We start from the raw sequence: 115343 nt of genomic DNA, 5'->3' as shown, positions 1-115343 counted from the left end.
TGCACCCATATCGCCCGGCAGGAACATTAGCGGCAGGAATGCCGAGATAGTAGCCAGTGTCGCTGTAATAATGGAAATAGCGACTTCCTTGGTTCCTTTGATGGAAGCATCTGTCGGATTCTCGCCAAGCTTGGACAGACGACGTTCGATATTATCATTCACCACGACCGCATCATCGACCAGAATTCCCAGTACAATGATCAGACCGACAATGGTAATCTGATTGAGCGTAATGTCCAGACTAGGAAGAAAAATGAGTCCGAGTGCAATCGATACCGGAATCGCCAGTGCGACAAATCCGGCTGTCAACAGATTCATGCCGAGCATACAAATGATAATAACGGCAATAATCGCAATGATCATTTCCTTAATCAGGGAATCAAAATTCTTTGTTACCTCATCATTCTGGGCAAACAATGGAGCCAGTTTGACATTGGCAGGAAGTGTTTTTTCCAGGGAATTGATCTTCTTACTCAGACCTGCATCCATATTCGGTACATCCGATCCGGTCTGGCTGCTGATATCAAGCGAGATGGCCGGAGTGCCGTTGTAATAGCTGAGCTGGGACTCTTTGGCCTGGGTGAGTTCCACTTTGGCAACGTCCTTGAGATAGACCGGAATTCCCGCTTCGGTCTGCTGTACGACGATATCATTCAGCGTGCCGTAATCGACAGACTTATCTACGGTAAGCTGATAATTACGACCTTCATACGTCAGATCACCTGTTGGTACACGGTTATTCTCAGACTGGATCGCCTGCCGTACGGTCTCCCAGGAGATGTTGTACTGCTGTAATTTGGATGGATCAACATTGATGCGAACTTCCTGATCCGGTATTCCTTTGATATTGACTTCGGTAATACCCGGCACCGAGCGAAGCTGATCCTGCCACGTATTCATCAGTTCGCTCAATTGATAGATATCCTGCTTGGTCTTGCCGTAGATAATGTAGGACTTGATAAATGACTGGGTCAGGTTGTCATTCACTACCGGCGTATCTGCATCATCCGGCAGTTGGGACTGTGCATCCTCTACCTTGCGGCGCAGCTCGTTCCATGTATCGGTAGTATCTGCGTCTTCATTCGCCTGTACCGTAATGGTCGAGACACCGTTACTGGAAGTAGACGTTATCTTCTTGAGATTGGATACTTCCTTGATCTTCTGTTCCAGTACTTCGGTAACCGTCTGCTCCATCAGTTCGGGCGTTGCCCCGGCATAGGTCGTCGTGACCATGGCCGTTTTGACCACTACGTCCGGCTGCAGCTGCCGCGGCAGCTGGGTCAGCTGGGCGATGCCTACGACAATCAGCATCACAAAGAACAATAAGGTAATTTTACGTTTCTGGACAAAATACTTAATCATTGGCGCTTGTCTCACCCTTCATACCGGATGCTGAAGCAGCGCCGCCCGCTGGCTGGGCAGCTGTGCCCTGTGCCTGGCTGACAGTTAGTTCGTCTCCATTGAACAGACGATCCGCTCCGCGTGTTACCACTTTGTCGCCAACCTTGATGCCGCCGATAATCTGGTAACTGTTGTTGTACATTTTGCCCAGTTCAACCGGTGTTTTGACAGCTTTGCCGTTGACCGCTTTGAATACATAAGGTTCACTGCCGGAGCTGATGACCGCTTCGGTAGGCAGCAGGATGCCGGTCTCGGCAGAGACCTGACGGGAAGCATTGACGACCTGGCCCGGTTTCCAGTCCCGTTGTGGATTGTTAATCACCACTTCCACATTGATGGAACCTGTGCTTTCGTTGGTCTGCGGGTTCAGTTTGGTCACTTTGCCGGTGCGTATTTCGTCATAGAGGCTGATGCTAACCTGCTGACCGACTTTCCATTGATCGATATCGCTGTCGGCAATCGGCAGCTGCACTTTGAGACGGCTAATCTCACCGATGGTGAACAGCGGACTGCTGCCGCCCTGTGCCGATGTTCCTCCACCTGCACTGACCGTCTGTCCCACTGTAATGCTTTTGGTCAAAATGACACCGGATGCCGGCGCTTTGAGACTGGCACGGGAAAGATTGAGCTGTGCCGTTTTCTTGGCAACCAGCTTCTGCTCATAACCGGCCTGGGATTGCTGCACACTGGCCTGCGCCTGTTCCACAGCGGCATTGGCCTGAGCAACGCTCGCCTGAGCATTCTCTATGCCAACCTGTGCTTCTTTGACAGCAGCGGCAGCCTGCGCACGTTCCGACTGGCTCGCACCTTCCTCCTGCAGGGACAGCTTGGACTGTGCATCCTTGAGCGCCGTCTCGGCATCTGCCAGGGCGGTCTGTGCCTTTTCATATTCCTGCTGGGTCAGTAGACCATTATCCAGCAGTGTTTGTGAACGGGTCGCTTCGGTTTTGGCCTGGTTGTAGGCAGTTTGTGCTGTGTTTACCGCATTCTGCGCCTGGGCTTTCTCCTGGGAACGTGCGCCTGCCAGTACATCCTGCTCGCTGATCCGCGCGCTTTCCACTTTGGCCTGAGCGGATGACACGCCTGCTGCAGCCGCTTTCTGGCCTGCTCTTGCATCGCTCAGGGAAGCCCTCGAACTCGCCAATGCCGCCTGGGCAGCAGCCACATCTTCATTGGCTGTATCCAGCGTCAGCTGCAGATCTGCCGTATCCAGTCTTGCCATAATGGAGCCTTTGGTTACGGAATCTCCGATATCTCCATTTACGGACACTACCGTTCCTCCGGTCTGAAATGCTACCGGTGTCTCATTATAAGCGGTCAGCGTACCGGATAGATCGTATACCGCATTCAGCGGTTGCTGCTTGGCGTCTGTGACTTCGACCGAGTTGCTGGCTGATTGGACGGCAGGTTCACCTGCAGAACAGGCAGTCAGACTCACCGCCAATAAAAGTGTTGTAACAGCCATAGGCCAATTTTTCCTCATAATTACAATATCCTCCCCTAAACCTGTGATTATATGTTTTCTCTATGCTTCTGAAGCCAGCATAGCAGAATCGACAAATTCCGGAATCGTCCATAGGTACATTTGCCCTTTTGCCCTTTTGGGCAGAACCGGGCATGTACCTTTTTATCTGTAGGTTAGTAAGCTGCTTTATGAAGTTCGTTTTGAATATGACAAAAAAGCGCCAATCTCCGAAGAGACGAGCGCTTTAGAATGGGCTTGCTTATATTCACCTATAATCTGTTGTTCTCTCCAGTTGAAGTCTCTGTAGGTGGCATCTGTGTAGCAAACGTTCTCGAGTATCGCTAGATATGCACAAGGCCCCGCTCCATCGCAATCGCCACCGCCTGCGCCCGTGAATCTACACCCAGTTTATTATAAATATTAGTCAAGTGGGCTTTGACCGTACGTTCGGATATGCCCATATCAAAGGCAATATCCTTGCTCCGGTGACCATAGGCAATCGCCTGCAGTACAATCTTCTCCTTGTCGGACAATACAGGAATATAACCGGGCATGGCCAAAGAGGGAGACGGTGCTGCCGGAGCAGCCAATTTTCGTTTGGTCTGGAATACGATCTCCATAATCTCCGGCTGCAGCAGCGTCTCGCCGCGAATGGCCGAGTCCAGGGTGCGAAACAGATTTTCCCGCTTGGCATCCTTGAGCAAATAACCTTTGGCGCCCATCGCCAGTCCTTTGACCATCAGATCATCTTCATTATAGGTAGTCAGAATTACAACCGGAACCGCCAAGTGCCGTGCCTGCAGCTGCTCAATCGCCTCAAGACCGCTCATGACCGGCATGTTCAGATCCATCAGGATCACGTCCGGCTGCAGTTCTTCGGCCAGTTTGACAGCGAGCTGTCCATTCTCCGCTTCACCTGCGACATAATAATGCTCACTCGTCTCCAGGATAAGCTTCAGCCCTTCCCTGACAACGAAGTGATCATCCACAATCAATACTTTATATTTCATTAGAACCTCCTGTATGGAAGGGAATTTCGATTTGAATATGAGTACCCTGCGGTACATGATTGCTGATCGACAGTCTGCCGCCCATAATGCGTACACGTTCCTGCATACCGAGCAGTCCATAGTGACCGGGCTGTCTGCCGATCTGCTCGGGATCAAATCCTTTGCCGTCGTCGGTAATCTCAATGACGAGACTGCCATTTACCGCCAGTACATTCACTTCTACATGCTGCGCCTGGGCGTGGCGGGTAATATTCGTCAGACTCTCCCGGATCATATACAGGCTGTGCTCGGTGAGCAGCTGCGGCAGATTGCGAAATTCCTCGATCTGACCGGTAACAGGAATGCCTGTCGCCCCTTTGAATCGATCCAGCTCTTCCCGAACCGCATCGGTAAAAGTGATATTATCCGCCGACTGCAGCCTCAGATTATCGATAACTTCCCTCGCTTCGGTCAGCGTATGACGCGCCCCTTCCATGGAAGAGAGCACAATCTGCTGGGCACGTTCGTGATTACGATTGGATAAATGTACATTAATCGCTTCCAGCTGCATGATAATGCCCACCAGTCCCTGGGCCAGCGTATCATGCAGGTCACGGGCCATCCGCTGCCGCTCATTGGCAACAGTCAGCTCCTCCACCTGGCGGTGGGCAATCTCCAGCTCATCCAGAAAGTTCTGCGTACGCATACGTGCATAGTATTGCTGCAGCATTAGATTAACGATGCCGATGACGATAATATTCATGAGCGTGAACAGAGCCAGCAAAATAATGACTCCCGGCATAGCGTCTTCAGAGATAGCGAACAGAGTAATAATCGCATACAGAACAGCCATAAACATACCAATCTTGATCTTATCATAATATACATAGACGAACTGCCCAACCAGCAGTGGAAACAGCCCTATCGTAATAAGACCGTATACATAAGCAGCTATAAAGGAAGCCAGGCACAAAATAAACAGCTGGATAGCAAAATAAATCCAGGCCATATGACGATTCCGGGTCAGTCGTATAAAATACCAATTCAGAACCATAAATGCGAGTAACAACAAACCTACTGCCGTTATATGAGTAGCTTTTTCACCAGAAAATGTCTGTATTAATATCATCGCTACATGCACGATTATGGTCCATAAAATCATCAATTTGCGGGAATGCTGGGCGATGCCAGATCGATGGTGACTGTTTTGCATGGTCTCACCCTTTCCAATAGTTCCTCCATTATATCAAGAATTGCGGCGGACATACTGTACTTTTGGGCATGCCCTTTTTGGCAAAGGTTCAGACCACCTTATTCATGGTTTGCACAAAAAAAGACCCTGCCATAATGAGGGGTCTTTTTCTGGCTATTGATGCCTGGCTATTGAAGATTACTGCAGCCTGTTCAACGCGCAGGTAAAGCTTGATACTTAACGTTCATTTTTCACCAGTACAGACAGATCACCCACAAATACTTTTTCTTCCCTATTGATAAAAGTAGACAACGTAACCGTCACGATCTCTGTCTGATCCTAATGTGACTTGGTTCTGAAGGTCTGACCGATATAAAATTCGTGAAATTGCATTCTTGCACCTCTTAATTTTTAATTGTTTACTCGTTCGTTCACTTTAAAAAGGTTATATAAAAAAACTTGTAAAGTGCAAATAATTATATTATAAAATACATAGAGGTGATATTAATGCACAATAAACGCGAGCTATTTCAGATTATGACCCGGCGTTTTGGACTATTGAACAAAAATTGCTGCAGTATAGATGGTCATGATCTCTCGGCAGCACAGAGCCATATCCTGTATGAAATCGATCGTCGTGATCAACCTTCAATGCAGCAAATTGCCGAGGCGCTGGGAACCGACATTACTACATTTAGCCGCCAAATTCAGGCACTGATCAGAATGAATCTGATTCAGAAAAGCCCGGCCCCCTCGGATCGCCGCGTCTCCGTTCTTTCGCTGACAGCAACAGGTAAACACATTGCCACTACGATTGATCAGCAAATGAACAGCTACCTGGATGAGGTGTTCTCCTATCTCACCCCATTTGAACAGGAGACCGTGCTTCGTTCCATTGATTTGTTTAATGAAGCAATGGCCAAATCCAGTCGCTGCTGCTCCCCTGCAGGCGAGAAAGAAAGCAAATAATTTGATATTTGCAACTATATTTAATGCTGTGAATGTCCCTGTTTAAATTACAATCCATTAAAGGAGTGAATGGTAATGACGCGTATTCAGCAAGATGAGATTCGACAAACGGTTCGTAAACGCTATGAGGAAATTGCTCTTCCAACAATGTCATCCGATTCCTGCTGCGAAACAAGGGATTCTTATGATCCTGTCAAAGATGTAGATGCCGTATCGGCCAAGCTGGGATACTCCTCTGATGAGCTGCAATCTGTTCCCGAAGGAGCCAATCTGGGGCTCGGCTGTGGCAACCCTCAAGCCATTGCCAGTCTGAAACCGGGTGAAACGGTGCTGGACTTGGGCTCTGGCGCTGGATTTGACTGTTTTCTTGCTGCTCGTCAGGTTGGGATGGAAGGAAAAGTAATTGGAGTGGATATGACTCCCGCCATGGTTACCAAAGCCCGCCATAACGCACATAAAGCGCAGAATCCCATCGTGGATTTCCGTCTCGGTGAGATTGAGTATCTGCCCGTAGCGGATAAGACTGTAGATGTTATTATTTCCAACTATCTTTCTCCTGCCAAAGAGCAGGTCTTTCATGAAGCCTATCGTGTACTTCGTTCCGGCGGCCGCCTGGCCATTTCGGATATTGTAACCACAGCCGAACTGCCGGCAGCTATCCAAAGTGATTTGAAAGATTTGTATAGCGGATGCATTTCCGGTGCATCTTCCATTGCAGAGGTGATAAAAATGCTGGAACTGAGCGGATTTACACAGATCCGAATTGAACCGAAAGAAGAATCCAAAAGCTTTTTAAAAGACTGGCTTCCTGGAGCAAAGCTTGAGGATTATATCGTATCTGCCATTATACAGGCAGTGAAACCTTAACGAGAGGCGGGATTTCTATTGTAATCAGCCGGCTGGCACATACTATAGCGCGCTGACCGGCCAATCTTCCCTTTATAGAAGACAAACCGGCTGCTGCCATTAAATCCAAACCTCAGGTCTGTTGAAAAATACTGGATGCGAGCTGCCGCAGCCGGTACATGGCTTCCTGATAAGGACGCGGTCCATAACTGATCCGGGATACTCCAAGCGCTGCCAGTTCCTGTACAGAAGATTCATGATCCGTCACCATAATATTGACAGGCAGTTCCGAGCGAGCGCACACCGTCTCGATCAGAGAAAGATCGCTTAGACCGGGAACGAACAGACCGCTCGCACCAGCTTTGGCGTATGCCTCTGCTCTTTGTAACACTTCCTCGATCGCTTCCCTTCTTCCTGATTCCGGCAGGGAAGAATCCATCTGCAGGAAAATATCGGTGCGGGCATTTATAAATAAGGATACACCGGCTTCATCTGCAGCCTGGCGGGCAGCTGCGATACGTTCGCACTGCTGCTGGATCGAATACAGTCGATTCTCCCCCATCTTCTGATCTTCCATATTGATCCCGACCGCTCCGGCAGCAATCACTCTGCGAATAGTCGCTGCTACTTCCTGGGGACTTGCTCCATAACCGCCTTCCACATCGATAGACAGCGGAAGATTAGTCTGACGCTTGATTCGCTCGATATTGGCAATGACAAGGTCAAGCGGAAGTTCCTCATTGTCTCCATAACCATGAGCAGCTGCAACCGACCAGCTTCCGGTTGCGATGGCTCTGGCACCTGCGCTCTCTACTATAGCTGTATTGCCTGCATCCCATACATTAACCAGTAACAGCGGTGTACCTTTGATATGCAACTCATGAAAAAGCTTGGCCTGTCGCTGTTGTGAAGTCTGGGGCTGTTCCTGTTGGGTAGTCATATGATCATCCTCTTTTCTTCGATTGGAATGGTCCAGCAGGCATGTCAGCCTGATTCTCCGGACATTTCCCATTATAGAGAACATGATTTGCAGCCATCGCCGATATTCAGGCATTGATTCCTGTATTCCTATTGAATAATAAAAAGGTCATCCGCCGTAACCAGGTTATGCAGCGGATGACCTTATCAAATTTTAGTTAAAATTGAATCTATATTACAAAAGAATAGAAATCAGGATTGGCAGCGAGATCAGCGACAATATTGCACTAATCACAAAGGATGAAGCCGTCTCGACTTCCAGTGTCTCAAACCGCGTTGCGATCATCGCAGCTACAGCCGATCCAGGGAAGGATACGAGCAGTACCGCCATCGTAATATCATTGGACGGCAGACCGAACATCAGCGCAATCAGATAAGTCAGTATCGGCAAACCGATCACTTTCAGCAGTGAAATGCTGATGGCATTGGAGCTGAACTTGATCTGGTTGAGACCGATCGTTACACCAATGGCGAACAGCGCCGCACCGGACGTAATATCACCGATCTGATCGAGTGAATCCTGCAGCAGCTGCGGAGAATGAAAGCCAAACAGCGTCAGCACGACACCGAGCAGCGGTACACAGGCCAGTGGTTCACGCAGACCATGCAGGATGGAATGAATCGTCAATTTGAACAGATTCTCCTGATGTCCGCTGTCATGACCCGCTTGAGTCTTCTTGCCGACCGAGCTGACGATAGTCGCAATCGGATCAAGCAGCGCATTGACGACAATACCGGTAATCGCGATTGGAATAGCCACTTCTGCCGCTCCGAACAGACTGCCCAGTACAGGAATCCCCATAAAGGCAAATGACGGCTGCGTCGAATTAAGCGAGAAGATGGATGAAGTATTCAGATCTTTTTTGAAAAGAAGACGCATAACGAGCAGCAAAATCACATAGAATCCGATAATGCCGAGGAACATGGTCAAAAAGAACGGCCATTTATCGATCAGCGTCTGCTTGCTGGTAGTCGTAATACCGATGAAGAGATGCGCCGGCAGCGCAAACTTGGTCACCAGTGTGTTCAGGCCTTTGGATGAAGCGGGATTGAATACTTTGAAATGCCCACCCAGATAACCCAGTATGATAACAAAGAAAATAGGAATTAATATCACAAAAATATGACCGACTGACATGATACAGGACCTCCATCTTATTGTTAAAGCCTACCCCCATAAGGGCAGACTGCCTATCCACAGCGGATAGGCAACCTGATTTGTACATGGGCTCTGCCGAATCCTGTTCGCATACCCGAAGGTGCTGCTGCAAGGCTATTCGGAGAACCCGACCTATTGAGACGATTGGGGATTAGACGGCCTGGGTAATCGCAACAGATTTGAGGGTTCTGTATACAGGGTGCCACATTGCGTCTTTGACAGCTTGTTCCACGTCTTCCGGTGTATTGCGGGCTACGCCATCCTGAATCGCTGCTTTGGCAACAGCCACAGCTACTGCAAAGGATACGTTTTGCAGTTCATTCACGCGAGGCAGCAGCGGTGCACCCGGCTCGGAAGAATCGACAGCGTTAGCTACCGCATCTGCCGCCGCTGTAAACATGCCTTTGGTAAATACGGTTGCTTTGGCAACAATAGCACCAAGTCCCAGTCCAGGGAATACAAATGCGTTGTTGGATTGTCCGATTTCATAAGTTACACCTTTGTAAGCGACCGGTGCAAACGGGCTGCCGGTTGCGATCAGCGCTTTGCCATCGGTCCATTCCAGCAGATCAGACGGAACAGCCTCTGCCAGTGAAGTCGGATTGGACATTGGCATAATGATTGGACGCTCCACATGCTTGGCCATTTCCTTGATAATCTCTTCGCTAAAGGCTCCGGTTACACCGGAAGTACCCAGCAGAATGGTTGGTTTTACCTGCTTTACCACTTCCAGCAGACTGATCTTGCCGTCTGCTTCTACCGCCCAGTCTTCGACTTCGGATGTCTGACGCACATAAGGTTTCTGGAATTCCAGTACGCCTTCGGTAGCTTCAGTCAGCAATCCACGGTAGTCATACGCCCAGAAGCGTCCTTCCGCTTCTTCCTGGGACAATCCTTCTTTCATCATCGCATCACGGATCTGATCGGCATTACCGATACCGGCAGCACCCGGACCGAATACGAGTACACGATGTTCGCGCAGCGGCGTGCCGCTCACCTGTACACCGGACATGATTGCAGCCAGTGTTACCGCTCCGGTACCCTGGATATCATCGTTAAAGGTAAGAAGTTTGTCGCCGTATTTGTTAATGATATTGCGTGCATTGACATTTCCGAGGTCTTCCCAGTGCAGCAGTACATCAGGGAACAGCTTCAGTGCAGTCTGTACATAACGATCCACGAATTCATCATAACGGTCACCGCGAATCCGTTCATGGCGGTTACCGATATACAGTGGGTCATTCAGCAGTTTCTCGTTGTTGGTACCGGCATCCAGTACGACCGGCAGTACGCGGCTCGGATCAATACCTACCGCTGCCGTGTACACAGCCAGCTTACCGATCGCGATATTGATACCACCTACACCCCAGTCACCAATACCGAGGATACTCTCGGAGTCGGTAGCGACGATCAGGTCAATATCGCCCGGCTGTACACCGCTGTTACGGAAAGCTTCTTCAATACCGTCCATATTGTCGATGGACAGGTAGACACCGCCCGGTCTGTGGTACTGCTGGCTGTATTCCTGAATGGATTGACCAACCGTTGGCGTATAGACGATCGGCAGCATCTCGCTCAGATGCTCGCTCAGCAGACGGTAGTACAACACCACATTACGGTTGTACAGGTCATTCAGCATAATATTTTTGCGAAGATTATTGGGCTCGCTGTTCAACTGCTCATATACGCGGCTCACCTGCTCTTCGATGGTCAGAATCATTGGAGGCAGAATTCCGTTCAAATCCAGTTCTTTTCTCTCTTCGGCGGTAAAAGCGACGCCTTTGTTAAGAATTGGATTAGAGAGGATATCTTTTCCTTTCAAAAGAGTTCGGATCGATCCATCACGGTCAAGGTAAAAAGCGTTCATGGTTAAATGCCTTCTTTCTTACTTTTCTTTTTATTATTACTTTTCGTAAGCTTCATTGATCATATGTTTAATAATAGTATCATTTTGACATATTGTAAAGGTTTTTTGCGAATATTTTCTATCATAAATAATCTTATCATAGTTAAAAACTATCAATAATATATATGTACGCAAATTTTATCTTATTTTCTGAAATGTGATTATACCATTCATAACGCTTACATTAGCTATACAGCAGGCAAAAATGATATATTGGTTGTATTGATGTAATTAATGCTTTATTTTACTATCATAGTCACAGGCAATGATAATTAAATTCGGATGTTTACCATTTATAAATTGTAAGGAGCGTTAGCTATGGAGATTAGACAACTGGAATACTTTGTAGCCGTCTGCGAAGAGCTGCATTTTACCAAGGCTGCCGAGCGACTGGGCATTACCCAGCCTACGCTCAGTATTCAGATTCGTACCATGGAAGAAGAGCTCGGTACACTGCTGTTTGATCGTATCGGCAAAAAAATTACGATTACCGAAGCCGGGTTTATCCTGCTGCGGCAGGCACGCAGTATTCTGCTGAAGCTGCAGGATGCTTATGATGAGATTAATGGGCTGCGCGAGTATAACGGCGGCAATCTGGTCGTCGGCGTCATGGCTGCCGAGCTGGATTACCGGATTACGCCGATTCTGATTGATTTCCATCATCAGTTCCCCAATATTCATCTCAAGATCTCTTCGGCGATTGAAGTAGCCGATATGGTTATCAATAATGTGGTGGATATCGGGATTACACTGATTGAATTTACTGATCCCAGACTTATTATTACCCCGCTGTACAAGGAAGAATTTGTACTGGTTGTCTCGGAGGAGCATGAACTGGCCGGTCAGGAGTCTGTGTCATTGGAGACTCTATCCGGACTGCCGCTGGTCGCCTATCCCAAAGGCTTCAAAGCCAGAGAGCTGATCGAGACCCACTGCCGGGAGAAAGGCATGAATCTGAATATTATCGTAGAGACATCCACTGCATCTTCCCTGTATGGATTCGTCAAATCGAATGTCGGCGCGTGTCTGCAGCCTTATTCATTGTCCAATTCACTCAATGATCCGACGCTGAGGCTGATCAAAATCAGCGATTATCCACCAACCCGGCAGATCGGGATCATTTACCGGACTGATAAGTTTCTCGGGGTAGCAGCCAAGGAATTCATCCGGATGGTGCAGGATAATCTGAAGGTGGATTGAAATTAATGAAAGTGGCTTGTGTGTATTATCGTCAGTGGCAAAAGAATAAGAAACAAATGTTAAAAACCGCCTTGGCATTAAAGGCAGTTTCTTGGCTATTGTAATATTTCGCCTGCAAATACGATATGCGTTGGAAACGCCGTTTGATCTTCTCTTGTTCCATTCGTTTGGTAAGCAGCAAGCTGGATTGTGTTTTAGCATTTGATGTTCACCTGCAGCTGAATGGCCAATTCCATTAAATAACAGATGTAAATACACACATCCGCCATATATTCCAAATTACACCTATTTAATTTTGAATAAGTGATTGTAATCACAAGGCAGCCTCCGATGAGCGATTATGCTGGATATATAAGCTTGAATTGCAGCGAGACAATTCATCTCAGGAGGTAATACTCAATGACAATCAACCCTACAGCTACCATCGAATCCCAGCCATCCATGTTCTGCTTTCAATGTCAGGAAGCTTCCAAAGGTACCGGATGTACCATTAAAGGCGTCTGTGGCAAGCTGCATGATGTGGCGAACTTGCAGGATCTGCTCATTTATACGATCAAAGGCATCTCTTATCTCAGCCGGGATATTCAGCTGACCGATGAACTGAACCGCCGCATTTCCCTGATGATCACAGACGGTCTGTTCACAACCATTACCAACGCCAATTTTGACCGCGACTTTTTTATTGCCAAAATTCATGAAGCACTGGCTCTGCGCAATGAAGTTTATTTATTCTGGCAGACCTGTATTGGTGCATCCATGAGCGAATCTGTTCAGCTGCCGGATGCGGCGGTATGGAGCGGGTATACCGAAGAAGAACTGGATCAGAAAGCCCGCCATATCGGTGTGCTGCGTACAGCAGATGAGGATGTGCGTTCTTTGCGTGAGCTGCTGACCTACGGACTGAAAGGCATGGCGGCCTATACGTATCACGCGGACCATCTCGGTTATGTCGATAACGGAATCGATCAATTTATGCGTCAGGCGCTGGCCGCCACCCTGGACGACAGCCTCGGTGTTCCCGAGCTGCTGGCGCTTGCAATGGAAGCCGGCAAATATGGCGTCGACGCGATGGCCCTGCTTGATCAGGCCAATACAAGCACATATGGTCACCCACAGGTCACCAAGGTAAATATCGGTGTCGGCCAGCGTCCGGGCATTCTGATCAGCGGTCATGATCTGCATGATATGGAACAGCTGCTCCAGCAGACAGCTGGAACGGGTATTGACGTGTACACTCACAGTGAGATGCTGCCTGCACATTATTATCCCGCTTTTCAAAAGTACGATCATTTCGTCGGCAACTACGGCAACGCCTGGTGGAAGCAGACAAGCGAATTTGAATCCTTTAACGGACCGATCCTGATGACAACCAACTGCATTGTACCGCCAAAAGCCAGCTATATGGATCGTATCTACACAACAGGCAATACCGGCTATCCGGGTGTGCAGCATATTCCGGATGGTACGGATGGACAACCCAAGGACTTTTCTGCATTGATCGAACAGGCACGTCACTGTCAGCCGCCGGTAGAGCTGGAGACTGGTGAGATTGTCGGCGGATTCGCCCATGAAGCGGTCATGAATGTAGCCGATCAGATTGTGGATGCGGTACAGACCGGTGCAATCAAGCGTTTCTTCGTTATGGCAGGCTGTGACGGACGGATGAAGTCCCGCAGCTATTACACCCGGTTCGCTGAGGAGCTGCCACGGGATGCAGTCATTCTGACCGCCGGCTGTGCCAAATACAAATACAACAAGCTCAATCTGGGCGAGATTGGCGGCATCCCGCGTGTACTCGATGCGGGTCAATGCAACGACTCCTACTCGCTCGTCGTGATCGCGCTCAAGCTCAAGGAAGCATTTGGCCTGGAAGATATCAATGATCTGCCGATCTCCTACAATATCGCATGGTATGAGCAAAAAGCCGTTATCGTCCTGCTGTCTCTGCTCTATCTCGGTGTCAAAAATATTCACCTTGGCCCTACCCTGCCGGCCTTCCTCTCACCCAATGTGGTAAACGTGCTGGTCGAGAAGTTCGGCATCGGCGGCATTACGACTGTGGAAGATGACATGCGGATGTTTATGGAGGTTTGATTTTCACTGCAGATCAGCGGGTAATGGTAAATAGACCTGTTTACATTACGGAGGAGGTATACCCATGGCCAATGATCCGGAAAAAGTGGAAGTGACCAGCCGGGAAGAACGCGAAGCGATCGGACGCAATGCCAATGCAGGATTCGCCCGGGTAGAACGTGCAGAGCTTGCCGATGGAGTCACCGAGATCCCCACCCAGCCTGTCGCCAGACAATTGACGGAAGATGAAATCCGCGAGCGTGTGGGTTCCGGCAATTATGAAGCTGCCAAAAACGATGGTCAGACTGGCTCGATCAACAGCTGATCTGTTATCAGGAGAGGCCTTTATATTACGAAGGCAGTCAGCCGGGCAGCCAATTAAGCAATGAACCGATGTCTGCCCCATTTGAATGGTTATGAAAAAGCACTCTATTCGCTGATACACCGGTGATATCCGGTAGTATCGTTGATAGAGTGCTTTTTAAATGGAGTTTTACCGCGTTTGTCTAAGGTTGCCATTTGCATGTATAACAAAACAGCAGAATTTCATTTCATTCTTCGTACAGCCAATAATCAGATCTATCCAAAGTTATGTCTTGAAGCTATGGTTGTTCAATAAGCTCACCTTTGCGCATATCCAGTTTGTAGTGTTTCTTTTTGGATTGCTGTTCGGAGGAGCCACCGGATATACCCGGTTGTACTATCAATTGTTCATTTTCGATGACAGGCATCGTTCGGCTGCTGTAAGTCATGACTTCCGGCTCTCCATTTTGATTTATAAACTGCAGTGGAATCGCTCTATTAGACTGTAGATCGATCGCGATTGCATAGCATACAAGCTCATGGTCACCATCATATTGCGGAGTTAGCAAATACATATCCGCATTTGCAAAAGAAACTCTATGAAAAGGTATGATAGCAGCCGATGGCTGGATAAAGATTAATGACGGCAGTTTTTGGACGGTATACTCCTCATTATGTACTTTGTATATGATGGAATAATCGCTGGTAAAAGTAAGATCTCCTGCCGGTATGCCAAAGCAAACCATACCTAGTTTTCTAATGACCATCCTCTCCTTTCTTTCAATTCTATATAGCTTCTTTCTCTTCTCTCTAAATCTATATGTTCAATCTGTATATTCCCGCTTCACCAAGAAAATCATCTCTTGTCAGACTCTGTTCACCGAAAAAAGCACGATAGCTCTGGATAGTTTCATCATGTGTAATGATGATAACTCGCTCTGCGGTCTGCCAAGTTCGGTCAAATGCGGGGGATAATATTCATTAATACATCTCAGCTAGATGGTAAAGCTTTTTATGTATCCAATTGAGGCCATTTGAACTCGGCGAACTGGGCTGTCAGCTTTTCTTTATCATCAGCATAGAATTCCGAACTGATTCTTAACGGAAGCTGCAGTAACTCTTCAAGCTGATCCAGCGCCCCTTCCTGTTCAGATAATTCCGCTATATGCTGTAGACCTGCTCCGTATTCATATCCAAAAATTTGCGTGAGTATGCTGATATCGAGATCTCTTTCTACAATTTCGTATTCATCTTTGTTCTGATCGCACCAGGTATACCCGGTTAGTTCTTCTCCATTGGTAAACAGACTGATCTGCAATCATGTCCTCCAAAGCGGTAAGCAGCTGCTGCAAATCATGAATCTGGACATGTACATTTCCGAAGTTGTTGCTCATAGGTTCAGTCTCCTCTTTATAGGTATATGAGTTCCAGCATTTTGCTTCATTTCCTTATATCATCTTGTCTTACTATATTATAAACAGATACTATGACCTGCTTCTTCATCATACCAAATGTTATCCCCTATCTACAGCACAACAATAATAAGAGCCGTATCAGTTTCTGTATCCCGTTTCACATCCATCCTATACTTGTAACTCACTGATGATACAATCCATAAATCCATACACAAAAAGACTGCAGCTCTGATGAACTGCAGTCCTGGCATATCCATTATCCATATTTTAGCCTTGCCATCCCCGATCAGTTCGCTGCCAATCGGCTAACAATCTGCTCGGCTGCTTCCCGTCCATGCTGTACGCAGTCCGGGATACCGATGCCCCCATAGCCGGCACCGCATAATACGATACCCGGCAAATGTGCGGCAAGGGACGCTCTGACTCTGTCCATCAGTTCCCCATGCCCTACCGGATACTGTGGCATCGAACGGTAGCAGCGGCTGATCTCCACCAGATCCGGCTCGGCATCGAATCCGATCAGATCGCGCAGATCATGGCGCACTGCCTGCACCAGTTGGTCATCGGACATATCGATCCACTCTTCGGCTCCGGCGCGTCCGATATAGGTACGCAGCAGAGTCTGGTCTGACGGTGCGATATGATGCCATTTGGTAGACGACCATGTGCAGGCGGTGATCATCCGTTTCTCCTTGCGAGGAACGAGGAATCCGGTTCCCTCGAACTCATGCTGCAGCTGATGGTGCTTGTAGCCGAGTGCGATATTCGCTACCGATACATAATGAATCCGATTCAGTTCACAGATCCCCGGCACGTCCTGGAACAGCTCGGCTGCTGCATAGGCAGGTATCGTACAGATGATGCTGTCTGCAGACAGCTGTTCGCCATTGCTCAGGGTAAGATTATAGCGATGACTGCCTGCTCCCATCTGATCCATGGTCGCTTGTGGCTCTGCTATCGCATGGGCGTACTCATTTATAGTAATCTGCACCACTTTTTGCTCCATCCGCAGATTCACCTGATCACGAATCAGCTGCTCCTGCAGCCTGTCGATGATAGCGGATAATCCATGACGGTAGGACAGGAACATGCTTGTTGCTTTTGGCTTGGCATGGGGCGGACCGGATGATGATGGATTTGCCGAGGCTTGACGATGCTCGGAAGCTGCGGCCTTGTTTGGCTGGGCAGATGCATGTCTAGCAGGCCGGCGCAGCATATTTCGCGCCATGCCGATGATCAGGCTATGATGCTTCTTTTCCATCTGTCTGAACTGGGGAAACGTGGACAGCAGACTGAGCGACCGTGTATCTCCGGCGTAGATGCCAGCCAGCAGCGGTTCGGTCATCTGTTCGAGCACTTCACGACCGAGTCTGCGTTCGATAAAGTCACCGAGCGCTTCGTCTTCATCCGCCTTCCGTGAAGGCAGCACCATATCGAGCACCGCTCTGGCTTTGCCCAGCGGAGAGATCAGACCGGTGCGGATAAAGGGGCTGATTCGCGTCGGAATGCCCAGGACGAGTCCCATTGGCATCTGGTGCAGCTTTTTCTTGTGCAAAATATAGGCGGAGCCTGCTTTGGGATTGGTCGGTACGAGCTGCTCCTCCATGCCCAGATCGCTCGTCAGATCCAGGATCGGCTGCTTGCGGGCGAGGAAGGAATCCGGGCCTTTTTCGATCAGGAATCCGCCGGACTGCACCGAATGTATCTTGCCGCCGAGCCGGCTGCTGCTCTCGACCAGCGTGATCTCTACCGGTATATGCTGCTGTACCGCGGCTTGGTGGGCATAATAGGCAGCACTCAGGCCCGTGATCCCCCCGCCCAGCACGACAATTTTCTTCGTGGATGACTGCTTCATTGTACTTCTCCTCCTGTCCAGGCTGCCGGCTGGTAATTGCAGTATGGGTCGCTTTCCAGATAATCGCCGGTAAGCGCATAGGCTCTTGCCCGCGATCCGCCGCATAATTGTCTGAATTCACAGACGCCGCATTTGCCTTTGAGCAGGGACTTGTCTCTCAGCTGCTGCATTACCGGAGCATAGCGGTAAATATCGGACAGATGCTGCTCCCGCACATTGCCGCAGCTCAGCGGCAGGAATCCGCTCGGATACACTTCTCCCGTATGACTGATAAATACAAACCCGTCTCCATCATTCACTCCCTGCGGTGCTCGGCCGAGCATATCACGGTGCTTGCTGCGGCTGCCGGGCTGTCCGGACCGTTCACCCGGCGAAGATGGCGGCATATTCCACTTCTGATTCTGCCGAAAAATCTCATCTGTCGATGATGACGATAGGTGCTGCTGACTCTGCTGCTGGAAAACCACACGCCGATAATGCGGCGCTTCCGTCGCTTTCACGCCAAATGGCATCCGCTGCTGCAGTTCATACATCCACAGCATCACTTCTTCGTGCTGCTGTGGGGTAATCATATCCTTTTCCATACCACGGCCGGTCGGGATCAGGAAAAAGACACTCCACAGTACGGCTTCCATCTGTTCCACCAGCTCTGCAATCTGCGGCAGATCGTCCAGATTATAGCGCGATACCGTCGTATTGATCTGAATCGGGATATGCAGCTCCTGCAAATAGTGGATACCCTGCATCGTACGTTCATAGGAACCGGGTGTACCACGGAAATGATCGTGAATTTTGGCACATGAACCGTCAAGACTAAATGCCCAGCGGGACAGCCCGGCTTCACCGGCTTGTTCCACCGCACTGCGTGTCACTCGTGGAGTGGCACTTGGTGTCATTGACAGCGATAGACCTTTTTCCTGAATCGTGTAGCGGGCCAGTTCATACAGGTCCGGACGCATCAGCGGATCTCCGCCGGTAAATACAAACAGCGGCTGATCCAATTCGCTGATCTGATCAATCAGCTGCTTGCCCTCCTCCAGACTGAGCTGGTCGGGATGCGGGTGATACTGGGCTTCGGCACGGCAGTGCAGACATTTCAGCGCACAGGCCCGGGTCACTTCCCAGATAACGATAAATGGATTCTCATGATAATTGCGTGCTTGAACGGGCATCATGCTGTTCCTGTCCTTTCTCTGTATACGTATTATTTCACATCATTTCACAGACTCTCGTTATCCGGGTGCTCCGGGGATCGGAGATCAGCGTATCCTGTCAATTCTGCAAAGTCTGTAAAATCGATAAGCTATAGCGCACCATTCCTGTATATCCGTTCACCCAGATGACCGACAGATAGACCATTACTGCCAATGCGATCTCGATTATGCCAACCTGCTTGGCGCGCAGCTGTAGCCGCGGCAGATAGCCAGCACGGATGAACAAGACGGCAAAAGGAATAGAGAGCCATAGATTCCAGTATCCGGCGAGTATAATCAGCAGCAGATGATATAGGCATGATGCATAATAATAGCGCGGATTCTTTTTCTCCCGAATCATTGTCTTTACATACAACGCCGTACCTGTAAAATACAGCACCAACAGCAGAAACAGTCTGCTTGCCGCTGCCCAGTCCGGTGTACCGCTAATATAGATCACCGGATAGATAAAGGAACTGAACAGCACGATCGCCACAATATCATTGAATAATGCACGTTCATTACGACTCCGCGCATAGTGGACAGGCACGGCAAAGAAAATAAGCAGCAGTGCGCCATACATCAGCATCTTTGGCTGATGCCATATGACTATTGCTACCAGTGGGATCAGCAATGCTACATATAGCGCTGCCGGACGGAGATATTTTTCCTTGCGTCCCGTCTTGATCCACTGCAGTACCGGATAGCTGAACAGATACATGACCAGCCAGCAGAGGAACAGCGGCAGATGGAGCCAGTGACTGTCGGAGATACTGAGTCCCAGCAGAAAAGGCAGAATGAGCATCGCCCATGCCCCATGCTGATTGGGAATATACCGGTTCATTGTGGTTACCTCCTGTTGATTCGTTAACCTCCAATGTAAGACATGCCGATTCGACGGCAGGAAGAGGATGTATGAGCCGTTCGCAGATCGGAATACCGATCGGTCCGGTGTTCCCAGATATCGGCGATGATATCCTGCAGCTCTTCATCATCCGCCCCGCCGCGCAGCAGCTGACGCAGATCATAGCCGCTGGTCGTGAACAGACAGGTATACAGTTTGCCGTCAGATGACAGACGTGCCCTCGTACATGAGGAGCAGAACGAGTTGGATACCGAGGTGATAAAGCCGACTTCCGTATCGGTACCACGGTAGCGGTAATAGTTCGCTACTTCACCATAGATAGTATGTTTGGAGGGCACCAGTTCATAACGGCTCTGCAGCTGCTGCAAAGTCTCTGCCTGGGTGACCACTTTCTCATAACTCCAGCCATTGCCGCTGCCAGCATCCATAAATTCGATAAACCGCAGGGTAATGCCACGTTCACGGAAATATTCCGCCATTGGCAGGATCTCATTCTCATTGACTCCCTTTTGGACAACCATATTAATCTTGATCCGGTAGCCGAGAGAACGGGCATAATCGATCTGACGCAAAATATGCTGCGGCTGTACACCGCGTCCATTCAGCTGACCAAATATGGATGGGGTGAGCGCATCCAGGCTGATATTCAATCTGCGCAGCCCCGCATGATATAGCGCTTCGGCATGCTGACCGAGCAGCAGTCCATTGGTAGTCAGTCCGATATCCTGCACACCGGGGATGGTATGGATTTCCTTTACCAGCTCATCCAGATTTTTGCGCAGTAACGGCTCACCGCCCGTCAGGCGCACTTTTTGTACACCAAGCCCTGTGAACAGGCTCACCAGTCGGCTCATCTCTTCAAACGTCAGCAGTTCGGCGCGCGGCATAAACGCATAATCGTCTCCGAACAATTCTTTGGGCATGCAATAAGCACACCGGAAATTACAGCGATCGGTAACCGATAGACGCAGATCGCGGACCGGACGGCTTAGCGCGTCAGTCAACTGGCGAATACTCACAGGGCTCTCCCTCTTTTCATAGTAAATGATGAATAGGTCTGTTAACTCTCTAATGTTGTTGATACTTTGAATGTGAATAATGGAACAAGAATGGGCATGCAGCAAGGCAGAAAACGGACCCTTTTGACAGACAGAGCAGTGATATGCTGATCGATCTAGATTTCACTCACTCCTTTCAAATGGAATGAGCATACACGCCCTGATAAAGAGGTCCATCCTTTGCAATCCGTCATCCCATTATGCCTTGAGCTGCTGCTCGTTCAGTTCGCTGAATGTACCGACATAGCGGACATCTTCGCCCGTCTCATCCTTGACGACGCTGATGTTGAGCCATTGCACATACTCTTCGCCATTTTTTCGTTTATTCCAGATGGCGCCCTGCCAGATTCCGTGCTGTTTGATCTCGGACCACATTTTGCTGTAGAAGTCCTGGGATTGACGGCCCGATTTGAGGATGCTTGGCCGCTGTCCGAGCACTTCGTCAGCTTCATAACCGGTCAGCCGGATAAATGCCGGATTAACCGTCTTGATACGGCCATCCGGATCGGTAACCAGAATGCCCTGAGCCGTGGAATCGAATACTTCAGATACGAGCGTAAGCTTGTCCTGATAATACATCCAGACCACGATAATGAGACTCGCCAGTGCCACCTGGGACAGCAGCATGAATCCGATCGAATACTGCCCGGTAATGCCATGGATAGCCGACAGCATTAGCGGCGGGAAGAATCCACCCAGACCGCCCATCATAGACACGATCCCGTTGGCAATACCGGCCTGCTTGTTGAAATAGAACGGTACCAGTTTGAAAATAACGCCGTTGCCGATACCGGCACTAACGGCAATGGCCAGACTGCCGATCGTGTACAGACCAATCGATGGCGAGAATGCCAGTACAATCGCGGCAATCGTATACATCGCAAACGTACCGATCAGCAGAAACAGCGGCTGAAAACGGTCAGCGAGCCATCCGCCCACCGGGCGAAGAAATGTCGCCAATGCGATAAAGCCTGCGGTACGTACGCCTGCATCGACTTTGGACAGATCAAAATTGGCAACGAGAAAGTTCGGCAGATAAACCGTAAAGGCTACGAACGAACCGAACGTAATAAAGTAGAACAGCGAGAAAAACCAGAGCTTTTCATTTTTGTATACACCCTTGATCTGCTCGATAATCGGCGTCTTCACCTTAATCTCACGGCGGTCACCGAGGAAGAAGTTCAGCACGATAAAAACAGCCAGCAAAATCATGTACAGTTGTACGGTGGACTGCCAGCCAATCTGGGTCGCGACAACCGGCGCGGAAAACGTCGTAATCGCCGTACCCATATTGCCCATCCCGTAGATCCCGTTCACCAGTCCATGCTTTTCTTTTGGATAGTATTTTGGCAGCGAGGTAACCCCTACCGAAAATACAGCCCCGCCGATCCCAAGGAACAATCCACCGATGATCAGATCGGCCATAGAATCTGCCCGGCTGATATAAAATACCGGGAACAGCAGCAGAATAAAGCTGATCATAAAGATGATCCGTGCCCCTACGATATTGGCATAGTATCCAAGCGGAATCCGCAAAATCGAACCGAGTACAACCGGTATTGCGGTGACCATCGCCAGACTTCCGGCCGGAATGTTGATATCTTCCCGGATAAAAGGCATCAGTGACGAAATAATCACCCACACCATAAATCCGAGCACCAGATTCATTGTTTGTAAGGATAGCTGTAGTTTTTTGATCATCCAACTCACCTTTCACTTATGTTTCGTTACATTAATAGAAGCTATGTTGCTGTCCTGTATGCTTCTTCATTGTATGACCTGCGGTTATCAAGAGGATATAGGGGAGTCCCCTGTACATGATGCGGGAATCCCTGAGTGGGGCATTAGGTGATGAGCATCAAGCGCTCCGAGAATAATCCAATTCTCAAGCGCATGAGCTAAACCTATTCCATTCGCTGTACTGCAGGACAGCACAAACAGCACAACGCAAAAAAGCCGCCTCGCAAGGAGGCAGCTTCATGTGCAGCAGCTGTAGTCACTTTTAGAAGTCAAGAATCTTCTTCTTCAATGCATACTCCACCAGCTCCGGGCGGCTCTTGAAGTTAAGCTTCTCCATAATCTTGGCTTTGTGTGCTTCCACCGTTTTGACGGAAATGAATAACTTCTCGGCGATTTCCTTGTTGCCGTAGCCTTTGGCGATCAGTGGCAGAATCTCCAGTTCGCGGCGGGATAGCAGTTCGTAGACGTCTTCGCTGCCCGCACTGGTATCATTTTTGACAAATTCGCGTACGAGGGAGGTGGCGAGTTTGGGGTGGATATAGGTGCCTCCCTCGTGGATCGTACGGATCGCGAGCAGCAGTTCTTCATCCGGTGCATTTTTGAGTACATAGCCGGAGGCGCCGTTGCGCAGGACGTGGAACAGGTACTCTTCGTCATCGTGCATGGTCAGGATCAGAATCCGGGTGTCCGGGTAATCGTCCTTGATCTTGCCGGTGGCGATCAGCCCGCTTTCTCCCGGCGGCATGCTGAGATCCATCAGCAGAAGATCCGGCTGATGCTTGGCGACCATCATGTAGGCTTCGATCCCGTCTGCCGCCGTCCCCACCACTTCCATATCCGGCTGAAAATTAAGTATCATTGCAAACCCGCTCCGGACAATCGCATGATCGTCCGCGATTACAATCTTCATCGTATGTTCACCTCACTGCTCCTGCGGCTGGGCGTGTACAGGAATCTCCACGACAATCCGGGTTCCCCTGCCTGCCGCAGAAAATATATTAACATGCCCGCCGACCAGTTCGGCGCGTTCCTGCATTCCATAGAGACCAAGACCCGTGCCTGTCGGTGCATCCCCGGGATTGAATCCTGCTCCATCATCCTCCACGATCAGCTGCAGCAGATTTTCCTTGTCCTGCAGCGTGACACGGATCATGTCAACCTGTGCATATTTGAGCGCATTCAGGATCGCTTCCTGACCGATCCGGTAGATTACCGTCTCCAGTTCATTGCTGTAACGGCGCTGCTCCAGATCGGAATCGAACAGAATGGTGAATCCGTAGCTTTCGTTGATTTTTTTGAAATGGGAACGAAATGCCGCCTCCAGTCCAAAATCATCAAGCGCTGCCGGACGCAGCTCGACCGCCAGATTGCGTATGTCATCCAGCAGACGGGTCATCGACGCTTCGGTCTGCTTCATTTTCTTAAGCAGTTCTTCATCTGTAGTCATGTACTTCAGTACACGCAGGTCGATCACTGCACTCATCAGCTCCTGAGCCACACTGTCATGCAGCTCTCTCGATATGCGCTTGCGTTCATTCTCCTGCGCTTCGATCACATGCTTCATCATTTTGTTCTGGTAGAACTTCTCCTGGGTCTTGAACTGGCGGGTCAGATCGCGCAGCATGAATACGTAGATTCCGCTCTCCCGATCAATCGTATGGTAGGTCGCGGCATACGGGACCATGCCCTTATCCCGCGTATCCAGATAGACCTGGAACGAAGAGAATTCCTCCGATCCCGGACTTGTAAAATAACACGCCAGACAGGTACGCAGCTCCGTGTCGCTCATATAACCACGGCAGACGCCGCAGATCGCCTGGGCTTTGCCCTGATACAGCTGCTCCAGCACATCGTCACTTACAATCTGTTCGGCGGCCGGATTCATCGCCAGTACCTTTCCCTGACGGTTAAAGAAAAACATCGCTTCCGTACTGTTGGTATACAGCTTTTGCATCAATGTATCCAGCTGCTCTGTATTTCGTGATAGGCTCAATTCAGCAGAAACTCCTTTCCGTTCAGCTCGCCAATACCGCGCGCAGTCAGTTCCAGCAATGTCTGTATGCCCTGCCGGGTTACGCGCTGCTCATCCCGGAATCCGCCGAGCAGCACACCGGCTACCCGTGCATCATTCCAGACAGGCACCGCACCGATGCTCGTCAGCTGTTCGGTCCGTATAATGGGATAGTTAAACAGAGCATCCTGCGGCACATCCTCATGGACCGACGATAACATAAACGGCTTGCCTGTCTTGAACACCATCCCGGCAATGCCGCGTCCGCTCTGCAGGACAATTCCCCTGAACCGCTCATTCAGATTGCCGGAGGCATATTTCCACTTGATTACATAGTGGTATTCGGCTGGTTCCACGAGCGCGAGCGCCATCAAATCATACCCACAGATCGCACGGATCTGATCCAGTTCCAGCTGATAATCCACCTCGTTATTCATCGCATGGTCTCCTCATGGAACAGGGAAAGAAGGCAATGCCCTCTCTCCTCAGCTCGATTTATGTCTTCTATAAAGAATATAACTTCTGCCTACATAATTCAATGGAACACTCCACACATGCACCAGACGAGTGAACGGCCAGAATGCAAAAATCGCAAACCCGGTCAATGCATGGATTTTAAAGGAAAGCGGTACATCTCGCATGAGCGCCGGGTCCGGACTCAGCATGAACAGTCCGCGAAACCAGACCGAGATCGTCTCCCGGTAGTCGAATTCCGGACGGGCAAAGTTCGTGAATAAAGTCGCATACAGCCCCATAAAGACGATAAACAGCAGCAGTACATTGACGATCAGATCGGACAGCGTACTCAGACGGCGTACACTGCGGATCGTAAACCGGCGTGCCGTCAGCAGGAACATGCCTGCCAGGGTCACGACTCCGAAAAATCCGCCGCCATATACTGCCCCCATATGATACAGATGCTCACTTACACCGAGCGAATGCATCCAGGTCTTGGGTATACCGAGACCGGCCACATGACCGAGGATTACCGGGATCACACCGAGATGGAACAGCAGGCTGCCGAGCATGAGCTGCTTTTTCTCAATAAACTCACTCGATTTGGCCGTCCAGCTAAATTGGTCGGTTCGATAGCGAAAAATATGACCGACGATAAAAATCACCATACACATATACGGGAAAATGACCCACAAAAACTGCTCAGTCATGCTCATGGGCTGGTGCCTCCTGTCTCACACAAGCTTTCAGTGTCTCACGCAGCCCTTTGACCAGATGATAATAAGGGCTGTTCAGCTTCTCCAGCGCATTGACAAGATGATAGGTACCATCTTCCAGAATCGCCAGCAGCATTTTAAAATTCTCGCCTGCGCGTGGATCATGCTTCCATTCCGCCGCATAGAGGAATTCACACATCAGCGGCAGGAAATCCGGCAGCTCGCCCTCCGGCATTTCCAGACCGAACATCTCGTACAGAATTTTGAGCTTGGCCAGCATCTGTCCGCGTTCCTTGGCTTCTTCGAATTTGAAGTAAGTCATGTAGAGCGCACAATCTTTTTGGAAATCAAATGTCTCCGTATACATCTCCTGAATCTGCTCCATGCTCAGATTCAGCATCTGCTCCCAGTACCGATGCGCATATTCGCGCCCCGGGTGAGAGGATTCGAACGATTCCTGCAGCAGATCCGGATGAAAGTCCAGCTTCTCCGGATACATCAGCTGGCGGGCAAAAAAGTGAAACGACGGCTTATACATATACAGCTGCATCAGATCAATCACGCCAGATCCCCCCGTAGAAATTCTCGTCATGAACCGGACGCCCTTCCTTGTCGACCCGGTTGGAGCTCATCGAATCAATCGCGCTGCAGCCATCACAGCCGCCGCCTCCCATGGCATTGCCCATCATATCGCTATAACCGGCCAGACCCTGTGCACGATAAGGATTCATATGGCCTTCCTTGTGCGAGGTCGGAATAACGAATCGTTCCTCATATTTGGCAATCGCCAGCAGACGATACATCTGCTCGGTCTGGCGCATCGTCAGTCCGACACGTTCCAACCGGCTCTCATCAAATTCCTGACCGGTTGACTTGGCACGCATATACGCACGCATCATCGCCATGCGCTGCAGCGATTCCCTGACCGTTACGGTGTCGCCTGCGGTCAGCATATTGGCCAGATACTGAATCGGCGTACGCATCTCTTCGATCGCCGGGAAAATCATATCCGGATTCTCGATCGAATCCTTGCCTTCAAAGTAGTTCATAATCGGACTCAGCGGCGGTACATACCAGACCATTGGCAGTGTGCGATACTCCGGATGCAGCGGGAAGGCCAGCTTGTATTCGATAGCCAGTTTGTACACCGGAGAGTTTTTCGCAGCGTCGATCCAGTCTTCGGTAATGCCGTCTTTTCTCGCTTGGGCGATTATGGCCGGGTCATTCGGGTCCAGGAACAGATCACATTGTGCCTTGTACAGATCCTGCTCATTCTCCATGGATGCCGCTTCGCTGACACGATCCGCATCATACAGCAGCACACCGAGATAGCGGATACGACCGGTACAGGTCTCCGAACAGACGGTTGGCAGTCCGGCTTCCACACGCGGGAAGCAGAACGTGCATTTCTCGGCTTTGTTGGTCTGCCAGTTGAAGTAGACCTTTTTGTAAGGGCAGCCTGTCATGCAGTACCGCCAGCCGCGGCAGGCTTCCTGGTCGACCAGTACGATGCCGTCTTCATCCCGTTTGTACATTGCTCCTGACGGGCAGGAAGCGACGCAGCTCGGATTAAGACAGTGCTCGCACAGGCGCGGCAGATAGACCATGAACGACTTTTCAAAATTAAACTTGATCTCTTCTTCAATCTTCTCGATATTGGGATCAAGCGGACCGGTAATATGTGCACCGGCCAGATCATCTTCCCAGTTGGGACCCCAGTCCAGATCCATTTTCTCGCCGGTAACCGCAGAGTGCGGGCGGGCGACCGGGGAATGCTTTTGATCTTTGGCATTGGTCAGATTCTCATAGTTATAGGTCCAGGGCTCGTAATAATCGCGCATCTCCGGCATATCCGGGTTATAAAAGATTTTACCGAGTGCTACCTTGGACAGCTTGCTGCCGGATTTGAGTTCCAGCTTGCCTTTGCGCAGCTGCCATCCGCCGCGGTAGATCTCCTGATCTTCCCAGCGCTTCGGATAACCGATGCCCGGCTTGGTCTCCACATTATTGAACCACATGTATTCCGCACCTTTGCGGTTGGTCCATGTTGTCTTGCAGGTTACGCTGCACGTATGACAGCCGATACATTTATCCAGGTTCATCACCATTGCGACTTGTGCTTTAATCTTCAAGCCAGTTAACCTCCTTCATTTTGCGGACAGCCACGTATACGTCCCGCTGGTTACCGATCGGGCCATAATAGTTGAATCCGTAGCTGAGCTGCGCATAACCACCAACCATCTGTGTCGGCTTCATATGAATGCGTGTCGGCGCGTTATGACTGCCGCCCCGTGTATCCGTAATCTCCGATCCCGGTACATTGATATGCTTGTCCTGCGCATGATACATGAACATCGTGCCGCGCGGCATCCGGTGGCTGACGACGGCGCGTGCGGTGACGACCCCATTACGGTTGTAGACTTCCAGCCAGTCGTTATCGTTCAGATCATGTGCGGCTGCATCTTCGTTGTTGATCCATACCGTCGGACCGCCGCGGAACAGGGTCAGCATATGCTGGTTATCCTGGTAGGTGGAGTGAATATTCCATTTGCCATGCGGCGTTAGATAGCGCAGTACGAGTGCATCCTGTCCGCCGCGGATCTCCTTGTCACGTGGACCGAATACCATTGGCGGAAGGGTCGGCTTGTAGACCGGCATCGCTTCGCCAAACTGCTGGAAAATCTCATGATCAATATAGAAATGCTGACGCCCGGTCAATGTCCGGAAAGGCACCAGTCGTTCAATATTCGTCGTAAATGGTGAGTATCGGCGTCCCTGCTTGTTCGAACCGCTGAATACCGGTGTCGGAATGACTTCACGCGGCTGGGCGGTAATGCTCTGGAATGTGATCTTCTCGGCTGCCCGGTCGGCGGAGATATCGCGCAGTTCCACACCGGAATCCAGCTCTGCCTGTGCATAGGCTTTCTGGGAGACACGTCCATTGGTCGCAGAGGACAGATGCAGGATCGTATCGGCGACCTGGCGGGCGGTCTGCAGCTTGGGCAGTCCATCCTTGACCGTCTCGTCGTAATACACGCCATTCAGACGTTTCAGTTCCTCGTACTCTTCGGCTACGGAGAAGCTTACTCCGTGTGCGCCGGTCTTGCCGATCGCCAGATTCGGTCCGAGCGATACGTATTTATCATGAATTTTGGTATAGTCACGTTCGACGATGCTGAAGCTTGGCATCGTCTTGCCCGGGATTGCGTCGACTTCGCCTTTGGCCCAGTCTTTGACCATTCCCATTGGCTGTGAAATCTCTCCCATGGAGTCATGACCGAGCGGCGCCGTTACGAGATCCTTGTATACACCCGGCAGATATGTTTTGGCCATATCCGAGAATGTCTCCGCCAGACCACGGTAGATATCCCAATCGGACCGGGATTCCCACAGCGGATTGACCGCCGGATTGAATGGATGGACAAATGGATGCATATCGGTGGAAGACAGATCGGTCTTCTCATACCATGTTGCTGCCGGCAGGACGATATCCGCATACAGCGGCGTCGTCGTCATGCGGAAGTCCAGCGCCACCATCAGATCGAGCTTGCCCTGTGTATCTTCACGCCAGACAATCTCTTCCGGCTTGTCCTCTTCATTTGGAGTCGCCAGCAGATCATCGGAAGCGCCGAGCAGATGCTTCATAAAGTATTCCTGCCCTTTGGCGGAACTGGAGATCAGGTTAGAGCGCCAGATGAACAGCGAACGCGGAAAGTTCTCCGGCGCATCCGGATCTTCCACGGCAAATCGTGTCTGACGCGACGTGATCTGCTCCACGGAGCGCTTGATAATCTCTTTATTGGTCTTCAGCCCTTCCTGCGCCGCTTCTTCTGCGAACAGCAGGCTGTTTTTGTTAAACTGCGGATACGATGGCAGCCAGCCCAGACGTGCAGCCAGCACATTATAATCTGCCGGATGCTGATAATTCACTTCTCCGCCTACCGGGGACTTGAGTGAATCTACACCGCTTTCTTCATATTTCCACTGATCGGTCGCAAAGTAGAAGAAAGAAGTCGCATTTTGCAGACGCGCCGGTCCCTGCCAGTCTTTGGCAAAGGCAACAGTCGACCATCCTTCGATCGGACGGCATTTCTCCTGACCGACATAATGCGCCCAGCCGCCGCCGTTCACACCCTGTGAAGCGGTCAGTACAACCAGATTCAGAATCGCCCGGTAAATGGTATCACTGTTGAACCAGTGGTTGATGCCGGCGCCCATAATGATCATCGAACGTCCGCCGGTAACGAGTGAATTCTGGGCGAATTCGCGGGCAATCTGTACGACTACCGAAGCTTTGACGCTGGTAATCTTCTCCTGCCAGGCCGGCGTGTAATACGAATCGGCATCGTCATACCCGCGTGCATTATGTTCGCTGTCTGTACGTGCGATACCGTACTGACTCATCATCAGGTCGTAGACGGTTGCAATGTAGCGCTGTGTTCCATCCGCCAGTGTGATTTTCTGCGCCGGAATCACGCGTTTGAAGATGCCATTCCCACTGTTGTCAAAGTAAGGGAAGACGACTTCCAGCCACTCTGCATCCGGTCCGTCTACACTCAGTGCCGGTTCAATTACAGTTCCGTCTTCACGTTCGAGAATCAGGTTCCACTTCGCATCCTTTTCCCAGCGCTGGCCCATCGTTCCGTTTGGTACGATTAGCTTACCTGCTGTCTGGTCATAAATAATCGGCTTCCAATCGGCATGCTCGGAATCATTGCCCAGATCACTGGCCCGCAGGAAACGTCCTCCTTTGAGTGAATCTTCGTGAGGGTCCAGCAGGATCATAAATGGCATATCCGTAAACTGCTTGGCATAGTTCAGGAACATCGGCTCCTGGCGCTGCTGGTAAAATTCATCCAGAATAACGTGGGTCATCGCCTGTGCGAGTGCAGCATCCGTCCCCGGATGAGGCGCCAGCCAGTTATCTGCGAATTTCACATTTTCCGCCAGATCCGGTGCGACCGAGACGACCTTGGTTCCTTTGTAACGAACCTCGGTCATAAAATGCGCATCCGGTGTCCGGGTAAGCGGCACATTGGAACCCCACATCATCAGATAACCGGCATTGTACCAGTCCGAAGATTCCGGTACATCCGTCTGCTCGCCCCAGATTTGCGGGGAAGCCGGCGGCAGATCCGCGTACCAGTCATAGAAGCTGAGCATCTGTCCGCCCAGCAGAGAGATAAATCGCGCACCCGATGCATAGCTGATCATCGACATGGCTGGAATTGGCGTGAAGCCGGCGATCCGGTCAGGTCCGTATTTGCGGATCGTGTAAATGAGTTGGGCAGAGATCAGGTACATCGCATCTTCCCAGCTCACCCGTACATGACCGCCCTTGCCGCGGGCTTTTTTGTAAATGTCGGCCTTGGCTGGATCTTCCACAATACTCGCCCAGGCATCGACCGGGTTGGTATGTTCGGCCAGTGCGGCCTGCCAGAGACGAACCAGCTTGCCGCGCATATAGGGATATTTGATACGCAGCGGACTGTATTCATACCATGAGAATGTAGCTCCACGCGGACAGCCGCGAGGTTCGAATTCCGGCATATCGGCGCCACAGGATGGATAATCAATCTGTTGATTTTCCCAGGTGATGATGCCGTTTTTGACAAATACTTTCCAGCTGCAGGAACCGGTACAGTTCACACCGTGTGTTGTGCGTACGACTTTATCATGAGACCAGCGCTGCCGGTACATATTCTCCCATTCGCGATTCTTCTCTTCCAGAACGGACCAGTTATCCGAGTAGCTCTCAATCGGCTTGAAAAAATTCAGCTTGTATTTACGTTTCATGAATGATAAACACTCCTTATTTGTTATACAGAACGGACAGCGGAACCCGGCTGTATAATCATTCGGTAGTTTCATTATGAAATTGATCCTCTGTCATGCCCATTAGGGAATCCCCTTTGCTTGCCCGGGAATGTCCTTATCTGTGGTAAATCCCTTTCATGCTTGGCAAAGGCATATAAAAAATTAGAATTTCATTTGAAATAACATTATTTCACTAACTTTAAAAAATTTATTCTTGAATAATCTACCTTTTTAACTTAATTAATGGTAAATTATAAGGGGTCATGAAGATTGGTATACGAGATTGGTATACGAGCAGTGCTGCCAGCTTCAAATGGTGATTCGGAAAGGTGGGATGGTGAACGTTATCTTCTAATTTGGAAAGGTCAACGATTTTGTATTCGTAAGTACCCTAATCCCCAATACAAAGGAGAATCTACTGATGACTATGAAAAAATCACTATCTGCAGTAATCGCGTTTGTACTTATGCTGAGCCTTCTGCCTGTTTTCCAGGGAACTGCCAACGCTTCCTCTTCCGATTCCGTCTACCTCAACGGCTCCATCTCTCTGAGCGGACCAACGGACATCGAGTTTATTGAAGGAATCCAAGCCACTTCCGAAACCAAACTGGCTCTGAACCTGCCGCTGAAAAAAGATGAAATGATGATCGTTTCCTACGAGTATTTCAATGAAAGCAAAAACAAGTGGGAACCGCGTGATGTGCGCGTCGTTCATGGCCCTGTCAAAGGATACTATGGCACGCTGCAATCCGGATATGAGTCCGGCAAATTCCGCATCGCCATCAGCACATCCAGCGAAAATCCGGTATCTGGTTACTACCATGCCGAATATCCACAGTTCTAAAACGGATTTTTCCATGAATTAAATTAAATGAAAAGCCAGTGCAAACCGCGATGATCGGTTTACACTGGCTTTTTTTCACTTTCATTCGTTGTATCCTGTAATCGCATGTTACTGGGTATACGTATCTTCAATAACAGTAGAATCTCCGGTAATTCCGTATACATCTTCCGTAACTGCAGATGCCGGATCAATGGTATTGTAGAACAGCATAAGTTCATGCAGATACAAGGATCGGTTTTGGCTTTCCATATAGATCATGATTCCTTCATATTTACCTGGACGAACAGGAATAGGCTTATTTTTGCCGAATGCTGCTGCTTCCGGCACATACATATATTCATCCTTTAGCAAAATCCACTTGTCATTTTGCAGCCCGTAGATCTGAATTTTTTGCTTGTCGATCAGAGAGCCTTTTATGCTGGTTCTGAATTCGCCCTTACTGGTTACGGGACTATCCGTGAATAAATTACTGTGCCTGTTCACAAGCTGTACTGCATGAATATCAACCGGCTTTGGAAAAGCAAAATTGATCATTCCACTATTGGAATAAGGAAATGGAATGCGCCAGTACGTCTTGATATTATGATCGGCTGCACTTTTTGCCAGACCATTTGTTCCCCCACTGTTATATTCATTATTAGCCGTTACTTTGGTGCCTTGCGGTACATGTTCACCAACCGGATAAGCTTTGGGTGTTGCCTGTACACGCTCGGAATAATTCTGCTCTTTTCCATCAACGATCGCCTGGATACTAAAATCTGTCGGCTCTCCTGCATTAATGATATCCTTTATGATATATCCTCGATAAGCTTCTGCAGGTACCCGTACGGTCTGCATCTGGTCATAACCCCAGGTAATATTATAACCTTCTGCGCCATCAACAGGTTCCCAGCTAAGTCTTATATTGTCAGGACTTTCATCGGACTCAGCTCTGATTTGAGAAGTTATTTTTTGATGTTCAGAGCGATACAATACTTCATAAAAAGCAAGATAATCGTCAGTACTCTGGAAAGTAAAATCCATTCTGTCGTACGATCCGTCAGGAATATCTACTGCTTTGAGGGCAGATAAATCTGCACTTTGACGAGTCTGAATCTGTGAATCTTTTATACTGAACTTTTTTTCATCGTTACGATAACCGGTAATCGTATAGCTCACTTTGCCGTGATTCCCGCTCTCTATTACAAATTCCAATGCATTCATATAAATCGGATACTGACTGGATATACTAAACTCGGCTATTTTCTCAGGATTGTCACTTTTCCATCTGTATCCATACCATGGATATTTAAAATTCCCATCAATCAGATGACTTACTGTATCATTTGTATATAAAGAACCGTTTATCGCTTTTGCACTCGTATATTCGGGATAATAATAACCACCCAGCGGAATCGCCGATATACGGTTGGAGAAATTGCTTTGTATTCCATTGTGAATTGCTGCCACAATAAAATTCTGTACCTGGGTATTTTCAAGTCCAGTCAGGATATACCCACTGTAGGCAGTTGCCGGTACAATAACTTCCCGGTACTTTCCATCGAGAGCGGGACGATAACGAATCACATAGTTATCTGCGTTTTCAACAGGATTCCACTTGAGGTGTACTTGTCCGTTACCGGCTTCGCTCTGCAGAGCTGTAGGTGCCGGCAGTGATGAATCATAATTGATTTCCCGGATATCTATTTTCCAATCTCCCTTGATATCAAACTTTAGACCATCATACCAATCGGGGGCAATGGGAATCGGCTCCTGTATAAAAGAGAATCCTTGTTCAATGTTATAGCTGCGCTCTGCTAGCGGAATCCATTCTCCATTTTTCAGTCCCCAGATTTTATATACATTGTTGCGCTTTACCGTATCCGAGCCGGTCACAAGTTGAATGGCGTTCATCTGGTATGGTTCGGAGAAGTGAATTTCAATGTCTGCTGTCACGGGATCACCTCCTGCCCAAACCTTGTATCCAGAGCGAACATCCCCGTCTCTCAATTGTTCGATATTGCTTTGAGGATAAGCTATACTGCTTTTTTCCCGGGTGCCATGCGGGAGAGGCCGCCCAATCAGCTGCGGCTGCTCATTCTCCTCCGCATGGATCAACGGGAATGGAAGCAGGCTTGCCAGAAGAGCCAGACCGACCATCATTTTCATTACTTTACCTACCATTTTGTTCATCATCAACCTCCTACAGGTTCAGAGAACCAATGAAGCTGCATGAATAATCTCGTTCTGGCTGCTCGGTGCAGTGACTTATGTATGGCTACCAGGCAGGTCCATCTTATTCTCCGGGATACAGTCATGGACTGTTGAGTACATCATATTAAATTCATTACTCTTTTACCATATATTATATAATTTGGATCTATATTTTTATATTTGTGCAAACAATTCCACAAAAAACGATTCCATTTTATTTTAAATTAAAATTATATTCTTTGTTTTTTGGACCAGTAGCTCGTTAATGTTATATACATGTCAGTGAATATTTATTGAAAAACAGAAAAATAGAATGATGATAATCAACCCGCTTCCTGTTAAGTTCATGTCGTTTCCAGCCTTATTAAATCCGTTATCAAGAGACGACAAGTAAATACTCTTGAGGGACCATTCTTGCTCAAACGCTTTGTACCGGCTTGTAGTGGAAATTATAACATGAATCCTGCTAATTCAAGATCATGTTAAGCGGAAGTTTTCGTTCGTTTTCCCTATCCTTTTAAATCAATTTCAGCTTATGGTACTTATAAGTAATATAAGAATATTGAACGACCTGGTTTTATCTTTATTTCAAATTCAATAATCATCCAAATCTTTATATATATTCCTTATTTCTTTTTTGTAAGCGTTATCTTATAATGAGTTGCGTAAACGTTTGCACAAATGACTATCAAGGAGGACTGGTTTATTTGTTACCTGGTAAAGTGAATTTTAAGAAATGGGCATCCATTCTGTTTGCAATGATGCTGCTGGTGTCGATGCTCTCTGCTATCGGTGGGTATACCACCCATGCAGCGGATAATTCGGTAACCGTATATTACAAAAAGGGCTTTGCCGCTCCGTACATACATTACCGTCAGGCCGATGGTAAATGGACAGCAGCCCCGGGCGTGAAGATGGCAGATGCCGAAGTAAACGGATATGCCAAAACTACAATCAATATTGGTGCGTATACCGAGCTGGAAGCGGTATTCAACAATGGTACCGGCACATGGGATAACAATGGTTCCAAAAACTATTTTTTCAAAACAGGTACATCCACTTATGTACCTGGTGCCAACAATGCAGCAGGTACCATTACTACCGGTGCACCGAGTGAAACGGTAACACCAACCGATCCGACGACTCCACCGTTAGCGGATAATTTTGGACCGGTGGATTGGAGCAAGCGCAGTATCTACTTTATCATGACAGATCGCTTCGACAATGGCGATACCAGCAATGATAACTACGGCGGCTTCAACTCCAACAAAAGCCAACCGATTCAGTGGCATGGTGGTGACTTCCAGGGTATTATCAACCGCCTCGACTACATCAAAAACATGGGTTTCACCGCTATCTGGATCACGCCTGTAACCATGCAAAAGAGCGTAGCCGCTTATCATGGCTATCATACGTATGACTTCTACTCTGTTGATGGTCACCTTGGTAACATGGCCAAGTTCCAGGAACTGGTCAAAACCGCACACAGCAAAAATATTGCTGTGATGCTGGATGTCGTGGTCAACCATACCGGCGACTTCATGCCAGGTAACGGCACAGCCAAAGCACCATTTGACAAGCCTGACTGGTATCACAATGCCGGTGAGATTACCCAGAACGATTACAACTCCAACAATCAGTCCCGTATCGAAAATGGCGACGTCGCCGGTCTCGACGATCTGAAACAGGAGAACCCTGCAGTTGCGACCGAGCTGAAAAACTGGGGCAAATGGATTATCCAGCAGTCCAATGTAGACGGCCTGCGCGTGGATACAGCCAAACATGTACCCAAGCCATTCCTCAAAGACTTTGACAGTGCCGTCAATACATTTACAATCGGTGAAGTATTCCATGGCGATCCGGTCTATGTCGGCGACTACAGCAACTATCTCGATGCCGTACTCGATTTCCCGATGTACTACACCATGCGTGACGTATTTGCCAAAGACGGTTCCATGAACCTGATTAAAGAACGTTATACTCAGGATTCTCGTTACAAAAATCCAAACCTGAACGGCACATTCCTCGATAACCATGATGTGAAGCGCTTCCTGAACGAAGCGACAGGCAAACCGGGAGCCAATTCCGATAAGTGGCCTCAGCTTAAAGCAGCACTCGGCTTCCTGCTGACTTCTCGTGGTATTCCGATTGTGTACCAGGGCACCGAGCAGGGCTTCAGCGGCGGTGACGATCCAGCCAACCGCGAAGATATGAAGTTTGATACAAATAACGAACTGTACAAATATATCGCCAAAGTAAACGCAATCCGCAACAGCCACCCAGCTTTGCAAAACGGTTCGCAAAAAGAAAAATGGGCGGACACTACCGTTTATGCGTATCAACGCTCCAGCGGTACCGATGAAGTCGTTGTCCTGATCAACAACTCCTGGGGTAGCGAGACCCGCACCATCCCGAATCTGGATAACTTCGGCAACGGCACCGTGCTGAAAAACCAGATGGGTACCGATTCCGTTACGGTTAACGGTGGGTCGATCAACATAACCCTGGGAGCAAAAGAAGTAAAAATCCTGACAAAATAAGCGTTTGGCAGTATAAACGCGAGGTACAATGAAAAAATGCTTTTTGCAAAGCAAAATAGCTTACCTTTAGCGTTTGGCAGTATAAACGCGGGGTACAATGAAAAAGCAGCAGAACCTTCACTCGACGGTTCTGCTGCTTTTCTTTTTAACTCGATCTGCTTGCTGCTGTTTATGAATCCATAACAACTGCTCTACAGTCGTCTCCTATGCGAACATTGAGCACGGATGTGAGTCCCTGCACTCGATCTCCGCTTTGACTTTTTCTCTGTATTTAATATAGTCCATAAGCCTAACGTCTCCCATTTTCAGATCTTTGCCCCTTATTATAAGATCGCATGGTATAATGGGGGATCAGTCAGTACTATCGTCAAACTTACAGGAAATTTACAGGAGGCCCTACAACATGATTACCCAGCCCTTTACGCCGGAGATTGTCCAGGAGACGGTCCGGTTTACCGAACTTTATACACGAATGGCCCAGCAGTTATGCGAGTCTCTTTTGACCGCTGAATATATTAATATGCCTTCCAACGAACAGGAACTCCCTTCTTTTGAGAAAGTAATGGAGCGGATTGTGGAAATGGACAATCTGAAGCCCATCTGGTACAAAGGTCAGTACTGGAATATCGATCCCCATGGGGATCACTGCCTGTTTATCAGCGACAGCGGCCTGCCGATCGAAGTCAATATGTATGACAGCACCCGGATTGATGCCGCTTTTTTCAGTTCATTTCTGCTTCATCTCCCGGCTGCCCAGGTAGTGGTACGTCTGATCGACACGGTTGATTTTGCGACTATTTTTCATCTTTTTGAATATCTGACGGAACAGAATCTGCTCATACAGATTGACGGGACAAACTTCAAACTTCAACTGATGGAATAAACTGCTGCTGCACAGGGAGAATGCTCATTCGTAGCCAGATGAGTTTTTAAATGTAAGCTATTTGCTCCGCAAAAAGCATTTTTTATTGTACCCCGCGTTTATATTGCCAAACGCTGATTTTGTCTATTTCCTCGCTCTCCCCAAATTTATTATCGTTAGCCCTGCGTGGAAGCAATCAGATGATATGGACGGTACTCCTGAATGGACAATTCGATCAGCAGCCGGGAGATCGGAATATCATCGATAATGGCTTTGCGCTTGGCTTTGAGCATGATCTGCTCCATATCTGCGTAGCTGCATCCTTCCATCTCTGCGCTGGCCCATGCCAGCAGCCCGGACTCACATGGAAATTCTCCACACAATCGTTTCATATATTCCAGCCGCAGTTCTGCTGCTGGATTGCCATATACCATCTTGGTATCAAATCGCCGCCAGATCGCATTATCCAGCTCGGTCTCCAGATTGGTCGCTGCGATGAAAATGCAGTGCTCCGGGAATTCATCCAGACACTGCAGCAGCGTATTGACCACGCGGGCCATTTCCTTGACCTCATCGTTATTATCCCTCGTACGGGCTACCGCATCAAATTCATCCATAAACAGCACACATGGCTCGATTCGTGCATACTCAAAGATTTTGCGTACATTACTGCCGGTCTCGCCCAGATGCGCATGAATCAGTGCATCTAGCCTTACCGTGACCAGCGGCAGTTCCAGCTGATGAGCCAGATGAAACGCTGTCAGCGTCTTGCCGGTTCCCGGCGGACCGAACATCATGATTTTGTTGGGTACCGGTACATCATGGACCGCAAATTGTTCTTTCATATCAATAATCTTCAGAAATTCGCTGGTGATCAGCCTGTTCTCGGGAGACAATACAATATGCCGGGCTCGCTGGCCGCATTCCTTGACACTGTACACCGAAGCCATCTCGATGCCTTTGGTAAGCGGCATTTTGCCATAGTTGCGTCTATTTTTACTCATGGGGATTATGCACTCCTTGTAGGTTATGGAATGGTAACAATCACTATCGTTACTGTTGTATCTGCACCGGCCATGGCAGCGGATTGGTAAAAGCGCTCCAGTCCTGCTCCAGCTCTTCGTCGCTTAACAGACACTCATCCAGTTCCGCTTCCAGTTCAGCCCGATCCATACCGATCCCGATCATGACCAGTTCAGTCAGACGGTCTCCCCACTGCTCGTCCCAGCGCTCACGCACATCCGGTTCTTCTTCCAGAATGGTCTGCTGTTCCTCCACTGGCAGCCCAGCCACCCACTGACCTGCAGGTCCAAACTGGATAGACGGACCGGCCTGACTCAGACTTGCCGCCAGATCGCCTTCGGCTGCCAGCCAGACCAGACCTTTGGCGCGTACGACCTGCTCCGGCCAGTAACTCATGTATGCAGCCAGACGCTCCGGATGAAATGGAGCCCGCCGCCGATACACAAAGGAGCTAATCCCATACTCTTCCGTCTCCGGCGTATGTTCATCCATTTCAAGCTCACGTATCCAGCCTGCCGATTGACTCGTCTTCTCAAAATCGAATAATCCCGTATTCAAAATGGCTGCCGGATCGACCTGTCCGTTACTCGTACGGATGATGCGCGCGCTTGGCTGCAGCTGGCGAATAACCTGCTCCAATCGCTCCAGCTCCTGCGGCTCCACTAGATCGCACTTGTTGAGCAGCAGTACATCACAGGTCTCAATCTGGTCGATCAGCAGATCCACTACATCGCGGGTATCTTCACTATCGGTCGCCTGGTTGCGATCCAGCAGCGTCTCCCCGGATTCATAATCATGCCAGAACCGGTTGGCATCCACGACCGTTACCATGCAGTCGAGCCGTGCCAATTCCGTCAGGTCGATGCCCAGTTCCTCATTCGCATACGTAAATGTCTGCGCGATCGGTACCGGTTCACTGATGCCCGTCGATTCGATCAGGATATAATCAAACCGTCCTTCCAGCGCCAGCTTCTGCACTTCCTGCAGCAGATCGTCACGCAGGGTGCAGCAGATGCATCCGTTGGACATCTCCACCAGCTTCTCGTCTGTACGCGACAATGCCCCCTGTTCCTTGACCAGGGCCGCATCGATATTGATCTCGCTCATATCATTGACAATCACCGCCACCTTGAGTCCCTGACGATTGTTCAGTACATGGTTGAGCACCGTCGTCTTGCCTGCTCCGAGATAGCCGCTTAATACCGTTACCGGCAGTTGTTTTACAGTCATATTCATTCTCCTTAGCGTTTGGATCGACAGGTAATGATCCGGCTGAGTACAGTGGATAGAATGGATGTTGGGTTGATGCACTCCGCCTTGTAGGGATCATTCATGAGGTATCCAATCGATTATTTTATTTAATAGTAATTATTACGATTAATAGGTAAAAATATATGCTTGTTTGTCTGTTTTGTCAACTATGCGATTCTAAAGAACTATAATATATAATGAATAAGAACCACATAAAGCTGTATTTATACAAGAGAAAGTTGGAAGTTGCATGGGAATTTATGAAATGAACAGTAGCTAGAAATATCAAAATTACAATAACGAAAACTAACCTTACAGCATTTCAAGATATTGTTAAAATGGACGAGACCTACTTTCTTTACTCGCAAAAGGACAAGCGAAATATTGCCGAACGCAAGCCACGTAAACGTGGCGGCAAATCGAAATATCGTGGTATAAGCCACGATCAAGTGTGTGTGCTGGTTGCCCGTGACCGTCAGAAAATGACTTACTCTGGCGTACTTGGGCGTGGACGTATTCGGGCTACAAAATTAGACGAAGCAATTGGTGCCCATCTATCTGACTCAAACGCATTATGCACTGATTCATGGAGGGCATCTAGCTCCTGTGCGAATTCAAAAGTCATGACTCATTACCGATTCAAGTCCGACGGAAAACAACGCGTGAAAGGCGTGTACCCTATCCAAAACGTAAACAGCTACCACAGCCGATTGAAGAGATCGCTTCAATGGTGTTGCAACAAAGTATTTGCAGAATCACTTGGCGTGGTTTCGTTACTTAGGCAGCAAGGAATATAAGAATACCGCATCGAATAAGAAAAATATGTTGTCAAATCGTGCCGGTTTACTGTGACCGACACGAACACCAAACTTCGGCTTTCTGCTTATTCTTTTTAAGCTAACAGACAGTTATGTGTAACTTTCAGGAAATGTAAACATCTAGATAAAGTAAGGAACGAGGAGGCAGACATTTCATGGGAGGAACGAATGTATGGGATGCGGAGTGGGAGATTAACGAAGAGCAGGCCCAAATGCTGATCGGCAGACAATTTCCTCAGCTGTCATCGAAGCAAGTGAAACGATTGGGCTGGGGCTGGGACAATACGGTTTTTCTTATCGGTGACGAGTACGTGTTTCGGTTTCCAAGAAGAACCATTGCAGTTGGCTCGATTCGTATGGAAGGAAAGCTGCTGCCGAAGCTGGAGGCATATATGACCATCCCCTATCCGAAACCATTGTTTTATGGCGAAGCAAGTGACGAATACCCGGCACCATTTCTTGGCTATGCTTACGTGCCAGGAGATTTCCCCATCGGTTTGACGGAAGAACGCCGGGCTTTATCGGCAGAGACGCTGGCAAAATTTTTGCGGAGATTGCATGAGTTTCCGGTGCAGGCGGCGCTGAAGTACGGAGTTCAGCAAGATCATCGAAGCTTGACGGACATCGCATCGCGCAAAGTGAAATTGGAGGGCTTTCTAACGAAGGTGGTTGAACATTTGTCGCCGGAGGAGTCCGGTGTGATCGAAGCGTATATTAGCAGGCTGCAAAAAGACCGTGTAGAGGCGGTGAATGCACTGCTGCATGGCGATCTTCATTTCAAAAATATGCTTGTGAATGAGAACGGGATCGTTTCCGGCATCATTGATTGGGGCGATCTGAGCGTAGGTCATCCGGCTTGCGATTTGAGCGTTGCTTATAGCTTTTTACCATCTTATGCTCGCGGCGTGTTTTTTGAAATGTACGGAGGAGCGGACGAGGAAACGAAGCTGCTGGCGCGGCTGATCGCGGTATACATCCCCGTACTGATCTTGATGCAAGCGGTCGATGACGGGAATGAAGTGATTGCGGCAGAGGCAAAATCCAACATCATGCGGGCGCTGTCGGATTAGGCTCATTATTTCGTTGTGACTATGGGGCTACGGCCATAGGTACGATCCGCCTTCTCTGATGCCGCTTTATGTTGAGGAACACGAAATTCAACAGAGTAAGTCGTTACGCTAACGGGACACAATAGCAATAAACCGCCTTTTCAACGAAGGCGGTTTTCTTATGGTCAAATATCAACATTAGAATTTAACACAGCCTTTTTTAAAGTAGAAATTGCGTACAATTCCGTCCGTCTTTACCTATTTTCCTATGTAGCGCTGGAATCCAACAGCCGAACCAGTTGCAATAGCTTCATCCGTATCCGCCCCAATGCCATCATCGTCTTATGCATCTTCGGATACCCCGACAAATCATACCTTTCCAAAAACCGGTACTTCGGATAGCAATCATAAAAAGACTTTTCCAGCCACTGCTTGTATTTATAACGTTCCAGCGCATCTGCCAGCCGCTCCCCGGTCCGACGGCTCGCCAGCCCTACGATCAATGATTCGTAGGTACCGAAGTCCGCATTGATAATCTCATCAGCTGCGTGCTGCTTGAACTCCTCCGCAAAGTCCTGCTGCAACCAGACCCATTCTTCGTAAAAAGCCAATGTCTCATATTCCTCTGTGTACAACTGCTGAATCTCTTCCAAAACCGTCTGTATACTCATCTGCAATCACCTGGTCATCCATGACCTTATATGAATTTCACTGCTTAATCCTCTTCTGCCAAACATAACTCAATAAAGGCAAACCAGCTCTCCGCCTCTACGCAGCGGTCTTCCCAGTCATGCCAGTAATACAGCACCTGTCCATACGTACCACCCTGATCCGGATCGGTGTCCAGGCAGAGATAGTCGCCTGCTCCGTTCGTCGCTACCGGAACCCAGGCCGGGCTCCATACTACAGGTCTGACTCCCGGGCCATTATCTACTTCCATCTCATCCAGCTCGACCTCTTCATTTAGAAACTGCCACTGTTCTAAAATGGAATCTATCGGCAGCAGCGTCAGATTGCGTACAAATGGAGTCACACCCATCTCATCTCGCTGTCCGGCATATACCTGGTAAAATGCCTTGATCTCAGCAGGAATCTCCAATTTCATACTCTCTGCGATTGGGTCCCATGCCTGCTCATCCACGCCGGGCAAAAGCTGAAGATCTTCTTCTTTGCCGCCTTTCTTTGTTATGGCTGCTGTGATCACATTCTGCCAGAGTTCCACCGCCTGTTCTATTCCCACTAATGCATCCCCTCTCATTATTCTATTCTCTGTATCGTAATACGACAGCTGTACAATGAGCAAGCTGCCATGAAAATAATATTGACGTTATGAATGCAGGAATTTATAATTTCTTTTTTTCAGGTTTTTGGGTTTATTATTATGAATTTTTCATCTATTGAAATATTTTTTTCAGTCTGGTAACCCTGGTATTCATTGCTATCCTCTCTCGTACTGAATGTGCTGCTAACCGATAACAGGGATTCCACAATATAACCTCACTATAAAATGCAAAAAGGAGCACAGCACCATGAGGTGTTAGCTCCTTTTTTAACTTTCCATTCTTTTAAGAATATTGCTTCTTTTGTCTGCGTACCTTACTTTATGGTCATCTACCCATCTCAATTACTCCCAGGCTGTCACAATCTCCTGTTTGCGCTCTTCGAGCAGCTGCTCCTTGTCATCCCGGTAAAATAGATTGTACGTATCAAATGGAATGATTCGTCCGTCCGGATGGACGATATGCACGCAAGATTTTTTTACCGAACGTACATCAAAGTTATAGGCATCCAGAAACTGCATAATGATTACGCGGAAGACATTATCATAGTTAATCTGCTTGGGCACGGCTGCCAGCGGCAGGCAGCAGAGCAGGCTTTTGAGCGACAGGGCCGAGGAGATGGGCGAGTGACCGGTCGACAGCAGTTCGAACAGTTTGCCGCGAATGACCGGATCATTTTCGAACACGATCGTATTGCTGTCTCCTTCCAGCAGCACTTCCGGCTCAATCATGCGGGTCAGTGGAATGACCTGCTTGCCGACTTTTAGTGCATAGCCCATTGCCAGACAATCGGGGTGGCAGGGTACCGGCAGAATATCATTTTCGTTAAACACGCCGGATTGGTCGATGATCATCTGACGCACTTCGCTTACAGTCAGGCGATCGGTTGACGGATCGTAGCCTTCCAATCGTCCTGCGGCCTGGATCGGCTGAATAGTCACGCCGCGTACAGCACGCTGCTTGAGTCCATATTGAATAATTTTGCCGATCTCATGGTCGTTCAGGTCTTTCTTAAGTGTCACCACAAGGGTGGTGGACAGGTTGAACTCATTCAGATGACGAATCGCTTCTTCGCGGATACGGCGTACATCCGCTCCGCGCAGCTCTTTGAGTACATGGGCTTCAAAGCTGTCAAACTGCAAATAAATCTCAAAGCCCGGCATATACCCTGCCAGCCGGCGGACAAATTCCCGATCCTGGGCAATCCGCACGCCATTGGTATTGAGCATAATATGCTTGATGGGACGGCTTTTGCACATATCGAGAATCTCAAAAAAGTCCGGATGGGTCGTCGGCTCCCCTCCACTGATCTGCACAATGTCCGGCTCCCCCTCATTCTCGACAATCCGGTCGAGCATAAAGGCGATCTGTTCCAGTGAACGATACGATGTGCGATGCGGGGACGATTCGGCAAAGCAGATCGGGCACTTCATATTGCAGTGATCCGTAATCTCCAGCAGAGTGAGACAGCTGTGCTGCTCATGGTCCGGACAGAGGCCGCAGTCGTAGGGACAGCCGTATTTGATCGGAGTATTCCAGATCTGCGGCATCTCGGACGGTTTGACGAACTCGCGGGTACGATGATAGTACTCCACATCCGTCGAGATCAGCACCTTTTCCGGTCCGTGTACGAGGCAGCGCTTGACCATATAGATGCGTCCATTTTCCTCGATAATCTTGGCTTCTGCCTTGCGATAGCAAGTTGAGCAGATACTGTTGGTCAGCTCATGATAGAGATAAGGCCGATTTTTAGGCATGGGATTGCTCCTTTTGTCTGAATAAAATATGTACAAGTCAGTAGAGTGATCGGTGAATACTGCCTAGTATCAACATTTGTGCTTGAATGTTGTGAGATCCATGTCAGCCCGAATAGTCTGCGGTGACAGCTGTACGCTGCTGCGGGCCTTTGCCAAACAAGAGCCAGCTGTAATAGATCAGTCCGGCCAGGCAGGCGAGCTGGATATTGTTCAGCCCCAGATATGGATGCAGCGTCGGCTTGATGAATTCAATAGCGAACCGGAACAGCAGATAGCCGGCCATGAACCATTGGAACATCCTGCCGGAGACATAGCCTGTACCCGCTGCTGCCGATTGTCCGCGGCTCTGACGATACAGTGGAATGAGCAGAATCGCCAGTACAATCAGGAAAGCGATCTCGTACAATTGCGTCGGATGGCGCAAAATGCCATCTCCAAAATCGACACCCGTCACCCAGGTGGTCGCGATCCCATACGTATGATCATCGAGTCCGGTCAGGAAACAGCCGATTCGCCCGATCGCGATCCCGAGGATGAGCGGATATACAAAATCATCTCCGGTCGAGCTCTTCCATCCTACCAGCCGCTTGGTCAGCTCCACGCCGATCAGCCCACCCAGCAGGCCGCCGACAATCGTCTTGCCTCCCCAGAGCAAATGTCCCTGACTCAGCTGCTCCCAGGTCGCTGCCGGATCTTCCAGCCAGAACAGCAGCTTCGCTCCCAGCGCAGCACCAAGTATGGTCCCTGCGAGAATCTGCAGGCTCACCAGCTTGCTCATCTGACTTGGACGCCGTGTCCACAGATATACACGGAACCCGATAAAGTAGGACAGCGTCTCGAACAGCACATGCGGATGAATCCGCCATGAGCCAATATGTAGATATACCGGGAATTCCATAATTCCTCTCCTTTCTCCTCGCTACATGCCGAACAGCATGGCTCCGCATATCGCAAACAACAGCAGGGTCAATCCGCCTATAGCCGCGAGAATCGGTACAATGACCTGCAGGAACCAGTTGAATTTGCGCGGCTGCGGTTCATCCATGTTCGGGCGCTGAAACCGCGGAGCGATCGGAATATCTGCATCACAGTTGACCCGGCAGGCATCCATCTCCGGACTGTAGCACTCCTCACACAGCGGTTTACTGCAGCGGGAGCACTGATGCAGTGCTATGCGATCCTTATGATTTTTACAATAAAAGTTTGCCATATCTTCACCTCCATCGGCATTTGTTTCCATTGTATACGCTGACAAATATTCCGACCAGTTTTGATTGTGAACAATGCTTTACAGGGATCGGGTAAACATCGCGGACATCAGACAGTATATAAAAAAGAGTGCAGAAAAGTCATTACACTTTTCTGCACTCCATATTGTACAATCGGTGTATTTATTGGGCTTATTTTACAATTTAGGTTTCTTATCGTTCTTTATCCATTAGATACTACATATATCGTATACCCTACTCTCGCCAGAGTTCTCCACATTCAGCGAATTACCGGTAATACAGACAAGATTGTGCACCCTGTAACCACTTATTACTATACTTATATGTAAATATGTAAAATAATAGTATTTATTATCAATATCACTTCTACGGAAGTATTTATGAATATACCAAGTAGATTCGGTACGGGACAATCATTGGACAAGCGGCAAAGCCGGGTATATAACAAATTATTCCCGTACCGGATAATAACCGGGATTCAGATGCCTGGAGATAATCTTCTGTTTGCGGGTGGCGATCATATGCAGTGTACCGAATATCATACAGACCACTACAGTACAGGCTGCGGGTATCCCCCAGAAGAGCAGTTCCGCATCATATGGAATATGCAGTTCATCGATCCTCTCCAGAATATCTAGGGCGTAAATCATCATAATGGTAAAGTTGAGCATTAGTATTTCAAACGAAATCCAGAACATGAATATTTTATACTTCAGCTTGTGATAGTCCAGTGCAATATTGTATCTGTACAGCTCCTCCTGTGTCATATCCAGACAGGTCTTATCGCTGATCGGATACCTGCTTTCGTAGTCTTTATGCATCCTGCCTTGCCTCCTTGCATCGCAAAGTTGATCTGTGCTGACCAATGATAATTTATTCGCCTCTCTTCCACTATATAATCCGATTGTTAAGAGGGATTAAAAATACAGCAAAAATACTCCCGTCTGCCTGTCAGATCCCCTTGCGGGACACTGAGAGGCAGATCGGGAGTGCTTTTGATGCTCTTTCAATCGCTTTTTGGATCGTTTTTTTCTGACTATTCGTCGGATGTCATATTCTCTCTTAATTGTATTGACGTATTTATTGTGATTGTTTGGTCAGATGCCTGTCCATACGTCCTTCACATAACGTCCACTTTGCTGCAGCTCACCGAGCCACTGCTCTGCCTGCTCGGCGCTCACCTGATGCACATCGCTGTACATTTCCTGAAGTGCCTTTTCCACATCCGGTGCCATCTTGTTACCGTCACCGCAAATATACAGCTTGGCGCCCTGATCGAGCAGGCCGATCAGCTCTTCCGCATGTTCACACATAATATCCTGCACGTACTGCTTGTGATCCGGCTCCTTGCGGGAAAAGGCGGTGTACAGCTTCACGATGCCTTCATTCGCATAACGTTCCAGTTCATTCCGGTACAGATAATCCTTGTCCGGTGTGTGACAGCCAAAGTACAATCTGGCTTCGCCGAGCGCTGTTCCCTGCTGCTTCATATGATGACGAGCCTGCAGGAATCCGCGGAATGGTGCCACTCCGGTCCCCGGGCCGACCATGATGATTGGCGTCTGCGGATCTTGCGGCAGATCGAACCCCGAACGCGGTGAACGAATGAACATTAGTACCGTATCACCCTTCTTCACTTCCGACAGATAGCTGGTCGCAATCCCGTAGAACTCCCCTTTACCGCTGCGCGCAGGTCCAGCCACCACGCTGACCGTGATGCTGGCACGATCCGGCTGTACTGCCGGCGAGCTGGAGATGGAATAGTACCGCGGCTTCAGCGCAGGCAGCAGTCCGAGGAACTGCTCGAACGACATTTCACAGGACATATAGTCCTCCATGAGATCCAGCAAGGTCACCCGCTTCTGTAAAATCTCCCGGTGATATGTCTCATTGTCCAGCAATGCTTCCAGTTCCTTGCGGTGCGGCGGGCACTGGTTGTTGTCGGCCATCGCCCGGATCTGGGCACGGGTCGCCACATCCTGCAGTTCGACGCTCAGCGTCAGCAGCTCCATGATCGATGCCGGACGATCCAGCGGCAGATAGGCGGCACTGCTGCCTTTGCCGGTAATTCGGATACGCTCGCCGCCATCCATACGGAACCGGCGCAGTACACGCTGTACGAGAGACTGCGGGTTACGCGGGATAATGCCCATATGGTCGCCTTCATGATACGTCTCTCCATGCGGCAGGGCAATATCCAGATGAAGCGTGCTGCGTCCGCTGTCCGGCTGCTGCAGCTCATATGCTTCCAGCACTTCGCATTCCAGCGCGTTATAGCTGCGCACGAGCGGACTGCCGACTGGTGAATTCACGAACTGTACCTGAATGGCATTTTCCTTTTTGAGTTCCTGTTCATTAATATCCACATTGAAAATCTTGAACAGTTCCGGCCACAGTTCACTTCTCCACTCGTCCAGCTGCATCTCAAAGTCACCGCTCGCATCACCTTCGCCGCGGCGGAAGATACGCTCGGCTCCTTTCTGTTCCAGCAGTTCATCGATCAGCTTGGGAATGCGCTGGTACGTACTCGCCCAGTTATGGTCACCACAGCCGAATACGACGTATTTCACACCTTGACAGCTGTGATCGTCGGCATTCTGCAGCCAGCTGACAAATTTCTCCGCATTGCCGGTTGGCTGACCATTGTAGGAGGAAGCCACGATCATCAGCACGCCATCCTGCGGCAGATTGCCTGCATAATCATCGAGCGGTGCAGCTGCAGTCTGGAAGCCGTAGGTTTTCCCACCTTCTTCCAATTCCCGGGCCACCGCTTCGGATGTGCCCAGGTTGGAGCCATAGAGAGCGAGCAGCGGAGTGTCATGCTTTTGCACCGCTTTGGATACTTCGGGTTCGACCTGCTGCTCTGTGGCTTCGGTACCCGGTATGGCTACAGCGACACGGGCGGTACGCGGATGTACCTTCATGCGGAATCCATCCGGCTTCAGCGTCAGCGTCTCACGAATGTGGAGCTGGTAATTCTCGGCATCCTCAAATTCAAAATGCTTCACCAGCATACCGAGCACCAGTGTCGCTTCATACATGGCAAACTGCTGACCGATGCAGGCCCGCATTCCGTGACCGAATGGCTTGTAGGCATGCTCAGGAATCTGCGACTCATCCTCAAACCGCTCCGGTACAAATGCTTCCGCATTATCGCCCCAGACCTCCCGATTCCGATGCAGCGATGGACTGATGATATTGACACTCTGTCCTTTTTGCAGCGGATACTTACCTGCCAGCATCGTATCTTCCTTCGCCATCCGGGAAAAGGCAGGCGCGGTCGGCCACAGTCGCAGCGCTTCTCTCAGAATCATGCGGATATATTTCAGATCACGCACCTGCTTGTAGCCCGGCACCGGATCAGCCAGCACGCGGTCCACTTCCGCACGTGCCTTTTCCAGCTTGTCCGGATTATTGAGCAGGAAATACAGGGCAAAGGACAGCAGTCCACTCGTCGTCTCATGACCGGCGATCAGGAATGTAATCATCTGATAGCGGATATTCTCATCCGGCAGCTTGTCTCCGGTCTCCGGATCGATGCCGCTCAGCATGCGGCTGAGCAGATCATTTTCCCCATGATCCCCGTTTTCCTTGCGCTGCTGGATCAGTCCGTCCGCCACTTCGAACATATAGTCGATATTTTTCTGAAATTCACGCTTTTTGTGCAGAGCCAGCTTGTTCTGGATCTCCAGCCGATGTCCCTGGTTCATCGCTTCATCCAGCGCTTCGACCATACTTTCCACAAATGGATGAGCCTCCTTGCTGTAAAAGCTGTTGAACCGGTAATTGAATGCACATAGTCCGATCGTATCCAGAGTCAGACGGGTCATATCATCCGACACCTCGACGAGTTCGTCACGGTTCAACCGGGACCATTTCTGTACCAGCTGGACAGCGATATCGACCATTTTGTCATGATAATCCTGCATAGCGCGCTGGCTGAAGCTTGGCATCAGCAGACGGTGCGCTTTACCCCAATTGGGTTCATCCGTCCAGCTGGTGAACAATCCGTCTCCGGCAAAAGGACGCACCCGCTGCAGCGGGCTCCATACATTTTTATCAAACTTGGATTCGTCGGACAGCTCCTTGACCAGATTGGGATCGGATGTGTAAATCTCTTCACGGTCCGGGAATCCCAGCCGGATCAGCGGTCCATGTTCGTCGAGCAGCTTCATGACGCTTTCCACCGGATGTTCCGCATCGATCAGCGGCAGGTTGCCTAGAGGGCCAAATGTTTTGGGCTGTGGAATCGTTGACATTATGAATCTCCTCCTGTCTGGATATGCAATAATTATGATACTCATCATAAGGAATGAATATTCATTCCGCTTATAACATGCCATTTGATATGACGAATATGATATATCAAATGCGTGGGCTTTTTCAAATATGGACAGCAATCATATCCCAGCAGCACTGATCGGCCTGCTGGAGCAGCGACTGTTCATCCGCGAGTGGAATCGAGGTCATTTGCTGCTTGCACATGCCAAGAAAGGCGCCGAACACCATCAGAATCAGGGTATCGGAAGGCAGATTCTTGATCATGCCCTGCTGCTGGCCATTATGGATAAACCCATCCAGAAAAGCCATCAGTTCGTGATACACCGCCAGACTCTGCTCATCCAGCAATCTGAAATAATAATGGGTGTCGATAAATTGCAAAGCATTCAAATCGGTCCTGGCAAACTCGGTCAGTCTGCTAATAATATGCCGGAACTGCTTCCGTGAATCAGATACCTGTGGAAAATCCTGCTTAAAGCTCTCATGCAAGCGGAACAGATGGTCCTGAAACAGGGCGTTGACCAGCGCTTCCTTGCTTGCGAAATAGCGGTAAATTGTACCTGCACCCACGTTCGCCCGCACGGCGATCTCAGGTACGGTCGTTCCGTCAAAGCCCCGTTCGGCAAATAGTGCCAGGGACGCTTCGACAATCTGTGTTCTTTTATCCAGCGTTTTGTTCATGTATTCACCTCTTGGAATCGATTCTGGTCTTCATGATCTGTCTTTAGTTTCAGAATATGTGGTAAGTACGAATGAAATGCACATGCCAGGATTCGTATGAACTACCATGTTAAAAGTCCGGCTTTTTTTCATATAACCTTCTATAGAGGCACCTAAACGTCATATCCAGAATAGAATGGATAAAACAGGAAATGATTTCGGTCATAACAAAAAAGCATCCCTGTGCGAGTCATTATCGAACCTTGCGGTTCGTAAATACTCGTCATCAGGGATGCCTGGAGTGGGGATGACCATCATCAGTTAGCGGCTGGGCTAGATGAATGGTCATGGCTTAATCGATTTGAAATCCTTTTTCTTTTTCGGCGCGGAGCTTCTCGGGTGTCACGTCATTCCCCATCGCATCCACTACAGTCAGCTGGGAAAAGGTGCTGAGTACCTGACCGCGGATCTCGCGCAGATATTCCTGACGCAGTACACGCTGCTCTTCTCTCTCCACATCGGTCAGACCATGTTCACGCTGTTTTTGGGCCAATTCATTAATACGCTGTAAGCTCTGGATCATCATATACCTCCGTCTTCATTGCTGCTTTTTGCAGGCAATGGGTGTAATTGTTCCTGCCCATTTGGTACTGGGAAAAGGAAGTTTTTTATCTTAAATTATATATCTCATATTTAAGATATTTTTAGTATAACACATATTCTTTTAAATGCAACAGTTGGCATTACAGAGTCTATGCACAGTAGTTAACCGATCTATTTAACGCGTCGCCCTGCTTTTCGGTCTGAGCAAATGCCAGCTCGCTATAAGTATAAATACTGACTGGATAGTGATAACAACCCAGGACAGCATCGTTGGCAGCTGATAGTCTTCGCCCATATACATTACACCTACACTAAACATCAGCAGCAGCACTCCGGTTAAAAGCAGCTTCTGATCGGTCTGCAGTTTTCTTCTTACACCGACTGGCTGTTCCTGCTCATTGGCATTCTCTTTTCTTTTATAAAAGACCAGGTGAACGGCAAATATGCCAATCGTCAGCCCTATCCACAGGTAGTCCATATTGCCGGTACTGCCGTACAAACGGAAATTAATCACTACAATACAAAAACCAAGCGCATAATCTATCCATTTCCCCATAACGTTTCCTTTCCTGTGACAAAAAATACGGTCCTTTGGCTTCGATCATTGTTAATCAGGCGAACAATGTATGATGCATTTACGTTTTTTGCGCAGTACTATGCTATGCTTTACATTGTCTCCTCTTTCTATAGAGTATAAAATCTTGCTGGCAAATACCAGAGATCCGATATTTTTTGTTTTTCATGTAACAGTTGATTATTAAATCGTTATATCTTTATATTACGATATTACGATATTACGATTTCACAATTGCTATTCAGATTACTATTCAAGTGTAATTCACTAACGATCCAGTAAATATACAAACTCATAATCTGCTCTGAATAAAACCCAGGAGGTATATGTTATGGATTCGGCTTTTAACATACAGGATTGGAAAAAATACGATGAACCCGCTGAAGTGCTCAAAGCACTCTCTCATCCAGTACGTCTCTGCATTGTGCGCGGACTGCTGCGCAAAAAGAAATGTAATGTCTCCTATATGCAGCAATGCCTCGATCTGCCCCAGTCCACGGTATCCCAGCATCTGCAAAAGCTGCGCAGTGCAGGCATCGTCACTACAGAACGCAGCGGACTTGAAGTCAATTATATTATTGCAGATCCACGTGTCGAACAGCTGATTACCATCTTTTTCGGAGAGGAAGAATAATATGTCCACAGTAATCAAACCCAGGAAAGTACTTATTGTCGGCGGAGTGGCAAGCGGAACTTCTGCCGCCGCCCGGCTGCGCCGGCTCGATGAACACGCGGAGATTATTATGCTGGAAAAAGGTCCTTATATCTCCTTTGCCAACTGCGGCCTGCCTTATTACATCGGCGGCTCCATTACAGACCGGGAACGGCTGCTCATAAGCTGTTTATCTAACTCTTGTCTCCCCAATTGAGTTGCTGAGAACGATCGCTGTATTTTCAACAAAAAACGTGGAGTTCCACCTTTCTGGTAAAAGGCAGAACTCCACGTTTTTATTTTAATTATAGACTGGAGTGAAAAGGGTGTTCGGAAAAGCAGCTTGCTGGACTAACCTCATGCCGTGGCTTTATTTCGCGACCCGCCTGGCAGTCACATAACGCTTAGCGTAGTAGGATTGTGACAGACTGCTGATGGTTACGCCGGTACTGCTGGCTGCATGGATAATTTTGTTATGACCAATATAAATGGCAACATGGGAGATTCCTCTGCCCGTGGTATTAAAGAAGACAAGATCGCCTACAGACAGGTTTCCTTTGGCGACAGGCTTGCCGACCCGGGCCTGCTGTCTGGCTGTACGCGGCAGAGTCTTATTCAATTTCTTATATACATAGCGGGTAAATCCGGAACAATCAAATCCACGTGTACTTGTTCCTCCAAGTACATACGGAGTTCCGATTACCTTGCTGGCTTCTGATGTGATTTCACTTTTGAATGATGGCGAACTTGCAGACGCGCCGGCTGGATTTGCTGTGCAAATAATGGAGGCAGCCAGCAGAGACAATATCATTTTCTTCAAACAAATACTTCTCCCTTCGGTGCTTGCGGAGTTGCTTCAACCTCTGTCCAGGGGTAATCTGAGCTCTCTATCTATGTAATACAAATTCCCTTTATTGTAAGGACCCGCGATGCAAAAATAAATTATTTAAACGTACAGATGACATTAGAATCAGTTATTAATTTTTTGTAACCTTTAACACCATAAATCATTTACCTACCTTTTGTCAAATCCCGTCGCAATTTGCTCCCCTTATGAAGAATGATTCCTTTTTGATTCCGATGGCAGGGCAAATGTATGTTTTGTCCGGGTCCATAGACACTGCATTTTATTTCACTATGCTCGTATACAGCGTCTAACCTCCTCTTGCTGTTATAGAGTTATCTTCAACAAAAAAAGCCCCATCCTAAGGATCGGGCTTGCTGTTCATTCTTTGGTCCTAGCATTTTATTTTCTACCGGTTATTTGCGTACTCGCACCTGTTCCTGAATTGCATAACGGATAATATGATTGCGATGCTGTTCTTTGATATCGCTGTACTGAAGAGCCACCTTATAACGGCCGGCTTCCAGTTCGTTCATATATACAAGTTCCGCTTTGAAAGGCAGGGAGATTTCATTCTCCCCCTTGTACAGATATATTGTGCCGGAATACTTCTCATATTCTACAGGATTGCGGGTATAAAAGGATAATCCGCCGCCGCTGATATCATGTGTGTAAATCTCCAGCCGCCGCTCCGACTCTTCCTCCACTGTCAGTTCGCAGCGCACGGAGGAACCGATGCGCAAATAGTCACGGTTTTGGATTTTGATAATATCGGCTGGATCCGGAGCGTGAAGTCTGATCTTCAGCGGTTCTCCATCCATGCGTTCCATCCGTGTCTGGAACTGGTACTTGAGCTTGTCGTGACCGACAAAAAAGACGAATACATCCCGTTGAATCATCTCGCTCAGTACCAACTGCTCCTTGCGGGTAATATCACCGAGTACAATCACCTGTTCATCGACCGTCTCTACCCGTCCTACCATCATATTGCCTTCATTGTCCTGTACATCCAGGTATTGATTGATAAAAACATAATTCGTGATCTTCATCATCTTTTCTCCTTGTGTCCGATTGACCAGCTGCCGATGCTGTCATGCGAGCAGCTGTGTTATATGGTGAGGCCGATGTCATTATGACATTATTAAGTTAGTGATTGAAATGAACTTGCTGGCTAATCTGGTTCATACTGTCCTATTCATTAGGAAATTCAGGTATTTAGTTACCCATTTAACAACATAATAACACAATAGTCCTATAAATAGAACAAATTTTGTCGAAAAAACAGTCAATATATACCATATATTACTCTAAAAGTAGTCTGTACTATTTATTGATTCCATTTCCCTTCTCGCCGATTCACTATTGATGGAAGTATGCAAAAAGAAACCGCAGCACCTGAAGTGCATACGGTTTCTTCCTTTTATTCCATCAAATCTGTTTGCTATTTTTCCGTTGCTTTACCTAAGCCAGCCTGCTGCTGACTGCCGGGATATTCTCACCCGGCTGCTCGGAACGCAGTACGCGAGTGGCATTCAGCACAGCCAGCAGAGTTACCCCAACATCCGAAAAGACCGCTTCCCACATGGTAGCAATACCAAACGTTCCCAAAATAAGAAATACCACTTTGACACCAAGCGCAAACATAATGTTCTGCCATACAATACGGCGGGTACGTTTGGCAATCCGAACAGCGGTCGCCAGCTTGGAAGGTTCGTCGGTCATGATGACGATATCGGCGGCTTCAATCGCCGCATCTGAACCGAGTCCACCCATGGCTACTCCGATATCCGCGCGGGCCAGTACCGGTGTATCATTGATTCCATCCCCTACGAAGATCGTCTTCTCGCGCCCGCTCCGCTGCTGCTCCAGCTTCTCGATCTCTTCAACCTTGTGCTGCGGCAGCAGTTCGGCATGTACTTCGTCAATTCCGAGCTGTCTGCCGACCGCCTCGCCAACAGCTCGGCTATCCCCGGTCAGCATCACTATACGGCGAATGCCTTGCTGTCTGAGCTGCTGAATCGCTTCAGCCGCATCTGATTTAATTTCATCCGAGATCAGGATACAGCCGGCATATCGTCCATTATGGGCGAGGTGGATGACCGTCCCCGGTGCATCAGGTTCGCTATAAGTAACCCGCTCCCGCTGCATCAGTCTGACATTGCCTGCCAGCACCTGCTGACCATCCAGTTCGGCCGCTATCCCATGACCGGCAATCTCCTCATAGCTGCCCAGACGGCTCTGCTCCAGCTCTCCCCGATAAGCGTCACGGATCGATTCGGCAATCGGATGATTGGAATGCATTTCGGCATAGGCAGCCAGCTCAAGCAGCTGGTCTTCGGAATATTCCGCTGCGGGATGAATACCGGTCACGGCAAATGTTCCGCGTGTCAGTGTGCCGGTTTTGTCAAAGACGACATAGCGCACATCATTCAGCGCTTCCAGATAGTTGCTGCCCTTAATCAGGATACCGGCTCTCGACGCAGCCCCGATTCCTCCGAAAAATCCGAGTGGAATCGAGACAACCAGTGCGCACGGACAGGAGATAACGAGGAAGATCAGCGCCCGGTATACCCAGTCCGAGAATTCCGCACCATTGATCAGCAGCGGTGGAATCACCGCCAGCAGGGCTGCGATAATAACGACAGCCGGGGTGTAATAACGGGCAAACCGGGTGATGAATTTCTCGGTAGGTGCCTTTTTACTGCTGGCATTTTCGACGAGTTCGAGAATTTTGGCTACCGAGGAATCGGTGAAGACTCGAGTGACTTCTACAGTCAATACTCCATTTTTGTTAATGCAGCCGCCCATTATTTCCTTGCCCGGAGCGACTTCACGCGGCAGCGATTCGCCGGTGAGTGCCGAGGTGTCGAGCATGGAAGAACCTTCGATCACGATACCATCCAGTGGTACCTTCTCCCCCGGCTTGATAACGATACGATCTCCGATTCGGACCGATTCGGGAGATACCTGTCTCACTCCATTGGCGGTCTGTACATTGGCATAATCCGGACGGATATCCATCAGTGCAGTAATCGATCGGCGTGACCGGTCGACTGCCATACTCTGGAACATCTCACCCACCTGGTAAAAGAGCATGACCGCTACGCCTTCCGGATACTGCTGTACCGCAAAAGCACCGATCGTCGCTACCGACATGAGGAAATATTCATCAAATACCTGTCCCCGCAGTATATTGCGGATCGCCTGCCAGACGATGTCCGCCCCGGCAATCAGGTAAGCGGCAAGAAATACCGTAAACTCTGCCCAGCCCGGCAGCGGTATGAGAAGACCGGCGGCAGTCAGTCCTGCACCGGCCACCAGACGGGCAATCATAATCTGACGTCCGGACATACCGCTCCGGGGCTCTGCTTCGTTATGTGCTGCAGCCTGCTGTACGGCATCCAGCTGAGATATGGATGCCGGCTGTTTCAGTCTTACTTTGACCTGGGGTTCGATCCGGTTCACCGTACGAGTCGCTTCATCGACGACAGCCTCTTCTCGCCCATCTGCCGTCTCCAGCATCAACGTCTTATTGACAAAATTGACGGAACAGGCAGACACGCCCTGAATCTTCTGCACGCTATTCTCAATCTTCATTGCACAGTTCGCACAGTGCAGACCATCGAGGATCAGTTCACGTCTAACAACTCTATCTTGAGTATGCTCCAAGGATATTCTCCCCTTTCACCAAGCAATACATGAATAACTGTTCATATGTTATATTCATTATAATTCCTGCTTGGCGTAAAGTCAAAACCTTGGATTCAGCCTTACCACCATAGAAACGGGAACAATAAAAAGCCCCAAAATCCGCTTATCCGATATACCGGACAGGTGGATTTTGGGGCTTGCTGGTTGTGACTTGCTGATTGTGGTTTATTGCCATCAATCAGAATAGCGGATCAAGCATACACAGCTCTTTCCTGCTCAGGTTTTTCCGCCTTTCCACGAGTCCTTTAGAGACACAATCCGGTTGAATACGAGGCGCTCAGCAGTACTGTATTTACTGTCGACAGCAAAATAGCCGTGCCGGATAAACTGAAAGCGATCACCTATGGCCGCTTCACTGAGTGACGGTTCGGCGATACTGCCCGTTAGCCGGATCAAGGAATCCGGATTGATACGCTCCTGCCAATCAGCGTTCTCTGCCGGAATTGTATCCGGTTCGCGCAACAGACGGTCATAGAGATGCACTTCTACCTCCACCCCGTGGGCTGCGGACACCCAGTGCAGTGTTGCTTTGACCTTACGGGCATTGAAGCCGCTGCCGCTTCGTGTAGCCGGATCGTACGTACAGTGCAGCTCCGTAATCTCTCCAGAAGACTCGTCCCATACCACATGCTCGCAGCGGATAAAGTAAGCGCCTTTGAGCCTTATTTCTACACCCGGCGACAGACGGTGGAATCCACGTATCGGCTCTTCCATGAAATCTTCCCGCTCGATCCACAGTTCTCTCGTAAATGGCAGCTCACGTGTACCCATGTCTTCATTCTCCGCGTTATTCTCCACGGTCAGCCACTCGGTCTTGTCTGCCGGATAGTTGGTAATGATGACCTTGACCGGGTCCAGTATGACCATCGCGCTGCGTGTGTGCGGCTTCAGATCCTGCCGGATACTATGCTCCAGCATGGCAATATCCACCGTACTGCTCGTCCGGATCATCCCAATCTCCCGGAAAAAAGATCGAATGCTCTCCGGAGTAAATCCGCGTCTGCGCAGTCCTTGCAGTGTCGGCAGGCGCGGATCATCCCAGCCATCCACATAACCACCTTCTACCAGCTCACGCAAATATCGCTTGCTCGTTACAGCTCCCGTAATATTGAGCCGTCCGAATTCCCTTTGCTTGGGCGGTTCGTTAATGTCCAGCTCATCCAGTACCCATTCATACAGCGGCCGGTGCTCCTTGAACTCAATGGAGCAGAGCGAATGGGTGATGCCTTCCAGCGCATCCTGGATCGGATGGGCAAAATCATACATCGGGTAGATGCACCATGCCTCGCCTGTCCGGTAATGCGGCGCGTGGATAATCCGGTACAGCACCGGATCACGCAGTGTCATATTGGGAGAAGCCATATCGATCTTCGTCCGCAGCACTCTGCTTCCCGCTGCATCCTTGCCTGCCCGCATACCTGCCAGCAGCGCCAGATTCTCGTCCACCGAGCGGTCGCGATAAGGGCTGTTTATTCCCGGTTCGGTCAGTGTGCCGCGATACCGGGCCATCTCATCCGGCGGCAGATCGCATACGTAGGCTTTGCCTTTACGAATAAGCCGGATTGCTGCCTCATAATAATGCTCCCCATAATCAGAACCAAAATGGACTTCCGGATCATAGCCCAGCCACTTGATATCGTCGATAATCGAATGCACGTATTCCATACTTTCCTTGAGCGGATTGGTATCATCCATCCGCAGTTTGAACAGACCTCCATATTGCCGCGCCAACTCTGCATTGGTAATAATGGCAAAAGCGCTGCCGATATGCAGATAGCCGTTTGGCTCCGGCGGAAAGCGGGTCGCAATCGGACGGCTGTAGGATGCTGCGCGAATATCTTCTTCGATGACTTTATGAATGAAATGGGTATTATTTTCATTTACGGTACTCATGGGGTGGCCTCCCTTGTTATTTGCCGGCGGCATGGCTTCTGGCCCTGCTTGCATGTTTCCAGGCCATGCCCTTACCGGATGTATAGTTAAGTTAGTTTGGGACAGCTGTTTGCACTGATTAATTGGCACAGACAGCTGCGAATTCCTTTACAAATACAACAAAAAACACAACAAAAAAATCCCACCTCCAAGACGTATGGTCTTGGGGACGAGATTATAATCGCGGTGCCACCCCAGTTTACGGATATATCGCTATATCCGCCTTATCAGGTACGCCGCTGTCCGGTGATGATGGCTGATGCACAGACGGTTATACCCTAGCTCTGTAACAGGAGCTCCTGTCGTACCATACCCGGATCGACCAGTCCGATACGCTGCTCGGAGGCTTGTTTCAAATAAGGCTTTTTGGCTCCTTTTCAGCTGCCGGAGCTCTCTGTACAAAAAGTAACTTATCCTACTCTTCTCGTCATCGCATTTGATATTGGAACTATATTATCACTCGGTACTATGTTTTACAATACCTTCCATCGTGTGAAGGCATTATGGTTTGTTCTGCGATGCTCGCTTTTTTGCACGGAAGCGTCTTACTTTCATAAGATTCCCACATAGTTTGTCATCGCAATATTTTTTGGTACGGCTGCGTGTATCGTCATAGAATATCCAGCGGCAGTCAGGATTATCGCAAATGCGGATCCGGCTGCCTTCGCCTTCCCTCAGTGTATGCACAAAATGGGCTGCCACTTCAGCAGCTACACTCTGCCAGTCATCGCCCAGCTGCCGGTAATGAATAACCGGACGGCCTGCTTCCATGACGAGATGACGCTGCACTGCAGCGGCTTCCAGTATATGGTTCAGCGTCTGTATCTGCTGAGATGTCAGTTGATTGCCTTCTGACTGATGAACAGCGATCTGCTGCAGATCAGCTCGAAAATCGATTAAATACTGAAGTTGTTCTGCAGAAGCCGGTACAGGCGCCCGAAGATGATGCTTATCCAGGAAAGACTGCTGCCACTCTGCCAGCGGCAGCCGATCCATATCCCGCTTGCCTTCTTTCCAGTCATGCCAGTCACTATTCAGAAAATCACTCCATAATATATTCATCCCATCACCTTTATCTTCATAATCGTCGATCACTATTGTAACTACCAAATATAAAATTGGATGGTTACAAGCACCGCTTTATGTTTAACTATAATTGTAACCATTTAACCATATGGTAGCCAGTTACATTTATTGTTCAGAAAGTTAATAACCCATGGACATGTGGATTTCCTAGTATAGACCCTGCTATGGGATGGGACAGAGAAAATATTTGTTATCTGATGAAAAACTCTGAGATCACAGCATAGCCAACCCTGTTTATTCGACTAATCCTGTACCGCAATCCATCAACGGTCTGCATGTACCCACAAGGAGGAACAAAAATGACTGTAAGCGCCGCCGAGTTACTGCTGCTTCAAAAGGATCAAAGCTGGAAAGATGAGAACTGGATCGTACCGTTATCTGTAGCGTTGGAGGGATTAACAGCTGCCCAGGCAGTATGGCGTCCGCAGGGGAATAATCTGACGATCTGGCAGTACGTCAACCATATCGCTTATTATAACCGGTTAGTGCTGAACAAGCTTCAGAATCAGAACCCGGGTCCACAAGCTGCTACCAATCTGGAGACTTTTGGTGAACCTGGAGACCCTGGGCAGGAGCAGCAGTGGAATGACCTGGTCGCCGAAGTCACCCGAATCTCCGATGCATTAAGGGAACAAATCGCCTTCTATACAGATGATGATTTGGCCGCACTCTACTCTTCCGAAGATGTACAGATCGGTGAACAGCTGGCCAGCTGGATGCTTCATGACAGCTATCATGCCGGTCAGATTGTCCTGCTGCGCAAACTGCAGGGCTGCTGGGAAATCAGATTCCAATAGAACAGGATCATTACAAAGCAAATCCCGGTGCGCCTTTTCATGAGCACACCGGGATTTACTTTGCATAGGTATTCTATTCGAAGATGTAGGACAGCCAATTACATGCCGGTCAGGGAAAAGCTTTTGATACGGTTACCAATCTCATCACGCACACGCTGGAATACGCCCCATTTCTGCGCATCATTGCCTTCGGCCTTAGCAGGATCATCAAATCCCCAGTGTTCGCGGCGTACATGAGAAGGTGTAGCCGGACATTTATCATCTGCATCACTGCACAGGGTAACGACCATATCGGCATGATTGAGCAGTTCCATGTCAATGATATCGGATGTCTGCTGTGAAATGTCGATACCTACCTCGTTCATCGCTTTGACCGCATTGGGATTGAGTCCATGGGCTTCGATGCCGGCACTATACACATTCCAGTTCTCTCCAAGATACTTTTTGGCCCAGCCTTCAGCCATCTGACTGCGGCATGAATTGCCTGTACACAGGAAATAAATCGTTTTTTTGTCCATTATATTCCGCTCCTTTGAAATGTTTATAGTTTGAAGTGTCATTAACTGAAATCTACATTTCTTACAAGATTAACAGCAGCCACAGATAAAGCCCCAAAAGCGTCAGAAACAAAGTGGGAATTGTCAGAATAATTCCGATTTTAAAATAAGATCCCCAGGAAATACGGATTCCTTTGCCATTCAGCACATGCAGCCAGAGCAGCGTCGCAAGTGAACCGATTGGTGTGATTTTGGGACCCAGATCCGATCCGATGACATTGGCATAGATCAGTCCTTCCTTGATCACACCCGTAGCTGTCGTACCCTGGATCGCCAGTGCATCAATCAGTACGGTCGGCAGATTGTTCATGACCGAGGATAGCAGAGCAGCCAGGAAGCCCATGCCCATCGTCGCTGCGAACAGACCGTGATCTGCCGCTACCTGAATCACATCTGCAAGTACATTCGTCAGCCCAGCGTTACGCAGTCCATAGACGACTACATACATACCGATGGAGAAAAATACGATGGCCCATGGTGCACCTTTTACCACTTCGCGTGTCGGTACCGCATCACTACGATTTGCCATAATCAGGAAAAATATCGCGATCACACCTGCTACCAAAGAGACTGGAATACTAAAGAATTCACTGACAAAGTAACCAACTAGCAGCAGCCCGAGCACCCACCAGGATAACCGAAACATGCGAATATCCTTGATCGCATCCACCGGCGGCTTAAGATTGCGCTCATCAAAGGAACTCGGAATACTTTTACGAAAAAACAGATACAGCACCAGAATGCTCGCTCCAAGCGCAAAGAGATTTGGTACAATCATCCGCCCGGCATATTCCATAAAGGTAATATGGAAATAGTCCGCTGAGACAATGTTAACCAGATTGCTAACGACGAGCGGCAGCGAGGTCGTATCGGCGATAAATCCACTCGCCATAATAAACGGGAAAATATGTTTCTCGCTCAGCTTCAGTGCTCGTACCATCGCCAGTACAATCGGTGTCAGAATAAGCGCAGCACCGTCATTGGCGAACAATGCCGATACAACCGCACCGAGCAGAGACACATAGATAAACATGCGCAGCCCGTTTCCGTGAGAGATACGTGCCATATGTAGAGCTGCCCATTCGAAAAATCCAATCTTGTCCAGTATGAGCGATATCAGGATAATAGCGACAAAAGCAAGCGTCGCATTCCATACAATCTGCGTGACATCCCAGACATCCTGCAGATTGACCACTCCAGCCAGCAGTGCCAGTGCAGCCCCTCCGCATGCCGACCAGCCAATCGAAAGATTCTTCGGCTGCCAGATGACAAAAGTCAGAGTAACCACAAAAATAACAACAGCAAGTATTACAGTAAGCAAGGCAACTTCCTCCAGATTATCAGCATCACAATATTCGTACTGTTCAACAGAAAAACTGCCTGTTGAATCAATCATTTCCTACCTGTATCCATCATTCCCCGGGGGTATCGACCATCCCCTTAACAAGATCTTTTAGCAGCAGCGATCTTTATCCGTACCGCAGCTGCCTGTTTCCGTTTTGTTTAACATGCGCAGAATCTCTTCACTGGCAGGAAGATTGTCCAGGACGGCCTGAATATGCGGCTTATCCGCAACATTCAGCGAGTAATAGACCCACTGTCCCCGGCGTTCTTCCTTAACGATTTTGTGGGACTTCAGTTTGCGCATATGCTGGCTGATCCCTGGCTGTGAAATATGAAACAGGTCTACAAAATCACATACACACCATTCCCGATCCCGAAGCAAAGCAAGCATAATCAATCTGGTCCGGTCTCCCAGCAGCTTGATCTGTTCCGCCAGCTCTGTCATCTGATCCAGCTTGTTAAAGTGAAGCTCTGTGTCCAACCTGATCCCTCCTGTTATGGACTGCCGACAGACAGGCTATCCATATTTGTATATAGTCTATAATGCCATAGCATGAACCAGCACTAATAATTAATATATAACGATATGCTTATATAGTAATAGATAAAAAAGCCCTCGTCAATCTTTTACAGGTAAGCCGTATATCCTTTTTTATTTCCACTATTCGTAATCGCAACGATTTTTGCTATAATGATAACATATGATCTACGAGGAAGGTGAAAGAACGTGAAGCAGGAAGCCATTATAGAAGACTGCAGCCATTGCAACGACGCTACGGAAGCTTCACAGCAGGCACTTGCTCGTATGAAGCAGGAACTGATCAGTAACGATACGGCTTTGTCGATGGCCGAGATTTTCAAAGCATTGGGCGATCCGACACGTGTCCGGTTGATCTATGCCATTCTTGAAAAAGAGCTCTGTGTCCATGATATCTGTGAAGTACTCGATATGACCCAGTCTGCGGTGTCCCATCAATTACGCTATTTGCGCAATATGCGTATCGTCAAACCGCGCAAAGTAGGCAAAACGGTATTTTATTCGCTGGATGATCATCATGTAGAAGAGATTTTCAAGCAGACCCACCAGCATTTGATTCATAAATAATCGCTGCATATATTTGATAATTCAGATAAAAGGAAGCCTCCATCTCGGAAGCTTCCTTTTTTACATTAAATTGATCTTCGGGTTCCAGCAAAAGCGTGATGGTATAGCCCAGCTAATGTTTGTTGCCCTGGCAGTTCATATCCGGTGTATCCAGCTGAATGGTAATATGTCCGATACCATACTGCTTCTGGATCAGCTCACGCGCTGACCTCATAATCTCGCTGCCATTCGCGGCATTATCAATAATCAGATGACAGCTCAGCAGCGGCAGATCCGATGACAGCGACCACACATGCATATCATGTACGCCCTGCACATGCGGAATACCGGCTAATTCACGGGTAATCTCTTCAGTACGGATATTTACCGGTGTGCCTTCCATCAGAATATGTACCGAGTCCCGGGTGACCCGGTACGCGCTGATCAGCACGAGTACAGCTACGATAATGCTGGCAATCGGATCTGCCAGTGTCCAGCCAAAAAACATAATCAGCAGCGCCGCTGCAATCGCACCCACCGAGCCGAGCAGATCCCCCATTACATGCAAAAAAGCACTACGAACATTCAAATTCTCGGAAGTGTCGCCTTTCATCAGGATATAAGCAGCCAGTATATTAACGATCAATCCGATAATGGCAATCGTCAGCATACCGGAGCTCATGATGCTCTGCGGCTCGCTGAACCGCTGGAACGCTTCCCAGAAAATATAGAGCGAGATGACGACCAGCGTAATCCCGTTCAAAAAGGCGGCCAGCACTTCAAAGCGCTTATATCCGTAGGTTTTGGTCCCACTCGTCTGGCGCTGTCCCCATACCATGGCGACAAAGCTCAGTCCCAGCGCAGCAGCATCGCTGAACATATGCCCCGCATCTGAAAGCAGCGCGAGACTGTTGGTCATCAGTCCACCGACCACTTCCACGATCATGAAGGCGGCAATCAAGAAAAAAGCCAGTCCAAGCGCCTTTTTGTTTGTATTATGGGCATGAGAATGACCATGTCCATGCTGGTGGGAATGACCTTCGTGCTTATGAGCCGGTTCTTCATGATGCAAATGCCCGGCATGATCATGCATCAATTCATCATGTGGATGAACGTGATCCCCATGAGTATATGCTGATTCATGAGCATGATCCACTATACCGGAGGAGTGATCGCGCTGTTGGCTTTTATCTTTATCAGATAGAAGATCCTTACGGCTTGTAAAGTTCATCGTTATCCGCTCCTTTGCCATGTATTAACCTATTTTTAACTTTAAATAACATATGAGCAATTGTTCATGTGTTGATTATAGTACACGAATTCCGGTCTGGCAAGCTGTATAGGAAGAACAGGAAACAGACATTTCTTTCTGCTTGCTGCCCTTCTCTCTATTGCCGCTTATTATCCTTTTCATATCTGGCTGGTGATCTAATGATGTGTATTCTCCGGATTGGGGTAATCAAACATAGCAGCATCCTATCTACCCTGCTATGACCAATGAGACGAGGAGCGTGACTGTTACATATGATTGATTTCTTTACCGGCCTGACACCAGTAATGCAGGCGCTGGTGGCTACCCTATTCACCTGGGGGATGACCGCCGTTGGAGCGGCCTTGGTCTTTACTTCCAAAAATCCGAATCAGAAAGTATATGATGGGATGCTGGGTTTTGCTGGCGGAGTCATGATTGCCGCCAGCTTCTGGTCCCTGATCGCTCCTGCACTGGAAATGGCGTCGGAAGACAGTTCCTTGCCACCCTGGATTCCGGCTGCCGTCGGATTTATGCTGGGCGGACTGTTTCTGTGGGGAGCGGACAAAGTCATTCCGCACATTCACCCTTCCTCCAGCAGCAACCAGGCGGAAGGCATGGGTACCAAAAACAAACGCCGCAGTACGCTGCTCGTATTCGCCATTACACTGCATAACATCCCCGAAGGCCTGGCGGTCGGCGTCGCTTTTGGCGCTGTAGCCAATGGCACTTCCACCGAATCACTTGCCGGTGCGGTGGCGCTGGCGATTGGTATCGGTATCCAGAACTTCCCGGAAGGGCTCGCCGTATCCATGCCGCTGCGCGGTGAAGGCATGAGCCGCCGCAAAGCCTTTTTCTATGGACAATTATCCGGGATGGTCGAACCGATCGCCGCTGTACTCGGTGTACTGGCCGTGACGCTGATCGATCCGCTGCTGCCGTATGCACTCTGCTTTGCTGCAGGTGCGATGATCTTTGTAGTTGCGGAAGAAGTCATTCCGGGCTCGCAGGAAAAAGGCAACAAGGACTTTGCCTCGATGTGTCTGATGATCGGATTCACCGTGATGATGATTCTGGATGTGGCGCTGGGCTAAATTTGGCGCTTCGACTCGGCATCCATTACAACCCTGACTCGAAAAAAAGCTATAATTTAATTACTGCGGTGCCATATAAGAATCGCACTGTAAGCTTTATTGACCTTTCATCTTCTACCAGCATAAGCAAAATAAAAGCTAAGCTCTATTATACGTTAGAGCTTAGCTTTTATTTGGATAAAATGTATTCTGTATGTGTTATGTTCCTAATCATAGCAGCACCAGAATCAAGAAAGATCTGTTCTGTGTTTTACAGCATTATTACTGGAAAACGATCCATACGACCAGCGGAGCGATAAAGGAAGCGACAATCGCGCTGATCGTCATAGCTATCGAACTCATCGAAGATGCCTGCTCTCCGATCTCCATCGCTTTGGCGGTACCGAGCGCATGGGAAGAGCTGCCCAGCGCAATCCGCTGCCGATCACATGATGGATGCGGAACAGTCGCAGCAGATAGACGCCGCATACCGCTCCGGTGAATCCGGCGATCATGACAAATACTGAAGTCAGCGAAGAATCCGCACCGAGATGATTCACAATCTGGATCGCTACCGGCGTAGTGACCGATTTGGGCACAATCGATAAAATGAACGGCTTGCTAAAACCGAATGCCAATGCCAGCAGCATACCACTGAGCATGCCTGCAAATACGCCTGCCAACGATCCACCGACAATGGGAAGCCAGTTCTTCAGCAGTTGATGGCGCTGCTTGTACAGTGGGTAAGCCAGTGCGACTACTGCCGGGCCGAGCAGCTTGTTGATCCACTGCCCGCCCTCCATATAGGTACTGTACGGAATATTCAGATTTAGCAGAATAATGACGATGATCGCTGTCCCCGTCAGGGCAGGCATCAGAATCGGCAGCTTGAATTTCTTGTAGATGATTGCCATCACTGCATAGATCAGCACGGTTAGCAGTACAATAACTGCACTCAGGATTCCACTCATATCCGTGTCTCCTTTTCCCGATATTGAACCGCATTTCTACTGGCAGCTGCCTGTCTCGGTTCATCCTTGCCTATCGGCTGCTCGGTTTTCCGCGCTCCAGGCCCGCCTGCCAGCCACTGGCTCACATGACCGGCTACGGCAATCGTGAGTATCGTGCTGATAATGACTACAACGACCAGCAGCAAGCCTTTACCGGCAAACAGATCAAGATGATTCATTACCCCTACCGTCGCCGGGATAAAAAACAGCGGGAGATAAAATAATATGATCGTACTGCCGCTCTCGATCCAGGAGACTGGGATCACCCGGCATAACAGCATTATAAACAGCAGCAGCAAGCCGATAATACTGCCGGGGATCGGCAGACTCAGCCATTCCTGCAGATAACTGCCAGCCAGATAGATCACATACAGCAGCATGATCTGGACAATAATTTTAACGAATTTCATGACTCATTTCCCTTCACTCTCATATTCTCTCTATACCAGTATGGTATCTATCTACATATAGCTTACCAGAAAACTGCCCATTATCGAACAATAGGTACGTCGATTTTTTCAAAGAAAAGCCATCCCGCTGTGTAGGGGATGGCTCGAATTCAAGAACAGATAAGGGTAATTTAATAATTTCCTCTGTATCTGTATCTGTATCTGTATCTGTATAAACGGTACTCCTATCCAGCAGCTTGTTGATAACAGGTGAATATTAGCTCATTTCAGACACCGGCAGAGTTCGCATTGGATGACGGTTTTTGTGCTTTAGCTTTGTTTTTGGAAGACTTGCCTTTGCCTTTTCGCTGCTTGTGGGCAGCTGGTGCTGTCCGCTGCGCTTCATGATCCAATACAGCGGATGCCGCGTCCAGCGCTGCTGCCGGTACGGCAACATCTGCGACGGCTGCTGCAGGCTGAGCCGGATACATCCGCTGGAACAGCAGCGTCTGCAGAATCAGGAACGATCCGCTGACCATCCAGTAGAGCGGCATCGCTGCCGGTGCACTGAAGGAGAAGAATGCCATCATCAGTGGTGAAATATAACCCATCACTGCGAACTGCTTGCGCTGCTCAGGGGTCATATGGACCTGCGAAATTTTGGCCTGGATCAGATACAGCACCGCCACGACGATCGCCATGATCCAGTCGGGATGTCCCAGCTTGAACCAGAGAAAGGAATGCGTGGACAGCTCTGGCGTCAGCCGAATGGCTGTGTACATCCCGGACAGAATTGGCAGCTGGATCAGAATCGGCAGACAGCCTATATTCAGCGGATTGAAACTGTGCTTTTTGTAGATCTCCATCATTTCCTGCTGCTGCTTTTGTCTGGAAGCAGCGTCGTTTTTGTTCTCGTACTTTTGCTTGAGCTGGTCCAGCTCCGGCTGCATAACACTCATTTTTTGCTTCATAACCTGCTGTAATTTGGCCTGTCTCATCATAAGCGGCATCACAGCAAGCCGTACGATCAGGGTCAGCACGATAATCGCCAGACCGTAGCTGCCGCCAAACCATGATGCGATATGCTGTATGCTGTAGGACAGCGGAAATACGACATAATGATTAAAAAATCCCGGTGTATCCGAATGAATCTCCGTAGCGCCGCCCGTGCCGCAGCCGGACAGCAGTACCACCATCATCAGTGCAATGATCAGGCCGTATAAGCGGCCTCTTTTCCCCGTAAATGTGAATCCTTTGAACGTTTCCATGTTGTTCCTCCTCGTTGATGGTTCATACCTGGGATCAACGAGGCTATGCAATCGGAACTGTCATCGTCAGGTGCTTCTTTCCTGCGGATCATGCGCGACAGGCGCAGTGGTGCAGGATGGCTCGTGATGGACAGAATCAATGGATAAAAGTAATACTGACGAGATCTGCCGCCAAACATCCAAAATTCGGTAATGCCGCAGTACAGATGAGCAATATAGGCATAACTCACCGTTAGAATAAGCCCGATCGATAGCAGATACGGGAGCAAATCATGGAACTCGGCCAAAGTCTTCACCTCCTTATGTCATAATATATCTATTATACGTTATCAAAAGCAATTTCATAAGACAAAAATCGACAACAGGATCGTCAAAATGGTGAACATCCACAAAAACTTGAAAACGTTTTTTCGATGATATACAATGTGGGTGTACAACAAAACACAGGATTGTTACTGGTGAAGCAGGCAAAACCTAAATTGGCAACGAAACCGGCATCGGATGATGCTGCTTTTGTTCCGGTTTAGGTTTTTTTTATTGCCTTTGGCTCGTAATTATGATTTCGAGCATTGCCTGTCTCCCGGTTCCCACTACTTCCCAACAGAAAGAGGTTATATCTATGTCCAGTGTAATCAAAGGTTTCCCGGAGAACTTCCTGTGGGGCGGCGCCACGGCTGCCAACCAGCTGGAAGGTGCTTATAACGAAGGCGGCAAAGGATTGTCCAGCGCGGACATGATCGCCTATATTCCCAAGGACCAGCGCAGCGCCGACATTTCCCATGCGATGGAGATCAGCTCTAAGCGGATCGAGCAGATTCTGAGCGGCGAGTTCGAAGCCCGTTTCCCAAAGCGTGACGGCATTGATTTCTATCACCGCTACAAGGAAGATATCGCTCTCTTCGCGGAGCTTGGATTCAAGGTGTTCCGTATGTCCATCCACTGGTCCCGAATTTTCCCAAATGGCTATGATGAGCAGCCGAACGAGGAAGGGCTGCAATTTTATGACAATGTATTCGATGAGCTGCTCAAGTATGGCATCCAGCCGCTTGTGACCCTTTCCCACTACGAGACTCCACTCGGTCTGACACAGAAATATAACGGTTGGGTAAGCCGCGAAGTGGTTGATCATTTCACACGCTATGCAGAGACCGTATTCAAGCGCTACAAGGACAAAGTCAAATACTGGCTCACCTTTAACGAAATTAACGTCATCACAATCAGCGCATTTACCGGCGGCGGCGTAGTCGTGGATCGTCTGGACAACAAGCTGCAGGGCATGTACCAGGCGCTGCACCATCAGTTCGTCGCCAGCTCCATCGCCACCAAGTTGTGCCATGAGATCATTCCGGATGCCCAGATCGGCTGCATGCTGGCCCGTATGGAGACGTATCCGAACAGCTGCAATCCTGAAGATATTCGCAAAGCACAGCTCGCCAACCAGATGAACCTGTTCTTCACCGATGTACATGCGCGTGGTGAATATCCGAAATTCATGGAACGTTATTTTGCGGAGAATAACATCGCCTTGCACAAAGAAGCAGGCGATGACGAGCTGCTCAAGCAGTATACCGTTGACTATATCTCCTTTAGCTATTATATGAGCATAACGGTGGCAGCGGGCGATGAAGCCGATCAGACCGCCGGCAATCTGATGATGGGCGTCAAAAACCCATATCTGGAGGCATCCGATTGGGGCTGGCAGATTGATCCGGTTGGCCTGCGTGTCACCCTGAACAGCTTTTATGATCGCTACCAGAAACCTCTGTTTATTGTGGAAAATGGCCTCGGTGCATATGACAAAGTCGAAGCGGATGGCTCCATTCACGACAGCTACCGTATCGAATACCTGCGCAAGCATATCGAACAGATGAAGGAAGCGGTCAAGGATGGCGTCGATCTGATGGGCTATACCGCCTGGGGACCGATTGACCTGGTGAGCATGTCCACCTCCGAGATGTCCAAGCGCTACGGCTTTATTTATGTCGATCAGGATGACGATGGCAACGGCACACTCGCCCGCTCGAGAAAAGATTCCTTTGCATGGTACAAACAGGTTATTGCCAGCAATGGTGAGCAGCTGTAATTACATGTAACTAGCGTTGATATAGTGAAATAAAAAAGCAGCTGTCCCGGCTTTACGCGGACAGCTGCTTTTTGGGTTGAAAAAATTCTGTTGTACCGCATTCTGAAGCGAACGATGGGGTTGCAGCTGCTTTCATGATGGGAATGTGAACATTTAAATATAAGCGACAGAGCATTTTACTGCTTACGAGGTGGATCAGGCAGATCGCAGCCTGTATCTTCCAGCTGCGGATTGGCGGACAACTGGTCAAAGTAATTGATTTTGTATTCCAGCACGTCCTGTATATCCCGCAACCGCTGGATTTCGCTGCCGATGCGCTCATGCTGCTGCCGCAGGATCGACTTGCGCAGATCTAGTGTACTGCTGCCCTGCTTGATGAGAGCGCGGAACGCTTTCATCTCTTCCAGTGTCATACCGGTCGATTTGAGCCGGGTCATGAAAATAATACCCCGTACCTGCTCAGCCGTGTAATATCGATGTCCATTGGGCTTACGCTGCGCTGGTGGCAGCAGATCGATACGCTCATAATAGCGCAGCGTATCCTCGCTCAGTCCTGTCAGCTCGGAAGCTTCGCGTATCGTCATTGGCATATCCGGAATCTCAATCATCATGCTGTTCACCCTCTCCTCAGGCAGCCTTTTTATAAAAAAGGAATCTCCACCCTGTTTACGTATATATTACCAGGGAATGGGTCCGGTTTCATCGAAAAATTGTCCGGAAGGACCGTTCTCATCAATTACTGCCAAGCCGATCACGGTCCCGGCTGAATGTTCCACGGTACGGGGGCCGCTGTTACCGTTCAGATCTGTGGCGGTATAGCCTGGATCGACCGAGTTGATCTTGAGCGGGGTATCAGCGAATTCTTTGGCAAACAGGACGGTGACTGCATTCATCGCTGTTTTGGAACTGTTGTAGCCCAGCGGGTTGGCGCCATAATGTTCATGCGCCGGATCGCTGTTGAAGGCCAGTGATCCGAGTCCACTGGATACGTTGACGATACGTCCGTGCGGCGCTTCTTTGAGCAGAGGCAGCATCGCCTGAATAACCTGAATCGTGCCAAATACATTCACTTCATACACACTGCGGATCTCTTCAATTGACTGTTCGCTCGGTACATTGCCGCCCATGGCTATACCTGCGTTGTTGATCAGTACATCCAGTGATCCGGACTGCTGGCGAATCTGCTCGGCCGCACTCTGAATCGTAGCCGGGTCGGTCACATCGATATGTACGTACTCGGCCCGGATGCCTTCGCTCTGCAGCCGCTCTACCGCCTGCTGTCCATTGGTCTGCTGACGTGCTCCCAGGAAAATGTAATATCCCTGCTGACCCAGCTGACGTGCTGCTTCATAACCGATACCTTTATTCGCGCCTGTAATCAAAACCGTCTGTTCCTGAATCATCTATATCGTCTCCTTTGGAATGCTGTAGTGTAGCGGCCGCCTACAGCAAGACTACAACTTGGAGTACACTCCAAGTCAAGCTTATTTCTGCGGAAATATAAAAAAGATCGCACACTGCTCTTTTCCGGTGCGGCTGGCAGGACTTGTTGCATGCAGCTAACTCTCCGGTTCAAAAAAGCAGGTACGATCTTTTGCTATTTTTTGTACATTATTCAATACTGTACTATCGATCTTGCTGAAATGTCTGTCTACAGGCTGCTGTCCGGCTCCATGCGGGAGAATCGACGAACAGACAGAGCCTGAATCCACAGCACCAGCTCTACGATCAGCAGAATGCTGATCACCCATGCACCACCGCTTAGAACCCAGTGATGTACGCCCAGCGCCAGCGCCGATCCGGTATGCTCCGTAAAAAGCTGCTCAATCCGCATTGTGAAGAAATAGAACATTCCGAGTGTAAATAGTCGTGTCCACTGCGCCGTATTATAAATGCCGATACCATGACGCCAGCCTTTTTGGCGAATTCGCCGGATGGCACGCAGTGCTTCGGTACATTCCACTGCAATCAGAATCAGCAGTGTAATCCACCATAGCGCAATAATGGTAGTATTACTCCAGGCGTGAGTCGCCTGTACCGCAGCTCCGGTAATTGCCAGTGCTCCATACAGCGTACAATTCGTATCCGTCCAATCCGGCACCAGACGCTCCGGCTTGCGGCTATAACGGTACAGAATCAGCGAAGCACTCATCAGGTAAAATACGAACCCAAGTGTGATCATCGCCTGATTAAGCCAGAATGCCACATAACCATTATTGAACACCTGATGGAACAGCAGCACAATCGACTGGGTGGAGACAGCAGACAGCATAAGAATGCCATGCACCCGGTCGTACTGCTTTTGCAATACTATCTGATACCAGCCGAGACATATAAAATACAGTAAAAACAACCACAGGCCCACATTGAGTACCGCCAGGATATGAATGGTCTCCTGCGCCCAGCCCCATGTAAATGAAGCAAACAAATTAATCAGCAGCGTCGAGGTTCCCGCTACCCAGGTCCCCACTCCAAACCGCTGTACCGGATCAGCCAGATGATCCAGGTAAAAACTGGATCGGCGGATGGAGGCAATATAACTAACGAGCAGATACAGCCAGATGATTGCCGTTCCGATAACCAGCAGTCTCGTAATAAGACTGGTCGGCCCCAGACCCGACATGTGCTGCCATACTCCCTGAATGAAAATACCGAGTGCCATAACAATGCTGCCGGCTGCAGTTGGTGCGACATACAAATGTTTGTTGCCACTAAATGCAATCAGTCCCACGATCATGCAGCACAGCAGCAAAATAATCAGCATATTGATTCTCCTTTATAACGGATATAAGCTCTAGTATATCATATCACCGGAGAGTATACCGCCCGTATTGCTGTATTGCATATCCATTTATCCACGCTGCGGAATATAGGGCGGCATTGGCGCGTTAATGACCGAGATCGGAACTTCAAGGGTCTGACCGGACTGAATATCATACGGCGTGACGAGCCGGTTGGCCTGCAGCAGATGCTCGACCGTCAGCTGATACTGCTCTGCGATATAATCGGCCGACTCTTCGCCTGCCACAACATGCTGCTTGCGCAGCTTCTCGATTCGGCAGGCAGCCTGTTTGAACGTGGGCTGCTTGGACAGCGGATCGGTAAAATCGGCTGTCAGGTCATTGGCCGACTCATGCCCTTCCCAGCTGCCATAATGGAACGGCACAAATACAAGTCCTTTTTGTACCGCTGTACCGATCCGGGCGGGCACTTCAATCCAGCCGCGCGGTGAGCTAATGCGCACGACTTCTCCCTGTATGATGGATAATGCGGCGGCATCGTCCTCATGGATCTCCACATAGGCATTGGGCGCAGCCATTTGCAAATACGGCGAGCGGGCTGTCTTGGTCCGGGTATGCCAGTGCCAGACCAGTCTGCCGGTCGTGAGCCAGATCGGATATTCTTCATTCGGCTGTTCGGTCGGCGGCAGATAACGGGTCGCATGCAGAATCGCTCTGCCATTGGCCTGCTTGCGTACAAACTCGTCACGGCTCAGGGCGCGGCCGCTGAACTGATCCTTGGTATAGCTCTGGGAATAATCCACATCTGTCGGGAAATGATAGTCGCTGTACAAGCGCGGCGTTCCTTCAGGGTGCTGCTCGTTGGCTGGCCAGCGCATGCCGTTATACTGCTCCAGCTTGTCGTAGGTCATGCCGGTCATATCACATGGACGACCGCGCGAGACAATTTTCCATTCTTCAAAGCATTCCTCCGGCGTGGAGTAACCGATCAGCGGCTGACCGTCCTTGTCCTTGAGTTCCATCCGGCGGGCAAAGTCGATCAGAATCTGCAGATCACTTTTCACTCCCTGCGGCGGCTCTACCGCTTTGCGCAGCACATTGATCGTACGGTCGGCATTTTCCATTGTGCCTTCCTTTTCTCCCCAGAGTGCGACAGGCAGTATGACATCCGCGACCTTGGCCGTTTCGGTCAGGAATGGGTCCTGCACGACGACGAATATTTTCTCCAGCGCTTTGCGTGCCCGCCTACGGTTGGGCAGGGAGACCATCGGATTGGTGCCAATGTTCCAGAAGAAGGTCACTTTCCCCTGCTCGATCATGTCCAGCTGCTCTTCAATCCCTTTTTCCGGACCGGCAGGCAGCGTTTCTTCCTCCACGTTCCACAGATCGGCCATCTCCTGCAGATGCTGTGGATTCATCGGATTGCGCTGCGCCGGGTACGTACCTACGCCTCCTGCGGTGCGATTGGCCGAGGAGCTTGGCTGACCGGCCATATGCAGCGGGCCGCATCCCGGCTTGCCGATCTGTCCGCGAATCAGATGCATATTATTGATCGCCACACAGGCTGTTGTCGCATCCGCACTCTGGAATGTCCCCTGCAGCGTCGTAGTCACCATCGAAGGCGTCTGCCCCAGTACAGAAGCTGCTTCATGCAGCTGCTCCACCGGAATGCCAGTAATCTTCGACGTCTTCTCCGGTGTCCAGTCCGCTACCGACTGCTGCATCTCTTCGTAACCAATCGTATATTGATCGACAAAATCGCGATCTATATCCCCATTCTTGATCATCAAATGAACCAGTCCATTCAGCAGCGCGACATTGGTTCCCGGAATCAACTGCAAATGCAGATCCGCATGCCGGGCAGTGAGCGTATGACGCGGGTCCACCGCTATGATGTAGGGCTTGCCTTCCCGCTGCTTGCGCTGCATAATCCGCTCATGCAGCACTGTACCTGTCTCGGCTACATTATGTCCGAACAGCATCAGCGTATCGGTCACATCCACATCGTCAAATGAAGCCGGCGTACCGTCTGCTCCAAACGACTGCAGCAGGCAGAACTCTGTGGTCGCTGTACAGAGCCGGGTATTGGCATCCAGCAGATGGGTATGCAGACCGGCACGGCCGATTTTGGCAATTGTATAATAGTCTTCCAGATAGCCCTGACCGGTCGAATAAATGGCGATGCTGTTGCTGCCCTGACGCTCCAGCGATTCTCTCGCTTTGGAGACGATCAGTTCCATCGCTTCTTCCCAGCTCGCCGGCTCCAGCTGACCGTTTTCCCGGCGGATCAGCGGGGTCAGCAGTCGATCCGGGCTATTGTTGGCATACCACTGATTTTCCCCTTTGGGACCAAGACGGCCGCGGTTGATCGGATGCTGACCATTGCCTTTGATGCCGACGATCCGGTCATCCTTGACGGCAATATGGCAGCCGCAGCCGATTGAGCAAATATTGCAGGTGCTGTACACCCATTTGTCCACTTCACCCTGACTGTATATATTCATATCAATACGTTCTTTTTGCCAGCTCACAGGCTCACCTCCAGATAAAAGGTCGGTATAATGTATTTGATCGCTGCCTGACCATAATTTTGCTTCAATGCTGCAGCCATACCATCCAGCTGCTCACGCATATGTTCATACCGGTTGCGGACCTGCTCCGTATGTTCGGTCTCAAATGAAGGCATCCAGTGCACCGCTCGAACCCATGCGCGCATCGTCGGCTCTGACACTTCATTATTCTGATACAGCATCGACAGATACGGGCGAATCTCATCCAGCGCCAGCTTGGATGAGTCGGAGTCTGCTTCCAGCAGTGGAATCAGCTTATCCAGCGCTTCCTCCTGTTCCTTGAGCGAGTAACGGATCAGTTCGATCAGCGGATGCTGCATCGGGGCGGTCTGTTTCAGCACCTGCTGCACATCCTCTGCCATTGCCTGGCAGTAAGGCAGTAATGAATTCATGCTCTACCTCCTTGGGTATGGGAATCTGTTATTAGATCAGTGCGCTGCATACTTCTTTTACATAAGCTAAATGAATAAACATCGATTAATGTACATAAAGTTCAAGTTAGCGGATCGCTATAGTTATATATGGTCATAAGCCATTACCCGAATTTGAAATATGCCTACCTCTACATATGAAATCATGAAAAATAGCCTATAATCCTGCCCTCGCATCAGCAGAACTATAGGCTATTCGGAATTTATGGATGAGACTATCGATGGAGATCATCATTTCATCAGGAAATGGGAATTGATCAGATCTGTCCTACCCACTGGGATTCCGCAATTGCGGACCAGCGCTGACGGATACGGTCAAACTCTTCCTGGGAGAGCACACCATCGGCGATCAGAGCAGCATTTTCAGACCAGCGGTTTGGTTTGGTAGTGCCGACAATCATCGTATCCACACCGGGAATGCTCAATGTGAAGCGCAGTGCCTGCTTGATACTATTCTGCACATCATCATCCTGCAGAAACGTATAGTTCAAATCACGCAGGCGGTTCCAGTAGACAAAGGCATAATCCTGCGGCTCTACCTGTTCGCGTGTCCAGGCTGCATTGGCAATCGGACGCTTGGCTACAATGCCCATCCCGCGCTCACGTGCAGCCGGAATCGTCAGGGAAATGGCTTCCTGATCGGCAATATTGACCGAAGTCTCCAGACTGTCAAATACACCTGTCTCAATCGCATACAGTGCGTCGCTGCTATCTCCGCTGTATCCGATATAGCGTGTCTTGCCCTGCTGCTTGGCACGCTGGAGTACGTCAATGACTTCGCCCCGGCGCAAAATCTCTTCCGAACAGCTGTGCAGGTGAATCATATCCAGGTGATCGGTCTGCAGGCGGCGCAGACTGCGGTCGATACTCTGCTCCAGCATATTGCGATCCCAATCCGGTGCTTCGAAGCCTGCGGCATGGCCGCATTTACTGAACAGATAATAGTCATCACGCCGGTCTGCCAGTGCATTGCCGATCAATTCTTCGCTGTCTCCGTAGCATTCCGCCGTATCAATAATATTCAGCCCGGCATCCAGTGCACTGTGAAGCAGCTGATCCACTTCGCTCTGCGAGATACCGCTTCCAATTTCCGAACCGCCAAAACCAAGCACACTCACATGCATATCCGTATTTCCATATTTACGTTTTTCCATACGATACAGCCTCCTTCAGTTATGTGGGTTGGAGCCTTTGCAGCAGTCTACAGGATAGCGCTGCACTGCCTGTTCTATGTTGCCGTACGTTATGTATTACCCTATTTATGGAAAAGTAGCAGGTTTCTGCTGAATTTATATCGTAGTAATAGAAAAGCCCGAACAGCTGCTGCACTGTCCGGGCTTCAGGAAAACTTTATTTATACAGCTTATTTCAGGTATACGGCTAACAATCAGGAGTTGACCAACTCGGAATCCTTGCGGATAATGCTGATTACATAGCCTCCCACCGCTCCGATAATCGCAGGCAGAATCCAGCCAAGACCGATCGTATACATTGGAAGATAACTCGCCAGAAACTGATCGATCGCAGCCAGATGGAACGGCGTTGCTTTCAGTCCATCGGCAAGACTGATAATGAATACGAGCAGCATGCTGCCCTGATAGACAAGACGCTCTCCTTTGAACAGAGAGTGACAGAAGGTCAGGAACATCAGTACAATTGCCAGCGGATAAATAATCGTGAGTACCGGCACAGAGATGGTGATCAGCTCATTCAGTCCGATATTGGCAATAATTGCGCTGAAGATACACAGCCCAGCGACCAGCTTTTTATACGTAAAGCGCGGCATCAGTTTGCTGAAGTAAGATGCACAGGACGTGATCAGACCGATACTGGTCGTCAGACAGGCAATTGTAATCATCAGTCCCAGGAATATACCGCCGGATGTGCCAAAGTAATAACTGGACATCCGTGCCAGAATCTGGCCGCCATTTTCCAGATATCCAAATGCATTTACCGTAGAAGCACTAATATAGGACAGGGATACATAGAGAACCGATAAAATCACGGCTGCGATGCAGGCTGCTTTGACACAGACCGTAACGATCTGTCTGCGGCTGGTTGCTCCGCGGCTGCGAATCGCATTGATGACAATAATACCGAATACGAATGCTGCCAGCGCATCCATGGTCAGATAGCCTTCCTGAAAACCGTTAAAAAGGGCATGGTTCGTGTACTTCTCGGTCGGCTCCCGGAATACACCGATCGGATACAGCAGTCCCACGATAACAAGTACGCTGATAAATGTCAGCTTGATTGGAGTGAGTACTTTACCGACGATATCGACAATTCGTGCCGGATTGAGCGAGAAGAAACAGGTAATGCCAAAGAAAATAATCGAAAAGACAGCTGCCGCGATTGGGTACTGATCGGCAGTCAGAAATGGCTTGACGCCGATCTCAAACGAAACATTACCCGTCCGCGGAATCGCGAACAGCGGTCCGATCGCCAAATACAGCACAGTCGTAAATACAATACCGAATACCGGATGCACCCGGCTGGCGAGTGATTGCAGATCATCCTTGCCGGAGAATCCGAGCGCAATCACGCCCAGTGTAGGCAGGCCTACACCTGTAATCAAAAAGCCAATGTTGGCCGGCCAGAAGTTCGTTCCGGCAGATTGGCCCAGCATGGTAGGGAAGATAAGATTCCCTGCACCGAAAAAGAGCGCAAACAGCATTAATCCAATAACAACGATGAATGAAAATGGTATTTTTTTCTCCAAAGAACGAACCTCCGATGAATCGCTATTCAATTCTATTTGTCATCCGGTCCGGGTAATTCTCTCCACTCCTACAGTGCCCGGATTACGAATGCCATGCGTTCGAAATTCTTTTCATTTACGGACCATGCTGCCAATCAGACTGCCTCGCTTCAACGCGCCGATGTGTAAAGGTGCGAAGTGACTGACAGACCGCTGTTCCGTTACTTTTGCCGCCTCCAGCTCAATGTGATTAAAGCATATCTCACGCACAAAGTTATATTTTAACCCACTCCGTCCAATGCCTCAATGACAATTATTAGAAATATGTATAAATGAACAGGAATTTTTCTTTTTTAATCGTTTGCTTTTTGCGAAAAACTTGCAATTCCCTTTTTTTCTCTTCCATATTTTATAGTTCTCTCTACATAAAATTAATAAATTCTGGTAAAAAACGCATTCTGCTATTAAAATAATCTTGCACCCTACTCCGGCTCATATGATAGATGATATATCATTTACATATTATTCTTATAACCGTGTTTCATGAAGAACTAAAGCAACTGCACGTTGATCCCAAAAGAACTTTATTTGTTTCCCAGTACATTTTATCTGATCACTTCCCTATTTGTTCTCTATTTATTCCAGACACCCGAATCAAGTTATATGTACAAAGGAGCCTGCTGAATGATCAAAGCTTTTTTAATCGATGATGAGAAATTATGTTTGCAATATATGAGGACCATGCTGCAGGAGATTCCTGCGATCAAGGTTGTTGGCGAATGTTCCGATTCGCTTGTTGCTCTCGATGCAGTCCTGCAGCTGGAACCGGATGTTATTTTTATGGATATCGTAATGCCGGGAATAAGCGGTTTGGAGATAGCCAGGTCCATCCGGCAGTTATTGCCCGATACACAGATTGTATTTGTGACCGGCTCCGATGCCTGTGCTGTAGAAGCTTTTGAAATGAATGCGCTGGATTATTTACTCAAACCGGTTCGGCAGGAACGACTTGCCAAAACGGTCGCCCGGCTGCTTCCTGCTGCACCGTCTGTCGACAATGCAGCCCGGCTCGTCGTATGCTGTTTTAAAACATTAAAGCTTGTATACACCTCACCCTATCATGCAAAACCGACCAAAGTCCCTTTCCGCTGGCGTACAAGCCGTGCACAGGCTGTGTTTGCTTATCTTTTGCATTATCGGGGCACATTTGTGAGCAAAGATGCACTGCTGCATGAATTTTGGCCATTTCACGATGTACGAAAAGGCTCCTCGTACCTTTATACAACTATCTATCATATTCGGCAGTCGATCAAACAGAACGGCCTCCATATTACAATTGACAACAGCAACCGGGAAGGGTACACATTGCGGATCGGAGATACGCTAATTGATGTGGATCAATTTGAACAGGGCATTCGTGAACTGGGTGCCGTCACTATGGCCAATTATGCGAATCATCAATCTTTATCGAATCTGTATACAGGTGATTATCTTACCGATCACGATTTTGAATGGGCAGCCGGTGAAAGACAGCGTCTTAGCATGATATGGCTTAATCATGCAATCGAATTGGGCATCTTTTATACGGAATCTTTGATGTTCTCTGCGGCATTATCCATCTATCAGCGCATGATTCAGCTTCATCCTTACGTAGAGACCGGACACTGGGGAGTTATGCGCACCTATGCAGGCATAGGCAGTCCGGCAGAGGTGGTAAAGCAATTTCAATCCAGTTGCCATTTATTCCAACAGGATCTGGGTATTGAATTGTCCTCTGATCTCAAGAACTGGTACCGACAGTGGCAGGATCATAACGCTTATCAGCTGCCTCCTCATTAACAAACATCGTGTGACAAATACCCGGATGGATAATATGCCATACCAAAATGCGCATGGTACGATGCTGGATCGATCATATATCTTTTACAGACTGTACATAAAAAATAGAAACAGCCTTTCGTCGCCATGACGAAAGGCTGTTTCTATTTTTAACAGTAATACAGGCGAACAGGGTGCATTATTCGGACTGATTGGATCTTTGCTGCTTTCTGCGAACCAGAATAACACCTGCAAAGCCCAATACGATCAGCGTCATACCTGCAGCGGTATTCAGCCAGTGACTGCTCTCGCCGGTCTGCGGAAGTGTCTGTAAACCGGAAGCCGCCTGCTGATCGGAAGCTGAAACTGCAGATTCATCAGCAATCTCGCCGCTGATGGACTGCTCTTCTGCTGACTGATCAGAATCGCTGTTTGTTCGTGTCCTGGTTCCATTTCCATTTTCTCCATCATCGGTAAGGTCATCCTCAATTGCCGTATCCGGCTGTTTGCCGGATGAACCTTTGGAAGATGGACGGTTCTTGTCCGACGACGTTGAACCCGGAACCTGATTATCTGCTATATTTTGTACAGGTTCCGGCTCGATTTGCTGTTGGTCTGCCGGTTCCTCTGTTACAGGTTCAGCCACAACCGGAGTCACGATTGGTTCCGGCGTTACAGGAACAGGCAGAACAACTGCAGGTTCGGCTGGTGCCACATAACCCGAGCTGTTTGCAGTTTTGGATTTGTCTTTATCCTTGTTACTGTTTTCCGGTATCGGCTGCTCAACAACAGGCTTTTCAGGTTCCGGTTTTGGCTCTACCGGAGCTCCACCACCTGTACCTCCTGGAGACGGTGCAGGATTGACTATAACGACCGGTATTTTGTTATTTGTAACAGTAGTTGTCTGATTCAGATTGGACGCGCTTATTGTAAAGGAACGCTCTGCTAGATCAACAGCATATCCTTCAGGAGCGGATACTTCCTTCAGAATATACTCACCCGACAGCAGCTTGGTGAAAATGGCACGTCCTGCTGCATCGGTGGTGAGTGTATTGATCAGAACCCGACTGCCGCTGGACAGCTTGCGTTCCAGTGTAAACTGGGCTCCCGCCAGCTTGAGAGCCGGATTTTCCGCGTCTACCTTGACGACTGTCAGCTGACCGCGTACCCCACTGCCGCTGCCTGACCCGGAGGATACACCTACAATGACTTCTTTCGAAGTTTCCTGGCTGACCGCCTGGATATTGGTACCTTCAAATTTGACGCTGTTGCCTGCAGCATCGCCATTCTCGGCATTGATCAATGTTTGATACTGCAATACATAAGCGCTGGAGATATCATGGGTAAATGTCAGTACAAAATGGGATTGTCCCTGATCATTTTTGCCGGTCACCAGCTCATAGTCTTTGCCTTCTACCAGTTTATCCTTTTTCGTAACTGTTCCGTTTGCGTCTACGCTTGTTGTATAGAGGATCAGGGATTCAGGTACGAGAATCTGGTTTGAAGTCGGTGTATCGGTCAGACGGGCATTGCTGACAAAAGACTGACTTTCATTAATCATGACATTCCAGTCGATCATATCGCCGTTCTGCATTCCAGATTTAGAGACGTACTGTCCGCCGTGCGGAATCGTTACCGATGCCTTCAAATCTTCGGATACCGGATTTTGATTGTTTTTCAGTACAGCGGTATTGTCTACTTTGCTGTCAATCAGATTGCCTTCCAGACTGGTTGTGAATGTAATGATATATCCGGATGAGACGGATTGATTGAAATCCAGCTGCAGCAGACCGCTATCCTTGTTGTACGTTATGGTATACAGATCTGCTGATACCAGATCCCCGGCAGAAACACTGCCGTTGGACTGTACATTCATTTCGTTAACTGTCAGTGAACCTGGAACCAGCTGCTGAGACTGCAGCAGTTGATCATCCATGGAAGCATGCTCCAATATGTCACGGTTGTAGTTCACTCCGACTGTCCATGTGATCTGCTTCGTCTCTGGATTGTAGCTTCCGCTTTTGTAGCCATTATTTTTGGCGGAGTTGTTTGGATTGAAGCTTGCTGTTGTTGTGATTGCATGAGACTGATTGTCATGACTGTCTATCCAGCCGACCTGTGCCCGGTTGGCAAATGTCTTGGCAGTCCCGGTCACTGTGTCCATATCAAAGTTCGTTTTGTAAGTGATAGTATAAGCATCGCTGATCGGCGTATTGAAAATAATACGGAAACCCTGATCATACGCTCCCGATGCATTTACTGCTTCCAATATATAATCGGTATACGCATTATTGGAAGAGTCTGTGATTTTTAATGTTGCCGGCTGCAGAACCAATCCCGCATTCGGGAATTGATCCTCAATCGTCACATTATTCATCGTTGCCTTGTTCTGATTAAGCACAATTCTCCAGCTTGCCGTCTCATTCGTATAATCCGCGCCGTTCAGATATTTGTTGGCGTATACCTGTTGTGTTTTTTGCGTAGCGGAAGAGCTGTATTGCCCGGAAGTTACCGTATTCGTAACATCCTGTCCATTAAATACAGGAGAAGCTGCCTTGGTCGAATATTCAATCAGATAGGCAGACTGTACATCCGAATCGAATTGCAGGGTAAATCCGGTTTTACCATCCTGTGCAGGCTGGTTGGTCACTGTCACACCGGTAAACTCGTTTCCTTTTACAGTATTGCCGTTTGCATCAAAAGTAATCGCAGTTACTTTGATATCTCCGCTGCGTACCTGGCTGTCGGTGAACAGATCGCTCAGCAAAGCATCGGCTCGTGCAATTCCTCTCTCTCCATAGTTATAACGAATCTCCCAGTTAATCGTCTGGGTAGCTGAATCATAACTTACCACACGCTTTTTGAGCATTTCACCAATCGTAAGATTCACGGTTGCGGTGGCAGAAGCATTATCAATATTGTCGCCCCCAAATACTGCCGTATTCGCAAAGCTGGTTCCGCTCGTGATTGCTGTGGAGTAGTCGATCCGATAGGCGGAATCGACAGTGCCCGAATTAAAGCGCAGAACAAAGTCTTTGCCACCTGGTGTCTTGTCCAGCACATACTCCGACGGATCCACCACTGTACCTGTCGTAATGCTGCCATCCAGATTGACATTCAGATTGGTCACTACTACTGAAGCAGGATTAAACGTCAATCCTTGCGGCAGCTCATCTGTCAAATTCGCATTGTTTACTGTGTCCAGCTTTTTGTTAAAGTCAATGCTCCAGCTGATATTTTGGGCATTGAGCTTTTTATCGGGTGTTCCCTTTTTCGTAATGGTGGAATTGACGATAGGCTTGAATTTCACATTGAACTGCTGTTCGCCCGTACTGATCGGGAAAACAAAGGCCTGTTCGGTGCTGCCGGTAATTTTCTGCTTATCGAATTTGCTATTTAACTGAAGCGTACCATGAACTTCGTCATACTGGCTGATGAATTCATTGAAATTCATCGTGATTTTGTTTGTAGACTTGCTCACGGTGAAAGTTCCTACATTTTCATCCCCGTTGATCACCAGATCGCCTGTAATATCATTGAATAGTACAAATTTATCCGCAGGCAGCAGATCAAACGTAAATGTAGCGCCATTTCCATAATTATGGCCATTTTTGAGTGCCCAGTTAAAGTCCAGCTGCACTCCCGACCCCTGATCATAGCGTGGTCCCTGGGCCGGTTTTCCGTCTGCTCCGAGTACAGTCAGGTTAACCGACGTAATCAGATTTTCGGTAATTACCTGGGCAGTGCCTGTATCGGCTGCTGCCAGCTGCATGCTTGCAGGAGCCGCTGTATCTGCCGGAGCAGGCTGCTGCGTCGCATCTGCTTCTGCTGGTGATGCTGACGCATCTGTAGAATCAGCGGCAGGCTGTTCGCCCGCTGCTTGTGGTGCTGTATCCGTAGATGCCGGTGTCTCTGCACTCGTATCTTGACTGCTGTCTGCAGCAGTGTCCGCAGCTGGTGATACCGTCGCTTCTCCGGTCTGTTCATTTGCATCCGGATCGGCTTGTACTGCGGATTCGGCAGTCTCAGAAGATGCTTTCGAACTCGTCTCGGATGTATCTTCCGAGACAGGTGATGTCGTACTTCCTGTTTCGCTATGGACAGCGGTAGCGGAATCTTCAGTATTGGCTGTAGTGGATGAATCTTCATTTGCGGCCGCTGCAGTCACTGTCTCCTGAGCGTGCACCGTTGTCATCCATCCTGTACCCTGCACTAACTGAACAAACAGAATCAGGAAGACAACGAGCATACTCGCTCTTTTCTTCATCTTTCTTGTTCCCCCTTTGATTAATAAAAACTGCCTTGATGGCAGCCTGTTCCATATTATCCAAGACACCTATACAAAAACTTAACAACTTGGTTGTTAAAAATTTAATGGATAAGGATTTATATCAATCGATCTGATCAACTATAAAAAGGCTGAAGGTTCCTCCCACGAAATTCCTTCAGCCTTTGATTTTGCTGTACGGTTGGCAAAGACAGCCTCACGGCTATTATTTATAGGATAACGCTGCTTTATCGCGCAGCCTTTGCAGCAAGTGCAAGCGCTCCGCACAATCCGGCATTATCTCCGAGAGCAGGCGGCACAATATAGTCTTTGATCGCTTCTCCGAGTGAAATATGCTGCAAATAATCATTCATTAAATGAAGCAAATTGCTACGAATTGCTGCAAACAGTTGCTTCTGCTTCATTACACCGCCGCCCATAATAATTTTTTGCGGCGACAGAATCAGTATGTAACTCATCAGCGCCTGTGCCAGGTAAAAGGCTTCCATCGACCATCCAGGATGTTCTGCCGGCAAATCAGATCCGCTTCGCTCCCAGCGTGCCTCAATCGCCGGTCCGGCAGCCAGTCCTTCCAGACAGTCATTGTGATAGGGGCAGCTGCCCTGATAAGCATCCTCTGGATGGCGGCGTACGAGAATATGCCCCATTTCCGGATGGGACAGTCCCTGCAGCAGGGAACCGCCAATTACTGCTCCGGCACCGATTCCGGTACCGACGGTAATGTACAGACAGCTGTTCAGTCCTCTCGCGGCTCCCCATGTATATTCACCGAGAGCGGCGCCGTTCACATCCGTATCAAACCTCATCGGCACATCGAAGTGTTCTTGCAACTTCCCGATCAGATTGTACCGGGCCCAGTGCGGCTTGGGCGTGGATGTAATATGACCATACGTTGGACTGCCCACTATCGGATCAATCGGTCCAAAGGAACCTACCCCGATTGCCTGCACATTTTTCCTTTCAAAATACTGAATAACCTGTCGCATCGTCTCTTCCGGTGTCGTGGTTGCAAAGCTGACCAGGTCATGAATATGCCCCTGCTCATCTCCGATCCCGCATACAAACTTGGTACCTCCTGCTTCAATCGCGCCCAGTATCGTCATCTCTCCACTGCCTCTCTTGTTTATTTGAATTGGAAAAAGGCATCCTTTACAGGATACCCTCTCCGGTTCACTTGCCGACTTGTTCTACGTCCGTTAAGCGTTGGGGTATACGACGACTTTGAGACATTCGCTCTTGTAATTCAGCGCCCGCTCCATCGCTTCATAGGTCTGTTCCAATGGATATTTGTCTGTGATCAGCACGGTTGCATCAATATCGCCGGAGGAGAGAAACTCGATGCCTTTTGGATACGTATTGGCATAACGGAAAATACCGTAAATATCCACTTCATTATCGGCAATAAACGGTACATTGAACGCAATGTCCGTCTGTGCAGGCAGACCGACAATCGCCATCTTGCCTCCGCGTGCCAGACTGCCAAGTGCCGACTGGAGCGCTTTGGGATTGCCGGCGGTCTCCCAGGCCGTCTCGACGCCGCGTCCTCCGGTAATGTTCCTGATCTCTTCCACAGCATCCTGTTCCAGCACATTGATGACATGCGTTGCCCCCATTTTCCTTGCTGCTTTCAGGCGGAGCGGCTCCAGATCGGTCACAATAATCGTTGATGCGCCATAAGCTTTGGCTGCTGCTACAGCCATCAATCCAATAGGTCCCATACCCATAATGGAAATCGACGTACCCGGCTGCAGCTTCGTACGGGCTGCTGCATGAATACCTACAGAGAACGGCTCTACTAGGGCTGCCTCTTCATAGGACAGTTCATCGGGAATTGGAAATACAAAGTCTTCACGCATTTTCAGATACTGTACAAAGGCTCCATCATACGGAGGAGTCGCCAGAAATTCCACATGCGGGCACAGATTGTATCTGCCGGACTTGCAGGCTTCACATTTGCCGCAGGTAACGCCCGGTTCAATCGCTACGCGGTCGCCTACCCGGAAGCGGCTAACATTGGAACCGACTGCCGCGATATCGCCAGCGCATTCATGACCGAGTATAAACGGCTTGTCCACAACATAGCTGCCGATTTTGCCATGGGTATAATAATGAAGATCCGAGCCGCAGATGCCGACGGCGATTACCTTGATCAATACTTCATCCGGTCCGATCTCCGGTACAGGCACTTCTTCGATTTGAATTTCGCGTGTGCTATGCATAACGGCAGCTTTCATCGTTGCTGGTACTTGTGATTGGGTCATTGTAATATCCCTTCCTTTTGCATAATGTAATCAGGCTTTTTGGTGATACATATCGTTCAAAATACGGTTGAACAATCTGGAATCAAGCTTGTAGAACAGAGCGGCAATAATACCGAGCGCACTGAGAATCGCCGGCAGCAGACACAGCAGGAAAGCAATCCCCGTCAGTGCAGTGGATGTCTGTACTGCTTCCGGCACATAACCGGTAACCTGCAAAATACACCCGGACAATGCACCGGAAATGGCGATCGAGAGCTTTTGTCCAAAACTGAATATGCCGTAGATCAGCCCTTCGGTACGGTGACCAGTTTTCCACTCGGAGTATTCCACCGTATCCGGCAGCGCTCCCCATATGACCGCAGCCGGCATTCCGCCGATCAGACTGCTCAGCAATGTCCAGAAAATAACCATCGGCAGATTGCTGTAATCCGTCAGGAACAGCGCCACTCCGCTGATGATCGTACCGGACAGACCGAGGATAATCGCATTTTTCTTTTCCAGCCATTTGGTCAGCAGCGGAGCCGCCAGTGTACCGAGCAGATTGCCGCCGAATGTAATCAGCATAAACAGGGACAGCAGATCTGTACGGTCCAGGTTATAATTGACATAATAAATAGAGATCGAAGAGCGAATTCCTGCTGCCGCCTGAAATACCAGATAGATGAAGGTAATGAGCAGCAGCGGCTTGTTCAGCAGCAGTACTCTGGCGGATTTCCGGAACGGCAGAGGAACTGCCTTCTTCGCTGCAACCCGCTCCCGGGTGCCTGCAAAACAGATCATGTAAAATACAAGTGCAAATACCGAGTAAATCATCAGTGTGTTCCGGTAGCCTACCTGATTGTTGTCCGGCCAGAAATGACCGATAATGATCGGCGTCATGACAGACACGATGATACTGCCGATCATGGAACCGACAATCCGGTAAGAGGAAAGGCTGACACGTTCCAGCGGATTCTGCGTCATCGCGGAGGTCAGCGCCCCGTACGGCGTGCCGATAAAGGACATCATCGCCATAATGGCAATATAAGTGATGTATGCGTATACAATTTTACCGGTCATGCCAAAGTCAGGTGCCGAGAAACAGAGTATGCCCGCAATCGCCATCGGAACAGCGCCAAATAAAATAAACGGTCTCAGCTTGCCCCACCGGGTCTGTGTACGGTCAATGATCGCGCCCATGCCCAGATCGATGAATCCGTCCAGAATCCGCACGAGCAGGAACATTGTACCGACTACGGCTGCCGGAAGCTTGACCACATCCGTATAGAAGAACAGCATGTAGGTCAGCACCATGGACCAGTAAAAATTAATCGCCAGGTCCCCGCTGCCATAGGAGAGCTTCTCCAGCACACTAAGCTTGTGGGATTGTTCGGGTTGTGCATCGTTATGAGGCAGCTCGACCCCTTTTGCCAAAGTGTTATCCATTAAACGATCCTTCCTTTCCAAATCACAGGCATTTCAGTCATGCCTTGATTGTTTTCATCCAAATTGTATATATTTATGGAATCGCTATCTATCATTTTGGACTGTCCATTTTGTACAGTGCGGCTGTACATTTTTGAAATTATACCAAGGAGCGTGAAGCATATGGCAGAATTGGAAGATCAGGAAGGCTTTGCGGCACTGCTTTCCGATGGCATCACCGCGCTCAGGGAACATCCCGATTACCGGACAAGGCGCAAGAAACGGGAGGCGGTCCCTTCGGGCCGTTCGTTCTCCGAATCGTATATGGATCGTATCTCTTCCCGGATCGGTGTATCCGCCAATACGGTCAAAAGCTGGACCGGGCAAATGGGCGCAAAGTATATTCCGAGCCGGATTGAGGACAGCAAGCTGTTCACCCTGCTGTGGATGATTATGGAACAGGAAGTGATGACGCCGCGGTGGTTTAACGATCTGCTGTTATGTACTTCGATTCCGGTCATTGATCCGCCCGCTCCCGAATGGCTGATGTCCTGTTTTCGCAAAGCAAAAGTTCTGCTGGAGGATGGAACTTACGGCGCTCCTGACGAACAGCAGATAATCGGACTCGTAAACCGGCTGTTCCCTCAAGGCCAGCTGTCGGCTCTGACTTCGGCTTCGGCTTCGGCTTCGGCTTCGGCTTCGGATCAAGCAAATCAGACTGCTCATAATCTGCCCAGCCGGCGAACAGAAGTATTCATCGGACGGATGGAAGATCTGTCCCATCTGCTTCACTGGCTGCACTCTCCCTCGTCCGTCTGTCTGCTAACCGGCTGGGGCGGCATGGGCAAGACGACGATTGCGCTGGAGACCGCTTATGCCTGTCTTGGTTATGCACAGGGAGATACTCATTCTTCGGCGCTGATCTGGCCGGATATGGCTCATGTCATCTGGGTGAGTGCCGAATCCGGCAGTCTGTCGCTCAGCGATTTTCTCGATACGATCGCTTATCAGCTGGGCCGCAGGGAACTGCTGGAGAAGCTGCTGGCCGAGAAAAAGCTGGTCGTCCGCAATGCACTCGCCGCCGCAGCTGTACAGCAGCCTGTGCTGCTGATCGTTGACAGCATGGATACCGCACACCCGGATATTCATGAATTTGTCGTATCTGCTCCGCAGGGTGTAAAAATACTGCTGACCGCCCGGGCAAATCATGGCCAGCTGCACAATCTTTCTCCCCGGGAAATGTATACAATTACGCTAAATGGCCTGCAGGGCGACGAAGCGCTGCAGTATCTGCAGGAGGAGACTGCCTATCATCTGAGCATGAGCATTCTGCCTGCCCGGCGTCAGCGGCTGGAGCAGCTGCTGTCTGCCAGCCCGGATATGATCGAGCGGCTGATTGCCGCAACTGCAGGCAATCCCAAAGCGATCTCGCTCAGCATCGCCTATCTAGCCGATGACGAACTGGAGATCAGTCAGCTGATTCAGGAGATTGAGCGTGCCGGTTACAACCTTTCCACCCTGTTCGATTATCTGTTTGGACGCAGCTGGGAACGCTGTACGGCAGAAGCGCGCCAGCTTTGGCAGACGCTTAGCTTTTTCGGTGAATCGGCCGATGAGCACAGCTGGGCAGCTGCTGCCCAGCTCAGTGAACACCATTTTCATGAAGCGCTTCGCCAGCTGCGCAGCTTTGCACTGATTGAGTCCGAGCGAATCCATGGTCAGGTCCGTTACCGGGCACATCAGACCGTGCTGGCTTATGGTGAACAGCACCTGCTGCGTCATTCGGAGCGGGAACAGCAGATGCGCAGGCAGTGGGCAGAGTATTATATCGGCTATCTTGATCAGCATCTCCGGCGCCAGCATCCGGATCAGGAATACTGGAGCTTTCTGCTGGGACGGGATCTCCGGCCGGTCAAACAGGAATGGCCCAATATAATGAAGCTGCTTCACTGGGCAGATGTCCATAACCCGGAGACACTGATTCAGCTGATGCTGCGGATCACTCATCTGCTGAGCCGCATCAATCTGGAGACCCGGGTCGAATACTGCCTCAAAGCTGCCCGCTATGCCAGCGCAGCCAGTCGTATACAGCCGGCTGCTCTCTTTTATATCGATGGCGCAGGCTGGGCACTGATCGAGACCGGCGAGACGCAGCAGGCTCTGCACTATATTGCCCAAGGAATTCATGAACTGCAGTCATCCGGCCTACCCGATTCCGAAGCCGCCGATCTGCTTATTCTCGGCAAGGCCCTGCAGGCAAGATGTTACCTGCAAACCGGACAGCTCACTCAAGCCCATACCCTCCTGGAAAATATATCGATTGAACCCCACTCACCGCTGATTCTCCATCGATTACTGTTGATCCGTGGAGAGCTGCTGTCCATGGAAGGCAGGCACAGCGAAGCTATTATTCTGTACGAACAGGCCAATCAGACCAGTCAGAGTTACGGCGGTGAGAAGACAATTGAAGCCTATTACCATCTGGGAATGGCTTATATGAAGCAGAACGATTATGAACAGGCACGACTGGCTTTTGATAGGCTGCTGTACGACGAAGAGCAGCCGAACCAGATTGAATTGATCTTTTACCGGTATGGAACAGCCCGGTTGTTGGCAGAAACAGGTCGTTATCAGGAAGCGATACAGCTGACCCTGAGCGTGCTGACCAGTATTGAATCCTGGGGACGACTGGCGGGACTCAAGCGGGAAGTGAAAGCTTTTTACGATTCACTTCGGCGCTTGCCGCGAGAATAACAAAAACCCATAGCAGCAACGTAAACACGATTGCTGCTATGGGTTTTTGACATGGATCATTTTCAAGTATGAATCATTGATAGTAGGCTTGATCTCAGGCTCTGCATGTACCTACTTCTGTATGCGACTGGCAGCTATTACTGCACCGACCGCTTCTGCCGGTTCATCATTCGGTACTGACTCGGCGTATGACCGGTCAGCTTCTTGAAAGTCACGCTAAAGTTAGCGGTATGCGCGTATCCGGTTCGTTCCGCGATCAGCGCTACGCTGAGCGTACTGTCACGCAGCAGCTGCCGGGCAGCGCGCAGTCGGATGGTCTGCAGATATTCCCGGAAATGAAAGCCGGTAATCCGCGGGAAGATCCGGCACAGATAGGATGGACTGATATAGAACAGCTCGGCCATGCCCTGCAGTGTCAATGGTTCAGCATAATGCTCATTAATGTACCTGGAAATCTCGGTGATTTTGTATTCCATCGGATGCATAGTCGTAGTGGGAACAGCAGGCTGCCCCTGTTCTCTGCGTCTCACCCGATACAAGCGGATCAGCAGCCCGGTGAGCAGACAGCGGCTGTATTCGATATACCCTGCCTCCTGCCGCTGCAGTTCCTCCAGCAGACTTTGCAGGCATTCCTCCACGGCTGTCTGCTCTTCGAGCGGCAGATGATAGAGCGGATCACGCCCAAGTTCCTGAAGCGGGAACATCAGACCCCCACCCTCACGAATAAACTCCTCGGTGAAATTAATCAGAATCCGTTCACAGCGAAGTTCATCCGTACTGACTGTCCGATGCAGATCCGTCGGACAGATAAAGACCAGATCCCCTTTGCCTGCATGAACCGCTGTCCCATTGATAAAGTACGTACGTCCTCCATCCTGTACATAAAAGATCTCGTAACTGACATGAGAATGATAGCGCGGCATCGCACTGTAGCCGACCTGCCGCAAATAATGAATACGTACGCTCTCCTGCGGGTCCAGACTGTAACCGACTGCGGCCAGATTGTGCATCTGCTCTCCTCCTTCTGAATATCCAGTCCCTATCCTCTAATTCCCCTGCGGGCAAAAAGACAATAAAAGCAAAATGTAAGCGCATTCCAGACAAGTAATGCAAAATTTGTTTGTTTTACTTGTACTATAATGGCTCTGTGATCACTTGTAAATTAATGGTTATCTTAATTCCTTTTGACCTGCAGGCATTCCGGAATCCGGCAGGAGCTGTTCTGTTCCTCCATCCTCATAACAAGGGAGTTGTATAACATATGAAATTAAAATTATGGCAATCGCATGTCCAACCTGCTGCGCTGAGGTCCACTGTCAATACATCTCTTATTCTGGTATGCACATGCGCAGTCGGACTGTCTCTGCTGCCTGTCCAGCCTGCTCATGCCCAGGAATCATCCGTTTCTTCAGCCAGTCTGCTCGCCGAGACCGGACAGACAAGAACGATTACAGTCGCCAAGGATGGCTCGGGACAATACAGCAGCGTACAATCCGCTGTCGACTCTATTGAAAGCGGTAACAAAACGCCGGTGACCATTTATGTGAAAAACGGCGCCTACCGGGAAAAGATTACTTTTCCCAAGGATAAACCCTATATCACTGTAATCGGCGAGAATGCTGCACAGACCATTCTTACTTATGATGACACAGCCGCTTCTGCCGGTGGGACGACCAACAGCTCCAGTACCTTTGTGATGTCCGATCATTTTACAGCGCGGAATATTACTTTTGCCAATACGGCTGGTAAGAATGCCGGACAGGCTGTCGCTCTGTATGTACGTGGCGACCGTGCAGTATTCCAGAATGTACGGATACTCGGTCATCAGGATACCCTGTATACTCCCGGCAGTGGACGACAGTACTACGAGAACTGTTATATCGAAGGCACGGTCGACTTTGTTTTTGGCAGTGCGACAGCGGTGTTCAGGAACTGTGAACTGCAAAGTCTGGGCAATGGCTACATAACGGCCGCTTCCACACCTGCCGAGCAGCCATATGGCTATGTATTCCTGGACTGCAATCTGACCAGACGCAGCGATGTCGGAGAGAATTCGGTTCATCTCGGACGTCCATGGCGTCCATACAGCTCGGTCACCTACATCAATACCATGATGGACAGTCATATCCGGCCGGAAGGCTGGAACAACTGGGGCAATGCTGCCAATGAACAGACCGCAAGGTATTCGGAATATAACAGCGGCGGACGGGGCGCAGCCGGGCCAAGAGTCGGCTGGTCCACCATCCTGTCTTCCGATGAAGCCGCTGCTATTACTATTTCGAAAGTGTTGTCCGGCAGTGACGGCTGGAATCCAGCCAACTGATTGGGGTTAAACTGCTCTATACCATAATCGTCAAGCGAGAGGAGAATCCCATGAACCGAACGATTCAATTATGGACACGTTCACTGCTGGCAGCAGCAGTCGCTGTTCCTATCCTGATCCCCATTACGGCACAGGCTGCCGAGACGAATCCGGCGGCTGATCCTACAGCCGTAACGACAGCCCGCCTTCCCGCCTTTCCCGGTGCTGAAGGTGGCGGTATGTACACGACAGGTGGACGCGGGGGCAGCATTTACGAAGTGAGCAATCTCAACGATTCCGGTCCAGGCTCCCTGCGTGATGCCGTGTCGGCAGGCAACCGTACGATTGTCTTCCGCATATCGGGCAATATCCACCTCAAATCCCCGCTCAAAATCAAAGCCTCCAATCTGACCATCGCCGGACAGACCGCTCCGGGCGACGGGATTGCCGTGCTTGATTATGATATAACGATCGACAGCGATAATATCATTATCCGCTATATGCGCTTCCGCCTGGGCGATGCCCATCCGACCGAGAGCGATGCCTTTGGTCTGCGCAAGCACAAGAACATCATGATCGATCACTGTTCCTTCAGCAATTCGGTGGATGAAGTGCTGTCGCCTTATCAGAATGAGAATCTGACCGTGCAGTGGTCGATCGCTTCCGAGAGCATGCTGATGTCCCATCACTCCAAGGGCCGGCACGGATATGGCGGCATCTGGGGCGGGCGCAATGTGACATTCCATCATAATCTGATCGCCCATAATGCCAGCCGGAATCCGCGCTTTGCCAGCGATGCCGGAGATACGGTCGATTTTCGCAATAATATTATCTACAACTGGCAATTCATGGCCACGTATGGCGGCGAGAATATCGCAGCCAATATGGTCGGCAATTATTACAAATATGGTCCTGATACCGCACGCAGCGTACGCGGGATGATCCGGGATACCCCCTCCGCCACCAGCCAGTGGTATATCGAGGGTAATCATGTGGACGGCTATCCGGATCTGACAGCAGACAACTGGCTCAGTATGCCAGATGCCCCGGCTGCTTCGCGGCTGAGCGAACCGGTGGATATGCCTTATCCGATTCAGGCGGAGAGTGCTGAGCAGGCCTATGAATCCATACTGGCTGAAGCCGGCGCCATCCTGCCCAAGCGTGACTCTATCGACGCCCGTATTATGCATGAAGTCGCGCAGCGCAGCGGCAGAATGCTGAACTCCCCTGCCGAAGCAGGAGGATATCCCGAGCTGCAGTCCGCTGAAGCTCCTGCAGATCAGGATCATGACGGGATGCCGGATGCCTGGGAGATTCAGCAGGGACTCCAGCCGGACGATCCTTCCGACAGCTCAGCCATCAGTCCGAGTGGATATACACAGCTAGAAATCTATCTAAACCAGCTGGCAGGCAGTAGATCGCTGAACCCGGTCGTCAGCCTGTCCACTCCGAAGAAAGATCAATTGATTCAGGCCGACCAGTCTCTAAGCGTCACCGCCGATGCGTATGATGAGGATGGGCGTATTGCCATGGTCGAATTCTATTCCGGCAGCGAACGGCTCGGCCAGGATACGACGGCACCGTACGAATACCACTGGAATGCCGTACCGGAAGGTACCCATTATATTACTGCCCGTGCTATTGACGATACCGGCACAGCGGCGAGCAGTTCCACAGTCGTACTGCATGCTGTCGGACCGGATGCTGTTGATCCGTGGACAACGGTGGGTATTGGCAAAGTAGGCGTACCGGGAACAGCTACCTCTTCCGGCGATGCCATGACTGTACGCGGCAGCGGCCGCTATGGCGAAGGCGATTCGCTGAGTACCAGCCAGCGGCGGGATGACTTTTCACTCACCTATCAGAAATTAACCGGTGACTTTGAAATGATCTCCCGGATCGACAGCCAGTCTCGCATCGATAACAATGCCCAGGCAGGAATGATGATCCGCAGTACGCTCGATGCCAATGCCCAGATGGCTGCCCTGACCCAATCGACTGTTAAATACGGTCAGGCCGGACGATTCATTCACCGGCTGCAGCCGGGTGACCGTGCTGTGGAGGTGCAGACCGAGGACTTCCTCGCACCCGGTTACATGAAGCTGGTGCGTACCGGCGATACGGTATATGCGTTCCTTTCCCAGTATGGACAGGAATGGGTACAGGCCGGATCGGTTCAGCTGGATGGATTGCCGGATACTGTCTATGCGGGATTCGCAGCCGATGCAGCAGCAATCGACAACGAGATTCACAATTACAACACCGCTCATTTCTCCGACATCTCGATTCGTGAGCTGGCGCATATGCCATCCGTACCATCCAATGTGTACGGAGAAGCCATCAATGACGGTATCCAGATCCGCTGGACACGGGCGGCAGAAGCCGATACGTACAATGTGGAACGGTCACTTGTCGAGAACGGACGTTATACTACAGTCGCTGATAATATTCGGCAAAATGAATGGACCGACCGTACCGCCGAACAGGGCCGGCTGTATTATTACCGGGTGACTGCCATCCATGAAGAAAACGCCAGCCTGCCGTCAGCGCCTGTCTCTGCGGGACTGACTTCCCAGCAGCCGGTAACTGCCTACTGGGCATTGGATGATTTTGAACAGGATCAGATCGGAAAACCGCCAACCGGCTATACATTGGAACCGGCACATCCCGGCACAGCGACCAATCATGTACTGGTCGGCAATCTTGCCGCTTCCGCAGCTTCCGCAGGTACAACGGCCGGTAATGCAGTCGTTCCGGGAAGCAAGGGACTGATCCTGTCGGATACCGGCAAAGAAACAACCCGAATCACCAAACGATTCAAGGAACAGACCGGCCAAGTTATTCTGAACACGAGTATACAACTGAGCGCAAATAGCGATTATGACCGGATGCTGCAGCTGCTCAATACGCCAGGCGGCTATGCGGCTGTCGCGATCAATGCCGATGCGGACGGCTTCTCCTACTATGCTTCCTCCAAGGAAGTTCGTCCGCTCAGCCAGCAAAGTCCGCAGCCGGGACAGTGGTACCATATCCGCGTCATTGCCGATATCGCCAGTCAGACCGCAGACATTTACATCGATAACCAGCTGGCTGCCGAAGATGCTCCATTTATGAACAAAGTCTCTACCATTGCTACCTTTACCGCCCAGACACCGGAGTCGGGCAGCGGCAATCTGAGCATCGACAATATCTCTATCCATTCCTCTGCTGCCCAATAAGGATCGTTATCCGCAGGTACACACTATAGCACATGGCTGTCACTGGAGAAGATCCAACTGGCAGCCATGCTCTTTGTGTTTTTTTATGTTTTTTGCGTTACTTTATGCCTTTTGCCAAATGATCAGAGCTATTCCACCATAGTCATGCCCAGCTGCCAATAGCCTCTAAAATACAGTACAAAAAAAGGAAATCCCAGATCGGACTTCCTTTTACTTGTATATATTCACTTGGGTATCCTAACCTCAATCGCTCATGCCAAAATGCAGCAAATACAGCTTGCCGTTGGTAAAGAACAGATAATCATCCCATTCCAGTTCATAAAAGGAATCCGGTGTACTGGTTACTCGGAACACCGTCACCACATTACCCTGCTGAGCCATACCTTCCTTGAGAATATGTATAAAATGCCGGCTCCCATGCTCCTGATCAAAAGGGACCGCACCCTGTTGTCCCATATCCGCACTGCGCCAGCGATAATAAAGCCAGCCAGGCAGCACTTGCAGCAGATGTTCCTGCCAATCCTGCAGCCGGTCCAGGCTCACCCGGTCTGGTGTTAGCTGCATATAGCCGCAGACACTCTCTACCAGTGTCCCAATAGCCGGGATCTCATCCAGATCGTAATCCAGCGCGCAATTATCCATCATATTCAGCTGGGCTACTCCCTGCAGATAGCCCCGTATGTAATCCATTGTCAGCCTCATAGGCAACATCCTCTCCCGTCCGTTCCATCCTCGCATGATCTGATGCCTTCATATCCTGGCTATGTCATCCTGATAGTATTAATACCCCGATTTTTTTCGCCAGAAGCGTCAGCTGCTCTATTATACTGCAAAACAGCCCGAACCGGGTATGCCTTCCTGCTGCGTGACCGTCTGCCGCTGCGGGTATATACATTACAGAAAAGCTTTTGCTGATAAAATAGATATACTATCTTGTACACATACTATTTTCGTGTTATAATTATATTGTAAACAATTTAATTTATACAAATTAAATATAATAAGGAACGGTGATCTTCATGAAAATTCAACTGACCGAACTCGCAGACCAGAAATTAAAAGCAGCTCTTGGCGAACAGCCAGGCATGTACAAATTGCTGTATGATACCGGTGAAGGCTGTGGTTGTGACGGCATTCCTGTGCTGCTGATCGTGGACCAGCAGGATGCCCATGATGTAGTGATCGAGACCAATTCACTGCCGATTCTGATTGACCGCCAGCATGAGATTTACTTTGAAGCATCGATGTATCTGGATGCCGAACCCAACTTTACTTCCTTCAAATTGCGCAGTGATTCCATGCTGTACAGCAACAATGTGAAAATCAGGGATCTTCGTGGCATGGAAGTACCAGCCGGCACAGCATCCAATTCCTGCGCACTGCGTTGATGTGAAGTTAATCTGTATAGGTATGAAATGAGGCGTCAGTATAATTGGGCTAATCCCCATTATGCTGACGCCTTTTTGATTGAAATTATTCATAAAGCGTATCGATAATTGGATTCCGCTTGATCATATCCAGCGGATAAACGGCTTGTTCATTACCCGGATGCCATGCTGATTGGCCCACCGGCTCAATTGTTCCAGCCCCTGCTCCGTATCATCGGTCAGGACAAAACAGCGACCAGTTGGCAAAATGACATTGCGGCTGGACTGAATACCGATTACAGGACGTTCATAGCCTTTGAGCAAAATCTGCCGGATGGCTGTACTCTCGATCTGCTGATCGCCAATGACCATAGCATCATCCTTTAAAAGGATCTCAAACGGTCTGCGAATACGACGACCGATAATGATGAACAGATAGGCTATAGAGACAATGAGCAGCACCAGCAAAGCTGCATACCAGTAGCGCCGATAGGTGGTAAAAGCAAGATTGCCCAGCAGGCATGTCAGTACGACCAGGCTGAGGATAATACCGATAAAATCCCGCGTACCTGCCGGACGTCTCGCTGTCAGTATATTCATGATCGTGCATCTCCTTTCATAGTGGACAGTGGCAAAAAAGCAGCTTCATTCCGCTGGCTCTCTGTCAGGGCCTGGTCGGAGCTCTCAACCATGCGCTGTCAGGTAGTTATTATTGTCTTGATCAGCGCCAGATATTCGCGCAGCATACTGATCGGCAGCTTGCTCAGGGGTGAAGGGCTGGATATGCCGCCATATACGGTATATCCGAGTTGCCCGGCAATATAACGAGCCCGATACATATGATAATTGCTGGTCACAATAATCGCTTTATACATGCCTGAATCGTAATAACCGCCTGTCTCCATCACCTGCCGGCTGAACAGCAGATTCTCGTAAGTGCTTGTCGAGCGGCTCTCCAGCAGGATCGCCGAAGCAGGCACACCCTGAAGCAGCAAATAATTACGCATAGCCACCGCTTCGGGTACGGTCTCATCCACTCCCTGACCGCCAGAAACAATAATTTTGCAATCCTGATGCTTTTGCCAGTACGTCAGCCCGGTGTCTACCCGCTGGCGCAGCGTCACCGGCAGCTGGTCGCCCTGCTTGAGACCGGAACCCAAAATGATGATGTAACGCGCACGCTCTGCCTCGCTGTCATCTCTGTCAAACTGAGACAAGACCAGCATCTCACCGATTGTAAACGACAGGATCAGCAGACTGCATAGAATAGCCAGCAGCCAGCCGATCCGCGGGTGCCTGTTCCATAGTTTCTTCATTTGATCTCGCTTGTTTGGCTTATTTGCCTTGCCTGGTTTGTTCAATGGATTGGGTTTTCTTCGTTGACGCATATGATTATGTACTCCACCTTAAGAATACCGATTCAGTTACCCTGCCTGCTGTATGGATCAGGGTATGACGGTATTGAGATTGATTGTAAACGATATAATTATCTATATTGTAGCATTCTGGAGAGGTCATACCCAAATTCCACCTTTTCCAGACTGCTGTGGAATCCATTCGCTGATTACTTTCACTCCTACTTTCCGGCTAATCCTCACAAGCTTTGGCATAAGCAAACAGGCTCCTGTCCATTTGTACGGGCAAGAGCTTGTTCTGCTGCAGCATCGTGACTGAGCCGGTCTTGGAATGAAGCCTTGCCGCTGCATTATGCCTGATTCATGTTATTCCGTCTCTGCGTGCAACTGACCCAGTACCTGAAGCAGCTCATTGCCAGTACCAAGCTTATATCCCTGCTGGCAGTAGCGGATCTGTCTATGTGAATCAATGACCAGTACAATCGGACGCTGTTCACCGCGTACCTGTTCCAGCACTTCTTTTAACCCCGTCAGTGCATGCAGACGATCATCGACCAGCATATGCATCCGTTCCGGTAATCTATCTGTCGGTATACGCTCCTGATCCTGCGCATTCGCTGTGAACACATACAACGGACCACCCCAACCAGCCCATTCCTCGCTCTGTTCGGACCATTCCCGCAGCAGATGCTTGGTCGGTTCGCGTTCCAGCTCCAGCCAGGCAATGATACTGCCTGCGGGATGAGCAGCATCGGGCTCTGTACCCGGCAGACGGTCAATTACCGAATCCGGCAAAGGGCAGGATATCAACGGCATCATCATCTGCTGCCGGCGGAAGACCAGTTCAACCTCTGTCGTCTGCTCTGGATATACATGGAAAAAGGTAAACCGGCCTGCTACACTGCCATCACTGAGCCGTGTGCCTGTTGTTAATCGATAATCACCGGGCACCACCTCATGCGGTTTGCTGCAGATCTCCTTTTCCCCATATGGAAAATGTAGTGTGCGGTACACTCCATCCTCCAGCCGTGCCAGTGTAAAGTTGCGGTAATAACCCGCTTCTTCCTCTGCATCATCTGCTGACAGCCGCAGGATAACCTGCCCTTTGCCGGAAAACCGGGACGATTGTTCTCGGGCAGCTGCCGGATGGGAGATCTGAATATCGTTAGCCGCATCCTCGGCAATTCCGGGACTGCGGTAACCTGACACCTCTTCCGCTTCGCTGTGAGGTGCAAACCCCGCTTCCTGCCAACTGCCATCCTGCCAGTACTGCGGATACAGCTGCAGCGGTTCCAGCCGCGCCGGAATACCGAGACTGCGGGCAGCGGCGACAAACATCATATCCCGGCTCAGCGCATCCATCACCCCCAGCCGGTGGGCTCCTGCAGGCGTCGCCATCCCGGCGTACCGATCCACATCATTGTAGAGGCGTATCCCGGCCTGCAGATCTGCAGCCAGCTGCTGTGGATTCAGCCGATAATCCGCCTGCTCCTCCGAAGACCATAACGACTGGAAATACTCCCGATAGGCAGCCAGCATCTCAAAATGCACCCTTGGACACAGCACATACCGATCAAATAGCTCCTGCTGTCCGGTGTACATCACATACGATCTGCTGCCTGTCAGATGATCATGCAGTACCGGACGAAAAGTATCCTGCCAATCCTTGGGACGCATTGATTCCAGCATCCGCAGCGCCAGCTGACGATTCTCCGGAGCTGTCTCTTCCAGAAAAGCAGTCAGTTCCCTGCCATTCCCTCTGGCTGTCTGCAGTATGGTCCACAGCCGATCTGCCGGGAGATTCAAGCTAGCTGCCAGCGTCCCAGCCTCTTCCTCTGTCAGAAATGCTGTCTCATAGGCTGCACGCACAGCGATGCACTCTTCGATACGCTGCTCATGCTTTTGCTTATCCGCTATTAAGACAACAGGTCCTTCATCGACCGGCGGCGCGGGAGGAGGCACCATTTCCCAGTGCATGCTTCCTTCAGCAAAAGCAGCCGTACTCAGCGTAACCGTAATCTCCGACTCTACCGCAGCATAGCAAAATGTCTCGCCCCAGCGTTGTCCGGCGCGTGCATGAATGAGCAGATCCCCGTATCCTGTCGTCAGCTGCGCCCGGCCTGTGCTATCCGTCCGCATCGTTACCAGCGGATAGAATTCTGCCGCATTATACAGCTGAAACTGCACCTCGGCCGGAAGACGCTCTCCCTGCTCATCCACCGTATACACCGTCACCGGTTGAACCGGTGCATACCGGTCCAGCATATTGATCTCCGTATACCATGGATGGCTGGAACAGACCTCTTCCGGTCCGTTATAATCTGCCGGTACACGTGTATTGACAAGCATTGCCCGGCGCGCAGGCAGCCGGAACCATCCTTCATCCAGTACAGGCTCCGGTTCACAGGCGCCGAGATAATGCCATTGTCCATCTGCCCACGCTTCGACCCAGGCATGGTTGGAATCACAGTGAGCCCAGCGCGGCGTATAACATTGACGTGCCGGAATGCCAATACTTCGCAGTGCCGTCACTGCCAGCGTAGACTGTTCCCCGCAGCGTCCCAGTGCTGTACGCATAATTGTCAGCGGCGAGACCGTCCGGATATCGGTACCTGTATAAGTGGCCCGCTCATGACACCAGTAGTTGGTCTCCAGGATGGCCTGCACCATCGGCAGAAGTCTCACCCGGTCTGCCAGCTCGGTATAAATGACCTGACGACTATCATCCATATTCTCATTATTCACCCGGTACGGCAGGACAAAATTCACAAAAATCTCATCCGGGATAGATGCTCCCCACGGCATTTCACGGCGTACATGCAGTGCCTGCCGCACATGCCTCAGGAAAAACGCACCGTCATAATCCGCCAGATCATGCAGCGGCATATACGCATATATAAATTGAAGCAGCAGCTGCTCTTCATCGGTCAGCGGCTCGTCAAACACCGAGAACAGCGATTGCTCCCTTTTGACAGCCTGCTGTCGTTTCCATTCGAACTTGCGATTTACCGTCTCCCGATCCAGTCCATATAATGCGGTTACAGTCATGCAGCCCATCCTCCTCTGTAAGGGTCAATATCCATCGCATTGCTGTATTCACATGATCTCTTCCTGCCATGTCCATCCGTCTTCACGAATACAGATCCGGGTCTGTCCATCGGACAGCGCCGATATCTGGAACATGCTGCTTGTGACTTCCATCTGCAGCTGCTCCGCGGGGGCAAGATGCAGCTCCAGCTGGGCGGGAGTTAGAGACAGCATATCCAGCCCAGCAGGAGAAGTACCGCTTTCCGCATATTTGTATATTTATTGCGTTCATTATATTCAATATGTTCGGTGTATTGCGCAGCCTGTACGTGTGATACGGATGTTCCTTTTTCTCCGTCCGCGAAAAGTTCACTCGCCAGTACTCACCAGGCTGCGGTGTACGCTGCTCTGCGGAGCACTCGCAGGATCCGCCACGGCAGCGCAATCTCTACTGACCACATCACATTCTCTGCCAGAGGATTGTTCAATTTCCTATTGATGTACACCGCGGTACGCAGCCCGCTGATATCCCAGCCGTTGACCGCAGGCCCCTCATCACGATAAGGCTTGACCAGCAGCAGGTCCCATACCGTATTCAGCGCATTGATCTCAAATTCGTAATACCGATGCGTATCCCCATCCGGATTGATAAATATCTCAAAGTCATTGTCCTGAAAAATAACCGAATCCCGCTCGCGCTGATTTGCCCAGATTTCATTGTCTTCCAGCTCGGCACCTATGTAGAAATAATCATCGTCCCAGAGCATCTTTACACGTGTGCTTTTGCTATCTTATACCTTTGCTTCAAATGAACGTATTGGAATACTGCTCATTGTAGGCAAGGATAGTGAGCAGGTAAATATGGCAATTATATGATGGACGATATGTAGGTTATGTTTTCGGTTGCTATATCGTTGTTATAAGCAGAAAAATATACAAAACCCGCTCTCTATGACAAAAGAGCAGTTCTGCATCCTAACCTGTTTATAAACGAATTATCGCACAGTTGGTTCCAGCCCAGTACCTTTTCGCAAAGTACGATAGCTTGCTTTGATCATTACTGTTGTATGGATTAACGATCCTTTTTCTGCTCGCGCCACTGACGGAATTCATGCTCCAGGATGCTCATACTGATCGCATCATGATACTGATAGTCATAATACAGCACTTCCCGCTGAACACCTTCACGGCGGAATCCCAGCTTCTCATACGAACGAATCGCCCGCTCGTTAAAGGAAAAGACCGACAGCTCCACCCGATGCAGATTGATATTGCCAAAAGCATAATCCAACAGCAGCTCCATCGCTTCGGTACCATATCCCTGCCCGCAATTGGATGATTCGAAGATCGCCACCCGCACATGCGCATTACGGTTGGTCCGATCGATATCCATTAGTGAGATTTCACCAATGACCTGTTCTGTCGGCTTGAGCATAATGAGCAGATCGATCCGGCTGGAATCGCTGGCGCTCTCTTCGATGAACCGGGCCACTCCTTCCCGGGTAAACAGCGCATGGGTCCCGGTCAGGCGACGCATCTCCTCATTCATCAATGTCGGGTAGTACACGTCCAGATCGTCTGTTGTAAATGTGCGCAAATACAGTCGTTCACTTTCCAGCATACGTGCATCGTTATGATTCATTGTGATCATTCCTCATCTTCTTATGTATTCGATGTACTTCGGCTTTTGCATAAATAAAGGAAAAGTTATCTCCCGGAAGTAGTGTATCATATGAATCGGCAGCTGCTCCAGCAAGAGCAAAACAGTCTTCGTATTCTCATCCGTGTTTAACACAAATAACTCTCTGCTGTATAAGCCAGAGAGTTATTTCATTGCTATCATTAATAAATGACCGCCCCAGAGTCATTATCCTTGCAGCTTGCGAATAAGCTGACGCAGCTGCTGATTCAGACTCTGCAGCTCTTCGCTGGACAGACCGGTCGCACTCAGCAGTGATTCCGGCAGACAGCTGGATTGCTCCTGCAATGCCATTCCTTTATCCGTAATTTTAATATTTACGACCCGCTCGTCTTCTGTAGAGCGCTGCCGGGTTATCAATCCGTTTTCTTCCATTCGTTTGAGCATGGAGGTCATCGTACCGGAATCCAGATAGATTTCTTTGCCGAGTTCCTTGATCGTGCACTCCTGCTTTTCCCATAATACAACCAGCGTAATATATTGCGGATAGGTAATCCCCATCTCTTCGAGCATCGGCCAGTACATTCTCGTAATGGCTCTTGAACCTGCGTAGAGCGAGAAGCAGATATGCTGTTCCAGAGCTGTTACACTTGTCGACTCCATTCTTCTCACCTAATTTCTTTATGTTTGGTTCATCATAAGCAGCATAGTGATATTAGTATTATCGTATCGTTACCGCTATATATTGTCAACAATTAATTTGCTTAAAATTTAAATTTAGCAAGCAAATTATTTTATCGGCTGCAAACACCTTTTTTATGGCATCTCTGCTATGTACCTATCAGGCTGTTATATACGAAAAAGCCCTTCCATACCAGTTACCGCTCACCGGATCGGTGAACAGGCTGCCTGCTAGGAAGAGCTTGTGTCGTTTCGTTAATCTATACATTCATAATCTATACAGCATCTTTGCAATAGAAAAAATACAATCCAGCATCTGTCCGCTCGGTCTAGAAACCAAACACAGACATGCCGCCATCGACCATCAGCGTCTGACCGGTAATATAGCCGGCAGCATCGGATGACAGAAAGACGACGGGGCCGACCAGTTCTTCCAGATTGCCGACCCGCTTCATCGGGGTGCGGTCCAGAATCTCCTGCATGTACTGCTCATTCGCCAGCACCTGCTCGGTCAGCGGCGTACGGAAATACCATGGACCCACCGCATTGACCTGAATGCCGTACTGCGCCCACTCCATCGACAGAATCTTTGTCATCTGGATCAATCCTGCCTTGGTGGCACCGTATGCTACGCCGGTACGCAAAGCAAGCTGACCCGCAACAGAGGCAATATTAATAATCCGCCCGCCACCATGCTCCCTCATCTGTTCTGCTGCAAGCTGGGATGCGATCAAAGCCGAATGAAGATTCGTCTGCACAATCATATTCCACTCGGCATCCGTCACATCGAGCGCCTTGCTGCGAATGTTCATACCTGCATTGTTAACGAGAATATCCGGCGCACCAAAAGCCAGTTCAAAGCGCTCGAACGCTTCCTTCATTTGCTGGCGATCCGTTACATCCGCGACCATGCAGATCGCCTGGCGGCTGCTGTGCTTCTCGATCAGCTGCCGGGTCACATCGAGGTCTGAGCCGGTGCGCGAGATTAGTCCCACGTCTGCACCTGCCTGTGCCAACCCGATCGCCAGCGCCTGACCGATTCCTTTGCCTGCACCGGTAACGATTGCTTTTTTATTGGATAATGAAAATGATGGTAGATACATCGGTAGCAACTCCCTTTCCATCCCGCGATCCGGTCAAACCGGCCGGCGGAAGCTCGTAAAGTATTGACTTGGCCCTCCATGCTCCGGATGAGTAACCTCCTCATATTTCTCGGAGGTGTATTCCCCGATCACCTGTCTCCAGAATGCTTGGGCGGCTGTGTTGTTATGCACCTGAGTGACTTTCCAGCGGCCCGGATAGCGGTTGAACAGTTCCTGCGCTGCCCAGCGGCCTACACCTGCACGCCTGTATTTATGCAGGATAAAAAATTCGGTCATATAATAGTCACTCTCACTGCTGTCCACATACCGGTCCACCAGGGCAAAGCCGGCAATATAGGAGCCCGAATAGATCAAAAATGGAAATTTGCGTCCCGGACGTCCCCAGAACTCATCCAGTCCCGGATACTCGGGGAAACGTCCCTTGTCGTTCAGCTCGATATTCAGATAATATGTAAAATCATAAAGATACAATTGCATCATTTCCCGGATAACCCGCTTTTTACTTCTCGGTACCAACTCCAGCGCCAGCGCCATCATGTTCCCTCCGTTGTCTCATCTGATCGTTGCACTTCATCTACACAGGCTCAAAATAGGTTCAGGAAAAATATGTATTTCATCCTAACGCCTTCTTACCACTATATAACGTTCCTGCATAGTGACGCAAATCATATTGCCATTATTTTTATGGTACAATCGGGACATGAGGTGAGCTAACGACATGACCATTCAGAAGATACACGACCGCCGCAAGCTGGACGAGAAACTTCCGTCCATGCCATGGTATATTGAACAATTTATCAATTACAAATTACCGGACCTGTCCCCTTCCACCCTGCTGGAATACATACGGGATTATGAATCATTTCTGGGCTGGATGATGGCAGAAGGATTATCTGCAGCCAGCGCCTATACGGAAGTTCAGCTGATTGAACTGGAGACGCTCCGAATGGAGGATGTAACCAGCTACCGGTTGTATCTGACGACACGCGCCGAGAGTACCAATACACGAGTAACCGTATCACGCAAGCTGTCCTCGCTGCGTTCGCTCTTTCATTACCTGAGCCAGATCGCCGAGGATGAGAATTTCTATCCGCTGCTCAAGCGCAACATCATGGCCAAAATAGAAGTCAAACGGCTGCACAAGCCCAAGGACACCGCCGCCAAGCTCAAAGGCAAAATTCTGGAAGAAGAAGAACTGGAAGAATTCGTCGGTTATATTCTGGAGGGTCACCGCGAGACGATCGCAGGCAACAAGCAGGCGCTCTATTCGTATGAACTGAATCGCGAGCGAGATGCCTGCATTGCCAGCCTGATTCTCAATTCCGGGCTGCGCGTATCCGAAGTGGTCAATCTGAACCTGAACGATCTCGACTTGAACCAGAAAATGCTGTATGTCTCCCGCAAAGGCAACAACGACGAGACGTTCAAAACACCGGTCTACTTCCGCGAGCAGGCACGGGACGAACTGCAGACGTATTTGCAGCTGCGGGAATCCCGCTATCGTACGCCGCGTGGTGAACAGGCGCTGTTCGTCGCCAAGCCCAACGGTCACGCATCCGGCAACCGTATGACCAAGCGCGCCATTCAGGCGATGATTATTAAATACGCCAAATACTTTGGCAAACCGTATCTGACCGTACACAAGCTGCGGCACTCTTTTGCGACCGATTATTATTTGCAAAATGATATTTACAAAACCAAGGAACAGCTGGGTCACGCTTCTACCGAGACGACGGAAATCTACGCGCATCTGACCGACAAGACGATGTCCGAAGCGATCGAGAAGCGCAAGGATCTGGATTAGAACAAATTATTGTATATTGTACATTCCCCGGTATATGTTTACAGCAAAAAGCTGCCTTTCAAAAAAGGCAGCTTTTTATTTAAACAATCCTACTATACGTTTACATGTCAGACATTCACTTTGTAATCCAATTGCAATTCGTCTGCAGGTACACCTCTGATCCCCCAATTATTTTTTGGAGTTTCGAATATCGTAATTTCAAGATCATTCGGTAGAATGCCTGTTGTTTCGCTTATACGCTGAAACAACAGGCTAATCAGCTGTTTTTTGGCTGCTGCCGATCTTCCTTCGAAAATACTGATTTCAATAATGGTATAAGCATCTGAACGACCATTTGCAAAAATGAAGTCTTCTTTGGGCATAGGAAAAAAGCGATGGAATTTTTTATCCGGTGGAAGTTGAAAAGCATCAACTATACACGAATGGATAACTTCTGAAAGATTTTTCTTGATCGGGTTCAACCTTTCATCCAGTCCATAAATTTTGATCTGTGCCATCTTCTCAGCTCACCTTTCTCTTCTCAACTGTTCTCACTCGTCTATCGTAACCTTTATCAATTAAGCATTTTTCAGCTTTTCACCGAGATCGACAAAAGCAGCGACTGCGGTACGGATACGTAGCTCTGCGCCTTCGTCCACTGGTTCACCATTTTCGTTGAACTCACGCTGTGTACCGCCAATCGAGATCCATTCAGGGCAGTTAATGCCGTGCAGGTTGCGTACGATATTTTGCAGATGCAGCAGGGAAGCTGTACCGATCAGACCGCCGGCCGAGTTGGCGGACAGGACCACCTTGTTGGTAAAATGCTCGCTGCTCAGGAAATCGAGTGCATTTTTGAGTACTCCCGACAGTGAACCGTGATATTCCGGTGTAGCCAGCACAAGCGCATCGGCGCTTTTTGCGGCAGCGGACAGTTTCAGCACTTCTTCATGGCCGTAGGCCTCTCCCGGGCCGTACAGCGGCAGCACATGCTCCTGCAGATTGAACACTTCTGCTTCATGTCCCTGCTCGGTCAGCAGGCGGGCCATGTAGTGGCACAGCTTGGTAGTGGATGCGTCCGGACGGGTGCTTCCGGCGATAAGGGTAACTTTCATTGTATAGGGTCCTCCTGTGTAGTAGATTGGCAGCTGCCGTATTTTATTCACATTGCTTTGTCAGTTGGATGGGTATGACATTATGTAAGCATTCAGTGCAGTGAACAATTCCATAATACCATCTTTTCCGGCTGGAATAACAGGTGTTCCTTTAAAATTTGAAATTCCAGCGAGCTGCTCTGGCTCTATGCGGGTATAGATCCATTGCAATTCGCTCAGCTGATCCAGCAGTTCGACGTCCGATTCTCTGGCAATCAGCACTGCTTTGGGATAGTTCTCCTGCTTGAATCCTTCGACCAGGATCAGATCATATGGCTTTGCAGCATGGGCAGCCAGCTCCATCACCAGCTGCTGCAGTGTGGATGGCTGTTCCCGGATGATCGCTGTACGTGCAGGAGACGTAATCGCGACTGCAGCTGCACCGGCCTCGGTATGGGCAAAAGTATCCGTACCCGCATGATCCATCTGAAACTCATGGGCATCATGCTTGATCACGGCAATCCGCATTCCGCGGGCGACTCCGAGCCGAAGCAGCCCGGTAACAAGGGTTGTTTTGCCCGAATTTTTGTAGCCGACGATCTGGACGACCGGCGGCAGTGAGGGATGCGCGTGTGTTCCGCTGGTGTTCATCATTTCATCGCCAGCTTCAGGACGGATACCGGTGTACCGGCCGGCAGCGGTTCGGTCGTCGGCGGAATGACGATCAGGCAGTCGCTGTCCTTGATCGTCACCATTACATTGGATTCGTCCAGCAGCGCCGGATAAGCGATGACCTGACCATTCTCCACGTTCACGTGTCCGCGCACATAGCGGGTGAAGCTGTTAATTTTGCTGTAATCCCGTCCAAGCCGGGCTGTCCATTCCGGCAAATAGTCTTCTGTACTGTTCATCATCTGACGGATCGTCGGACGAACGAGCAGTTCACAGCCGACAAAGCAGGCTCCCGGATTGCCGGAAAGGGCAAACAGCAAAGTCCCTTCCTTGACCGCTCCGGTCGTTACGCTTCCTGGACGCATGGAGATTTTGTTGAACAGCATCTCCACTTCACCGCTGCGTACCAGATCGCCCATAATATCATAGTCACCGACCGATACGCCGCCGCTGGATACGACCAGATCATACTGCGCCAGCGCATCCATCATAATCGTGCGTGCCAGTTCCAGATCATCTTCTACCGCTCCCAGCAGATGAGGCTCGCCGCCAGCTGCCCGGATCTGCTCAGCCAGCATCAGGGAGTTGCTGTTGCGGATTTTGCCCGGCTCGATCGGCTCCTCCACACCAAGCAGTTCGGTTCCCGTCGAAAATATCGCCACCTGCGGACGGCGATATACGGTTACCGTATGTACGCCGAATGTAGCCAGCACCGATATCTCACCGGCTCCGATATAAGCCCCTTGTTCCAATAGCTGCTCACCTTCTCCAATTTCCAGGCCGATTGGAGTAATATTGCGGCCTGCTTCCACCTGCCGCTTGAGACCGACCCATGTGCGATCATCTTCTGTGCGCGTCTCTGTCATTTCCAGCATCACGACCACATCGGCACCTTCCGGTACCATCGCGCCGGTCATGATACGCGCTGCTTGACCGGACCGAATGGAGACCGAAGGCGTGTAGCCGCATGGAATATTATCTACGACTTCCAGCCAGATTACCTGTTCACTGGAAGCATGCTCCAGATCGGCCGCGATCATGGCATATCCGTCCATACCCGAGCGCCGGAAATGCGGATAAGGATGTGGTGCTGTCACCGTCTGCGCGAGAAATCGGCCGCCTGCCTCTTCCAGCTTGACCTGCTCCGTCTCTGCCTGCCGGACATGAACGGCAATCCGCCGCTGCGCTTCTGCCGGGGTAATCGGCTTTCGGTGAAATTTGCCCCGATCCTGCTGTGCTGCGGATGGTGCAGCCTGTTGTTCCGGTTGGTTCTGTGCTGTCATGATCTGATTCCTCCCTTGATTTCTGCAGCTGTCTGCCGGACAGCCGGGTCCGTTACTTTCCTTACAGTTATAGCTCAAGCGTACATTTCATGCAAGTGTCAGGCTCTTCATAGGGGTATTATGAGATGGTGCGAGTCGAATCGGAATCTTGTACTCGTTCTATTTGGGTGGATCGGCTGTAGAAAGGGATAAGTCAAAAGATAATAATTTACATAAGTACGGATATGTTCATATAAATAAGGGTTGGCTCCATGGTTGTTGTGACGCTGAGTTCGGATAATGGAATGGTAATTAGGATGGAGAGATTGCGGATGGGATATACGGGCGAATATTCTTTTAATATTATGAATTTTTCATATAGTGAAATTATTTAATTAGTAGTTAGGACTTCATAAATCAAATTACTTCTCCTTGGTTGATGCCTTTTGTCGTTTGTCCAAAATGATACCAATTTTAAACTTTAACACAAATAAAAGAGCCGTCTGCACGGCTCCTTTACGGGTTACTTTGTATTAAATGGATCTCCCTTTCTCTGTCTGGACAAGTATTTACACATCTTTTGTATTTCAGCCTTTTCATCATTCTCTTGTATTCACTCTATATCTATACAGTTTCCTTGTCTCGAATCTATGCTACAAACCCGCTGCTTAATGATTCAGCGCGCTGATCTGTAAAGTCTCCCAGCGTATGGCTTCTCCGCCTGCATGGCGAATATGGATGACTTTCTTCTCTCTAGGCAGCAGGTCAAAGTAATTATCGCTGAATCGCAATCTGCCCTGCGATATCTCCAGCTTCACCATCCGGGCCAGTACGCTGCCGCCGGTCAGGGTAACCGTCTGCTGCTGCTCGTCCACCTGCAGGCTCCAATCTGCAGCAGGTAGATTCAGCTGCTGCGGGGAACGCAGATAATAATGGTTATCCGGAATAGCCGGATGATCCGCACTCAGCACCACGAACACTTCATGTGCTTCCAGACTAACCTTTCCTCCAGCAAAGGATTCACCTGCTGATAAAGTGGTTTCTTGTTCTGGCGACACCGATTGCTGTCCGGCAGCGGACAGCATCTCTGCTTCATTAATACGGTGCACATCTACTGCCCCATTGGCCGGCACATCGACTGTAAAAGTACGACTGTAGACCGGTTCACCGGTCCAGGTCATCACCTTCATCTCCATCCGAGTCGTAAATGACTGCAGCGTATCGTTAACGATCCATAGCTTCAGATCCTGCCCCGGCTCATGATCCAGTGACAGCAGCAGCGGATGGTAAAAGGAACGGGCGTAGAAATACGCAGCCTTGGGCAGCAGTTCATAATCGATAATCGCCCAGCTCGTCCCCGGCCAGCTGTCATTGAGCTGCCAGATCAGACTTCCGCTGTTGCGGTGCTTGAGACGACGGTAATGTTCGATGCCATATTTCAGCCCTTCCGCCTGAGTCAGCATGGAATAGTCCAGATACTGATCGATATTTTGCGGAATGCCGGTATAGCCTTCCATTAGCAGAATGCCTTTACGATGGTTGGTGTCCTTGTTCCGGTAATCCATCTCCTCACTGCCCCAGTAAAAGGACTCTTCCGGGATATAGCGGGAGAGTGTATACCGGTTCGCCGCCGCATGCATACCGAATTCGCTGCTGAACAGCGCCAGATCCTGCTTGTAATGATGGAAACTGACGCCTTCGATACTGTAATCCAGCAACGGCTTGTCTCCATACTGCCGCGGATATACCGAACCATGCCAGACCTGCCAGTTATGACGGTCTCCGGCGTCCGGATCATTGACGTCGCTGCCGCCATACGGCGAGGACGGCCAGTAGGGACGATACGGGTCCTGCTCGGCCAGCACATCCGGGATTAGCTCATGATAGATCGCTTCTCCGTAAAAAGGACTTCGAATATCACCAGCGGCTGTTTTCATATCATACAGCCAGTCGATCTCGTTGTTGCCGCACCAGAGGGCGAGTGACGCATGATTGCGCAGCCGCTGCACATTGTCTCTTACCTCTGCCCTTACATTTTCCATAAAGTCCCGGTTAAAATCAGGAAACAACGCATTTGCAAACGCAAAATCCTGCCAGACGAGAATGCCCTGTCGGTCGCACTGCTCATAAAATATATCCTTCTCATAAATGCCGCCTGCCCATACGCGCAGCATATTCATATGCGCCTCGGCTGCCAGCTCGATCAGCTCCACATAACGGGAATCGTCCGCCGAACCGATCAGATTGTCCACCGGTATCCAGTTGGCTCCCTTGGCATAGATGCGTACTCCATTAAGGATAAAGGCAAATAAAGGTTCCCCCTGTTCTCCCTCCAGCTGCAGCTCAATCGTCCGCAGACCGATCTCATGCTCGTAGCGGTCGACCAATTCATCTCCGGCATAAAGCAGCACTCGCAGGTTATATAAATACGGCTCGCCCAGATCATGGGTCCACCACAGCCGGGGCTGCGGAATATGTAATTGCACCGTCCATGTATCCGGCCGACCGTGAACTGCTTGTATCCCGGTCTGCTCACGAACAATCTCTGTACCTTCACGATCCCGCAGCATCACTTCCGCCCGTAATGGGGATGCTGTCTGAGGACCGGATAGACCATGGCGGTGTTCATTATAGCTCGTATAACGCAGCTGCGAGACAATGCTGACAGCAGCCTGTACATCCAGAACTGCCTCATGTGGATCGGCACTGCGGGTGTATGCATATACCTGATCCAGCCGGGCGATCCGGTGACGCTGTATATTTACACTGCCCCAGATGCCTGTCGTTACGATACGCGGACCCCAATCCCAGCCAAAATTCATCGCAGCCTTGCGCAGCCACGGCCGCTCTTTCGTATACGAGGACCAGTCGAACAATTCTTTCTCCTGATGGTGCGGATGCAGCGGATCAAAGCGGACAGCCACACTATTCCAGCCGCTGCGAACGACACGGCTGATATCAAACGTATATTTACGGTGCATATTCGCTGTTCGCCCTACTTCGTGTCCATTGACATAGACCGTCGCAAACGTATCCAGCCCTTCAAAAGTCAGCTCATGCCGCTCGGTAATATCAGCCGACAGTTCATAGTCAAATGTCGTACGGTACCACCATTCCTCCTGTTCAATCCAGCGGCTCAGCTGATCCTGATGTCCATAATACGGATGAGGAATCAATCGACGCTGAATCAGAGCGGTGTGCACATCCCCGGGTATACGGGCC

At 49.6% G+C, this 115343-nt stretch carries 90 protein-coding genes, 6 pseudogenes and 1 other annotated feature (2 of these 97 only partly in view); of the genes and pseudogenes, 22 read left to right on the top strand and 74 right to left on the bottom strand.

Features of this window, described 5'->3' with window-relative positions; all coding sequences use genetic code 11:
- The 4 genes from M1D61_RS10625 to M1D61_RS10610 form a co-directional block, all read right to left on the bottom strand.
- A protein-coding gene (locus M1D61_RS10625) for an efflux RND transporter permease subunit (RefSeq protein WP_458122306.1) crosses the window boundary here: on the bottom strand, positions 1–1362 show its start. Its footprint begins 1770 nt before the window's first position; 1362 of the gene's 3132 nt are visible here — the first part of the coding sequence; it begins with the start codon at positions 1360–1362; its stop codon lies beyond the left edge, outside the window.
- Positions 1355–2866: an efflux RND transporter periplasmic adaptor subunit gene (locus M1D61_RS10620; protein ID WP_458122305.1), complete on the bottom strand. Its 1512-nt coding sequence runs from the start codon at positions 2864–2866 to the stop codon at positions 1355–1357. The genes M1D61_RS10625 and M1D61_RS10620 overlap by 8 nt, the downstream gene beginning before the upstream one ends.
- A 341-nt stretch (positions 2867–3207) precedes the next feature.
- Entirely contained in the window at positions 3208–3876 is a 669-nt protein-coding gene (locus M1D61_RS10615; RefSeq protein ID WP_458122304.1) for a response regulator, read from the bottom strand.
- On the bottom strand, positions 3866–4864 hold the full coding sequence (locus M1D61_RS10610; protein ID WP_458122303.1) for a sensor histidine kinase: 999 nt from the start codon (positions 4862–4864) through the stop codon (positions 3866–3868). The genes M1D61_RS10615 and M1D61_RS10610 overlap by 11 nt, the downstream gene beginning before the upstream one ends.
- A gap of 690 nt (positions 4865–5554) precedes the next feature.
- Here M1D61_RS10610 and M1D61_RS10605 point away from each other — a divergent pair.
- Positions 5555–6016 (top strand): MarR family winged helix-turn-helix transcriptional regulator, encoded by a 462-nt coding sequence (locus M1D61_RS10605; RefSeq protein ID WP_458122302.1) that lies wholly within the window; start codon positions 5555–5557, stop codon positions 6014–6016.
- A 75-nt stretch (positions 6017–6091) separates the two neighbouring features.
- On the top strand, positions 6092–6883 hold the full coding sequence (locus M1D61_RS10600) for an arsenite methyltransferase (protein WP_458122301.1): 792 nt from the start codon (positions 6092–6094) through the stop codon (positions 6881–6883).
- A 112-nt stretch (positions 6884–6995) separates the two neighbouring features.
- Here M1D61_RS10600 and M1D61_RS10595 read toward each other — a convergent pair whose 3' ends face one another.
- From M1D61_RS10595 to M1D61_RS10585, 3 genes are all read right to left on the bottom strand, one after another.
- Complete coding sequence (locus tag M1D61_RS10595) at positions 6996–7802, bottom strand: isocitrate lyase/PEP mutase family protein (RefSeq protein ID WP_458122300.1); 807 nt, start codon at positions 7800–7802, stop codon at positions 6996–6998.
- A gap of 213 nt (positions 7803–8015) precedes the next feature.
- Entirely contained in the window at positions 8016–8978 is a 963-nt protein-coding gene (locus M1D61_RS10590) for an AEC family transporter (RefSeq protein WP_458122299.1), read from the bottom strand.
- 172 nt (positions 8979–9150) lie between these two features.
- Positions 9151–10866 carry an NAD-dependent malic enzyme gene (locus tag M1D61_RS10585; RefSeq protein ID WP_458122298.1) on the bottom strand — a complete coding sequence of 572 codons (1716 nt, stop codon included), beginning with the start codon at positions 10864–10866 and terminating at the stop codon, positions 9151–9153.
- Between the two features lie 357 nt (positions 10867–11223).
- On the opposite strand from M1D61_RS10585, the gene M1D61_RS10580 reads away from it, so the two are divergent.
- From M1D61_RS10580 to M1D61_RS10570, 3 genes are all read left to right on the top strand, one after another.
- Positions 11224–12105, top strand: a complete 882-nt coding sequence (locus M1D61_RS10580) for a LysR family transcriptional regulator (RefSeq protein ID WP_046214081.1) — start codon at positions 11224–11226, stop codon at positions 12103–12105.
- Positions 12106–12504: 399 nt separating this feature from the next.
- Positions 12505–14199: a hydroxylamine reductase gene (gene hcp, locus M1D61_RS10575; RefSeq protein WP_458122297.1), complete on the top strand. Its 1695-nt coding sequence runs from the start codon at positions 12505–12507 to the stop codon at positions 14197–14199.
- Positions 14200–14263: 64 nt separating this feature from the next.
- A complete protein-coding gene (locus tag M1D61_RS10570; RefSeq protein WP_458122296.1) occupies positions 14264–14503 on the top strand; it encodes a hypothetical protein in 240 nt (79 codons plus the stop codon).
- Between the two features lie 277 nt (positions 14504–14780).
- Here the strand turns inward: M1D61_RS10570 and M1D61_RS10565 are convergent, their stop codons facing one another.
- The 14 genes from M1D61_RS10565 to M1D61_RS10500 form a co-directional block, all read right to left on the bottom strand.
- Complete coding sequence (locus M1D61_RS10565) at positions 14781–15248, bottom strand: hypothetical protein (RefSeq protein WP_458122295.1); 468 nt, start codon at positions 15246–15248, stop codon at positions 14781–14783.
- A 245-nt stretch (positions 15249–15493) separates the two neighbouring features.
- Positions 15494–15799: a hypothetical protein gene (locus M1D61_RS10560; RefSeq protein WP_458122294.1), complete on the bottom strand. Its 306-nt coding sequence runs from the start codon at positions 15797–15799 to the stop codon at positions 15494–15496.
- Positions 15800–16182: 383 nt separating this feature from the next.
- Positions 16183–17751, bottom strand: coding sequence for a protoporphyrinogen oxidase (gene hemG / locus M1D61_RS10555; RefSeq protein ID WP_458122293.1), 1569 nt, complete (start codon positions 17749–17751; stop codon positions 16183–16185).
- On the bottom strand, positions 17748–18926 hold the full coding sequence (locus M1D61_RS10550; RefSeq protein ID WP_458122292.1) for a TIGR04053 family radical SAM/SPASM domain-containing protein: 1179 nt from the start codon (positions 18924–18926) through the stop codon (positions 17748–17750). The genes hemG and M1D61_RS10550 overlap by 4 nt, the downstream gene beginning before the upstream one ends.
- Positions 18927–19023: 97 nt before the next feature.
- Positions 19024–19788 carry a YwiC-like family protein gene (locus M1D61_RS10545; protein WP_458122291.1) on the bottom strand — a complete coding sequence of 255 codons (765 nt, stop codon included), beginning with the start codon at positions 19786–19788 and terminating at the stop codon, positions 19024–19026.
- Between the two features lie 23 nt (positions 19789–19811).
- Entirely contained in the window at positions 19812–20828 is a 1017-nt protein-coding gene (gene moaA, locus M1D61_RS10540; protein ID WP_458122290.1) for a GTP 3',8-cyclase MoaA, read from the bottom strand.
- A 237-nt stretch (positions 20829–21065) separates the two neighbouring features.
- Positions 21066–22568: a nitrate/nitrite transporter gene (locus M1D61_RS10535; protein WP_458122289.1), complete on the bottom strand. Its 1503-nt coding sequence runs from the start codon at positions 22566–22568 to the stop codon at positions 21066–21068.
- A gap of 301 nt (positions 22569–22869) precedes the next feature.
- Positions 22870–23517: a response regulator gene (locus tag M1D61_RS10530; protein ID WP_458122288.1), complete on the bottom strand. Its 648-nt coding sequence runs from the start codon at positions 23515–23517 to the stop codon at positions 22870–22872.
- Positions 23518–23529: 12 nt separating this feature from the next.
- Positions 23530–24600 carry a sensor histidine kinase gene (locus M1D61_RS10525; protein WP_458122287.1) on the bottom strand — a complete coding sequence of 357 codons (1071 nt, stop codon included), beginning with the start codon at positions 24598–24600 and terminating at the stop codon, positions 23530–23532.
- Entirely contained in the window at positions 24597–25055 is a 459-nt protein-coding gene (locus M1D61_RS10520; protein WP_458122286.1) for a GAF domain-containing protein, read from the bottom strand. Before M1D61_RS10520 ends, M1D61_RS10525 begins: the two co-directional genes overlap by 4 nt.
- Before the next feature lie 48 nt (positions 25056–25103).
- Positions 25104–25790, bottom strand: a complete 687-nt coding sequence (gene narI, locus M1D61_RS10515) for a respiratory nitrate reductase subunit gamma (RefSeq protein ID WP_458122285.1) — start codon at positions 25788–25790, stop codon at positions 25104–25106.
- Positions 25777–26352 carry a nitrate reductase molybdenum cofactor assembly chaperone gene (gene narJ / locus M1D61_RS10510; protein WP_458122284.1) on the bottom strand — a complete coding sequence of 192 codons (576 nt, stop codon included), beginning with the start codon at positions 26350–26352 and terminating at the stop codon, positions 25777–25779. The genes narI and narJ overlap by 14 nt, the downstream gene beginning before the upstream one ends.
- Positions 26345–27922, bottom strand: coding sequence for a nitrate reductase subunit beta (gene narH / locus M1D61_RS10505; protein WP_458122283.1), 1578 nt, complete (start codon positions 27920–27922; stop codon positions 26345–26347). The genes narJ and narH overlap by 8 nt, the downstream gene beginning before the upstream one ends.
- On the bottom strand, positions 27912–31586 hold the full coding sequence (locus M1D61_RS10500; RefSeq protein ID WP_458122282.1) for a nitrate reductase subunit alpha: 3675 nt from the start codon (positions 31584–31586) through the stop codon (positions 27912–27914). The genes narH and M1D61_RS10500 overlap by 11 nt, the downstream gene beginning before the upstream one ends.
- Positions 31587–32028: 442 nt before the next feature.
- Between M1D61_RS10500 and M1D61_RS10495 the strand changes: the two genes are divergently transcribed.
- Positions 32029–32451: a hypothetical protein gene (locus tag M1D61_RS10495; RefSeq protein ID WP_458122281.1), complete on the top strand. Its 423-nt coding sequence runs from the start codon at positions 32029–32031 to the stop codon at positions 32449–32451.
- A gap of 108 nt (positions 32452–32559) precedes the next feature.
- Here M1D61_RS10495 and M1D61_RS10490 read toward each other — a convergent pair whose 3' ends face one another.
- Complete coding sequence (locus tag M1D61_RS10490) at positions 32560–34626, bottom strand: hypothetical protein (RefSeq protein ID WP_458122280.1); 2067 nt, start codon at positions 34624–34626, stop codon at positions 32560–32562.
- A gap of 836 nt (positions 34627–35462) precedes the next feature.
- Between M1D61_RS10490 and M1D61_RS10485 the strand changes: the two are divergent.
- Together M1D61_RS10485 and M1D61_RS10480 are read left to right on the top strand one after the other, a co-directional pair.
- Positions 35463–37184, top strand: a pseudogene (locus M1D61_RS10485) (alpha-amylase family glycosyl hydrolase); the annotation flags it as partial.
- Between the two features lie 403 nt (positions 37185–37587).
- Positions 37588–38067, top strand: a complete 480-nt coding sequence (locus tag M1D61_RS10480) for a hypothetical protein (protein ID WP_458122279.1) — start codon at positions 37588–37590, stop codon at positions 38065–38067.
- Between the two features lie 155 nt (positions 38068–38222).
- On the opposite strand, the gene M1D61_RS10475 is transcribed toward M1D61_RS10480, so the two are convergent.
- Together M1D61_RS10475 and M1D61_RS10470 are read right to left on the bottom strand one after the other, a co-directional pair.
- The gene (locus M1D61_RS10475; RefSeq protein ID WP_458122278.1) at positions 38223–39050 is read right to left on the bottom strand and encodes an AAA family ATPase; all 828 of its coding nucleotides are present in this window, start codon (positions 39048–39050) and stop codon (positions 38223–38225) included.
- 49 nt (positions 39051–39099) lie between these two features.
- Positions 39100–40299 (bottom strand): GTP-binding protein, encoded by a 1200-nt coding sequence (locus tag M1D61_RS10470; protein WP_458122277.1) that lies wholly within the window; start codon positions 40297–40299, stop codon positions 39100–39102.
- 341 nt (positions 40300–40640) lie between these two features.
- Here M1D61_RS10470 and M1D61_RS10465 point away from each other — a divergent pair.
- Together M1D61_RS10465 and M1D61_RS10460 are read left to right on the top strand one after the other, a co-directional pair.
- Positions 40641–41216: pseudogene (locus M1D61_RS10465) on the top strand (IS1595 family transposase); the annotation flags it as partial.
- A 77-nt stretch (positions 41217–41293) separates the two neighbouring features.
- Positions 41294–42208: a phosphotransferase gene (locus M1D61_RS10460; RefSeq protein ID WP_458122276.1), complete on the top strand. Its 915-nt coding sequence runs from the start codon at positions 41294–41296 to the stop codon at positions 42206–42208.
- 245 nt (positions 42209–42453) lie between these two features.
- Here the strand turns inward: M1D61_RS10460 and M1D61_RS10455 are convergent, their stop codons facing one another.
- From M1D61_RS10455 to M1D61_RS10410, 10 genes are all read right to left on the bottom strand, one after another.
- On the bottom strand, positions 42454–42858 hold the full coding sequence (locus M1D61_RS10455) for a YxiJ family protein (protein ID WP_458122275.1): 405 nt from the start codon (positions 42856–42858) through the stop codon (positions 42454–42456).
- Between the two features lie 44 nt (positions 42859–42902).
- On the bottom strand, positions 42903–43427 hold the full coding sequence (locus tag M1D61_RS10450; RefSeq protein ID WP_458122274.1) for an SMI1/KNR4 family protein: 525 nt from the start codon (positions 43425–43427) through the stop codon (positions 42903–42905).
- A gap of 384 nt (positions 43428–43811) precedes the next feature.
- On the bottom strand, positions 43812–45224 hold the full coding sequence (locus M1D61_RS10445; RefSeq protein ID WP_458122273.1) for a radical SAM protein: 1413 nt from the start codon (positions 45222–45224) through the stop codon (positions 43812–43814).
- 103 nt (positions 45225–45327) lie between these two features.
- Complete coding sequence (locus M1D61_RS10440; RefSeq protein WP_458122272.1) at positions 45328–46122, bottom strand: prolipoprotein diacylglyceryl transferase; 795 nt, start codon at positions 46120–46122, stop codon at positions 45328–45330.
- A 21-nt stretch (positions 46123–46143) separates the two neighbouring features.
- Positions 46144–46434 carry a hypothetical protein gene (locus tag M1D61_RS10435; RefSeq protein WP_046214052.1) on the bottom strand — a complete coding sequence of 97 codons (291 nt, stop codon included), beginning with the start codon at positions 46432–46434 and terminating at the stop codon, positions 46144–46146.
- Positions 46435–46902: 468 nt separating this feature from the next.
- A complete protein-coding gene (locus M1D61_RS10430; RefSeq protein ID WP_458122271.1) occupies positions 46903–47274 on the bottom strand; it encodes a hypothetical protein in 372 nt (123 codons plus the stop codon).
- Between the two features lie 276 nt (positions 47275–47550).
- Complete coding sequence (locus M1D61_RS10425; protein ID WP_458122270.1) at positions 47551–50712, bottom strand: bifunctional cytochrome P450/NADPH--P450 reductase; 3162 nt, start codon at positions 50710–50712, stop codon at positions 47551–47553.
- Between the two features lie 124 nt (positions 50713–50836).
- Positions 50837–51415 carry a TetR/AcrR family transcriptional regulator gene (locus M1D61_RS10420; protein ID WP_458122269.1) on the bottom strand — a complete coding sequence of 193 codons (579 nt, stop codon included), beginning with the start codon at positions 51413–51415 and terminating at the stop codon, positions 50837–50839.
- 331 nt (positions 51416–51746) lie between these two features.
- Positions 51747–51977, bottom strand: a complete 231-nt coding sequence (locus M1D61_RS10415) for a DUF896 domain-containing protein (protein WP_046214049.1) — start codon at positions 51975–51977, stop codon at positions 51747–51749.
- Positions 51978–52172: 195 nt separating this feature from the next.
- Positions 52173–52553, bottom strand: coding sequence for a hypothetical protein (locus M1D61_RS10410; RefSeq protein WP_458122268.1), 381 nt, complete (start codon positions 52551–52553; stop codon positions 52173–52175).
- A 349-nt stretch (positions 52554–52902) separates the two neighbouring features.
- Between M1D61_RS10410 and M1D61_RS10405 the strand changes: the two genes are divergently transcribed.
- Both M1D61_RS10405 and M1D61_RS10400 read left to right on the top strand, forming a co-directional pair.
- A complete protein-coding gene (locus tag M1D61_RS10405; protein WP_458122267.1) occupies positions 52903–53205 on the top strand; it encodes an ArsR/SmtB family transcription factor in 303 nt (100 codons plus the stop codon).
- 1 nt (position 53206) lies between these two features.
- Positions 53207–53407, top strand: a pseudogene (locus tag M1D61_RS10400) (CoA-disulfide reductase); the annotation flags it as partial.
- 186 nt (positions 53408–53593) lie between these two features.
- Here the strand turns inward: M1D61_RS10400 and M1D61_RS10395 are convergent.
- From M1D61_RS10395 to M1D61_RS10375, 5 genes are all read right to left on the bottom strand, one after another.
- Entirely contained in the window at positions 53594–54043 is a 450-nt protein-coding gene (locus M1D61_RS10395) for a C40 family peptidase (protein ID WP_458122266.1), read from the bottom strand.
- Positions 54044–54483: 440 nt separating this feature from the next.
- Positions 54484–55119 carry a flagellar brake protein gene (locus M1D61_RS10390; protein WP_458122265.1) on the bottom strand — a complete coding sequence of 212 codons (636 nt, stop codon included), beginning with the start codon at positions 55117–55119 and terminating at the stop codon, positions 54484–54486.
- Between the two features lie 409 nt (positions 55120–55528).
- Positions 55529–57736 carry a heavy metal translocating P-type ATPase gene (locus M1D61_RS10385; protein WP_458122264.1) on the bottom strand — a complete coding sequence of 736 codons (2208 nt, stop codon included), beginning with the start codon at positions 57734–57736 and terminating at the stop codon, positions 55529–55531.
- 258 nt (positions 57737–57994) lie between these two features.
- Positions 57995–59671 (bottom strand): glutamine--tRNA ligase/YqeY domain fusion protein, encoded by a 1677-nt coding sequence (locus tag M1D61_RS10380; protein ID WP_458122263.1) that lies wholly within the window; start codon positions 59669–59671, stop codon positions 57995–57997.
- A 201-nt stretch (positions 59672–59872) separates the two neighbouring features.
- Positions 59873–60150, bottom strand: a binding site (T-box leader).
- Positions 60151–60211: 61 nt separating this feature from the next.
- Positions 60212–60772: a CGNR zinc finger domain-containing protein gene (locus M1D61_RS10375; RefSeq protein WP_458122262.1), complete on the bottom strand. Its 561-nt coding sequence runs from the start codon at positions 60770–60772 to the stop codon at positions 60212–60214.
- Between the two features lie 323 nt (positions 60773–61095).
- Between M1D61_RS10375 and M1D61_RS10370 the strand changes: the two genes are divergently transcribed.
- Entirely contained in the window at positions 61096–61593 is a 498-nt protein-coding gene (locus M1D61_RS10370) for a DinB family protein (RefSeq protein WP_458122261.1), read from the top strand.
- A gap of 98 nt (positions 61594–61691) precedes the next feature.
- On the opposite strand, the gene arsC is transcribed toward M1D61_RS10370, so the two are convergent.
- The 3 genes from arsC to M1D61_RS10355 form a co-directional block, all read right to left on the bottom strand.
- Positions 61692–62111, bottom strand: a complete 420-nt coding sequence (gene arsC, locus M1D61_RS10365; protein ID WP_458122260.1) for an arsenate reductase (thioredoxin) — start codon at positions 62109–62111, stop codon at positions 61692–61694.
- A 61-nt stretch (positions 62112–62172) separates the two neighbouring features.
- Complete coding sequence (locus M1D61_RS10360; RefSeq protein WP_458122259.1) at positions 62173–63471, bottom strand: arsenic transporter; 1299 nt, start codon at positions 63469–63471, stop codon at positions 62173–62175.
- A 132-nt stretch (positions 63472–63603) separates the two neighbouring features.
- Positions 63604–63939, bottom strand: coding sequence for an ArsR/SmtB family transcription factor (locus M1D61_RS10355; protein WP_458122474.1), 336 nt, complete (start codon positions 63937–63939; stop codon positions 63604–63606).
- Positions 63940–64221: 282 nt separating this feature from the next.
- Between M1D61_RS10355 and M1D61_RS10350 the strand changes: the two genes are divergently transcribed.
- A complete protein-coding gene (locus M1D61_RS10350; RefSeq protein ID WP_458122258.1) occupies positions 64222–64599 on the top strand; it encodes an ArsR/SmtB family transcription factor in 378 nt (125 codons plus the stop codon).
- 112 nt (positions 64600–64711) lie between these two features.
- Here M1D61_RS10350 and M1D61_RS10345 read toward each other — a convergent pair whose 3' ends face one another.
- Positions 64712–65671 (bottom strand): cation diffusion facilitator family transporter, encoded by a 960-nt coding sequence (locus M1D61_RS10345; protein WP_458122473.1) that lies wholly within the window; start codon positions 65669–65671, stop codon positions 64712–64714.
- Positions 65672–66102: 431 nt separating this feature from the next.
- Between M1D61_RS10345 and M1D61_RS10340 the strand changes: the two genes are divergently transcribed.
- Positions 66103–66921, top strand: coding sequence for a ZIP family metal transporter (locus tag M1D61_RS10340; protein WP_458122257.1), 819 nt, complete (start codon positions 66103–66105; stop codon positions 66919–66921).
- Positions 66922–67182: 261 nt separating this feature from the next.
- Here M1D61_RS10340 and M1D61_RS10335 read toward each other — a convergent pair.
- The 4 genes and pseudogenes from M1D61_RS10335 to M1D61_RS10320 form a co-directional block, all read right to left on the bottom strand.
- Positions 67183–67871 (bottom strand): annotated as a pseudogene (locus M1D61_RS10335) (LrgB family protein).
- Positions 67868–68320, bottom strand: a complete 453-nt coding sequence (locus tag M1D61_RS10330) for a CidA/LrgA family protein (protein WP_458122256.1) — start codon at positions 68318–68320, stop codon at positions 67868–67870. Before M1D61_RS10330 ends, M1D61_RS10335 begins: the two are co-directional and overlap by 4 nt.
- 437 nt (positions 68321–68757) lie before the next feature.
- Positions 68758–69567, bottom strand: a pseudogene (gene yidC, locus M1D61_RS10325) (membrane protein insertase YidC); the annotation flags it as partial.
- A complete protein-coding gene (locus M1D61_RS10320) occupies positions 69510–69854 on the bottom strand; it encodes a hypothetical protein (protein WP_458122255.1) in 345 nt (114 codons plus the stop codon). The gene M1D61_RS10320 and the pseudogene yidC, both read right to left, overlap by 58 nt.
- Before the next feature lie 332 nt (positions 69855–70186).
- Between M1D61_RS10320 and M1D61_RS10315 the strand changes: the two genes are divergently transcribed.
- On the top strand, positions 70187–71650 hold the full coding sequence (locus tag M1D61_RS10315) for a glycoside hydrolase family 1 protein (protein WP_458122254.1): 1464 nt from the start codon (positions 70187–70189) through the stop codon (positions 71648–71650).
- Between the two features lie 176 nt (positions 71651–71826).
- On the opposite strand, the gene M1D61_RS10310 is transcribed toward M1D61_RS10315, so the two are convergent.
- The 7 genes from M1D61_RS10310 to brnQ all read right to left on the bottom strand — a co-directional run bounded on the left by M1D61_RS10310 (position 71827) and on the right by brnQ (position 80114).
- On the bottom strand, positions 71827–72261 hold the full coding sequence (locus M1D61_RS10310) for a MerR family transcriptional regulator (RefSeq protein ID WP_458122253.1): 435 nt from the start codon (positions 72259–72261) through the stop codon (positions 71827–71829).
- A 66-nt stretch (positions 72262–72327) separates the two neighbouring features.
- Positions 72328–73053 carry an SDR family oxidoreductase gene (locus M1D61_RS10305; protein ID WP_458122252.1) on the bottom strand — a complete coding sequence of 242 codons (726 nt, stop codon included), beginning with the start codon at positions 73051–73053 and terminating at the stop codon, positions 72328–72330.
- 248 nt (positions 73054–73301) lie between these two features.
- Complete coding sequence (locus tag M1D61_RS10300; RefSeq protein WP_458122251.1) at positions 73302–74414, bottom strand: hypothetical protein; 1113 nt, start codon at positions 74412–74414, stop codon at positions 73302–73304.
- Between the two features lie 87 nt (positions 74415–74501).
- The gene (locus tag M1D61_RS10295) at positions 74502–76922 is read right to left on the bottom strand and encodes a molybdopterin-dependent oxidoreductase (RefSeq protein WP_458122250.1); all 2421 of its coding nucleotides are present in this window, start codon (positions 76920–76922) and stop codon (positions 74502–74504) included.
- A complete protein-coding gene (locus M1D61_RS10290) occupies positions 76919–77353 on the bottom strand; it encodes a hypothetical protein (protein WP_458122249.1) in 435 nt (144 codons plus the stop codon). The genes M1D61_RS10295 and M1D61_RS10290 overlap by 4 nt, the downstream gene beginning before the upstream one ends.
- Positions 77354–77649: 296 nt before the next feature.
- On the bottom strand, positions 77650–78546 hold the full coding sequence (locus tag M1D61_RS10285; protein WP_458122248.1) for an aldo/keto reductase: 897 nt from the start codon (positions 78544–78546) through the stop codon (positions 77650–77652).
- 233 nt (positions 78547–78779) lie between these two features.
- Entirely contained in the window at positions 78780–80114 is a 1335-nt protein-coding gene (gene brnQ / locus M1D61_RS10280; protein WP_458122247.1) for a branched-chain amino acid transport system II carrier protein, read from the bottom strand.
- Positions 80115–80777: 663 nt separating this feature from the next.
- Between brnQ and M1D61_RS10275 the strand changes: the two genes are divergently transcribed.
- Entirely contained in the window at positions 80778–81932 is a 1155-nt protein-coding gene (locus tag M1D61_RS10275; RefSeq protein ID WP_458122246.1) for a response regulator, read from the top strand.
- 178 nt (positions 81933–82110) lie between these two features.
- On the opposite strand, the gene M1D61_RS10270 is transcribed toward M1D61_RS10275, so the two are convergent.
- The 4 genes from M1D61_RS10270 to M1D61_RS10255 form a co-directional block, all read right to left on the bottom strand.
- Positions 82111–86178, bottom strand: coding sequence for a collagen binding domain-containing protein (locus tag M1D61_RS10270; RefSeq protein ID WP_458122245.1), 4068 nt, complete (start codon positions 86176–86178; stop codon positions 82111–82113).
- A gap of 248 nt (positions 86179–86426) precedes the next feature.
- A complete protein-coding gene (locus tag M1D61_RS10265; protein WP_458122244.1) occupies positions 86427–87302 on the bottom strand; it encodes an ROK family protein in 876 nt (291 codons plus the stop codon).
- A gap of 93 nt (positions 87303–87395) precedes the next feature.
- Positions 87396–88460, bottom strand: a complete 1065-nt coding sequence (locus M1D61_RS10260) for an NAD(P)-dependent alcohol dehydrogenase (RefSeq protein ID WP_458122243.1) — start codon at positions 88458–88460, stop codon at positions 87396–87398.
- A gap of 30 nt (positions 88461–88490) precedes the next feature.
- A complete protein-coding gene (locus tag M1D61_RS10255; protein WP_458122242.1) occupies positions 88491–89885 on the bottom strand; it encodes an MFS transporter in 1395 nt (464 codons plus the stop codon).
- Between the two features lie 162 nt (positions 89886–90047).
- Here M1D61_RS10255 and M1D61_RS10250 point away from each other — a divergent pair, with 162 nt between their 5' ends.
- Complete coding sequence (locus tag M1D61_RS10250; RefSeq protein WP_458122241.1) at positions 90048–92618, top strand: tetratricopeptide repeat protein; 2571 nt, start codon at positions 90048–90050, stop codon at positions 92616–92618.
- Positions 92619–92755: 137 nt separating this feature from the next.
- Here the strand turns inward: M1D61_RS10250 and M1D61_RS10245 are convergent, their stop codons facing one another.
- Positions 92756–93628: a helix-turn-helix domain-containing protein gene (locus M1D61_RS10245; RefSeq protein ID WP_458122240.1), complete on the bottom strand. Its 873-nt coding sequence runs from the start codon at positions 93626–93628 to the stop codon at positions 92756–92758.
- 251 nt (positions 93629–93879) lie between these two features.
- On the opposite strand from M1D61_RS10245, the gene M1D61_RS10240 reads away from it, so the two are divergent.
- Together M1D61_RS10240 and M1D61_RS10235 are read left to right on the top strand one after the other, a co-directional pair.
- A complete protein-coding gene (locus M1D61_RS10240; RefSeq protein WP_458122239.1) occupies positions 93880–94941 on the top strand; it encodes a pectinesterase family protein in 1062 nt (353 codons plus the stop codon).
- Between the two features lie 50 nt (positions 94942–94991).
- Positions 94992–98138, top strand: coding sequence for an Ig-like domain-containing protein (locus tag M1D61_RS10235; protein WP_458122238.1), 3147 nt, complete (start codon positions 94992–94994; stop codon positions 98136–98138).
- Between the two features lie 243 nt (positions 98139–98381).
- Here M1D61_RS10235 and M1D61_RS10230 read toward each other — a convergent pair whose 3' ends face one another.
- On the bottom strand, positions 98382–98828 hold the full coding sequence (locus M1D61_RS10230; RefSeq protein ID WP_458122237.1) for a hypothetical protein: 447 nt from the start codon (positions 98826–98828) through the stop codon (positions 98382–98384).
- A gap of 329 nt (positions 98829–99157) precedes the next feature.
- On the opposite strand from M1D61_RS10230, the gene M1D61_RS10225 reads away from it, so the two are divergent.
- The gene (locus tag M1D61_RS10225) at positions 99158–99526 is read left to right on the top strand and encodes an iron-sulfur cluster biosynthesis family protein (RefSeq protein ID WP_458122236.1); all 369 of its coding nucleotides are present in this window, start codon (positions 99158–99160) and stop codon (positions 99524–99526) included.
- Between the two features lie 123 nt (positions 99527–99649).
- On the opposite strand, the gene M1D61_RS10220 is transcribed toward M1D61_RS10225, so the two are convergent.
- The 9 genes and pseudogenes from M1D61_RS10220 to M1D61_RS10180 all read right to left on the bottom strand — a co-directional run bounded on the left by M1D61_RS10220 (position 99650) and on the right by M1D61_RS10180 (position 107844).
- Positions 99650–100105: a hypothetical protein gene (locus M1D61_RS10220; RefSeq protein ID WP_458122235.1), complete on the bottom strand. Its 456-nt coding sequence runs from the start codon at positions 100103–100105 to the stop codon at positions 99650–99652.
- 98 nt (positions 100106–100203) lie between these two features.
- Positions 100204–100893, bottom strand: a complete 690-nt coding sequence (locus tag M1D61_RS10215; protein WP_458122234.1) for a YdcF family protein — start codon at positions 100891–100893, stop codon at positions 100204–100206.
- Between the two features lie 333 nt (positions 100894–101226).
- Positions 101227–103908: a transglutaminase-like domain-containing protein gene (locus tag M1D61_RS10210; RefSeq protein ID WP_458122233.1), complete on the bottom strand. Its 2682-nt coding sequence runs from the start codon at positions 103906–103908 to the stop codon at positions 101227–101229.
- Between the two features lie 48 nt (positions 103909–103956).
- Complete coding sequence (locus tag M1D61_RS10205) at positions 103957–104121, bottom strand: hypothetical protein (protein ID WP_458122595.1); 165 nt, start codon at positions 104119–104121, stop codon at positions 103957–103959.
- A gap of 118 nt (positions 104122–104239) precedes the next feature.
- Positions 104240–104675, bottom strand: a pseudogene (locus M1D61_RS10200) (carbohydrate-binding family 9-like protein); the annotation flags it as partial.
- Positions 104676–104959: 284 nt separating this feature from the next.
- The gene (locus M1D61_RS10195) at positions 104960–105538 is read right to left on the bottom strand and encodes a GNAT family N-acetyltransferase (protein ID WP_458122232.1); all 579 of its coding nucleotides are present in this window, start codon (positions 105536–105538) and stop codon (positions 104960–104962) included.
- 216 nt (positions 105539–105754) lie between these two features.
- Complete coding sequence (locus M1D61_RS10190; RefSeq protein ID WP_458122231.1) at positions 105755–106189, bottom strand: MarR family winged helix-turn-helix transcriptional regulator; 435 nt, start codon at positions 106187–106189, stop codon at positions 105755–105757.
- Positions 106190–106536: 347 nt separating this feature from the next.
- On the bottom strand, positions 106537–107310 hold the full coding sequence (locus tag M1D61_RS10185) for an SDR family NAD(P)-dependent oxidoreductase (protein ID WP_458122230.1): 774 nt from the start codon (positions 107308–107310) through the stop codon (positions 106537–106539).
- Positions 107311–107343: 33 nt separating this feature from the next.
- Positions 107344–107844, bottom strand: coding sequence for a GNAT family N-acetyltransferase (locus M1D61_RS10180; RefSeq protein WP_458122472.1), 501 nt, complete (start codon positions 107842–107844; stop codon positions 107344–107346).
- A 184-nt stretch (positions 107845–108028) separates the two neighbouring features.
- Here M1D61_RS10180 and xerS point away from each other — a divergent pair, with 184 nt between their 5' ends.
- A complete protein-coding gene (xerS, locus tag M1D61_RS10175) occupies positions 108029–109114 on the top strand; it encodes a tyrosine recombinase XerS (RefSeq protein WP_458122229.1) in 1086 nt (361 codons plus the stop codon).
- Positions 109115–109221: 107 nt separating this feature from the next.
- Here the strand turns inward: xerS and M1D61_RS10170 are convergent, their stop codons facing one another.
- The 5 genes from M1D61_RS10170 to M1D61_RS10150 all read right to left on the bottom strand — a co-directional run.
- Positions 109222–109611: a tautomerase family protein gene (locus M1D61_RS10170; RefSeq protein ID WP_046214014.1), complete on the bottom strand. Its 390-nt coding sequence runs from the start codon at positions 109609–109611 to the stop codon at positions 109222–109224.
- Positions 109612–109671: 60 nt separating this feature from the next.
- On the bottom strand, positions 109672–110208 hold the full coding sequence (locus tag M1D61_RS10165; RefSeq protein WP_046214013.1) for an NADPH-dependent FMN reductase: 537 nt from the start codon (positions 110206–110208) through the stop codon (positions 109672–109674).
- 60 nt (positions 110209–110268) lie between these two features.
- Entirely contained in the window at positions 110269–110841 is a 573-nt protein-coding gene (gene mobB / locus M1D61_RS10160; protein WP_458122228.1) for a molybdopterin-guanine dinucleotide biosynthesis protein B, read from the bottom strand.
- Positions 110838–112142 (bottom strand): molybdopterin molybdotransferase MoeA, encoded by a 1305-nt coding sequence (locus M1D61_RS10155; RefSeq protein WP_458122227.1) that lies wholly within the window; start codon positions 112140–112142, stop codon positions 110838–110840. Before M1D61_RS10155 ends, mobB begins: the two co-directional genes overlap by 4 nt.
- Before the next feature lie 647 nt (positions 112143–112789).
- Positions 112790–115343: the 3' portion of a beta-mannosidase gene (locus tag M1D61_RS10150; protein WP_458122226.1), read on the bottom strand. 143 nt of this gene lie beyond the right edge of the window; only the last 2554 of its 2697 coding nucleotides appear in the window; its start codon lies off the right edge, out of view — the gene reads right to left on this strand; the stop codon is at positions 112790–112792.

The organism is Paenibacillus sp. Z6-24 (genome assembly GCF_054161335.1).
The sequence above is the reverse complement of the archived record's forward strand: the minus strand, read 5'-3'. Positions and strand labels throughout refer to the sequence as shown.

Excerpts from the sequence above, each read along its gene's own strand:
- M1D61_RS10270 (WP_458122245.1), bottom strand. The coding sequence starts at position 86,178 with ATGAAGAAAAGAGCGAGTATGCTCGTTGTCTTCCTGATTCTGTTTGTT.
- M1D61_RS10215 (WP_458122234.1), bottom strand. The coding sequence starts at position 100,893 with ATGCGTCAACGAAGAAAACCCAATCCATTGAACAAACCAGGCAAGGCA.
- M1D61_RS10155 (WP_458122227.1), bottom strand. The coding sequence starts at position 112,142 with ATGACAGCACAGAACCAACCGGAACAACAGGCTGCACCATCCGCAGCA.
- M1D61_RS10190 (WP_458122231.1), bottom strand. The coding sequence starts at position 106,189 with ATGGAGTCGACAAGTGTAACAGCTCTGGAACAGCATATCTGCTTCTCG.
- M1D61_RS10520 (WP_458122286.1), bottom strand. The coding sequence starts at position 25,055 with ATGAATAACGAGGTGGATTATCAGCTGGAACTGGATCAGATCCGTGCG.
- M1D61_RS10565 (WP_458122295.1), bottom strand. The coding sequence starts at position 15,248 with ATGGTCATTAGAAAACTAGGTATGGTTTGCTTTGGCATACCGGCAGGA.
- M1D61_RS10265 (WP_458122244.1), bottom strand. The coding sequence starts at position 87,302 with ATGACGATACTGGGCGCGATTGAAGCAGGAGGTACCAAGTTTGTATGC.
- mobB (WP_458122228.1), bottom strand. The coding sequence starts at position 110,841 with ATGATGAACACCAGCGGAACACACGCGCATCCCTCACTGCCGCCGGTC.
- M1D61_RS10405 (WP_458122267.1), top strand. The coding sequence starts at position 52,903 with ATGGATTCGGCTTTTAACATACAGGATTGGAAAAAATACGATGAACCC.
- M1D61_RS10420 (WP_458122269.1), bottom strand. The coding sequence starts at position 51,415 with ATGAACAAAACGCTGGATAAAAGAACACAGATTGTCGAAGCGTCCCTG.
- M1D61_RS10390 (WP_458122265.1), bottom strand. The coding sequence starts at position 55,119 with ATGATGAAGATCACGAATTATGTTTTTATCAATCAATACCTGGATGTA.
- M1D61_RS10205 (WP_458122595.1), bottom strand. The coding sequence starts at position 104,121 with ATGCTGTCTCTAACTCCCGCCCAGCTGGAGCTGCATCTTGCCCCCGCG.
- M1D61_RS10380 (WP_458122263.1), bottom strand. The coding sequence starts at position 59,671 with ATGAGTACCGTAAATGAAAATAATACCCATTTCATTCATAAAGTCATC.
- M1D61_RS10585 (WP_458122298.1), bottom strand. The coding sequence starts at position 10,866 with ATGAACGCTTTTTACCTTGACCGTGATGGATCGATCCGAACTCTTTTG.
- M1D61_RS10355 (WP_458122474.1), bottom strand. The coding sequence starts at position 63,939 with ATGACAGAGCTGGCGGAACAGATCAAGCTGCTGGGAGACCGGACCAGA.
- M1D61_RS10545 (WP_458122291.1), bottom strand. The coding sequence starts at position 19,788 with ATGAACCGGTATATTCCCAATCAGCATGGGGCATGGGCGATGCTCATT.
- hcp (WP_458122297.1), top strand. The coding sequence starts at position 12,505 with ATGACAATCAACCCTACAGCTACCATCGAATCCCAGCCATCCATGTTC.
- M1D61_RS10165 (WP_046214013.1), bottom strand. The coding sequence starts at position 110,208 with ATGAAAGTTACCCTTATCGCCGGAAGCACCCGTCCGGACGCATCCACT.
- M1D61_RS10415 (WP_046214049.1), bottom strand. The coding sequence starts at position 51,977 with ATGATCCAGAGCTTACAGCGTATTAATGAATTGGCCCAAAAACAGCGT.
- M1D61_RS10315 (WP_458122254.1), top strand. The coding sequence starts at position 70,187 with ATGTCCAGTGTAATCAAAGGTTTCCCGGAGAACTTCCTGTGGGGCGGC.
- M1D61_RS10290 (WP_458122249.1), bottom strand. The coding sequence starts at position 77,353 with ATGAATTCATTACTGCCTTACTGCCAGGCAATGGCAGAGGATGTGCAG.
- M1D61_RS10370 (WP_458122261.1), top strand. The coding sequence starts at position 61,096 with ATGACTGTAAGCGCCGCCGAGTTACTGCTGCTTCAAAAGGATCAAAGC.
- M1D61_RS10340 (WP_458122257.1), top strand. The coding sequence starts at position 66,103 with ATGATTGATTTCTTTACCGGCCTGACACCAGTAATGCAGGCGCTGGTG.
- M1D61_RS10240 (WP_458122239.1), top strand. The coding sequence starts at position 93,880 with ATGAAATTAAAATTATGGCAATCGCATGTCCAACCTGCTGCGCTGAGG.
- hemG (WP_458122293.1), bottom strand. The coding sequence starts at position 17,751 with ATGAAGCAGTCATCCACGAAGAAAATTGTCGTGCTGGGCGGGGGGATC.
- M1D61_RS10610 (WP_458122303.1), bottom strand. The coding sequence starts at position 4,864 with ATGGCCTGGATTTATTTTGCTATCCAGCTGTTTATTTTGTGCCTGGCT.
- M1D61_RS10445 (WP_458122273.1), bottom strand. The coding sequence starts at position 45,224 with ATGCCTAAAAATCGGCCTTATCTCTATCATGAGCTGACCAACAGTATC.
- M1D61_RS10225 (WP_458122236.1), top strand. The coding sequence starts at position 99,158 with ATGAAAATTCAACTGACCGAACTCGCAGACCAGAAATTAAAAGCAGCT.
- arsC (WP_458122260.1), bottom strand. The coding sequence starts at position 62,111 with ATGGACAAAAAAACGATTTATTTCCTGTGTACAGGCAATTCATGCCGC.
- M1D61_RS10570 (WP_458122296.1), top strand. The coding sequence starts at position 14,264 with ATGGCCAATGATCCGGAAAAAGTGGAAGTGACCAGCCGGGAAGAACGC.
- M1D61_RS10230 (WP_458122237.1), bottom strand. The coding sequence starts at position 98,828 with ATGGATTACATACGGGGCTATCTGCAGGGAGTAGCCCAGCTGAATATG.
- M1D61_RS10605 (WP_458122302.1), top strand. The coding sequence starts at position 5,555 with ATGCACAATAAACGCGAGCTATTTCAGATTATGACCCGGCGTTTTGGA.
- M1D61_RS10460 (WP_458122276.1), top strand. The coding sequence starts at position 41,294 with ATGGGAGGAACGAATGTATGGGATGCGGAGTGGGAGATTAACGAAGAG.
- M1D61_RS10285 (WP_458122248.1), bottom strand. The coding sequence starts at position 78,546 with ATGGAAAAACGTAAATATGGAAATACGGATATGCATGTGAGTGTGCTT.
- M1D61_RS10305 (WP_458122252.1), bottom strand. The coding sequence starts at position 73,053 with ATGATTCAGGAACAGACGGTTTTGATTACAGGCGCGAATAAAGGTATC.
- M1D61_RS10620 (WP_458122305.1), bottom strand. The coding sequence starts at position 2,866 with ATGGCTGTTACAACACTTTTATTGGCGGTGAGTCTGACTGCCTGTTCT.
- M1D61_RS10430 (WP_458122271.1), bottom strand. The coding sequence starts at position 47,274 with ATGCATAAAGACTACGAAAGCAGGTATCCGATCAGCGATAAGACCTGT.
- M1D61_RS10330 (WP_458122256.1), bottom strand. The coding sequence starts at position 68,320 with ATGAAATTCGTTAAAATTATTGTCCAGATCATGCTGCTGTATGTGATC.
- M1D61_RS10480 (WP_458122279.1), top strand. The coding sequence starts at position 37,588 with ATGATTACCCAGCCCTTTACGCCGGAGATTGTCCAGGAGACGGTCCGG.
- M1D61_RS10580 (WP_046214081.1), top strand. The coding sequence starts at position 11,224 with ATGGAGATTAGACAACTGGAATACTTTGTAGCCGTCTGCGAAGAGCTG.
- M1D61_RS10255 (WP_458122242.1), bottom strand. The coding sequence starts at position 89,885 with ATGGATAACACTTTGGCAAAAGGGGTCGAGCTGCCTCATAACGATGCA.
- M1D61_RS10245 (WP_458122240.1), bottom strand. The coding sequence starts at position 93,628 with ATGCACAATCTGGCCGCAGTCGGTTACAGTCTGGACCCGCAGGAGAGC.
- M1D61_RS10600 (WP_458122301.1), top strand. The coding sequence starts at position 6,092 with ATGACGCGTATTCAGCAAGATGAGATTCGACAAACGGTTCGTAAACGC.
- M1D61_RS10490 (WP_458122280.1), bottom strand. The coding sequence starts at position 34,626 with ATGATGAACAAAATGGTAGGTAAAGTAATGAAAATGATGGTCGGTCTG.
- M1D61_RS10375 (WP_458122262.1), bottom strand. The coding sequence starts at position 60,772 with ATGAATATATTATGGAGTGATTTTCTGAATAGTGACTGGCATGACTGG.
- M1D61_RS10275 (WP_458122246.1), top strand. The coding sequence starts at position 80,778 with ATGATCAAAGCTTTTTTAATCGATGATGAGAAATTATGTTTGCAATAT.
- M1D61_RS10300 (WP_458122251.1), bottom strand. The coding sequence starts at position 74,414 with ATGCTGATTATTTTGCTGCTGTGCTGCATGATCGTGGGACTGATTGCA.
- M1D61_RS10180 (WP_458122472.1), bottom strand. The coding sequence starts at position 107,844 with ATGGCGCTGGCGCTGGAGTTGGTACCGAGAAGTAAAAAGCGGGTTATC.
- M1D61_RS10310 (WP_458122253.1), bottom strand. The coding sequence starts at position 72,261 with ATGATGATTGAGATTCCGGATATGCCAATGACGATACGCGAAGCTTCC.
- xerS (WP_458122229.1), top strand. The coding sequence starts at position 108,029 with ATGACCATTCAGAAGATACACGACCGCCGCAAGCTGGACGAGAAACTT.
- M1D61_RS10185 (WP_458122230.1), bottom strand. The coding sequence starts at position 107,310 with ATGTATCTACCATCATTTTCATTATCCAATAAAAAAGCAATCGTTACC.
- M1D61_RS10530 (WP_458122288.1), bottom strand. The coding sequence starts at position 23,517 with ATGAAGATTGTAATCGCGGACGATCATGCGATTGTCCGGAGCGGGTTT.
- M1D61_RS10455 (WP_458122275.1), bottom strand. The coding sequence starts at position 42,858 with ATGAGTATACAGACGGTTTTGGAAGAGATTCAGCAGTTGTACACAGAG.
- M1D61_RS10345 (WP_458122473.1), bottom strand. The coding sequence starts at position 65,671 with ATGCATGATCATGCCGGGCATTTGCATCATGAAGAACCGGCTCATAAG.
- M1D61_RS10495 (WP_458122281.1), top strand. The coding sequence starts at position 32,029 with ATGACTATGAAAAAATCACTATCTGCAGTAATCGCGTTTGTACTTATG.
- M1D61_RS10590 (WP_458122299.1), bottom strand. The coding sequence starts at position 8,978 with ATGTCAGTCGGTCATATTTTTGTGATATTAATTCCTATTTTCTTTGTT.
- M1D61_RS10210 (WP_458122233.1), bottom strand. The coding sequence starts at position 103,908 with ATGACTGTAACCGCATTATATGGACTGGATCGGGAGACGGTAAATCGC.
- M1D61_RS10195 (WP_458122232.1), bottom strand. The coding sequence starts at position 105,538 with ATGATCACAATGAATCATAACGATGCACGTATGCTGGAAAGTGAACGA.
- M1D61_RS10435 (WP_046214052.1), bottom strand. The coding sequence starts at position 46,434 with ATGGCAAACTTTTATTGTAAAAATCATAAGGATCGCATAGCACTGCAT.
- narI (WP_458122285.1), bottom strand. The coding sequence starts at position 25,790 with ATGAGCATGACTGAGCAGTTTTTGTGGGTCATTTTCCCGTATATGTGT.
- M1D61_RS10475 (WP_458122278.1), bottom strand. The coding sequence starts at position 39,050 with ATGAGTAAAAATAGACGCAACTATGGCAAAATGCCGCTTACCAAAGGC.
- M1D61_RS10235 (WP_458122238.1), top strand. The coding sequence starts at position 94,992 with ATGAACCGAACGATTCAATTATGGACACGTTCACTGCTGGCAGCAGCA.
- M1D61_RS10260 (WP_458122243.1), bottom strand. The coding sequence starts at position 88,460 with ATGACCCAATCACAAGTACCAGCAACGATGAAAGCTGCCGTTATGCAT.
- M1D61_RS10535 (WP_458122289.1), bottom strand. The coding sequence starts at position 22,568 with ATGATCAAAAAACTACAGCTATCCTTACAAACAATGAATCTGGTGCTC.
- M1D61_RS10410 (WP_458122268.1), bottom strand. The coding sequence starts at position 52,553 with ATGGGGAAATGGATAGATTATGCGCTTGGTTTTTGTATTGTAGTGATT.
- M1D61_RS10220 (WP_458122235.1), bottom strand. The coding sequence starts at position 100,105 with ATGAATATACTGACAGCGAGACGTCCGGCAGGTACGCGGGATTTTATC.
- M1D61_RS10615 (WP_458122304.1), bottom strand. The coding sequence starts at position 3,876 with ATGAAATATAAAGTATTGATTGTGGATGATCACTTCGTTGTCAGGGAA.
- M1D61_RS10425 (WP_458122270.1), bottom strand. The coding sequence starts at position 50,712 with ATGTCAACGATTCCACAGCCCAAAACATTTGGCCCTCTAGGCAACCTG.
- M1D61_RS10500 (WP_458122282.1), bottom strand. The coding sequence starts at position 31,586 with ATGAAACGTAAATACAAGCTGAATTTTTTCAAGCCGATTGAGAGCTAC.
- M1D61_RS10470 (WP_458122277.1), bottom strand. The coding sequence starts at position 40,299 with ATGACTGTAAAACAACTGCCGGTAACGGTATTAAGCGGCTATCTCGGA.
- M1D61_RS10440 (WP_458122272.1), bottom strand. The coding sequence starts at position 46,122 with ATGGAATTCCCGGTATATCTACATATTGGCTCATGGCGGATTCATCCG.
- M1D61_RS10250 (WP_458122241.1), top strand. The coding sequence starts at position 90,048 with ATGGCAGAATTGGAAGATCAGGAAGGCTTTGCGGCACTGCTTTCCGAT.
- M1D61_RS10170 (WP_046214014.1), bottom strand. The coding sequence starts at position 109,611 with ATGGCACAGATCAAAATTTATGGACTGGATGAAAGGTTGAACCCGATC.
- M1D61_RS10595 (WP_458122300.1), bottom strand. The coding sequence starts at position 7,802 with ATGACTACCCAACAGGAACAGCCCCAGACTTCACAACAGCGACAGGCC.
- M1D61_RS10550 (WP_458122292.1), bottom strand. The coding sequence starts at position 18,926 with ATGATGCCCGTTCAAGCACGCAATTATCATGAGAATCCATTTATCGTT.